This window comes from Pseudomonas sp. E45-MNA-CIBAN-0222 (genome assembly GCF_040310405.1).
Lineage (GTDB): Bacteria > Pseudomonadota > Gammaproteobacteria > Pseudomonadales > Pseudomonadaceae > Stutzerimonas > Stutzerimonas stutzeri_AC.
On the sequence record NZ_JBEOPU010000012.1, the window covers coordinates 56,527 to 153,805 of the forward strand.

Below are 97,279 nucleotides of genomic sequence, written 5' to 3' on the forward strand. Positions count from 1 at the left end.
ACAGAATGAGCGCAAACACGAAGTAGGGTTTAGCAACGGCCTGCGATTGGAATTTGAGATGCGGATTAAAACTGCTCATCTCGTGGCCCCTTCTATGGATTCGGAAACAAAGACGTCCATCACTCAACCCTCCTTGTTCGGCGGCCAGTCATTGGTGTCGATCTTCGAAGTCCACTTGAGGAACTCCGCCATATCGTCAACTTGCTGCTCGCTGAGATTGAATTGCGGCATCGCACGGCGACCGGGCGCTCCGAGTGGCTGCGCCTTCATCCAGGCATGCAGGAAGGGCTTGAAGGTCTCCTCGCCGCCACGGCGGACAAACACGTTGCCCAGTTCCGGTGCGAAGTAGGCACCCTCGCCGAGCAGGCTGTGGCAGCCAATGCAGTTGTTGTTTTCCCAAACTTCCTTGCCACGCACCACCGCTTCGGTCATTTCCGATTCGTTCGTTCGCTCGGGGAAAGTCTGCTCTGTGTGGTAAGTAAGGCCCAGAAACACCAGGAAGAAGAACACGCTTCCTCCGAAGTAAATATTCCTGGCCATACCTTTGGTGAAGGTCTCGGACATGGTCGCCTCCTCATGGCTTGGCGTGGCCAGTTTAAGAAGGGGGCTATCGAAACCTGCTTGATGGCAATCAAGAAAAACCCGAACGTTACAGTAGGGCATTCCGCGGAGCTGGATAGGTCGCTGCGAGGCCAGACGTGGCGAGGGCTACAGCTTTTTGGAGGCGTTTGAACAAGCTTATTCTGCCTATCCGACACGCGAACACGAGGGTCATATTGGCGCAGGGTTGCGCTCAGCCGATGCTGAACGCAGCCACGCCACGGCGCCGTACGGATGTCAGACGCGGCGTTGCCCAGCCAGACGCAGACCGGTCTTCTTCAGAATACGGCTGGACACCAACATGTCGTTTGCCCGGCAGGCATTGCCCAGCAGCGCGCGGATCTGATTGCGGTAGGCCTCGATGTCACTGGCATCACGCCCGTGCACCATGGCGAACAGGTTGTAGGGCCAGCCTTCCTGACGTGGTCGGCGATAGCAGTGGCTGACGAAGGGCTGGGCGCCGATCAGCGCGCCCAGTCTCGCGATCTCGGCATCGTCGACGTCCCACACCGTCATGCCGTTGTGTCGATAACCGAGACGGTAGTGGTTGGGTATCGCCGCGACCCGGCGGATAGCACCGTCGGCCTGCAGCCGTTGCAACAGGGCAAGCGTGTCGTCCACGTCGATCCCAAGCTCCTCGGCAAGCCATGCCCAGGGATCGGCCACCAGTGGCAACCCAGCCTCGGTAAGCTCGATCAGGCGGCGCGTCAGGCCCTCGTCAGACGGGGAAGTGCAAACCGACATGAAAGGTTTCCTCTTTCGGCAAATTGAGCACCGTGAGTCCGGTTTGCGCCTCGATGCGCGCAATGGTCTCGGTGATGCCCTGGGGCGTTTCGCAACCAAGCACGAACCACATGTTCCACTGGTGCTCACGGCGATAGTTGTGCGCCACCTCTGGCATCGCTTCCAGCTGCGCGGCGACGGCATCGAAGCGTGCCTCGGGCACCGACAACGCCGCCAGCGTGAAGGCACCGCCGAGACGATCGATATCGAACATCGGACCGAAGCGAGTCAGCGTGCCGTCGTCCAGCAAGGCCTGGACCCGCTGGCGCAGGATCTCGGCGCGACTCCCCAACTCCTCGGCCAGTGCTTCCCAGGGATGGCGTACCAGCGGCAGGCCGTGCTGCAGGCGATTGATCAGTTGCCGATCGAGCTCATCCATTGGCGACCTCTCGCAGCGGCGGCGCAAAGCGGCCACCGCACTGCTTGAAGGCGCGCGTACTGAACAGCAGCTGATGAGGCACCTCGCTCAAGCCGTTATCCGCCAGCAAGCGCTCGATCAGTTGGCAGACCTGCTCACGCTCGCGCCCGTGGACCATGCAGAACAGGTTGTATGGCCACTGCGGCAGACGCCGCGGACGCTGATAACAGAGGTTCACCCCTGCCGCCTGACCAAGGCGCCTGCCAATTTCGCCCACCTGCGCATCCGGGATATCCATTACCAGCATGGCGTTGGCGCGAAAACCGAGGGCGCGGTGCTTGAGCACCAGACCGACACGGCGAAACAGGCCCTCTTCCTGCCAGCGCTGGATCTGCTGGAGTACGTGCTCCTCGACGCTCCCTATCTGCTCGGCCAGTCGTTGATAAGGGCGCGCGGCCAGTGGCAGCCCGGTCTCGAGCAGACGGCGCAACTGCATCGCCTGCAGTTCGTTCAGGCAACTGTTCATGACGGATCTCCCAGCGGAAAGCCCAGGTCGATGCGGAATGCGTGAAGCATCGGCAGATCGAGCGGCACCAGCCCTGTGTCGGCTTCGATCTCGGCAAGCAGAGCGTCGATATGCGCTCGATCTGGTCCTGTCAGCACGAACCAGAGGTTGTAACGGTGCTCGCGCAAGTAGTTGTGGTTCACTTCGGGGAATGCATTGATGCGCGCCGCAACCTGCTCCAGGCGCGCCTCGGGAACGGCCAGCGCGACCAGCGTGCTGGCGCCGGCACGGCTGTGTTCGAATACCGGGCCGATGCGCGATAGGCCACCGCCCTCCTGCAGCTGTTCGAGGCAGGTCAACACCTCGCCCTCGCTGCAGCCGAGCTCGTCGGCCATGGCGCGATAGGGCTCGGCGCACAGCGGCATGCCATGCTGGTAGCGGTCGATCAGGCGGCGGCTGAGTGCGTCGATATGCATGTCACAACCCCGTCTCGTGGGCGCGGCTGCTGAAGAAGATGCCGCTCGGACTGTGCGCCGGCAGTCGCTTGAGCAGCTTCAGGGTATAAGGGTCCCAGACCTGGATCTCCTCGCCGTCACGCACCGACAGCCAGAGCTGATCGCCGCGGGCGGTGAATTCCATGTGCAGCACGGCTGGCCCGGGCTCCAGATCGGCGATGATTGCGTGAGTCTCGCTGTCGATGACCTGAACCCGGTGGTTGTCCGGATGGGCGAAGTTGACCCATATCTGCCGAGCGTCCGGCCGCGCCATGACGAAGATCGGCTGACCGGCTACATCGATGGCAGCGGTCTGCTGCCAATTCTGCGAGTCCATCACCAGCACGCGATGCTGGCCGACCGCCGGTACGAAGGTCTGGTTACCTGCAACGGTCCAGCCTTCCAGGTGGGGCATCTTGTAGACCGGCAGTTTCTGCTCGCCCCGACCGTAGCCGTCAAGAATGCGCTCGACGCCGCGCTCGGGATGCCAGAGATCGATCTTGGCCATGCCGTCCTCGCCGAACAGCCCGGCAATGTAGTAACGACCCTCCGGCGTCAGCAGTGCATCGTAGGGCTGCCGACCAATACCTTCGAAACGGGTGATCTGCGGCTCGTTGCCCTGGCTGAAATCCAGCAGCCAGGTTTCGTCGGTATCGAACAGGCTGTAGATGAAGCGCCGGCCGGGTACGTCGATCACGCCGACCACGCGAGCATTACGGCTGCCATCGGCCAGCGGCGTGGCGGGGATGTCGGCCACCAGCTCCAGCGTCTTGGCGTCGAACACCTTGACCCCGCCCGGCTCGTAATTGCCGACCGCTATCAGAGTGCCGTCCTGGCTGATCGCGCCGCCGATGCTGTTGCCGCCCTGAATCACCCGGCGGTCGATGCGATGGCGCAGCAGATCGACCTTGGTCAGCCCACCATCACGACCGAACACATAGGCGTAACGCTGATCACGGGAGAACACCACCGAAGCATGGGACAGATCCCCAAGGCCTTCGATACGGGCAATCTGGCTCTGGTTGCTGCTCTCGATGATCTGCAGGCTGCCGGTGGCACGCTCCACCACTACACCGAGGTCGCCGGTACCGCGCAAAGGCTGCTGCGCACAGGCAGTAAGCAAACCGACCGCAGCCAACAGCAGAAAAGGACGAATCATGGCTTGGGATATCCTTCGAGAAGACGGTCAACCAGATAGGCGATGTCCTGCTCGTCGAGCAGGGCATTCCAGCCGGGCATGGCGGTGCCAGGGCGGCCGTGGGTAACGGTGGCGATCAGACTGTCACGGGGTTTGCCGGCAAGCGCCTCGCGGGTCAGCGCGGGGCCAAGGCCGCCGGTCATGCGCAGACCATGGCAGGAGCCACAGTCCTGAAGAAGCAGGTGGTCAAGCGTTGCCTGGCGCTCGGCAGCGGGCGCTGCAGCCAGAGCAAGGGGAAACAGGAGAAAGGACGCCAGGGCCAGCCCCAGACGTGAAACGGCGTGTCGGGCAACTGTCATGGCGTCCTCCGGAGCAGCTTACTTGAGGCTAAGAACCCACTCGGCGAGGATCTTGGCTTCCTCCTCGGTGACTGGGTTTGGCGGCATCGGGATCGGGCCCCAAACGCCTTGGCTGCCATTCTTGATGTGCAGAGCCAGGGTGTCGGCAGCGCCTTCGACGCCGGCATTCTTGGCGGCGACTTCTTTCAGAGCCGGGCCAACCATCTTGGTGTCGACGCTGTGGCAGGCCGCGCAAGGCTTGCTCTTGAACAGCGCTTCACCGTCTTGCGCCAGCGCCGGCTGCATGGCCAGCGCGCCGCCGAGGGCGAGCATCGGGATTAGAATTTTTTTCATCAGATCTTCCTCAAGGCTAAAAGGGTGAACGTCACCGCCCACCCAAAGGGTGCTCAGTAAAACGCACTGAGCAAGTGCACGGTAAATTTACCGCTTGTGCTAGGCAACCTTTTGTCCTTGGTCATTGTTTGTGGGTTCCGGGACTTCGAACGGCTGCGTCGCGACCTGTGCGGGCAGGCTCAGAATGAATGAGCCGCTATGCCGGTTCCTTGATTGCAATCAAATCATCCCACTGGCACGGCCCCGGCGGTCGCAGGTCGGTAGGCGTATCATGAGCAGCACGAGGCCGGCATCACGCCGGCCCGTTGCTTGCCACTGTTTTATTGCTTGGCGGCGGTAATGTCGCCCTGAGCATCGATGCCCAGCGAGTAGCCAAGGGAGACGTGGTGGTAACGCCCGGTGGCACTGTCGTCGTGGATGGCGAAACCGAAGTTGTAGAGGTTGCCCGGCGCGAGGGTCACGTCACCTTCGCCTCCAGCGAATTTGCGCGTGAATACCACTGTCCAGGTATCACCGTCGAGCTTGCCCTGAGCGTCGACCAACGCCTGACCACCTTCCATCACTCGCTCGGTCGCCACGTAGCCGTCGAAGGCCTTGTTCTCACCGCTGCGCCACTGGTTCAGATCGTAGTAGACGCCGTTGGCCAGCGAGCCGTCCTTGACGTACTTGGTCTTGGTGTCTGCAGCGCCCGGCATGGTGCGCGCATCGCCGTGACAGCTGCCCCAGCAACCGCCCGCTTCGGCCAGTTCGACCTTGGAGCCACCTTCGAGCATGTAGGCGATCTTGACCGGGTTGTCAGCGTCCATCGGGGCCGCGCCGGAGGCCGCCGGCTGCTTCCAGGTGAAACGCAGGTAGAGGTTCTCACCGTCATTGGCAGCCTGCACCTTGGCGTTGATGAAAGGCGCCTTGCCGGCAATCGGGCTGGGCTCCAGCTTCTTGCCGCTGGCCATTTTTTCGCCCATGTCGGAGGCTTCCTCGGAGTGGCAGCCGGCGCAGGTTTCGCCTTTTTTCAGGGCGCGCGCACCACCGTGCTCGGTACCCTTGGTGATCCATTCCACCGGCGACACGCCTGGGTAGAACAGCGTGACGTCGGTCGCTGCCACCGAACTCCAATCGGCAGGCGCGGCGGCCATAGCACCGTGTGTTCCGAAGGCGATCACCGCCCCCACCGCACTGGCCATCAGGGTCTTTTTCATAGTCGGTTCCTCATCATCGATGGTTGGCTGGCCCGCCAGGACCGCTTGATCAATCTTCGTCTTCTTCGGTCATGCCTTCAGGCAAGTGGTGTGCAATGCCCTTGTGGCAAGCAATGCAGGTCAGGTTGTCTTCACGCGCCATCTCATGTTGCTTGCGAGCGCGCTGTTTCTGCATGTCGGAGCTCATGCTTTCCAGGCTGTGGCAGTTGCGGCACTCCCGCGAATCGGATGCGCGCATCCGTGCCCACTCCCGGCGAGCCAGCGTCAGCCGCTTGGCTTCGAACTTCTCGGCGGTGTCGATGGTGCCGACGATCTTGCCCCACAGCTCCTTGGAGGCTTCTACCTTGCGCACCATCTTGTGCGTCCAGTCCCTTGGCACATGGCAGTCCGGGCAGGTCGCGCGCACGCCGGTGCGGTTGGCGTAATGAATGGTTTCCTTGTATTCGGGGTAAACGTTGTCACCCATCTCGTGACAGGAGATGCAGAAGGTTTCGGTGTTGGTCGCTTCAAGCGCAGTGTTGAAGCCGCCCCAGAAGACGATGCCGGCAACAATGCCCACTATCAAAATGCCGCCGAGCGAATAGCGCGTGCTCGGCCGCCGCAGTAGCGCAAGGATGCCGCCCTTTTGTTGCTTGTTGCCGTCTTTATCGGTCATGGAATCTGTTCCCTTGCCAGACCCACCGCGCCAGGCGCGGTGGGTGTTAACAGGCAATCCTCGGGCGGATTAGTACACGTCGTACATGGTGTTGAAGACGTTGAACTTGCCGGTCGGCGTGACGATTGCCGGATCGGTAATCACCTTCTTCAGCTTCAGGGTCTTGTCGTCGTAGATCACGATCGCAGACTGGTCGGTCTTGCCACCCCACAGGGAGATCCACACCTCGTTACCCGCCTCGTTGTACTCGGGGTGGGTAGCGCGACGGATCGCCTTGCTTTCCGGCAGACCGGAGTCCTTGGCGACGTCGAGACGCTTGGGTTCCTTGCTCAGATCGGCCAGGTCGTAGACGTAGACGGACTCGGCGACTTCCCGCTCGGGGTTCATCGGCGCGTCGGCCCAGAGGTTCTTCGACTTCGGATGGGTCTTGACGAACAGGTTGCCCGCGCCCGGCATCTTCAGTTCCTGCACCACCTTCCAGTTGTGCTCCTTGTACTTGGCGTACTTCGGATCGTCGGAAGCGGTGGAGATCAGCGAGACCACGTCATCACCCAAGTGACCGGTGGTCCAGACCGGGCCGAATTGCGGATGGATGAAGTTGGCGCCGCGACCCGGGTGCGGGATCTTCGCGGTGTCGACCAGTGCAGCCAGCTTGCCGGTCTTGGTATCGACCGCAGCGACCTTGTTGGACGCGTTGGCAGCAACCATGAAGTAGCGCTTGGAGTAGTCCCAGCCGCCGTCATGAAGGAACTTGGCCGACTCGATGGTAGTGGTCTTGAGGTTCTTCAGATCGGTGTAATCGACCAGGATGATCTGCCCGGTTTCCTTCACGTTCACCACCCACTCCGGCTTGATGTGCGAAGCGACGATGGACGCTACGCGCGGCTCGGGGTGGTATTCGCCATCGACGGTCTGGCCGCGGGTGGAAACGACCTTGATCGGCTCCAGGGTTTCGCCGTCCATGATCGAGTACTGCGGCGGCCAGTAGGTGCCACCGATCAGGTACTTGTCCTCGTAACCCTTGAACTTGGAGGTGTCCACGGAACGGGCATCGGAGCCCAGGCGCACGGTGGCGACGGTGGTCGGCTCTTCGTACCACATGTCGATGATGGTGGTCAGGCCATCACGGCCAACGGTATAGACGTAGCGGCCGGAAGCCGACAGACGCGAGATGTGTACCGCGTAGCCGGTGTCGAGCACCTTCCAGATGGTGTGGGTGTCACCGTCGACCAGCGCCAGTTTGCCGGCATCACGCAGGGTGATGGCGAAGACGTTTTTCAGGTTGATCTTGTTCAGCTGCTTCTTCGGACGCTGGTCAACCGGAACGATGAGTTTCCAGCTGTCCTTCATGTCCTGCAGGGAGAACTCTGGCGGCACATCCGGAGTGTTCTGGATGTAGCGCGCCATCATGTTGATTTCTTCTTTGGTCAGGATGTCGTCGTAGTTGACCATCCCGCCTTCGGTGCCATAGGCAATGATGTTTTCCAGGCGCTTGGTGCCCAGATTGAGGGTACCGCCCTCGGTCTTCTTGCCATCCGCTTCGGTTTTGCTCCAATGCGGCTCTAGATTCTTGCCCGTGGCTCCTTTACGCAGAACGCCGTGGCAACCTGCACAACGCTCGAAATAGATCTGCTTGGACGCTTCCTTCTCTTCGGCGGTCATCTCTGGGGCTGCAGCCTGGGCGACTGCCAGACCAAGCAACGAAAGGCCGGCGATCAGGCCAGCCAGGATAGGTTTACCAACATTGCTCATCCTTCTCTCCTATGGGAGCGCTTCTGGCGACTCCTGCTAGTTACGGCGGTGTGGCAGTTCCCGGGGACTTCTTCTTTTTGCGACTTGGATGCTATGAGAGCGGCAATCCGAAAGCGCTTGACGGCAATCAAGAGAGCCCCCGGCCCCCCCCGAACGTGACGCCTTGTCGCGGGCGCAACACGCTGAAACGTCTGGAATCGGCTTCGATTGGCAGGCATCCGGCACGGGACTTGATCGCAATCAAGCTTTGCCGGCGGATGGCTTGAGGGGGCAAAGCGGGGCCGGTAGCTTGGCGATGGAAATAACCAACTGCTGCCGTGAGGTACTTGCCTGTGAATGCGATTGAAATCCCGACTGCCGCCGGCACGCCTGACGCGCCCTTCTACCAACCGTTGGGCAATGAAGAGCAGCTGTTCCAGCAGGCCTGGCAGCACGGCATGCCCGTGCTTATCAAGGGCCCGACCGGCTGCGGCAAGACCCGTTTCGTACAGCACATGGCGCATCGCCTGAATCTGCCGCTGTACACCGTGGCCTGCCATGACGACCTGTCGGCGGCCGACCTGGTCGGCCGACACCTGATCGGCGCACAGGGCACCTGGTGGCAGGACGGTCCGCTGACCCGCGCGGTCCGCGAAGGAGGCATCTGCTACCTGGACGAAGTGGTGGAAGCACGGCAGGACACCGCCGTGGTACTGCACCCGCTGGCCGATGATCGCCGCGAACTGTTCATCGAGCGCACCGGCGAGGCGCTCAAGGCGCCGCCGGGCTTCATGCTGGTGGTGTCCTACAACCCCGGTTACCAAAACCTGCTCAAGGGCATGAAGCCCAGCACCCGCCAGCGCTTCGTGGCGATGCGCTTCGATTACCCACCGGCCGCCGAGGAAGTGCGAATCGTCGCCAACGAGGCCCAGGTGGACGTCGAACTCGCCGCGCAGGTGGTCAAGCTCGGCCAGGCGCTACGCCGGTTGGAGCAGCATGATCTGGAAGAAGTCGCCTCGACCCGCCTGCTGATCTTCACCGCGCGGATGATCCGCTCCGGCATGACCGCGCGTCAGGCCTGCCTGGCCTGCCTCGCCGAACCGCTCTCGGATGACCCGCAGACGGTCGCCGCGCTGATGGATGTGGTCGATGTTCACTTCGTCTGAAGCCATCGGCCAATCGTCCCGGCGCCTGCCGGGCGATTTGGCGATGTGGTTTTTCATACTCGCCGAGCTGACCGTTTTCGCCATCCTGATCCTCGCGTTCGCGGTCGCGCAGATGCTCTATCCGGAGCAGTTCGGCGAGAGCCGCGCAGCACTCGATAGCTCCATCGGCCTGGCGCTGACCCTGAGCCTCCTGACGTCCGGGCTGCTCGCAGCCCTGGCCGTGGAGCAGGTACGCCAGGCGCGACAGGGGCGCGCGGCACTGCTGCTACTCGCTGCGCTGGCGTCGTCCTGCGTCTACGTGGCGCTCAAGCTCAACGAGTACAGCCACCTGGCCGGGCTCGGCCTGGGGATGGAACACAACACCTTCTTCACCCTGTACTGGATTCTCACGGGCTTTCACTTCCTGCATGTGCTGCTGGGCATGGTGATCCTCGCCTGGCTGGCCGAGCGCTGCCGTCGCGGCGCCTACCGGCCCGACGACCACAGCGGGCTGGAGTCCGGAGTGCTCTACTGGCACATGGTGGATCTGGTCTGGGTGCTGCTGTTCCCACTGGTTTACGTGCTCAACTGACGAGGTCGTCATGTCTGCTTCCAAGATCCTGGTGGGCTGCTGGCTCGGCCTAGCCGTGCTGTCAGTTTCCACCGTGCTGCTGGGCAATGCCGGCGCAACGCTGGCGTTGGCCGCAGGCGTTCTGCTTGCCGCTTTCGGCAAGGCCTGGCTGATCACCGACGGTTTTATGGAACTGCGCCACGCCCCGCCCGCGTGGCGCCTGCTGTTGCTCGGCTGGCCCTTGCTAATGGCGATTGGCGTGCTGCTGACGCTGCTCTGACCAGCGGCACGCCCCGCCACGCCCCTTGCCCCGGCGCCGGGCGCCCCCCGCAACTTTTATTGTTTACGGTCAAGGCCAGCCCTACCCCGCTCGGTGATCCTGCTGCTCAAGGAGCGGGCGCCCAACACGGCGCGCCCGGTGAGATACGCTGCCGAAGCGGAGCCGCCCCATGTTGAGAATCAGCCATTACCTGCGTGCCCTGGCCCGGCCTACCACACCGGTACTCGGTGCCCGCAGCGCCAGCGGCAAGCGCCCACCTGTGGTCATCTGGAATCTGCTACGGCGCTGCAACCTGACCTGCAAGCACTGTTATGCCACCTCCGCCGACAGCGAGTTTCGCGACGAGCTGGATACCGCCGAGGCGCTGAAGGTCATCGACGACCTGCACGAGGCCGGTGTGCGTGTGCTGATCCTCTCCGGCGGCGAACCGCTGCTGCGTGCCGATATCTTTCAGCTCGCCGATTACGCCCGTGACAAGGGCTTTTTCGTGGCGCTGTCGACCAATGGCACGCTGATCGACGAGAGCAACATCGAACGCATCGCCGCAGCACAGTTCGACTACGTGGGCATCAGCATCGACGGACTGGAAGCGGTGCACGATGAATGGCGCCAGCTCAAGGGCAGCTTTGCCTCGTCGATGCACGCCATCGACCTGTGCCGCCAGCGCGATATCCGCGTCGGCCTGCGCACCACCCTGACGCAAAACAACTATCCGCAGCTGCCGGCCCTGCTGGCGCTGATGCGCGAACACGATGTACAGAAGTTCTACCTTTCGCACCTCAACTACAGCGGCCGCGGCAAGCGCAGCAGCAAGGCCGACGCCCATCACCAGATGACCCGCGACGCCATGCATCAGCTCTTCGAGCAGGCCTGGGACGACGTCCAGCACGACCGCGAGACTGATTTCGTCAGCGGCAACAACGACGCCGACGCAGTCCTGCTGTTGCAGTGGGTAGAGGACCGCCTGCCGGAACATCGCGATCGCCTGGAAGGCATGCTGCGCGCCTGGGGCGGCAACGCCTCGGGCAGCGGCATCGCCAACATCGATAACATTGGCGACGTGCACCCCGACACCTACTGGTGGCAACACACCGTCGGCAATGTGCGCCGACAACGTTTCAGTGACATCTGGCTGAATGAGCCGGTCCCGCTGCTGGAGGAACTGCGCCAGCATCCGCGCGCGGTCCGCGGTCGCTGTGCCGACTGCCGCTGGCTGGCGATCTGCAACGGCAACACCCGCACCCGCGCCTGGGCGCAGGGCGATCTGTGGACCGAAGACCCGGGCTGCTACCTCTCCGACGAGGAAATCGGCCGCCCCACACCCCAGTGCATACCCAGCATCGCCATTTGATCAATCGAAGCGGCCATCAAGCGCCGCAGCAAAGCACTCCGTAAGTCCGATGAGAATTCAGGAGCACCGCATGGACCAGCCACTCACATTTCCCGCCGCGTTGAGCGCCGCGTTCGCCCCCGGCGAAGTCGCTCTGGTCGGTGCCGGCCCGGGCGACCCCGGCCTGCTGACCATGCGGGCCTGGAGCCTGCTGCAACAGGCCGACGCGGTGGTCTACGACCGCCTGGTCAGCGACGGGCTGATGGCGCTGCTACCAGCCAGCTGCAGCCGCCATTACGTCGGCAAGACCAGCGGCTACCACAGCCTGCCGCAGCCGGAAATCAATCAACTGTTGGTCGATCTGGCCCTGCAGAACAAGCGCGTAGTGCGGCTCAAGGGCGGTGATCCGTTCATCTTCGGCCGCGGTGCCGAAGAGCTGGAATTCCTGCTGCAACGCGGCATCGACTGCCAGGTGGTGCCAGGCATCACCGCTGCGGCTGGCTGCAGCGCCTATGCCGGCATTCCACTGACCCATCGCGATCTGGCCCATTCCTGCCAGTTCATCACCGGCCACCTGCAGACCAACGGCGAGCTGCACCTGCCATGGGACGCCCTGGCTCAAGGCGGACAAACACTGGTGTTTTACATGGGCCTGGCCAGCCTCGGCGAGATCTCGCGCAACCTGATCTCCGCCGGATTGCCAGTGGACACCCCTGCCGCGCTGATCGGCAACGGCACCCGTGAGAATCAGCAGGTGGTCCGCTGCACACTGCGTCAGCTGCCAAGCATGGCCGACGAGCAGCACCTTACCCCGCCCACCCTGACCGTCATCGGCCGGGTGGTCAGCCTGTTTGCGGATCGCCAGGTCGAACACCCGGCGCGCCTGCAAGGTGATCCAGATCCGAAAGCGGAGGCCTCATGCAACTGATACCCGCCCTGCTGCTGGCAGCCGCGCTGCCGGCGGCTACCTTCGTCGCTCTTGACCTGGCCATTCCGCGGGCCGCCGCGGCCACTCCACCAGTCGACAGCCAGGCGCTCTACGAGCAGCACTGCCAGAGCTGCCACGGCGCCAACCGTCTCGGCGGCGCCGGCCCCGCGCTGTTGCCGGAAAGCCTCAGCCGCATCAAGCCGGCCGAAGCGCATTCGGTGATTCGCGACGGCCGCCCAGCAAGTCAGATGGCGGCCTATTCCAGCGTGCTGAACGAAGCGCAGATCACCGACCTGGTCGCCTATCTGTATCAACCTTCCGCCGTGCCGCCGACCTGGAGCGACGCCGACATCCGTGCCAGCCACCGCATCCTCAAGGATGTCGCTTCGCTGCCCACCAGCCCGCAACACGGCGCCGACCCGCGCAATCTGTTCGTTGTGGTGGAAGCCGGTGACAACCACGTGACCATCCTCGATGGTGATCGCTTCGAGCCGCTGACCCGTTTCCAGTCGCACTTCGCCCTGCACGGCGGTCCGAAGTTCTCGCCGGATGGCCGCTTCGTTTACTTCGCCTCCCGCGACGGCTGGATCAGCGTCTACGACCTGCACAACCTGAGCATGATCGCCGAGGTCCGTGCGGGGCTGAACACCCGCAACCTGGCCGTCAGCAACGACGGTCGCTGGGTACTGGTGGGCAACTATCTGCCGGGCAACCTGGTGTTGCTCGATGCCCGCGACCTGTCGCTGATCAAGCACATCCCCGCGGTTGGCCAGGACGGCACGCCGTCGCGGGTCAGCGCCGTCTATACCGCACCGCCACGCGAGAGCTTCGTGGTCGCGCTGAAGGACGTGCAGGAAGCCTGGGAGCTGTCCTATGCCGGCGAGCCAACGTTCGAACCGCGGCGCATCAAGGCAGCCGACTTCCTCGACGATTTCTCCTTCACCCCTGATTACCGCCACTTGCTGGCCACTTCACGCAAGGCCCACGGCGGCCAGGTGATCGATCTGGACACCGGCAAGGCAGTCACAGACATTCCGCTGCCGGGCATGCCACATCTGGGTTCGGGGATCTACTGGAAACGCGACGGCAAGTGGGTATTCGCGACGCCCAACGTCAGCAAAGGCCTGATCTCGGTACTTGATATGGAGACCTGGAAGCTGATCAAAGAGATACCCACCGAAGGCCCGGGCTTCTTCATGCGCAGCCAGGCCAACTCGCCTTACGCCTGGACCGACGTGTTCTTCGGCCCGAACAACGACGCCGTGCACCTGATCGACAAGCAGACCCTGGAGGTCGCCCACACCCTGCGCCCGATGCCGGGCAAGAATGCCGCCCACGTCGAGTTCACCAATGACGGCCGCTACGCACTGCTCAGCGTCTGGGACACCGAAGGTGCGCTGATCATCTATGACGCCAAGACCCTGGAGGAGGTCAAACGCATCCCGATGAACAAGCCCTCCGGCAAGTACAACGTCGGCAACAAGATCGATTTTGCCGAAGGCACCTCACACTGACGCGGTATTCGGGTCGCCTATCGTGCAACGAAGGCGACCTTATCGCGCAACAACTGCTTACACTCGTCGCTCCTATCAAATTTCCTGCACTTGAAAGGCCGACCATGGATATCGATCTCGCCCGCACCTTCCTCGAGATCATTCGCAGCGGCAGCTTCATCGCAACCGCCGAACGCCTGCACATCACTCAGACGGCCGTTACCGCGCGCATCCATAACCTGGAAGGCCAACTGAGCTGCCGACTGTTCGTGCGCAACCGTGCAGGTGCTCGGCTGACGGCCGATGGCGAGCGCTTCGCCTCCTACGCACGACAGCTGGTACAGACCTGGGAAGCTGCAAGACGCGATCTGCCGCTGCCACGGGGCTATGGCGAGCTACTGACCCTTGGTGCCGAAGTGAGCCTGTGCAACCCGCTGATGCTGGCCTGGGTGCAACGGCTGCGCCAGGCTCTGCCCGGTCACGCCCTGCGCAGTGAGGTGGCCAGCGATAGCGAGCTGCAGCACAAGCTCGAATTGGGCGCGCTGGATGCGGCACTGGTTCATCAGCCGGAGTACCGCCCTGGCCTGCAGGTAGAGCAGTTACTGGAAGAAAAGCTGATTCAGGTGGCACACGTACGGGAACCGTCGCCCTACCTCTATATCGACTGGGGCCCGACGTTTCGCCGGCAACACGATCAGGCTCTGCCCGAGCATACCCGTGCGGCGCTCACCTTCAGTCTCGGGCCGTTGGCTCTGCAATATCTGCTGCAGTGTGGCGGACGCGGGTATTTCCGTACCCGGGTGGTGCAGCGCTATCTGGACGAAGGCTTGCTCAAACGGGTCGAGAACGCACCGGAATTCAGCTACCCCGTATATCTGGTGCATGCCCGTGCCAGCGAGTCACCGGCGCTGCTCAAGGCGGTGGAGCTCCTGCGCGACGTCGCCCGAGACGAGTACGACTGGTCGCGTTGGTATTACCCGCTCTGAGCCTTCGCTTCAGTCCGGCAAGTGCCGCAGCCAATTGCGGTACAGCGCCGCGATCAGATCGGTCTGGGTGATCATGCCGACCAGGCGCCGCTGCGCATCCACCACCGGCAAACAATGCAGGCCACGGTCGGAGAGCAGATAGACCAGCTCGACCATATGCGTGTCAGCCGTCACCGAGACCACCGGCGAGCTCATGATGGCGCGCAGTTTCGTGCCGCGCAGAAACTTCAGCTGGCCGAAATTCAACCGCCCGGGCCGCGGATGAAAATACTTGAGCAGATCGACCAGCGTGACAATGCCGACCAGCTCGCGGCTATCGCTCACCACCGGCAACGAGCGCAGGCGATTACGCTGCAGGGTGCTCCAGGCCTGTTCGATGAAGGTGTCCGGTGTGTGCGAGTAGACATCCCGGGACATGATGTCCGCCGCGGTGACTTCGCCCATGCTTCGCCGCAGCGCGTGCTTCTCGGTCTGTTTGATCAGCCGCTCGAGGTCATCGCGGGTGACGTCGACATACTCACCGAACTCGCGTAGCGCACGGTCCACGTCGTCGTGGCTGAAGCTCATGCGCTCACCTGGCTGCGGGTCGCTGGTGTGATGCAGGTTTTCGCGCGGCAGGCGTGGTTTGGGATACGGATGCCGCGTGAGATTGTTGTAGAGCAGCGCCACGGCCAACAGCAGCAACGAATTGAACGCCACTGGATAAAGCAGTGCGTAGCCCAGCTGATGTATTTCCGGACTACCAACTACCGCGACCAGCGCCAGCGCAGCCCCCGGCGGATGCAGGCAGCGCAGGCTGAACAGGCAGACCAGCACCAGGCACACGCACAGCGCCGCCGCGACCATCGACGGCAGGCTGGTCAGCCCCAGGCTGACACCGATTACAGTGGCCAGCAGATTGCCGCCGATCACCGACCAAGGCTGAGCGAACGGGCTCGACGACGCAGCGAACAGCAACACCGCCGAGGCACCCGCGGGCGCCACCAACTGCAGCGTCAGCGGCACGCCGAACAGCCAGAAACCGCTGAACACGGTCAGCAACATGACGATGGCGATGCCGCCGGCAGCGCGCAGCCACTCTTTCGGCGGAGCATTGAAGGGAGCGGGAACGAAGGAGCGGAACCAGTCGATGAGGTTGTCGTGCATGTGTCCTGCTTGAATCGGTACAACGAAGGTGCGCGTTGAAAGCGGCGCCACGGCAAAGCGCCCATACGCTCGATGCGCGCGACGCTGCCGCATAACGGGGGCGGTAACGATGGCGATGAACGTGAGCACTGCGACGCAATGCCACAGCGCGGGACGCGGTCGGCATTGTCGGCTCGCAGATGATCAATCTCTAACGAATACTTTTGAGCGAATGCATCAATAAAAATGCACTCAAATAATGCATAGACAGGCACGGATTTAAGTGACGTACCGTGAAAGACAGCAACAAGGCGCCGAGAAGCGCCCTTGCCAAGAGACTCGGGCGCCGTGAGGACGCCCGAGACAGCAGAACAGCAGAACAGCAGAACAGCAGAACAGCAGAACAGCAGAAAATTTCAGCTTACGGTGTAACCGTTATCCACCACCCAATCCTGGCCGAACACGCCGCGCGCGCCCTGAGAGAGCTGGAACAGGATGACGTTGGCGACTGCCGCGGACTCGAGGAAGTGCCCGGGCAACAAGCGTTTGGTTACGCTATCGGCAACCGCTTCCAACTGCTCGTCATTCAGCCCCAGGGAGCCCCAGATGGCAGTGGCAGTCGGGCCGGGTGAGACCATGTTGATGCGCACATTCAGCGGTGCGAACTCCACGGCCAGCGTGCGCGCCTGTGCGGCCAGCGCGGCCTTGCTGGCGATGTAGGCCGCCAGCCCCGGGAACGTCGAGCGGATCAAAAAGGTGCCGACGAATACCACCGAGGCGGGCTTGGCGAGCTCGTTACGCAGGGCCGCGAAGGTGTTCAACGCACCCGCACCGTTGACCGCCCACTGCCGGTCGAACGCGGCCATATCCAGACCATCCGCCAGTTCGGCGATTCCGGCATTAGGCACCAGATAATGCACCGGCCCTAGCTGCGCGGCACGACGGGCCAGCTGGGCCAAGTCATCGGCCGAGGTGACATCGCCACTTAACCATTGCAGCTGTTCGGCGTGGGTTTCCAGCAACGGCTCGAGGCCGCCGATGCTACGCGACATCGCCAACACCCGTGCGCCTCGCTGCAACAGGGCCGCGCACAATGCCAGGCCGATCCCGGAGCTGGCTCCGGTGACAACAGCCAGACGATCCTGAAACTCGCTTTTCATCATCATCTCCGAGCTCGACGCATGCCGAGTCACAGGCTGCCTCGGCAGAGGCAGCGGTTTTGAGGCTAGGTAATGGATTGGGCAGGTAAAGCACGACCCTGCCCCGGTTGCACGATCCGCACGATCAGCCCGGATGACCGTCCACACGGGCGGCTACCAGCATCGGCGCATAGCGCCAGACATACAGTGCGAAGGCCAGGGTCCAGCAGACCGCAGCCAACCACAGACCACCTACCGGCCAGGCGACGGAGAGGAACACCCGCGCTGCCGTGCCCAGATTGAACAGCACGAAGGCGCCGATGATGCCCGCTGGTAACTGCAGCGGCCGGCCGGTATGACCCAACGTCACGCGCGCAATCATCGCTAGGATCAGGCCACTCATCGAACCCACGCTAAGCGCATGCAATGAAGGACTGGATTGCGCCAGCAGGCCGAAATGCCAGAGCGCCAGGCCAAATGCGGCGACTACCAACCAGAGCATCGCCACATGCAGCGACCAGAGCAGCCCGACCTTCCAGATTCCCTTGTCATACCAACGCATCAGGCGCAGCAGGTGACCAACGCCGATCGCAACGAACAGCAGGCCCAGCAACGGTTGCGGTCGCATGGCTACACCGAAGGCGTGCAACAGGGCGATCACCCCGGTACCTACCAACAACGCGACGTCCAGCCAGACCCAGGGCTTGACCGCGTCAACCTTGCCCAACCCGCGCTGGGTAAAGAACGGGATCACCCGGCCGCCGATCAACGCCATCAACGCCGCGACCAGCCACAGCCCGGCAAGCACGCCCTGCCGTTGCAGCGCATCGTTGCCCTGCAACAGACCGGTCAGGATGAGCACGTCGGCACCGAGCATCAGGGAAAGCACCACGACAATCGGGTAGTTGCGCTTCTGCCGTACGGCCCAGAGCATCTGCGCCATCATCCAGACCAACGCCACCAGGAACAGCAGATCCAATGGCGCCAGCCATGCCGCTGGCAGGCCGAACAACCAGCCCAGGCGCGCCGCCAACCAGACCGCGGCCAGACCTACCAAGCGATTACCGGACGGGGCCGTCTGGCCGGTCCACGTCTGCACCGCGGTAAGCAGAAAGCCGGCGACGATCACCATGGCAAAGCCAAATAGCATCTCGTGGCGGTGCCATGCCAACCAGCCGCCGGTTGGTTGAAAGCCCGGCCATAGACCGGTCCATGCGGCGACCCATAGAGGAATGGCGAGCAGCGCATACAGGCTGCCGGCGAGAAAAAACGGGCGAAATGCGAGCCGCCAGATGGGCGCGATACTCAGGGCTTTTCGCCGATCGATAACTTGCACGGAAGGGCCTCCAAACTTTCTATATCCGGCGGCGCCAACGAGGCGCACCGGACGAATGATCGCTCCCATATGCAGGAGCCAGGATTACTTTCTACAGGGTAGGTGCCAACAACAGACTTGATTGCGATCAGATTTTCGCTGAGGCGGCGGGAAAGTGACGGTTGGCGTGCAGAAGCCGCTCAAAGACGCACCATTGCAGTGCGACACGGCAGGGGCCTGTCCCTGTTGAGCGGTTGGGTTGCCGGCAGTGCGCCCCCGCCGGATCTGGCCAGGGGCGCGCAGTCTTGTAGAGGCTGGGAAGCGGCCGCTTGGCGGTTACTTCAGCTCCTGCTTGACGGCCTCGGCCTGGGTTGTGGTTTCGCCGTCGCTGACCGACTTGCGGAAACCATTGATCGCGCTACCCAGGTCGGAGCCCAGGCCACGCAGGCGCTTGGTGCCGAACAGCATGACGACGATCAGAAGAATGATCAGGAGTTGCCAGACGCTGATACCCATCATTGTGCTTACCTCGATTTCTTGTGTGTGCTGTTCAGACCACTGCTGCTCAGTGGCCTGCGTGTGCGTTATGTGCACCGTTTGGCGCATGGTCGTGCATGCCGCCGTGCTGCATGCTTGCAGCCTCCTGCAGCAGCGCCTGATCGATTTCCTCGAAGCGCAGCACACGACCGCCGTGCATGCCGGCAAGCGCCTTGGCGTCCTGCTCCTCGGCAAAGCTTGCAAGCGACGCGCCCATGGCGCCTTTGAGTGACGTACCGACCACATAGTAGGCGCTGGTTGCGTCGATCAGATGACCGTCATCCGGCTTTTCCCAAACGCTGCGCCCCATGTCGTGGACGTAGAGCTTGGCATCGAGCAGACGGTTTTCCGGCTGCAGCCACCAACCAAGCATTTCGGCGGTGGAACAAAATTTCTTCACTCCCCGCTTTTCGACCGCCTGGCCCTTGGGGCCGGGGAAGTCAGTGATGATCATGCCGCACACGTGACACTCGTCAGAGTCGTGAAAAGCCACCGGCTCGAGCGACTGCTGAACCTCCTCCTTCTCCCCGCAGCCGGTCAGGCCAAAAGCGAGCAACACGGCCAGTAGCGTTCCGGCGCCGATGCGATGCAGTGCGTTCATAGAGGATTTCCTTTTCGATTCATGAAAGTCAGGTCAAGCGCCGGCGGAAGATCGCATACGCCAGCAGCAGCGACACCCCGATCCAGGCCAGCAGGCACAGCCAGAGCACTGCGGCGGGCACCGGCAGATCGGCACCCAGCGACAACACGCCCATGGCGCTACCACTGCCTTCGAAGCCGGACAGGTTGATCAGGCGGTAGATGTCGGTGGGATTGAGCAGCAGCAACCAGGGCAGCAGTTCAGGATTGAACTTGCCTTCACTGAGCACCAGCAGCGCCAGCAGTACCAGGTCAAAGACCAGCACGAAGAGAAACCACACGCCGAGCGCCAGACCCGCCGCGCTGGACTTCTCGTTGACCTTGCCGCTGAGCACGTAGGCGAAGGCGAGAAACACCCAGCCAAGCAGCGTCGAGGAGATCATGAAGCGACCGAATGCCCAGAACAGCATGCCGAGCTCGACACCCTCGACCAGCAGCGCGATGGCCAGCGCCGCACAACCGAAGCCGATCAGCACCGCCAGGGCAAGGATCAGCCCGTGACCGACGAACTTGCCCAGCAGGATCTGCCCCCGCCCCAGCGGATACGTCAGCAGCAGCATCAGCGTGCCGCCCTCGTCTTCGCCGACGATGGCGTCATAGGCCAGCAGCAACGCGATCAGCGGCATCAGGAAGGTGGCGAGGCTCGCCAGGCTGGCGATGGTTGCCGGAATCGAAGTGAAGCCCAATTGGCCGGACGCGGCAGCGCCGAGCCAGGCGATGCCCACCGCGAGCACCGCGAAGAGCAGGCTGATGGCGAGCAACCAGCGGTTACGCAGGCCGTCGCTGAGTTCCTTGCGGGCGATGTTCCAGACCTGGTTCATAGACGGCCCTCCTGAGCGCGCACGTCGCCGGCACGCTCCATGTAATAGCGGTAGAGGTCTTCCAGCGATGGCTGATGGATCTCGATGTCCTCCGGCTCTCCCTCACCCAGCAGCTGGCGCAGCAACACCAGCTTGTGGCCGTTGACGGCCACGACCTCGATGCTCGACTCGCTGAGCCCGCGTGCGCTGTGGCCTGCATCGGTCCAGCGCTGCAACCAGCTGTCCCGCTCGCTGATACCACTGGCGCGAATGCGCACCGGCAGCCCTGCCTCGGCACGCAATTGCGAGAGGCTGCCCACTGCCTGCAGGCAGCCCTTGGCGAGAATTGCAGCCCGGTTGATGTGCGCCTCGACGCCCGGTAGCACGTGGGAGCAAAGAATGATGCTGGTGCCGCGCTGACGCAGGCGATCAATCAGCAGATAGAGATCCTGGGTGGCGATCGGATCGAGCCCCACGGTCGGCTCATCGAGCAGCAGCAAGCGCGGTTCGCCGAGCAGTGCCTGGGCCAGACCGAGGCGCTGGCGCATGCCCTTGGAATAGGTCTTCACCCGGCGATCCGCGGCATGGGCGAGGCCGACCTGCTCGAGCAGCTCATCCACCTGGGTCAACGCCGCGCCCTTCAGGCGAGCGAAGTGGCGCAGGGTTTCGCGGCCGCTCAGTTGCGGATAGAAGGTCACGTTCTCCGGTAGATAGCCGAGCTGACGGCGCACTTGCGGATCGTTCGGCGCGCGGCCGAGTACCTTGACCTGGCCTTCGCTCGGTGAGAGCAGGCCGAGAATCAGCTTCATGCTGGTGGTCTTGCCCGCGCCGTTATGGCCGAACAACCCCAGCACCTCACCTTCACCGAGGTTCAGATTCAAATCGTGCAGCACGGTCATGCTGCCGTAACGCTGGCTTACGCCCTGGATCTCGACGGCGTTCATGACGTTGGTTCCTGCTTTTCGGTAAGGAGTTTTTCAGTGGGCAGCTTCATCAATGGATGGCTGTCCTGCACGCCTGGTGACTTGATCACCGGGAACGCCCGCTGCACCCAACGCAGCACCTCGATGCTCGGGCTGTTCATCAGCAAGCGCACCTGCGGGTAGAGCCAGAGCAGGCGATCGACGTTGTCGTTCGGTTCGTAGGCGATATCGCCGAGACCGTCGTTGTTGCGATCCCAGCCCAGGTAATCACTCCAGTAGTTGCCGCGGCCATCCACCGACCACTCCTGGGTGCGGCTGGCGACGTACTTGACCTGCTGTTGGTTGCCAACGAAGGCGTTACCGGAGATGCGGTTATCTTCGGAACCGGCGGTCAGGTGGATGCCCAGCGAGCTCTTTTCGAAGTGATTGTTTTCGATGGTGTTGAACAGCGAGTTGTAGATGAACAGCGCTTTGCCCTCACCACCGCTGATCATGCTGTCGCCACCCGTATCACCACGCTGCACGTCGCTGACGAAGTTGCCGGTAATGGTCGAATAGGTGATGTAGTTCATCAGGATGCCGTAGTTCTGATCCTGCTCGGAACGGTTGCCGGTCACCGTCAGCTTGCGGCTCTGCATCAACGCATAACCCGTGCGCGTACGACGGGTTACGTTGTCGATGAGGCTGTTTTCGTTGGCGAACATGTAATGCACGCCGTAACGAACATCCTCGATCACGTTGCCTTCGAGGTGGTTGCCGTTGGAGGTATCGATGTAGATGCCATCGCGCGCATTGCGTACGTGATTGTGCAGCACGCGTGCGCCACTGACTGCGAATAGATGAATACCGTTGCCGCGATCCTGCGAACGGACGCCGGCGTCGCCATCGACTTCATTGCCTATCACCTGCACGTCTCTGGTGCCATCGACGAACACACCGAACCCCGGGCCGCGCATACGGTTATTGCTGATCTGCGCACGTTCCGCAGCAGGCAGGATGAATACTGCCGAATCCATGGCGGTGAGGTCGGAGCCCCATTCGTACAGCGTGCAGCCTTCGACGAGGACGTCGGGCGCGCTGATGAGCAGGCTGCTGCCCTGCCCCTGCGACTGGATGACGGCTCCCGGTTCGCACCGCAGCTGCATGGGCTGCTCGATGGTGAACTGGCCTTGATACTCACCGGCAGGCAAGCGCCAGCGGTTCTCACCATCGGGCTGCAGCGGCAAGGTGGTAATCGATTGCGGTGCCGCCTGGGCAGCACCACTGAATAAAAGCAGCAGCGAAACTGCCGCTGAGTACCGCGAGAAAGTAGCCTGAGCTTTGAACACTGCGTTTTGACCTTCTTCAGCTTCCAGGCGGGTAAACACTGCGCGAACAACCTCGGCAGGACCGAGGCTCCTCGCGCAGTCGCTGAACTATCACCGGCTTATTGGCGATGGCTCGAACAGCTTAGGCCGGCTCGACCATCATGCGGCCGACCATTTCCATGTGCAGCGCATGGCAGAACCAGCTGCAGTAGTACCAGTGCAGGCCTGGCTTGTCAGCGACAAAGGTGATGGAAGAAGTCTGCTGCGGGCTGATCTCCATGCTCACGCCATGGTTGACCACCACGAAGCCGTGGGAGACGTCTTCGATCTGGTCGATGTTGGTGATGGTCACGGTGACTTCATCGCCCTGCTTGACGGTGAACTCCTGCACGCCGAACGCCGGCGCCATCGAGGTCATGTACACGCGCACCTTGTTGCCGTCGCGAATGACCTTGTTGTCGGTATCGAGGTTGATGCCGTCCTTCTTCGCCATTTCCACGGTCGGGGCGAAGAACGGATCGTTGCGGTCCCAGATCTTCTTGGTCTTGATCTGATCACGGCGAGCCATGATGCAGTCATGCGGTTCGGCAAAGGTCGGGCCGTCATGTACCAGCTTCATCTCGTCGCCGGAGATGTCGATCAGTTGGTCGTTCTCGGGATGCAGCGGGCCAACCGGCAGGAAGCGGTCCTTGGAGAACTTGGACAGTGCTACCAGCCACTTGCCATCGGCTTCATTGGTTTCACACAGCGACGCGTGCAGGTGACCCGGCTGGTAGTGCACATCAAGCTTCTGCTTGATGTAGTTGACCTTCTCGCCCTTGTAGGCACGAACAGCTTCTTCCATGTTCCACTTGACCACCTGGCTGTCGATGAACAGCGTGGTGTAGGCGTTACCGCGGCCGTCGAAGGTGGTGTGCAGCGGGCCGAGACCCAGCTCAGGCTCACCCACGATCACATCACGCGGATCGGCCAGCTTGCCGGCGAACAGGTCGGGCAGCTTGTCGATGGCGATCATCGAGCAGGTTGGCGAGAGCTTGCCGGCGGCGATGAAGTATTTGCCATCGGAGGAGGTGTTGCAGCCGTGCGGGTTTTTCGGCACTGGCACGTAACGGGTGAACTTGCTGTCCTTGCCATCCTTCTTGCGACCATCGAGCACAGGCGTCTTGGAGTCGCCCAGGGTGATGAAATCGCCAGCTTTGACCGCTGCTTCGACGGCGTGGATATCGAACACCACCACCCAGTCGCGCTCGTTACGCATCATGCCGCCCAGATCGAAGGCCTTCTCCGAGTTGTAGCAGGTAGCAGCAGCGAAACGGCCAGTGTAGTCGGCGTCGGTGTTGTCGAGGTTGCCGTCAACGATGACCTGGAAGGCCATTTCCATGGTTTCCGCATCGATGGCGTTGTACATGGTGTAGCTGTTCTCGTCCTGCAGATCGAAGACCTTGCCATCGTTCGGGTGCGGGATGATGAACTCGGCGTTGGCGAATACGTACTTGGTGTGCGGCACCTTCTGCAGACGCAGACCGTGGATCGCCTGCACGTTCGGCACGGTGATCATCTTGTCGCACTTCATGATGTCCAGACGGATACGCGCAACGCGGCTGTTGGCCTTGTCGTTGATGAACAGGTACTTGCCATCGTACTTGCCGTCGGTCATGGAGATGTGCGGGTGGTGGCAGTCACCGTTGAGGAACTTGGCGCTGTCGCCCATGATGTGGCGGCTTTCGTTGGTCAGCCCCCAGCCGGTGGCCGAGTCGACGTTGAACACCGGGATACGCATCAGCTCGCGCATCGACGGCACGCCCAGCACGCGGACTTCACCCTGGTGACCGCCGGACCAGAAGCCGTAGTAGTCATCCAGCTCGCCGGGGCCGACGTGGATCTTCTGCTTGGACTCCTTGACGGCCTGCGCCCAGGATTCGCGGGTCATCACCGCGCCGCCGAGAGCCGTGGCAGCAACGGCGGCACCGGTGACTGCGCTGGCGCCGAGGAAGCCGCGGCGGCTCAGGCCGAGTTTCTCGGGCACTTGCGGAGTGTTCTTGGAATCTTTGTCGCTCATGGGGTTTCGCTCCTTTGGGACGTCTTCAAACACAGGTCTAACAACCAGTTTCGAGCGGCTCGCAGTGGCGCGCTCAGGGTTCCACCACTTGCACGGGGATCAACTGCGGTGCAGCTGGGGCCTTCTTGTCACGCCGGGCGCGCTTGTTCTTCGCAATCAGCGGCGGACACTTGTTCTCGTTGTGATAGGTCATCTGGCAGTCCAGGCAGTAATGGCATTCGTTGTGGTTGATATGCCCGTCCGGATGAATCGCCTGCACTTCGCATTCGTTGGCACAGATCTGACAGGGGTTGCCGCATTCCTTGCGCCGCTTGAGCCAGTCGAACAGCCGGAAGCGACCGGTGATCGCCAGCCCCGCGCCCAGCGGGCAGACGTAGCGGCAATAGACCTTGCGAGTGAAGATGTTGATTACCAGCAGGAACACCGCGTAGGCGACGAACCACCACTGGCGGTCGAACTTCAGCGTGATGGCGGTCTTGAAGGGTTCGATCTCGGCGGCCTTCTCGGCCATCATCATGGATTCCAGCGAGATGCCGAACAGCACCAGCAGCACGATGTACTTGATGGCCCAGAGCCGCTCGTGAACGCTGAAGGGCAGGTCGTACTGAGGAATCTTCAGCTTGCGCGCGGCCTCGTTGATCAGCTCCTGCAGGGCGCCGAAGGGGCACAGCCAGCCGCAGAACACGCCACGCCCCCACAGCAGGATGCTGGCGGCGGTGAATACCCAGAGAATGAAGATCACCGGATCGGTCAGGAACAGCTCCCAGCGGAAGTCCTGCACCAGCGCATGGACGAAGGTCAGCACGTTGACCACCGACAGTTGCCCCAGGGCATACCAGCCGATGAACACCACGGTGAAGACCAGGTAGCCATGGCGCAGCCGCTTGAGGAAGTTGGGATGCTGGGTGAACTTGTCCTGCAGGAAGAGGATGACCGTCAGCAGCGCCAGCGCGACCAGGATCACCCCCACCTGGAAGCTCTTCTGGTACCAGATGTTGACCCACAGCGGCCGGTTGGCTTCCTCGATGGCGGCCAGCTCTTCGGCGGTCAGCGGCACCCGCTCGATGTACTCCTCGGGCATCACGTAGGGCATCTCGAAGCTGGTGAAGATGCTCTCCACCGGGCCGACCTGGCGACGCACCAGAAGCTCGAGGTTCCAGGGCGAGCCCGGATCGAAGCGATACTGCTCGCGGGCAGTGAAGATCGCCATCTCGAAGAATTCCGGCATGCCTTCGGCATACACGTCGGATAGACGGATGAAGTCCAGGTCGCGGAAGCTGATGGTGTCGCCGAACTGGCGCAGCTGCACCCGATCGAAGATGCCGCCACGCACGTAACCCGAGCCCTTGAATGAGTATTCGCCGTTGGCCAGCACCGCGAAGGCATGCTCGCCCGGCTTGAGGTTCGCCATCAGATCGGCGTACTGGCGCTCGCCCAGCAGGTTGCGGCCGATGGTCGGCGGGTTCAGGTGCGTGGCGTAGAGATCGATGAAGGTTTCGTCGCGCTGTTCCGCCGCGGCAACGTCGACACCCTCGGCCTCGGTGCCCTTGAAGGCATCGTCGACCTGGCCACGGGTCAGGTGCATGCGGCGGATGGCGCCATTGCCCACCAGCTCGGTCCAGCTGGTCGGCTGGAAGACGTCCTCGCGCACCAGCGCCGGCTTGGGTCGCGCGGTGGCCCCCGCCTCGACCAGCCCCAGATCCACCGCCACGGTGTGGGCCGCACGCATGACGATCTCGTTGATCACCATCACGGTCACGGTGGCGCCGGTAACGGCGTCGACCGTGACCGCGCTCTTGTCGCTGGAACGACCGACTACCACGCGCTGGTCGACGTGGATGCCGCTGTAGTTGGCGTTGAAGTCGTGAACCTTCTGCTCGGGAATACCGATGAGCACGATGGGTTCGTGATGCTCGAGCATGTAGGCGTCGACGATGACGCCCTCGGGGTCGAGAAGAATCTGCATGTTGATGGGCTTGCCGGAGTACGCCGGCATGTCCGTCACGCGGATGCTCTGGAAGGCGTAGCCGAGTACCTCGTCACCCTTGGTGATCGTGCGGACCTGATAGTCGCCCTCGGCTGCCGAGAGACTGGCACCGGGGAAGAACTTGTCGAGGCGCTGCTGCTCGGCTGCATATTCTTTGGCCTGCAGCGACGATGCGCAGACGCTCAGGATCAGCAGAATGAAAAAGCCCTTGACCCAAGTACTGAACGTACCGGCCAGCGACCAGATTTCACGGGAAGCCATCGAATACCTGCTTGTACGGTTGGCGTAAGCGGATGGTAGGTGAGCGTCTACATCCCTACCCTTGATTGCAATCAAGGACTCCCCCGGCGACTGTTTTCGTTGTCCCATGTCAAAGAACACCATGACCGTGAACAAAGACGATGTTATGACTAGCCTAGGCCAGTAGGAGAGAGAGAGACGCAAGCTAGCGCACCAGGACGGAGCATACACGAGAAGGGAGATAGGCCGCGCGCAGTGGCGTCGCGCGGCCAGCAGCAGTCACGATCAGTGACGACCAGGCGGGGTGAGATAAGCCGCCGTGGCACCGCGGCTGGCTTCACTGGCCTTGATTTCCATCTTCGCAATGCTGCGCAGATGCACCTGATCCGGGCCGTCGGCAAAGCGCAGGGCGCGGCCACCGGTCCACATGTCGGCCAGCGGCGTGTCCGGCGTCAGGCCCATCGCGCCGTAGACCTGGATCGCGCGGTCGACCACGTTGATGTGCATGCGCGGCACCAGCGCCTTGATCATCGAGATTTCCTTGCGCGCCGCCTTGGCGCCGACCTCGTCGATCATCCAGGCGGTCTTGAGCACCAGCAGTCGCGCCTGCTCGATCTCGATACGCGACTCGGCGATCCAGTCGGCGACATTGGAATACTGCTGCAGGTACTTGCCGAACGCCTTGCGCTCCTGGCAGCGCTCGACCATCAGTTCCAGCGCCAGCTCGGCCATGCCGATCGAGCGCATGCAGTGGTGAATGCGCCCTGGCCCCAGGCGCGCCTGCGCCATCATGAAGCCGTCGCCCTCCCTGCCCAACAGGTTGCTCGCCGGCACCCGCACATTGCGCAGCAGGAGTTCGCTGTGACCTTCCGGGGCGATGTGGTTCATCACCGGGATGTTACGCACCAGCTCGACACCGGGTGTGTCGAACGGCACCAGGATCATGCTCTGTTGCTGATGGGTCTCGGCGTTCGGGTCAGTCTTGCCCATCACGATCAGGAGCTTGCAGTTGGGATGCGAGGCATTGGTGATGAACCACTTGCGACCGTTGATCACGTAGTCGTCGCCGTCGCGACGGATCAGCGTCTGGATGTTGGTAGCGTCGGAAGACGGCACGTCCGGTTCGGTCATGGCGAAGGCCGAGCGGATCTCGCCTTCGAGCAACGGCGTGAGCCAGCGCTGACGCTGTTCGGGGGTAGCGAACATGTGCAGCAGCTCCATGTTGCCGGTGTCCGGTGCATTGCAATTGAACACTTCCGAAGCCCAGTGCACACGCCCCATGATTTCCGCCAGCGGCGCGTACTCGAGGTTGCTCAGGCCCATGCCTGGCTCGTCCTCGCGCAGCGAAGGCAGGAACAGGTTCCACAGCCCTTCCGAACGCGCCAGCGCTTTCAGGTCGTCCATGAACGACACCGGGTACTGTCCGGCTGCGACCTCCGCATGCCAGGCACCGACGCGCGGCACGATATGCTGGTCCATGAAGGCGCGCAGCTGCTGGCGCAGCGCCTCGACGCGTGGGCTGTAGGCGAAATCCATGAGTGACCTCTGCTGATCGGTAAACGATGCAGCCACCATAGACCCCGCCGATGCGAAAGCAACGACACTGCAACGACTGAATCAGGCCCGATAAGCACGGAACAAAGCGCCCGTCGAATTGACCGTAGTCATGACTGCAACCACCGAAACTGGTATGCGGCGGCGCCCTTACCAATGCACGTAGAACATACCCTTGGCCAGCAGCACGATGCCTATCATCTGCAGCAGAATCGCCCAATGAATGGCCCGGTAGCGGGCCGGCGTCATGCGCCCCTGGCGCAGCAGAATCGCTACCAGGCCAAAGGTGAAGAACACCCCGATAGCCAGCAGAACCTTCAGCGACAGAAGCGTGGCGAAGCTGCTGGAAAACGGATCGGCCAATGCCTGGCGGTGATACCAGCCAAGGCCAATACCGGCGCCGTAAACGAACAGCACCACCCAGTGCAGTACCACTCGTGAACGTGCACCGACCGCACGCTCCACCAGTGGCATAGTCTGCTCACCGATCTGCTGGCGAATGCGGCCAAGAATCATCACCTCGAAAAACAGCGTGCCGATAAAGAAGATCGCGGCCAGCAGATGCACCACGTGTAGAACGGAATAACTCATCAGCGCCTCCTTGGTGACAGTCAGTCGCGATCATCCCCCATCAACCTGCCGCGGTACTACCCGCGCAGCCTTATTTGGCCGACGCGGTAATCTGTGCGCCATTGCGTTCGATGTGCTGGCCCTGCAAGAAGCGATCATCGGAGGTCCGAATACGGGTGATGCTGCCATCGTCGCGCTTGACCACGTATAGCGTCTGGTCCATGCCGGCGGCCTGCTGTGCACTCTGCCCGGCCAGATAGCCAAGGCCGCCTCCTACCAATGCACCGACCGGCCCACCAGCGGCCGCGCCGAGCATGAAACCACTGAGCCCGCCGAAGCCACCACCGACCGCTCGATCCTCGTGCACTTCCAGAACCTCGCCCGCACTGGCCAGACCGCTTGCCAGAACCACTGCGGCTGCCATCAGAACCGTTGCGTTTTTCATGTCATTGCTCCTGTCGAATTAGGGTTGCCACCAGACATACCCTTCAGGAAGCGTGCCGCTTATCTTGCTCAATGAAATCAATGTGATATCAACAAAGGGGTTATTAAAACCAATATGGCCATGGTTTTTATAACCTCACCAAGAGTCATTTATACCCATACTCATCTCAATGCACAGCTATGCTTGCTTGATGTGACGCAATCGGAGGCCCAACGATGATTCAGTGCAAACGCGCCTATCTTCCTGCGGCGGCAAAAGACGGTCGACGGGTTCTGGTGGACCGGCTGTGGCCGCGAGGATGCAGCAAAGACGGCCTCGCGCTGGAGGCATGGCGGCCGGACCTCGCGCCCTCGCCAGAACTGCGCAAGTCATTCAAAAGCGGCGCACTGGCCTTCGAGGAGTTTGCTCGACGGTACCGGAGCGAGCTGGCGAGCCACCCAGAACACTGGTGGCCACTGCTCGAGATGGCCGAACAAGACGCTTTGACGCTGATCTACGCGGCGCGCGACGAGCAACGCAATAACGCGCGGGTGCTGGCCGAATGGCTGGAGGGACAGATGGAACGGTCTAATCGATCCAGCTCGTCGGCGTGCCTTGCCGACGAGTTGGAGAAAGGTGTCAACGACGACGGTTGACGGTCATCGCTGCGCGGATCAGATCGGCACCGATCTCCGCTTCGTAGGTCTTCCACACCGGCAACATCTGCTCGCGCCAAGCCTGGCGCTCTTCCGGCGTGAGGGTGATCAGCTGGCTGTTGCCACTGGCGAGGATACGCTCACGGTCGCGTTGATTGACCGCGGCGGCCTCGCGATTTACCGCCTGAGTGACTTCGACAATGATCCCTTCCAGCTCCGAGCGTACGGCGAACGGCATGCTCACCCAGAACTCGTTGTTGGTGATGAGCATGTAGTCGAGCACACCGTGATTGGTCTCGGTGATGTACGGCTGAACGCTGTGCATGTTCTGGCTGAGGATGTTCGACCAGGGGTTCTCGGCGCCCTGAACCACGCCGCCCTTGAGCGATTCGTAGACCTTGGCGAACGGCAGCACCACGGACTTGGCACCGACAGCGGCGAACTGCGCTTCAAGCACTGGCGAGGGCTGGATGCGGAACGCCAGGCCATTGGCATCGCTTGGCTTACGCAGCGGCGTCGTGGCGGAAAGCTGCTTCAGGCCGTTGTTCCAGTAGGCAAGGCCATACACGCCGTGATCCGCCATGGAACGCAGCAACTGGCGAGCCGCCTCGCGCTTCTGGAAACGCTGCAGCGCCTCGGCATCATCGAACAGGAACGGTAGATCGAAGACCTGCAGCTTCTTGGTGTAGGCCGCAAACTTCGACATCGATGGCGCCAGCAGTTGCACCTTGTTGTCGAGCAACGCTTGCATCTCTTCAGCATCGCCGACCAGCGTCGAGTTCGAGTAAACCTCGACCTTCAACTTGCCGGCCATACGCTCTTCGACGAGCTTTTTCAGCAGCAGCGCACCTTTGCCCTTGGGCGTATCGTCCGCCACGACGTGAGCGAACTTGATGACAATCGGCTCACCGTCGGAAGCCATCGCAGGGGCACTCAACCAATACAGGGCTGCAATCAGCGCAGCGACACAAGACTTGTACATCTGACCCCCAACGGGAAAAGCCCGAAGGCGCCTCGTGAGCACCGTTCGAGTGGTTAATCAATATTGATAAGGCCTGGCTACACAGCAGCGCAGCCGGTCTTTTCTGAGCTAGCCAGACCAGCGCGATCGCTGCGGTGACTGGCTGGCCTTTATAGGAATGTGGCTGGCGGCGAATACGGCGCTAGAGCCGTTCCCAGCCAAGCGAAAGTCTTCGTGATCAACGAGCGCGGCACAAGGGCGAAAAGTCCAACCAGCTCTCAAAATGAGACTTTGGCGGAAGATGCCAGACGGGCTGCGGAGCGAGGCAAGGCTTGGGCACAAGCCTGGGGAGGATGGCTCCGGCAGCGGGGCCGGAGCCTGGATCTCAGCGTCGGTTGACGGTCAGCGCAGCACGCAGCACGTCGCTACCGATCTGTGCTTCGAACGTCTTCCACACCGGCTGCATTTTCGCGCGCCAGGCCTGGCGCTGCTCGGGCGTCAGCGTAACCAGCGTGGTGCCGCCATTGGCGAGGATCTGCTCGCGTTCACGCTGATTCATCGAAGCAGCCTCGGCATTCACCGTCTGGGTGACTTCGAGCACGATATTGTCCAGCTCGGAGCGCACAGCAAACGGGATGCTGGTCCAGAACTCGGAGTTGGTCACCAGCATGTAGTTCAGCACGCCATGGTTGGTTTCGGTTACGTAGTTCTGCTTGATGCCGACGTTCTGGCCGCGAATGTTCGACCAGGGGCCTTCAGTACCCTGCACCGTGCCGCTCTGCATCGCTTTGGACACATCGGAGAACGGCAGACGCACCGCCTTGGCATCGACCGCGGCGAACTGCGCCTCGAGCACCGGCGAGGGCTGGATGCGGAATGCCAGACCCGCTGCATCTGCCGGATCGCGCAGCGGCTGATTGGCCGACAGCTGCTTGAGCCCGTTATTCCAGTAGGCCAGGCCGTAGATGCCACGCCCAGCCATCGAACGCAGCAACTCACGGCTGGTTTCACGCTTCTGGAAACGCGCGACGGCTGCCTCGTCATCGAACAGGAACGGCAGGTCGAACACTTCCAGTTTTGGCGAATACTCGGTGAACTTCGACAGCGACGGAGCCAGCATCTGCACCTTGTTGTCGAGCAGCGCCTGCATCTCGTCAGCGTCACCCACTAACGTCGAGTTCGGATAGACCTCGACCTCTACGGCGCCGGCCAGACGTTCGCGCACCAGCTTCTGGAACAGCAACGCGCCTTTGCCCTTCGGGGTGTCGTCGCCCACTACGTGAGCAAACTTGATGAGGATGGGTTCCGCGGCTTGTGCAGCCATTGGTGAGATCAGCAGAAACAGCGCCGCACAGGGCGCAACAACCAGAGACTTGAACACTTTCTACCCCCACGGGAAATAAGCTCGCCACGGCGCCTCGTGAGCACCGCTGGAGTGGTATTTGCAATTCGATTTGGTACAGCCGGCACGTGGTGTGGCATGGCCGCAGTTTGTAGCGAGGCGACCAGTGCACGTCGAACGAAGTCGCGGGCTGGTCTTTATTGGAATGGCAGTGACCGATCAGTACGGATTTGATCCGCCTAGTCACCGAGCCGCGCAGTGTTGGCCATCAATAGCTCTAGCGCAAGGGCTGAAGGACCAACCAGCTCTCAAAACGGAACATTGCATCCAGCAGCCGCGCCGAACTTTCTCGCTACCCGCACCTTCTATTGGCTACCACCGCCCGGGACCCTATTGATGACCACCGACCAAGCGACCCCGCCCCCCGCAGTGACCGATTGCCTGATCGTCGGTGGAGGGCCAGCCGGCCTTACCGCAGCACTGTACCTGGCGCGCTTCCGACGCAGCTGCCTGGTGGTGGACGCCGGCTCGAGCCGGGCATCGTGGATACCACGTTCGCGCAATTACCCCGGCTTCCCGCCCGGCATCAATGGCAATGACCTGCTGATCAGGTTGCGCGAGCAGGCCAGCGGTTATGGCGCTCGACTCGAACACGGCCGCGTGGAGCACATCGAACCCCATGCCGAGGGCTTCGCCGTGCGCTACGGCGAACACATCTGCGTAGCGCGGCGGATCATTCTCGCAACAGGTATAGAGGACACGTTGCCGGATATGCCTGACATAGACAAGGCCATTGCCGAGGGCAAGGTCAGGCTCTGTGCGATCTGCGACGGCTATGAAGTCGACGGCGACAACGTCGCGATCTATGGCGACGCAGAGACAGCCATCGGCCATGCGGTGTTCATGCGCACCTTTACCGACAGGGTTACCGTGATAGTGCATGGTGAGCAGGACGCCTGCGATCAGGCCATTGCATTGGCCGAGCATTACTCCGTTGAGCTGATTGGCGACCGCGTTGAATCTCTGCAACCTTGCGAGACCGGCATCGAGCTACTGACCTGCGGCGGCGAGCGGCACCGCTTCGACATCGTCTATCCCAGCCTGGGCGCACGCTTTCGATCCGAACTCGCCGTGCAGCTCGGCCTCGATTGCGACGAGTGCGGCGGCGTGAATGTGAACGAGCATCGCGAAACCTCACTGCACGGGCTGTACGCGATCGGCGACGTGACCATGGGGCTCAAGCAGATCAGCGTCGCCATCGGGCAAGCCGCCCAGGCAGCTACAGCGGTGCACAACAGTCTGGACGCCAACCCTTGGGGTGGTCTGAAAGCTGCGCCAAAGTAAGCAAAACGCGCCTCGGCTTGGCCGACCTTGTGGCTATCGGAATAAAACGCGATGACCTGGCGATTTTCACCAACATCGGCGACCAGCTGAAGGTCTAGGCTTATTACAAGTCTCGCCTCGGAGTACCTCATGTCACTCAGCGTCTTCGACCTGTTCAAAATCGGCATCGGTCCGTCCAGCTCTCATACCGTTGGGCCGATGCGCGCGGCGTTGCGCTTTGCCGAGGGTCTGCGCGATGAGGGACTGCTCGCCGCCACCGACCGCCTGAGGGTCGAACTGTACGGTTCGCTCGGTGCCACCGGCAAAGGCCACGGCAGCGACAAGGCCGTACTACTCGGGCTTGAGGGCGAACTACCGGAAAGCGTGGAGACCGCGAGCATTCCCCAGCGCATGGCGGCGATGCGTGAATCCCACGAGCTGCGTCTGCTGGGTGAGACAACCATTCGGTTCGATATCAGCAATGACCTGCAATTCATCCGCAAGCCGCTGGCCTTCCATCCCAACGGCATGATCTTCCGCGCCTTCGACGCCGCCGGCCTGCAGGTACGCAGTCGTGAATACTATTCGGTGGGTGGAGGCTTCGTTATCGACGAGCAGGCCGCCGGCGGCGATCGCATTGTCGAAGAGGCCACCACACTGCCCTACCCCTTCCACAGCGCCGCCGAGCTGCTGGAACATTGCACCACGCACGGGCTGCCCATCAGCCAGCTGATGCTGGCCAACGAAGCAGCCTGGCGTCCGGAAGCCGAAACTCGCGCTGGCCTGCTGCGTATCTGGCAAGTGATGCAGGAATGCGTCAAAGCGGGCTGTCGCACTGAAGGTGTGATGCCCGGAGGCTTGAAAGTCCAGCGCCGCGCCGCCGGGCTGTACCGTCAGCTCAGCGAACACCCGCAAGCCAATCTGCGCGATGCGCTGACGGTTCTCGACTGGGTCGACCTCTACGCACTGGCCGTTAATGAGGAAAACGCCAGCGGCGGCCGTGTGGTCACCGCGCCGACCAATGGCGCCGCCGGTATCGTCCCGGCCCTGCTGCACTACTACATGCGTTTCATCCGCGGTGCCAACGAAGACGGCGTCGTGCGCTTCCTGCTGACGGCGGCGGCCATCGGCATCCTCTACAAAGAGAACGCCTCGATCTCCGGCGCAGAGGTTGGCTGCCAGGGCGAAGTCGGCGTGGCGTGCTCCATGGCCGCCGGCGCACTGTGCGAAGTGCTCGGCGGCACGCCGCAACAAGTCGAAAACGCCGCGGAGATCGGCATGGAGCACAACCTCGGACTGACCTGCGACCCAGTCGGCGGGCTGGTCCAAGTACCCTGCATCGAACGCAACGCCATGGGCGCCGTGAAGGCACTTAATGCCGCGCGCATGGCGCTACGCGGTGATGGCAAGCACTTCATCTCGCTGGACAAGGTGATCCGCACAATGCGCCAGACCGGCGCCGACATGAAGAGCAAGTACAAGGAAACCGCTCGTGGCGGGCTGGCGGTCAATATCGTCGAGTGTTGAGCCACGGGCAGGCCTGTGGCTTGCATTCGCCGCGAGGGCGCGCCTCCCACTCGCTATGCATCGCAGTGCAGAGGGGATGTTCGTGGGACGGCCGACCTCGGCGCGAAGCTTTTAAGGAAGCAACAAACGTCTGTCGGCGAACGGCATGGTCATTGACCGCAACCGTCCTAGGCGCGTGCTGAACGCCTGCATCGATCACGCCTCCGACTTGCCCACCCCATGCTCGCGCAGTTTGTTGGCGATGGTGGTGTGCGACACGCCGAGTCGCTTGCCCAGCTGGCGGCTGCTCGGAAACTGCTTGTACAGCCCCTCCAGCACGGCCTTCTCGAAGCGCCCGACGATGCTGGCCAGGTCGCCCTCCAGCGAGAAATCACCCAATGGCTGCGCCGCACCGTAGCCCGGCAGACGGATGTGCTTGGGCTTGATGGTGCCGCCTTCGCAGAGCGAAACCGCCTGGAACAGGGTGTTCTCCAGCTGCCGCACATTGCCCGGCCAGTGGTAGCCGGCCAGGCGCTCCAGCGCCTGCGGCGAGAGCGTCGGCAGCGGGCAGCCGATCTGCCGGCTGGCCTGGTCGATGAAGTGCAGCGCCAGCGGCTGCAGGCCGTCGAGGCAATCGCGCAGCGGCGGAATGTGCAGCGACAGCACGTTGAGCCGGTGATAGAGATCCTGGCGAAACTGCCCGCTGGCGCAGAGTTCGGACAGATCGAGCTGAGTCGCGCAGATCACCCGCACATCCAGATAGACCTCTTCGTCGCTGCCGACCCGACGAAAGCCTCCGTCCTGCAGGAAGCGCAGCAGCTTGGCCTGCAGCCGCGGGCTCATCTCGCCGACGCCATCGAGAAACAGCGTGCCGCCGGCGGTCAGCTCCAGGAGGCCGAGCTTGCCTTCCGGCCGCGCGCCTTCGAAGGCACCGGGGCCATAGCCGAAGAGCTCGGTCTCGGCCATCGACTCGGGCAGGCCGGCGCAGTTGAGCGCCATGAACGGCGATTGCCCGCGCGGGCTGGACAAGTGACAGGCGCGCGCCAAGAGCTCCTTGCCGGTGCCGGTCTCGCCTTCGATCAGCAGCGGCGCATCCAGCGGTGCCATGCGCCGCGCCTCGCGCACCACCGCGGCCATCACTTTCGAGCTCTGGAAGATGCTGTCGAAGCCGCGCAGCTCCTGCTTGCGTACCTGGTAGATGCGTTCACCCACCCGGTCGGCGCGATGCAGGGTCAGCACCGCGCCGGCCAGCGCCTCGCTGTCGTCGTGTTCGGATTGCAGCGGGGCGATGTCGGCGAGGAACACGTCGCCCTTGATCTTCACCCGCAGGCCGTTGATCCGCGCCTTGTTGGCGCGCACCAGTTCGGGCAGGTCGAAGTCCTCGGCGTAGCGCGACAGGCTCATGCCCGGCACCTCGTCGACGCGCACGCCGAGCAGCTGCGCAGCGGCACGATTGGCGGCAACGATGGCACCGCTCATGTCGATGGACAGCACGGGAAACTCCAGCGCACCGAGCAGTGCATTGAGCTCCAGGGAATGCCGCTCGCTGGGCATCAGGCTGACCTTGCGCAGCTCGAATACGCCGGGCAGCGCCTCGATCTTCGGCCGCAGCGCCTGCAGCTGCAGGTTCATCAGGTTCGGGCAGTGCAAATAGATGGCGTTGCCCTGCTCGCCACCGACCTCGCCGCGGGCGACGTTGATGCCGTAGTCGACCAGCAGGTTGAGCATGTCGCGCAGGATGCCGACGCGGTTCTGGCAGAGAATCTTGATACGCATGGCGGAGCCCTGTTGTTTTGTTGTGGGGCTGACGACGCTTCGTTCGAGCGCCGCAAATTTCCGTCAAGATTATTTGCCAGATAAGCCGCTTGGCAATGCCGCCGATCCGGACATTGACGGAAACGTCAGGCTTTCCTTACAGGCAACATCCGGCAAGGTGCGACATTGCGCCACAGCGGGACTCGCCGAGAGTACGTCTTCGCGTTCGAATGAGGGCAACAACAAGATGCCCAAGCGGCCAGGAGTACCGATGAAGACGACCCACTACGTAGCCCGCGAACCGGACGCGCAGGGGCACATTCATTACCCCGACGCCGAACACGCGGTGTGGCAGACGCTGGTCGAGCGACAGCTGAAGCTGCTCGAAGGACGCGCCTGCCAGGAATACCTCGACGGCCTCGACCAGCTCGCCCTGCCCCGCGAGCGCATCCCGCAGCTGGGCGAGATCAATCGCGTGCTGGAGGCAACCACCGGCTGGCAGGTCGAGCGCGTACCGGCGCTGATCCCCTTCCAACGCTTTTTCGAACTGCTGGCGAGCAAGCGCTTTCCCGTCGCCACCTTTATCCGCACCCCGGAAGAGCTGGACTACCTGCAGGAGCCGGACATCTTCCACGAGATATTTGGTCACTGCCCGCTGCTGACCAACCCCTGGTTCGCAGAATTCACCCACACCTACGGCCAGCTCGGATTGAAAGCCAGCAAGGAGGAACGTGTCTATCTCGCCCGGCTGTACTGGATGACCGTCGAGTTCGGCCTGGTGGAAACCCAGGCCGGGCTGCGCATCTATGGCGGCGGCATCCTCTCCTCGCCGAAGGAGACGCTCTACAGCCTGTCCGCCGAGCCTGAGCGGCAGCCGTTCGATGCCATGGAAGCCATGCGTACGCCCTATCGCATCGACATCCTGCAGCCGCTGTACTTTGTCCTGCCGGACCTCAAGCAGCTGTTCGACCTGGCCCAGCAGGACATCATGGCCATGGTCCGCGAGGCGATGCGCCTGGGCCTGCACCAGCCGAAGTTTCCGCCGAAGGCGGCGTGATTCGGCCCTGAGTGATGCTCGTGGTGGGCTAAAGCCCACCCTACGGGCGCCATCTGTTCTGTAGGGTGGGCTTCAGCCCACCACTTGCCTAAGCTTCAACCTTCGAACGACTTCAATCATCAAGAAAGGGACCTACACCATGACCGCCCTCGCCCAAGCCCAGTGCGAAGCCTGCCGCGCCGATGCACCCAAAGTGTCCGATGAAGAACTGGCCGAGCTGATCCGCGAAATCCCCGACTGGAACATCGAGACGCGCGGCGACCACATGGAGCTGGAGCGTGTCTTCCTGTTCCGCAACTTCCGCCACGCCCTGGCCTTTACCAACGCAGTCGGCGCCATCGCCGAGGAGGTCGGCCACCATCCCGCCCTGCTCACCGAGTGGGGCAAGGTCACCGTCACCTGGTGGAGCCACGAGATGCGCGGCCTGCACCGCAACGACTTCATCATGGCCGCCCGCACCGACCAGCTCGCCGCCAGCGCGGAGGGCCGCAAGTAATGCATTTCGGCCAGATTCCCCGCGTGCCCGGCGACCCGATCCTCGGCCTGATGGACCTGTATCGCGCCGACACCAACCCGGCCAAGCTCGACCTGGGCGTCGGCGTCTACAAGGACGCCCAGGGCCTGACGCCGATCCCGCGCGCGGTGAAGCTGGCCGAGCAGCGCCTGGTGGACAGTGAGCAGACCAAGAGCTACATCGGCGGCCACGGCGACGCCCAGTTCGGCACCCTCTTGCTGCGTCAGGTGCTCGGCAGCCGCGCCATTGCCCTCGGCGAGCAGCGCGCCGGCTGCACACAGGCGCCGGGCGGCACCGGTGCACTGCGTCTGGCCGGCGAGTTCATCGCCAAGTGCCTGCCCGGGCGCAGCATCTGGCTGAGCGATCCCACCTGGCCGATCCACGAAACCCTGTTCGCCGCCGCCGGCCTGCGCGTGCAGCACTATCCCTACGTCGGTGCCGACAACCGCCTCGATGTCGACGGCATGCTCGCCGCACTGCAGCAGGTGCCGACCGGCGACGTGGTGCTGCTGCACGCCTGCTGCCACAACCCCACCGGCTTCGACCTGAATCACGACGACTGGCTGCGGGTGCTGGAGGTGGTGCGTGCGCGCGAGCTGCTGCCACTGTTCGACTTCGCCTACCAGGGCTTCGGCGACGGACTCGAAGAGGACGCCTGGGCAGTTCGACTGTTCGCCGAAACGCTGCCGGAAATGCTCATCACCAGCTCCTGCTCGAAGAACTTCGGCCTTTATCGCGAACGTACCGGCGCGCTGATCGCCGTCACCAGCGATGCCGAGCGCCTGCTCGACGTGCGCAGCCAGCTCGCGTCGCTGGCCCGCAACCTCTGGTCGACGCCACCGGCCCACGGCGCTGCGGTGGTGGCGACGATCCTGGCCGATGAGCCCCTGCGGCAGATCTGGCAGGACGAGGTGGAACGCATGCGCCGGCGCATCGCCAGCCTGCGTCAGGGGCTGGTCGAGGCGCTGACGCCGTATGGGCTGGCCGAGCGCTTCGCGCACATCGCCCAGCAGCGTGGGATGTTCTCCTACACCGGCCTGACCGCCGAGCAGGTACGCCGGCTGCGTGCCGAGGATTCGGTGTATCTGGTGGAAAGCGGTCGGGCCAACGTCGCCGGACTGGATGCCGAGCGCCTGGATGCGCTGGCCAAGGCCATCGCACGGGTGGTTTCGAACTAAGCGAGGTGCGCGCCGGTGACGCCGCTTCTGGCGACGCCGCCGGGTACGCCGGAGCGAGGAGACAGTCGCGCGGCTCGTGACCACGCAGCTGGCTGCCGAAGCAGCGCCGGCACAGTAGCGCAGCAAGCTTTCAGCCGGCTTTCAACGCGTGCCCACGCTGCCTATGCTGAGCGAAAGTCATCCGCCAGCGCCGCCATGCCTGAATCCAGCGACCTCCAGCAACAGCTCGCCGCCATGCACCAACATGGCTTCGTGCTGCTGCCCGCGGTGATCGATCCGCCAACGATCACGGAACTGCGCGAAGCCATCGACCGGCTCGAACCCATCCACTGGGACTACCAGGGCCTGGTCGACGACCACTACAAGTGCGTGTTCAATCGCTCGCCGTTCTGGCTGCGTTTTCTCGATCTGCCCGGGGTGATCGAACTGGCCGAGGCGGCACTCGGGACGGACTGCCATATCATCGGCCAGACCTCCTGGCGCAGCCGCCCGGGCTTTATCGGCGGCGAGCTGCATGCCGACTACCTGGCCATGGAGCTGCCGGAAAGCCTGCTGGCCGATCCCGCCTTCGAACTGCCGATGCAGATCTGCACCGCGCACCTGTATCTGGACGACATCGACGCCGACCTCTGCCCGACGCTGGTGATCCCCGGCAGCCACCGCGCCGGGCGCAAACCGCGGCCGGGCGAAACCCAGTGGCACGGCCGCGCGGCCGAGCTAGTGCTGTGCAAGGCCGGCGACGTGCTGCTGTTTCGCAGCGACCTCTGGCACGCGGGCAGCCGCAACCGCAGCGCCGAGCGCAGCCGCTACCTCCTGCAGATCCACTACGGCCGACGCATGGTGGCGCAGAAGTTCTCGCCCTACCTGCACTTCCGTTTCAATCCCGAGGTGCTGGCTGCCACCACGCCGCGCCAGCGCCGCCTGCTCGGCGAGCACGAATCAGCCGAATACGACTGAATCCCCTGGCACCGAACCTGCATCGACCGAAGCCCGCCGCGCCCGCGCGGCCATTGACTCGCATTCGCCAGATGAGGATTCGCCATGATCAGCAGTCGTGAACAGGTCACCCAGATGATCGTCGCCGCCAAGGTGCGCAAGGGCCTGAAGTGGGCACATGTCGCCGAAAGCATCGGCATGTCCAAGGAATGGACCACCGCCGGTTGCCTCGGCCAGATGGCCTTCGACAAGGCCCAGGCCGAGACCCTGGGGCAGCTCTTCGAGCTCTCCGACGAGGCCGTCGCCTGGCTGCAGATCGCCCCCTACAAGGGCTCCCTGCCCACCGCGGTGCCGACCGATCCGCTGATCTACCGCTGGTACGAGCTGGTCAACGTCTACGGCACCACCATCAAGGAGCTGATCCACGAGGAATTCGGTGACGGCATCATGAGTGCCATCGACTTCTCCATGGATATCCAGCGCCAGAGCGACCCCAAGGGCGATCGCGTCAACGTGGTGCTGTCCGGCAAGTTCCTGCCCTACAAGAGCTACTGAGGAATCAGCGGGTGCGGATCTCCCCGCGCGCCAGGCTTTCCACGTTATTGCCCAGCGGGTCGGTGGTGCTCAGGTCCGCACCACGTTCGCGCAGCGCTTCGAGCAACGCCTCACGCTGGAACAGCGCTGCGTACATGGCCGCAGTCTGACCGGCGGCATTGCGCTGATTGGGATCGCACTCGGTGGCCAGCAGTCGCTTGGCGATACGCAGCTCACCTTTGAAGATGGCGCCAAGCAGTGCCGTGTTACCGCGCTCGTCCTTGGCGCAGGCATCGGCCCCGGCAGCGAGCAGGCGCTCTACCGTTTCGCCATGGCCGTTGTAGGCCGCCAGTATCAGGGCGGTATAGCCCTTGTCATCGGCGCTGTTCAGGTCGTAGCCGGCCTGGATGAATTCGTCGAGGATTTCGTTATCACCGAAACGCCCGGCGTTGAGGAAGTAGTCGCGCAACTGCGTCTGCACAGCCTCGGGCGTGTCAGCCGCGTTCGCCAGTGGCCCATCATCGGCCAGCGCGGCCCCGCTGCCCAACAGCAGCGCTGCCATCAGCAAAAGACCTTTCATGTTGCCTCCAGGATAAAAAAAGACCCGGGCCATCGCCCGACCCGGGTCGAATACAACCGGTTGTTTAGTCCTCGAGCTCGGCAGCCAGCGCCTTGACTCGCTTGAGGTCGGCCTTGGCGACCTTGCTCAGGCCCTCGCCGTAGTTGACGTCAGCCTTGTAGAAGAACGACAGCAGGATGTGCTTGGCCTCGTCGTCAGCCTTGGCCAGCTCGCCGCCCAGGGTATTGATCAGGTCTTGCTGCTCCTTCTTGCTGAACGAGCGATACAGATCGCCAGCCTGCTTGAAGTTCTGCTGACGCTGGATCGGCGCCTGCTGGGTGGTGCCGCTGAGCTCCAGCTTGCTGTAGACGGCGCGCGGGGTTTCCTCACGGTTCTCGCGGCGGCTCGGCTGGTAGTTGACGCTGGTGGTGGTGTGGCCGGCGTTCAGCTGGCCGTCCTGATTGCCATTGCTGACGTCCACTTTCGGCCGATTGATCGGCAGGCTCATGCCGTTGGCACCGACGCGGTACATCTGGGTGTCGGCATAGGAGAACAGACGGCCCTGCAGCAGGCGGTCCTCGGACGGCTCGATACCCGGCACCAGGTTGGCCGGCGCCATGGCGACCTGCTCGGTCTCCTGGAAGATGTTGTCCGGGTTCTTGTTCAGCACCATCTGGCCGACCTTGCGCTCGGGCACGTCAGGCCAGATCTTAGTGGCATCCAGCGGATCGAAGTCGAACTTGGCCAGGTCCTCTGGCTTGAGCACTTGGATCATCAGGTCCCATTTGGGGTAGTCGCCGTTGTCGATGGCGGTGATCAGATCGCGGCTCAGGTGGCTGTAGTCCTTGCCCTGCATCGCCTCGTTCTCTTTCGGGTCGAGATTCTTCAGGCCCTGCAGGCTCTTCCAGCGGAACTTCACGTAGTGCGTTTCGCCTTCGTCGTTGACGAACTTATAGGCGTGCACACCATTGCCATCCATCATCCGGTAACTGGCCGGGGTGCCTTGGTTGGAGTACAGCAGGGTCAGGGTGCGGGTCGATTCGGGATGGTGCGAGAGGAAGTCGAAGCGCCGCGTATCGTCATCCAGATTGGTGCGCGGGTCCGGCTTGAACGAGTGGACCATGTCCGGGAACTTGATGGCGTCGCGGATGAAGAAGGTCGGGAAGTTGTTGCCGACCAGGTCCCAGTTGCCATCGGCGGTGTAGAACTTGGTGGCGAAGCCGCGCGGGTCGCGCAGGGTTTCCGGCGAGTGCAGGCCATGCACCACGGTGGAAAAGCGCACGAACACCGGGGTGCTGCTGCCTTTCTCGAAGACCTTCGCCACGGTCAGGTCGGAGATGTCTTCAGTGGCGGTGAACTCGCCGTGGGCACCGGTGCCACGGGCATGCACGACGCGCTCGGGAACGCGCTCACGGCCGAAGCGCTGCAGTTTCTGCAGCAGCTGTACATCCTGCAGCAGCACCGGACCACTGGGGCCGGCGGTCTGTGAATTCTGGTTGTTGCCGACCGGGGCGCCATTGTCGCGGGTCAACGGGGCAGCATTGGCGGACAAGGCAAACAGGCTCGCGGAAAGAACGCCGAGCGCAAAACGCGCGGGCGCGGAGCGCAATTGATTCGGGGACATGATGCTTCCTCTTCTGATTTCTAATCGCGTACAGGACGCGGAATAGAAGCCTAAGAGCCGGCGCACGGATGCCCCAATTGAATAAGCCGAACAGACCGATAGAGAAAAAGTCGCTCCGCTTGCTGGAACTTTGAGTATTGGGCTTCATCGCGGTGCATTCGATTGCGCCCCGCACCAGCAAGCAACACGTGGGCGCCAGGCTCACGGGCGCATACCGCGAGCTGGCCGATCGGTCAGCTATGGCATGGCATCTGCACCTCTGCTGCATCCACCTTGCGGAGCGTCCAACATGAAACAGCCCGTCGACACCGACTACCCCCTGAGCGAAGTGCCCGCCGGCGCGCGCAAGGGGCTGTGGTCCACCTCCATCCTGCTGTTCGGCTTCACCTTCTTCACCGCCACCATGTTCGCCGGCGGCAAGATCGGCCTGGCCTTCGACTTCAAGACCATGCTCTGGGCAGCAGTGATCGGCAACCTGCTGCTCGGGGCCTATGCCGCCGCGCTCGGGCTGATCGCCTGCCGCAGCGGACTGAACTCGGTGCTGATGGGGCGCTTCTGCTTCGGCGAAGTCGGCAGCCGGCTGTCCGACTTCCTGCTCGGCTTCACCCAGATCGGCTGGTATGCCTGGGGCACGGCGACCATCGCCATCGTTCTGGTGCGCCTGCTGGAGTTGCCAGAAAGCTGGACGCTGCCGTTGATGGTGCTGTTCGGCTTCGGCTTCTGCCTGACGGCCTTCGTCGGCTACAAGGGCCTCGACCTGCTCTCGCGCATCGCGGTACCGGCGATGCTGATCCTGTTGATCGCTTCGCTATGGACCGCCACCCGTGACATTGGCGGAATGGACGGGCTGCTCGCCGTGCAGCCGGGCGACAGCCTGACCCTCGGCATGGCCATCACCCTGATCTTCGGCACCTTCGTCAGCGGCGCGACCCAGGCCACCAACTGGACGCGCTTCGCCCGCAGCAGCAAGGTCGCGGTATGGGCCAGTTTGATCGGTTTCTTCATCGGCAACGGCCTGATGATCGTCGCCGGCGCCTACGGGGCCATCGTCTACCAGCAGCCAGATATCGTCGAAGTGCTGGTGCTGCAGGGCCTGTCGATGGCCGCGGTGGTGATGCTCTTCCTCAACCTCTGGACCACCCAGGACAACACCATCTACAACTTCGCCGCTGCCGGCTGCAACCTGCTGCGCACCGAACGCCGCCGGCTGGTGACGCTCGGCGGTGCCTTCGTCGGCACGCTGCTGGCGCTGGGCGGCATGTACGAACTGCTGATCCCCTTCCTGATCCTGCTCGGCTCGATCATCCCGCCCATCGGCGGCGTAATCATGGCCGACTACTTTTACCGCCATCGCGGGCAGTACCCGAAACTGGCCGAGGCGCGCCTTCCCAAATACAACAGCCTGGGCCTGGCGGCCTATGTGCTGGGCGCCGCCTGCGCCTATTTCTCGCCCTGGGTGGCGCCCATCGTCGGCATACTGGTGGCCGCCGCAGCCTATATTGTGCTGTACGAGGGCCAGCGCCTGGCCCTGTCGCGCACGGTGCTGACGCAAACTGACGCCCGCTGATCAAGGAGCCACCATGAACATCCTCAACGCCCGCCTGCGCGGCCGCAGCGGCCTGTACCGCATCGAACTGGACGGCGCGCGCATCGCCGCCATCAGCGCGCAGCAGGCGCCGGCCGAAGCCAACGAGGGCGATATCGACGCCGCCAGCAACCTGGTGGTGCCGCCCTTCATCGAACCGCACATCCACCTGGACGCCACCCTTACCGCTGGCCAGCCGGCCTGGAACATGAGCGGCACGCTGTTCGAAGGCATCGAACGCTGGGGCGAGCGCAAGGCGCTGGTGACCCACGAAGACACCAAGGCGCGAGCGAAGAAAACCATCGACATGCTGGTCGACCACGGCATCCAGCATGTGCGCACCCATGTCGACGTCACCGACCCGACGCTGTCGGCGCTGAAATCGATGATCGAGGTGCGCGAGGAAACCCGCCACCTGATCGACCTGCAGATCGTCGCCTTCCCGCAGGAGGGCATCGAGTCGTTCAAGGGCGGTCGCGAGCTGATGACCGAGGCGATCGCCATGGGCGCCGATGTGGTCGGCGGCATTCCGCACTTCGAGAACACCCGCGACCAGGGCGTCAGCTCGATCAAGTTCCTCATGGACCTGGCCGAACGCACGGGCTGTCTGGTGGACGTGCACTGCGACGAAACCGACGACCCGCAGTCGCGCTTTCTCGAAGTGCTCGCCGAAGAGGCGCGGGTGCGCGAGATGGGCGAGCGCGTCACCGCCAGCCACACCACGGCGATGGGCTCCTACGACAACGCCTACTGCTCCAAGCTGTTCCGCCTGCTCAAGCTGTCGAAGATCAACTTCGTCTCCTGCCCGACCGAGAGCATCCACCTGCAGGGCCGCTTCGACACCTACCCCAAGCGCCGCGGCCTGACCCGCGTGGCCGAGATCGACCGCGCCGGGATGAACGTCTGCTTCGGCCAGGATTCCATCGTCGACCCCTGGTATCCGCTGGGCAACGGCAACATCCTGCGCATCCTCGAAGCCGGGCTGCACATCTGCCACATGCTCGGCTACGAGGACCTGCAGCGCGGCCTGGACCTGATCACCGACAATAGCGCGCGCACGCTAAATCTGGGCGAGCGCTACGGGCTTGAGGTGGGGCGCCCGGCCAACCTGCTGGTGCTTTCGGCGCCGGACGACTACGAGATGCTGCGCACCCAGGGCCATGCCCTGCTCTCGGTGCGCAACGGCGAGGTGCTGATGCGCCGCACGCCAGCGCATATCCAGCGTTATTGAGCGGCGGCTGTGGTCTTGCGCAAACGGTTGATGTTGGCCATCTCTTCGGCCGGCGTCAGCTTCAACTGCGAGAGATAGGCCGCCAGCGCCTCGACATCTGCGGCTGACAGGTGGCTCGCGACGCCGATCATCACCGAACCGGCACGGCTAGGGTCGTTCTCGCGGAAGCGCGTCAGCGCCTTGCGGATGTACTCGTCCGGCTGCCCGGCCAGGCGCGGCATGGTTTCCATGCCTTCGGCATGGGCACCGTGGCAACCGGTACAGGTAGTCTGGAAAATCTTTTCCCCGGTGTTACGTAGCGCGGCATCCACCGTGCCTTCAGGCGGGTTGACCTTCTGCTGACTGAAGTAAACGGCGATGTCCACCCGCTCCTCCATGCTGAGGTTCTGCGCCAGCTTGGACATGACGAAGTCGGTGCGCTCGCCGCTGGCGAACTTCTCGAAGGCATGGAACAGGTACAGCGGATTCTGTCCGGCAAGATTGGGAATGTGCTTGCGCTTGCTGTTACCGGTTTCGCCGTGGCAGTAGGAACAGAACACGGCGCGTTCCTGGCCGGCCAGCAGCGCCTGCTCGCGACGCTGGTCGTCGGCCATTACATGGTTGAAACGCTCGATCGCCTCGTTGCTGGCGTGGACGAGCGGAACGAAGCTGGCGAGCAGAGCAAGGACGAGCATGCGCATGGGAGGCATCCGTTTACTGAAGTAGCCGGTGGAGTGCTTTCTTTTTGGATGCCCGACTATAGAAAGCCGGCGCTACTCGGACCCCGGCATAAGTCAACAAAAGTGCTACCTAATAGGTAGTCCACCACTAACCGTGAGCGAAATCACAGATCCTCGAGCGCCCGAGCTCACTAAGTGACAATGGCGCCGAATAACCCGACAGGTACGCCAAATAGCCGAAGTGCGCGCCTTTGCCGCATTGACGATAGAAAATTTCGATGAAGCGATTTGTAAGTTTGGCCAGACAGCGAGGAGTCATTCGACTAAAGTAGCAACCCTTGACCACCGAGGAGCTGTAACCCCCATGCTAGATGGACATGCAGAGCTGACCATGACCGTGCTGATGACGCCGGACAAAGCCAATTTCTCCGGCAACGTACATGGCGGCACGCTGCTCAAGTATCTCGACGAAGTCGCCTATGCGTGCGCCAGCCGTTACGCCGGGCAATACGTCGTCACTCTTTCGGTGGACCAGGTGGTATTCCGCCAGCCGGTGCATGTGGGTGAACTGGTCACTTTTCTTGCCTCGGTCAATTACACCGGCACTACCTCGATGGAGATCGGCATCAAAGTCATCACCGAGGACATTCGCGAGAAGACCGTACGTCACACCAACAGCTGCTTCTTCACCATGGTGGCCCTCGGCGAGGACGGCAAGCCGGTAGCGGTACCACCGCTTAACCCGAAGACTGCCGAGCAACAGCGGCGCTTCGCCCAAGCCTACCAGCGCCGTGAAATTCGCCGCGAACTGGAGCACCGCTACAGCGAACTGCGTGCCGGCAACGAGCGCCTCACTGCGGTGAAATAAGCCTTCGAGCTGCGAACTGCATGGACTCCTACCAGCATGGAGTCCATGCAAGCCCCCGATTTGTAACAAAACCTTATACAATGCACGGCTTTCGCATCTCCCCCTAGAGGACCCGCCGTGAGCACGCTGCCGCCCTGCCCCAAATGCAACTCCGAATACACCTACGAAGATGGCCAGATGCTGGTGTGCCCGGAGTGCGCCCATGAATGGTCCGCTACCGAAAGCGCAGCTGCCACAGGCGACGCTGACAAGGTGATCAGGGATGCCGTGGGGAACACCCTGCAGGACGGCGACACCGTCAGCGTGATCAAGGACCTCAAAGTCAAAGGATCGTCGCTGGTGGTCAAGGTCGGTACCAAGGTGAAGAACATCCGCCTGTGCGACGGCGACCACGATATCGACTGCAAGATCGACGGTATCGGCGCCATGAAGCTGAAGTCCGAGTTCGTCAAGAAAGTCTGATCTGCTGCGCGCGCCGGGTTAACTTCGATAACTCGGCTGACGCTGGAACCGCCTACCAAAAAGCTTCGCCCCGGGGGCGGGCCTCCCACAAAAACAGGCCAGTGCACGCCGCCCCATTTAGTTGGCGGGCCTCGAGGGCCGGCGCCTTACAACAGCCGCAACAACCAATCCAATCGCTCGCGGGTGAAGCCGCTGCCGATAAATAGCAGGTCAATCCAGAACGCCTGATGCAACACCACGATCAGCCAGAACGTTAGCTGATAGCTCAGTTTGCGGGTCTTGTGGCGAAACAGTTGCTGCGCCAGCAGCGCGCCCGGCCAACCGCCTGCCAGTTCGAACAAATGCAGCGTGGTTTCCGGTGTTCTCCAGCGATCCTTCAGCGCGCTGTGCTTGTCGCGCCAGTAAAGGAAGAAGGTCAGCACGCTGGCCACGGCGTAGATTACCAACGGCAATACAGCGCCCAAGCGGTAGAGGCTGCCCACTAGCGGCAGCAAGCACAGCACGACGAACACGCCCAACTTGAAGGGCAAGTACCGGATGCTGTTGGCGAACAATCGCCGCGACGGTTTTCCGACGTCTCGGCCAGCACCGCGCGAGCCGGTCTGCTGCGGCTTGGCTTGACGCTGACTCCCTGGGCGCTGGCGAATCGCAGGTTGATCCAGCGTCATCGGCGCATCAAGCCGCAAGTGTTCGGCGCGCAGGCGCCCCTGGGGATCACGCCCGGCCACATACAGCACCCGATCACCCACCAGCGGCCGGCGCTCGCCATGCACTGCAGAGATATGCGCGAATACGTCCTCGCCACCCTGCTCCGGGCGAATGAAGCCAAAGCCTTTCTGGTCATTCCAGCTTTTCAGCGTGCCTCGCTGTTCCATGCACCGAAATCCATATGTTCAAAGCCGCGCATCCTAACCGAGCTCGGCATGCATTGGCTGCATACTGCTATGGCCATGGCACGCCTGTCGGCGTTAAGGTCGGGCGATCTCCAGTCCAGGGAAGAAACATGGCCAGCAAGCCCAACAGCTCGAACAAGCAGAAGCACCTCGCGGTGCTGATCGACGCCGACAACGCGCCCGCCGCCATCGTCGAGGGGCTGTTCGAGGAGATCGCCAAATACGGCGTCGCCAGCGTCAAGCGCATCTACGGCGACTGGACCAAGCCCAACCTCGGCAGCTGGAAAAAGGTGCTGCTCGATTATTCCATCCAACCGATCCAGCAGTTCGCCTATACCTCTGGTAAGAACGCTACCGACAGCTCGCTGATAATCGACGCCATGGACCTCCTCTACACCCGGCGTTTCGACGGCTTCTGCCTGGTTTCCAGCGACAGCGACTTCACCCGCCTGGCCGCACGCATACGCGAGGAAGGCCTGACGGTGTACGGCTTCGGTGAGCAGAAGACGCCTTCGCCCTTCGTCTCCGCCTGCGACAAGTTCATCTACACCGAGATCCTGCGCGCCGATGCACCGAAGGCCGCGGCCGAGCCGCCGTCATCGGAAAAACTCGCAGCCGCCGCGGCGCAAGTGGCCGATAGCAACAGTAAGCCCGCAAAGCTGAGCGACAAGCACGAAGCGATCAAAAGCCAGCAGGTGCCGGTGGATTTCATCGCCAAGGTGCTCGATGACCTGTCCGAAGAAGATGACTGGATTCAGCTGGGCACGCTCGGGCAGAACATCAGCAAGCTGCGTCCGGCCTTCGATCCGCGCCTGTATGGCTGCAAGAAGCTCAGTGACCTGATAGCCGCCCAGCCCAAGCGTTTCGACCTGGAGTCACGCGGTGGCAGTGCCAACGGCGGCAAGGACCTTTACGTCCGTTTGCGCAAGCCGGGCAAGCACTAAACCCAAAGACTCAGATCTGCTCGTCCGACGCCATAAAGCAAACCCGATCGCGCCCTTCGTGCTTGGCGCGGTACAGGGCCGCGTCGGCGCGACGCAGCAGACTGTCCACCGTATCCGTCGCATTCAACTCGGCCACGCCGGCGCTCAGGGTCTGCACTCGGTCCGTGCTGAAAGCTAAGGCCCGCGATTGTTCGCACAGCCGCTCGGCGAACGTCACCGCCTGCTGGCCGCCAGTTTCCGGACACAGCACCAGAAACTCCTCGCCACCCCAGCGCCCCACCGCATCACTGCCGCGCAGGCAACCTTTCAACAGGTCGGCAAACTCCTTGAGCACACGGTCGCCCATCTGGTGGCCGAGCTCGTCATTGATGCGCTTGAAGTGGTCGATATCCAGCATGACGATCGACAGCGGGCGCTGATAACGCCGTGCCTGCTCCAGCGCCTTGGCGAAACGGCGATCCAGCGCCGCACGATTGGCCAACCCGGTCAGCGCATCGGTCTGGGATTTGATCTGCAACTTCTCGTTCAACCGACGCAGTCGGCCGATCCAGAACAGGCTGGTGACCAGCATCACCGAGAAAATCACCACGATCTGCACGATCAACCGATAGTCAGTACCTGCTTCGAGGCGTACCGGCGCGTGGCTGTTGGCGATCTGGTTCAGCTCTCCCGGCGTGATGGTGCCGATCGCCTTGTTCAGTATGTCGCGCAGCACAGGTTCGCTTTTAAGTACGCCAATTCGAAACTGGTTATCGAAACTGCTGACTTGTCCGGCAATCTTCAGATTGAACCAGCCTTCCCGGCGAATGGTGTAGGCAGCCACTGTCAGAGAGCGAACCGTCAGATCCGCCTTGCGCTCATTGACCAGCTCCAACGCCTGGGCATCCGTATCAGTACGGATAATGCGCAGCTGAGGATAATCTCGCCGCACGCTCTCTTCCACGGAGGTACCGGACGGCAACGCGACAGTCGCGCCTGAAAGCGCAGACAGGTCTGCCACATAGGGATGATCTTCCCGCGCGATGACGACGTTGGCATCGGTGAACAGCGGCTTGGTAAAGATCAGCCAAGCATCGCGCGCTGGCGTCTGATTGAGAAAGCTCAGCAGCTGGCAGCGACCCGCTTGGGAGAATGTGACCGACTCATCCCAATCCTTGGTTGCCAGGATCTGCAGCTGCAACCCTGCCCGCTGCGCAACGAGCCGCAGAAGATCCGCCGCGATTCCCTCATGCTCACCCCGGGCGTTGAGCATCTCGAACGGAAGCCAGTCGGGATCGACGCATATGCTCACCGACCCGTTCTCAGCCAACCATTCACGCTCGACAGCACTGAGCTCGAGTGCCACATCGACGGACGCCGCCGCACTGCCCGCCAGAGTCAGCAACACGATGAGCAAATACCTAGTCACTTCAGCCACCCTTTGGAAGGACTGCGCGTAACGTTGGCGACGGTTACATTCAACACGACGTAAACGGTACGGCAAGACAGATCATGGCTATGAGCTATCACATATCGTGCCAAACGGTTTTTTGACGCTTCTAATTATTTGCAACCATTGATTGACCCGCCAATCGAACCGACCGGCAGTGGGCTCTTCTAAAGGGGACCGAATTTACGGAGGTTCACATGACTAGACAGCAAATCCTCGCCTGCGGGCTGGCGCTCTGCGCCCCGCTGGCACTGGCGCAGACGCCCCAGCCGGAAATCATTACCCACCTCAACGGTCTGGATATCGAAGTCAGCCCCATGGGTGTGCCGGCCAAATCAGAAGGCATCGAGGGCGAGCTGCTTGGCGTGCGAGCAGTGAAGGTGATGAACCGCACCGGCAGCCAGGTTTCCTGTGAATTCCGCGTGCCTGATGAAGCGCGTTCGGATACCTCGGCGTCGCCGGTATTCACCGTCGCGCCAAATACCCAGCGCACCGAGCGCGTTCCGGGCGACTACTCGCCGGACGAACCCTACGCGGAAATCACCTGCCGCTCGAGCGACCAAAGCCCGTCGCAATAAGCGTCGCGGGCGTCAGCGGCGCTCTTCACGGATGAAGGGAATGCCCAGTGCGCCCGGCTGGTTGCCGGAGACGTTCTTGCCGCTTGCGACCCAGATCATCACCGCCAGGGTCACGGCGTAGGGCGTCATCAGTACGAAGTATTGCGGCAGGCGCACGCCTGCGGCGGCCAGTTGTGGAATCAACGCCTCGATGCAGCCGAATAGCAGCGCACCGGCCAGGGCCTTCCACGGCGACCAGCGCGCGAAGATCACCAGCGCTACGGCGATCCAGCCACGGCCGCCGGTCATGTCGGCGATCCACAGCTTGGTGCTGAGCACCGAGATGTAACCGCCCGCCAGTCCGATCAGCGCGGAGCCAGCGAGAATCGCTGCCAGCCGATAGCCGAGCACGGAAATCCCTGCCGCATCCGCAGCCTGCGGGTTCTCCCCGACCGCGCGCATCCTCAGGCCGGTAGTGGTGCGGGCGAAAAACCAGACCACGGCAAGAAAGATCAGCGGCGTCATGAACACCAGCGGGTTCTGCACGAAGACCTTGCCCAGCAGCGGCAGCTCCGACAGCGGCCACAGCTCGACCGCGCCCAGCCCCTTGACCGGCTTGTTGGTCCAGTCCAGCAGGGTGCCGAGCAAGCCGGTCAGGCCCTGGCAGAAAAACACCAGCGCCAGGCCGGCTATCACCTGATTGATGCGCAGCACCAGCACCATCAGCGCGAACAGCAGCGACACCACCGCCGCCGCGCCCATCGCCATCAGCAGCGAAGTGCCGTGGCTGCCGAGCGCCAGTTGTGCGCCAATCCCGGCCAACGCGCCGACCAGCATCAGCCCTTCGGCGCCCAGCGCCAGGACGCCAGCGCGCTCGGTGAGGATCAGCCCCAGCGCCGCGAGAGCGAAAGGTACGGCGAAGTCCGGCGTGTTGCCGAGCCAGTTGGCGATCATGTCCATCAGCTTTCGCCTCCCTGAACGCGGCGGATACGGTGGCGGATAAAGAAATCCGAGGAGGCGACGCAGATGACCAGGATCGCCTGGATCAACTGCACCATGGAAAACGGAATTTGATAGAACACCTGCAGGCTGCGCCCGGCGACGAAGAGCATCGCCATCAACAGCGCCACCACCAGCGCCGCTACCGGGTTGTTGCGCGCAAGGAAGGCGATGAGGATGCCGGAGAAGCCGTAGCCCTGATAGAACGACTGGGTCAGCCGCCCCTCCTGCCCCGCCGTGACGAGAAACCCGGCAATCCCGGCCATGGCGCCGGAAATCAAAACCGTGCCGATGATCATCTTCTGCACCGGCACGCCTACTGCGCCGGCCACCCGCGGGTTGGCATCGACGAAGCGCAGGTATAGCCCGGCGCGGGAAATGCCGAGAAACCAAAGCGCCAGCAACGCGACGACCACCGCTAGCGGCACTGCCGCGCTGATGCCGTCGAACAGCTCCGGTAGGCGCTCGAACGGCTGGAACTGCGGTGAATAGGGGAACGAACTCTTCGGATCTTTCCAGCTGCCATAGAGCAGATGCAGCAAAAAGTTGATCGCCAGATAGTTGAGCATCAGCGTCGAGATGATCTCGTTGACCTTCAACCGCAGCTTGAGCAACACCGGCGCCAGGGCCCAGAGCAGACCGCAGATGATCGCTGCCGCCAGCATCAGCTGCAGGCGCAGCGCCTGCGGGCCGACCTCGAACAGGGAGATCGCCGTGGCACCGATAGCGCCCCAGATCATCTGACCCTCAAGCCCGAGATTCCAGAACTTGGCGCGAAACGCCATGCAGCCGGCCAGGCCGACGAGGATCATCGGCGATGCTTGAAACAAGACCGCTTTCAGGCTCTGTGCATCGAATACCGTGAGGATGACGAACTCATTGAGCAGCTCACCGGCCGGTACGCCAGCGGCGATGAGGATGGCGGCGGAAATACCCAGCCCCAGCAGCAACGCGAGGCCGATGATCGCAGCCTGCCAATGCCAAGCCAGTTGCTGGCGGATCTCCAGGGCGTAGCGTCGCGACAGCAGGGGCTGTTTCGGGCGCTCGGCCGCTTGCGCAGCCTGCTCCAGCATCACGGGGCGTACCTGTTCATTCATGGTTTACCCCTTCTAGACTCAACTCGCCATGGCTCAGCTCCCCATGGCTGACCATCGCCCTACCAATGGCCTGGCGATCCGCGGGCCGGTCGAACTCGGCGACGATGCGCCCTGTGTTCATCACGCCGATGCGATCGGCCAGGGCCAGCACTTCGTCGAGGTCCTCACTGATCACCAGCACCGCTGCGCCAGCATCCCGCGCTGCCCGCAGGCGAGCATGCACGGCGGCGGTGGCGCGCACGTCGAGGCCGCGGCTGGGGCTGTGCACCAGCACCAGTTGTGGGTCACGGGAGAACTCCCGGGCGATCACCAGCTTCTGTGCGTTGCCACCGGAGAGCAACGCGGCCTTCTGCTTCAGCGAGCGCACGCCCTGCACATCGAACCCGGCCACCGCCTCGGCCGCGTCGGCCTCCAGACGCTTGCGCCGCAGGTTGAAGAACGAGCCATAGCGCCCGCTGTGGATCTGCCCGACGCCGAAGTTCTCGGCCACCGACAGATCGCCGGCCAGCGCCGTGCCGTAGCGGTCAGCCGGGATCGCAGCAATGCGCAACTCCCGGCGCTGCTCAGGGCTGGCCCGGCGCAGATCGCCAAAACCGGTCAATTCCAACGTGCCTTCGCAGGGCTCAGGCAAGCCCATCAGCAAATTCGCCAACTCGCTCTGGCCGTTGCCGCCCACACCAGCGATGCCGTAAATCTCGCCCGCGCGCAGGCTCAGCGTCACGCCATTAAGCGCGCCATGCCCACTCCCACCCGTCGACCTTAGATCCCGCACCTGCAGCCGCACCTCGCCCGGCGTCGCCGGCTGGTATTCGCTAGCCGGTGCGGACTCGCCCACGGTCAGACGCACCAGCTCGGGCACCGAGACCGTTTGCGGATCGAGTGTTTGTATCGTCCGACCGCCCCGCATCACGGTGACGCGATCGGCGAAGCGCTTCACATCGCTCATCTTGTGAGTGACCAGGATTACCGCCGCGCCCTGCCGTGCGAAGGCGCGCACCGTTTCCAGCAGGCGCTCGGCCTCCCCGTCGGTGAGTACCGCCGTCGGCTCGTCGAGGATCAGGATCCGCGCACCGGCCAGCAGCACCTTGAGAATTTCCACCCGCTGCTGCTCGGCCACCGACAGAGACTCGGTAATCTTGCGCGGGTCGATGGTGAAACCCAGCTCTGCCGCCTTGTCGCTGATCCGCTGTTCCAAAGCCGTCAGCCGCTGCCGGTGGCTGCCCGCGAAAGCATGATTGCCGGGCCCCACGGGCAGCCCCAGCTGGATGTTCTCGGCCACGGTGAAGGGCTTCACCAGCTTGAAGTGCTGATGAACCATGCCGATGTGGTAGCGGCTGGCATCCCGCGGGCCGCTGAACCGCACCGCATTGTCGTTGATCAACAGCGATCCGCTTTCCGGTGCGTAGAGGCCGGCGGCGATGTTCATCAGCGACGACTTGCCCGCGCCGTTCTCGCCGAGCAGCGCATGCACCTCACCCCACTTGGCGGTGAAGTCTGCCTGGGACAGAGCCATGAAGCCGTCGAAAGACTTGCTGACCCCGGAAAGCTGGATCGCGTTGAGGTTGCTCATTGCTGTGTGGTCACTCCCTTGACGAACCAGTCCATCTGCCACAGTGCCGGGTCGGCCATCACCTCACCAGCGGCGATGCGCTCGGTTCCGTCACGATCCAGCATCGGCCCGGCGTAGATCTGCTTCTCGCCTTTTAGCAGCTGCTCGCGGGTGGCCATGATCTTGGCCTTGTCCGGTTCGGAAACCGCCGGACCGCAGCAGGCCGCGTCGGTGCCGCCCTCGGCCATGGACAGCAGCGCGCCGTTCTCCGGTGGAATCCAGTTGCCGGCGCTGATCTTCTTCAGTTCCGGCGCGAGGAACTTGTCCCAGACCCAAACCGAGGAACAGACGGTGGCGTCCGGGGCAAACTCGCGCATGTCGCGATGGTGCCCGGTGCCGTGTACGCCACGCTCCTGAGCCACGATCTGCGGCGTCGGGCTGTCAACGTGCTGGCCGAGAACGTCGGCGCCGGCATCGATCAGCGCCATGGCGGCTGCGCGCTCCTTGACCGGGTCGTTCCAGGCGCCGGTGTAGACCACTGTGACGGTGGCGTCCGGGTTGATCTGCTGGGCGCCGAGGGCGAAGGCGTTGACCGTCCAGTTCACCTGGCCGAAGGGGTTGGCCGCGACAAAGCCGAGCTTGCCGGTCTTCGACGCCGCGCCGGCGGCCATGCCGCACAGGTACTGGCTTTCGTAGGTGCGCCCGTAGAAGGATTCGAGGTTGGCGCTGTTGGTGGTGCCCGAGCCGTTGAGGAAGGCCACGTCCGGGTACTTGTCGGCCAGTTCCTTGAAGGTGTCCGAGTAGCCGAAGGCGGTGCCGATGATGACGTTGGCGCCGCGCTGGATCAGCCGGTCCACCGCCGGGCGGATCGAGGAAGCGTTCTCCGGCACGCTCTCGACGTACTGGATCTTGGTATCCAGCTCGGTTTCGAGCTTCTGCCGCGCCTCGTCGAAGGCCTGGGTCCAGCCGCCGTCGTTGCGTGGGCTGATGTAGAGCATGGCGATTTTCGCCGGCTTATCGAGGGTCAGCCCTTGCCCTTCCTGCGCCGCGGCGGCGCCAACAGTCGTCGTCAGGCCGAGAGCCATCGCCGCACACAAGGTCCGTTTCATCTGATTGAGCATTTTTGGTCTTCCTGAGGTTGGCACGTCAAAGCATGTGGTTGATGCGAAACACGTTGTCTTCCGGGTCCAGCAGCACCGCCTGATACCAGTGGTAATAGGTTTCGTAGGGCGCCTTGATCAGCCGCGCGCCCATGGCGACAGCGATGGGCACCAGACGCTCGACCTCTTCTTTCGTATCGACGTCGATGTTCAGCAGGAACTTGCAGCCGCGGGTGTCGGCGAATTCGTCCAGATGCAGCAACTCATAGGCTTCCGGCGCGTTGAAGCCGATGCAGCTCTTGCCGGTATCCAACCCGCGAAAGATCGGCGAGGCGATTTCGGGGATGTTCCTGAAGCCGAACAGCTCGCGGTAGAAACCGCTCAGGACTTCGATGTCGCGGGCGAACACGTTGACGTAGGACAGCGTGCTCATGCGACCTCCAGGCCTTTGCCGAAGGTGGTCTGCTTGACGAACTTGGAGAGCAGGTTGTCGCCGGAGGTGACCGGCGCGTGGCGCGGCGCTTCGCCGTCGGCCAGGCATCCCGGCAGGCACTCGATCAGCGCGTCATAGTTGGGCTGGTGGAAGAACACCAGTGACTGCCGTCCGTTGTCGGCAGGGCTGTCTGCCGGCGGGTTGACCACCCGGTGCAGCGTGGAAATCCACTGATCGTTGGTCCACTGCATCATCAGGTCGCCGATGTTTACGGCGAAGCCGTTCTCCACATAGGGCACATCCACCCATTCGCCCTGACGGTTGCGGGCCTGCAAGCCGCCCAACGCGTTGTCCGGCTTGACGATGGTCAGGCTGCCGTAATCAGTGTGGGCACCGGCGCGCATCTGGCCGGGCTCCACCGTGCCCTTCACGTCCGGGTAGCTGAGGCTGCGGAACATGCTGATGTGTTTGTCGATCTTGTCGTCGAAGAAGGTTTCCGGCAGTTTCAGCGCTAGCGCGAAGATGCGCATCAGCGACTGCGACAGCTCGCTCATGGCGGCGAAGTATTCGCGATAGGCCTGCTCAAAGCCTTCGATGCCGCTCGGCCAGACGTTCGGCGCGAAATGCGGGCCGGCTTCGGCGCAACGGTAGTAGTCCTCATCCGGCACATCGCTGGGCCCGATGGAGAAGGATTCCTTGAGATCTCCGGGTGCGGCCTCCTCCATCGAATAGGACAGACTCTCTTCGGCGATGGCGCTGTAGCCGCGCACCATTTCCGGGCTGGGCCGGTCGACCTTGCGCTTTTCCGGCAACGGCAAGGCGAAGAACTGTCGCGTCAGCCGCGACACGCGCTCGATCAGTTCAGCGGGAATCTGGTGATTGGTGATGACCAGAAAACCGATGTCTCGACAGGCCTGGTCCACGGCACGGGCGACCTGCTGCTTGCCTTCCGGCGTACCGGCGAAATATGGCGCCAGGTCGATGATGGGAACGTATTGCAGAGTCATGGATGACGCACTCCTCTGACGCAAGGCGGAAACCTGAGCGCGTCGCCAATGGCGCAGGCGCTTCTCTGTATGCGTGACGCCGCCGCCCGTTGCACACAGGCGGCTGTCGAGGAGAGAGCAGAAAGCGTGCCACTAGATCAATTTGCTTATGGATCAGTGACTTGGCGTTTTGGCGAGGGCGAAACGGATCAGATGGTCCGGTTCGGAGCACTTGGTTTGTGCGTAAGGCACGAAAAGCGGGCGCAAAGAGGATGCGGCGGCGACACGCTGCGGTATCGCTGCCTCATGCATATGGATTGGGTATGCCGGCTCAGTCGCCGAATCGCTGCAGGATGCAACTGCGAATGGAGGAAGCCGGCAACACTGCCTTGGCCAAGCCGTACTGGCAGCCTAAGCCGCTAGGGTTGCGGACACCTAGCAGCTGGGCAAAAGTAATCAGCTGTCGCGGGCGCTCTTGATCCGGTGGTCCCAGCGACGCTTGGCAAAACGACGCATGTTCGGGATGTCATCCGTCTCGTCCATGATCGGTTTACCGATAATGGTCTCCATGATGTCTTCCATCGTAACCAAACCACGCCAGCTGCCGAACTCGTCATACACGAGACACATGTGCTGGCGCTCATGCATAAGCTGCGTCATCAGGTTTTCCACACTCGCCGTCTCAGGGGTCACCTTCAGCGGCTTCATGATGGACGAAACCGGCGCGTCGTTTTCTTCGGCCGCCAACGCGTCGTAGCGGAATATGACCCCCATAGGGGTTTCATCTTCACCGATCACGGGGTAGCGCGAGTACTGGCTGTCTGCAACCTTCTCCTTGAATGTCCCGATGGTGGCATCTGGCGCGGTGTAATCACATACCGTGCGTGGCGTCATGATGTCGCGAACCTTGATTTCGTGCAGATCGAGAATGTTGCTGATAACGCGCTGCTCATCTTCGTCGAGGCATTTCGTTTCGCGGCCGAGGATGGTCAGCGCCTTTATTTCCTGGCGAATGTCATGTTCCGGCTCCTTGCCGCCGAACATCCGCATCATCAAGTCAGACAGCATGATGAAAGGCTTGAGCAACATGATCATGGCGCCCAGAAGAGGCGGCAGGTAAGGCGCAATCGACCGCCAGTAGCGAGCACCGATGGTCTTAGGAAGAATCTCGGAGAGCACCAGAATCAAGATAGTCATGACCGCGGAGGCAATCCCGACATAGCCGTTCCCGAACACCACAGTCACCTGCGCGCCCACTCCGGTAGCACCTACCGTGTGCGCAACGGTGTTGAGCGTCAGAATGGCGGCGAGCGGCTGATCGACCTTGTCTTTCAGGCCTTTGAGCCGTTCGTAGAGTTTCGGTTTGGAGGTTTTCTGATGGGCGATGAAGCTGGGTGTTAGCGAGAGCAACGCGGCTTCCAGGATCGAGCATATGAAGGAAACCAGAATGGATAAGACAGCAAACGCTATCAGGAGGGTCATGAGTAAAGAGTATCGTTACTGAGGGCCTGTCAATTTACAGCAACGCCGCAAAACGTCGACGAAGGGCACGGGTGGGCCTGCAACATTTCATTTCCTCATTCGCTGATTCAGACAAGCGATTTGCGTCAAAATCGATGAAAAACACCGCAGTTCTAATTTACCTACCGAAGCTAATCCGCTGACCTGCGCCGCACTTGCGGTCTTCGATGTCCTCCGCCATCTCGCTCAGACGTGCCCCTGCACACTTCGAACCTCGCCGTCATGCATCGCAAACAGCCCGAGTGGTAAACGCCAAAGTGAACTAACAGGCGTAAGTCACGATCCCCTTTTAAGCACAGTCAGTCAGACCGAGCCGGATCGCCCAGCGCAACCGCGCCGAGCAGGAGGTCATGGGTCGTAAGCGATGAGGACTCCTTCGTGACCGTTATCACCCGCAGCACGCAAACCACCACCCATAGCATCTCCCGCCACGTCCCGAACCCACTGCATGCGACATTGCTGGCCGGCACCGTCCCGCTGTTCCTCGGCGCCATGCTCAGCGACATCGCCTACTTCAAGACTTACGAGATTCAATGGAGCAATTTTGCCGCCTGGCTGATTGCCGGTGGGCTGGTCTTCTGCGGCCTGGCGCTGCTATTCGCAGTAGTAAACTTGCTGCGCGCCCATCACAAGAAGGGGCGGCCACTGATGTACTTTCTGCTGCTTTTGGCGACCTGGGTGCTGGGCTTTATCAACGCGCTGGAGCACGCCAAGGATGCCTGGGCGACGATGCCGCTGGGTTTGGTGCTGTCGGTAATCGTCACGCTACTGGCCTGCGCCGCGACGTGGATTGGCCTGAGCAACCTGCGCGACGGAGGTGAGGCATGAAGCATTCAAGCTCAAGCGCACTGACCGCCCTGGCCATGGCCGTACTGCTGAGCGCATGCGGTGGCGAGCAGGACTCCGCCCAGCACTACGGGACGAACCCCAAGCTGCCCGAGCCGGAACGCGGCCTGCTGCCCAGCATGAAGATCGCCGAGCCAACTCCCTGGGGCGATCAGGTGCCCACCGTGCCGGACGGTTTCAGCGTGACGGCAATTGCCACCGATCTGAAGATCCCCCGCCAGACCCTGGTGCTGCCCAACGGCGACATCCTCGTGGCGGAGGGCCGCGGCGGTAATGCGGCTAAGCTCAAGCCGAAGGACGTCATCGCCGGTTATCTCAAGGCCAAGGGCAACACCTCGGTAGAAAGCGGCAACCGCCTGACCCTGCTGCGCGATGCGGACGGTGACGGCACCTACGAGCTGCAGACCGTATTCGCCGAAGACCTCAACGCGCCGTATGGGCTGGCCTTCCACGACGGCAATCTATATGTCGCCAACCAGGACGAACTCGTTCGCTTCGACTATCAGGACGGCCAGACCGAGGCCAGCGGCCCGCCAACCAAAGTGGCGGACCTGCCGTCGGAGATCAACCACCACTGGACCAAGGCCCTGACCATCAGCCCGGACGGCCGGTACCTTTATGTCGGCATCGGCTCAAACAGCAACATCACCGAGCGTGGTATGGAAGCCGAGGTCGACCGGGCCATGGTTTGGCAGGTCAACGCCGAAACCGGCGCCTACAAGCCCTACGCCACCGGCCTGCGCAACCCCACCGCAATGGCGATACAGCCGGAAACCGGCCAGTTGTGGACGGTAGTCAACGAACGCGACGAACTTGGCGAAGACCTGGTGCCGGACTACCTGACGTCGGTTAAGGAAGGCGGCTTCTACGGCTGGCCCTACGCTTACTGGGGCCAGAACGTCGATGACCGCGTGCGCCCACTGGACAAGGACAAGGTCGCTGCCAGCATCACGCCGGACTACGCCCTGGGCTCGCACGTCGCCGCGCTTGGCCTGGACTTTTCGTCGGACGTGATGGGCGAACAGTTCGCCGAAGGCGTGTTCATCGGTGAGCACGGCAGCTGGAACCGCAAGGAACCGGTCGGCTACAAGGTGATCTTCGTGCCCTTCCGCGACGGTCGCCCCGCCGGTGAGCCGATCGACTTCGCCACGGGCTTTCGCACCGACGACGGCAAGACACGCGGTCGCCCGGTCGGCGTAACCGTGGACCCAAGTGGCGCGCTGATCGTCGCCGATGACTTGGCCAATATCGTCTGGCGAGTGACGCGGGAGCAGTGATGCACGGCCGGCCGGTGGCCAGGGTCACCGGCCGGTCTCACGCACCCTGAGCTCAGCCTGTCGCTGTGCTAAGCAGGCTCTTGAGCCGCTGCAGGTCGGCTTCGACCGCGAGCGCATCCGCCTCGAATTGCTCGTCGGTCATCCCCGGCTGGCGGAACAGACTGAAGACGAACTCACTGCCTTCGCCATACGGCATGACCCGCATGGGGTTGTGTACGGTCAGGCCCGACGCCAGCTCCACCTCGTGATCCAGCACGCCCAGCGCATTGCGAGCAGCGAAGCGGATCGTCACCTGGCCGAACGGCGCATCCGCGATCCAGGCACCGCCCTGCTGCCTGACCTCGGAACGCGCCAGCCCCGCCGCCCACAAGGGAAGATTGCGCGCATCGGCGGCGAACGCATACACATCGTCCGAGGCTCGGGCGATAAACACGCTGAATGGCGAACATGCTCCATGGCTCCTCCCGGCAGCTGCGCCCGAATGAACACAGCATGATAGAACCGCCTGTAGTATCAGGCGCAACAAAGCCGATGATCGCCTTCATCGGCCTCACCCGGCGGCGCGCGAACCAGAACATCGCCCTGTCCTATCGGTCTGTACCGAACAACAACCGCCGCTGGAAAGCTCCATGCTCCGCTCCATCCACCATGCCGCAATCATCTGCTCCGACTATGCCGTATCGAAACGCTTCTACAGCGAGACCCTCGGCCTCAGCGTGATCGTCGAGCATTACCGGGAATCACGGCAGTCCTACAAGCTCGATATGGCGCTGCCGGACGGCGGGCAGATCGAACTGTTCTCCTTTCCCGATGCGCCGCCGCGTCCTTCGCGGCCGGAAGCGCAGGGGTTGCGGCATCTGGCGTTCGCGGTGGACGACGTCGCCGCCTGCAAGGCTGCACTGGAGGCGAAGGGCGTGGCCGTGGAGCCGATCCGGGTCGACGAGTACACGGGCCTCCGCTTTACCTTCTTTGCCGATCCGGACGGCCTGCCGCTGGAGCTGTACGAAAAGGCATCGCGCTAGTTCGGCAGCCGGCCCATCCTGGCGGAGCTGGAAGCGAGATCACCACCTTGTTTCCTCGGGCCGTCCTCGGCTAGGGTGCCGCCTCGAAGAATTCGCGGTCATCAGGAGCATGCGGATTGAGCAGAACAGGGATGTTGGCGCTGGGGTTGTCCCTGGCGCTATCGGCACAGGCGACCGAGCGACAGGTCTATCTGGTGGCCACGGTGCAGCTGGACGGCTCCAGCCTGGCGCAGAGCATTTTCCTTCACGAGCCGCAGATCACCGAGCTGCAGGGCTGCCTCGACGCCGTGCGCGACGGGCAGAGCAAGCGTGACTGGCTCCTGTACCGGCACATCTTCCGCCGCGACCGCTTCAAGGGATTCTCCGGCCATATCCGCTACCAATGCGGCTACAGCGAGCAGCGCTTCAGCAGCTGGCACGACGGCCCGCGCTACAACAAGCCGTACCTGATTGGCGTGAACGACGCCTCCGAGCTCAGCGTGGTGCGCACGCCCAGCCAAGCGCAGTGCACGACCCAGCTCCGCGCGCTACCGGCGGCGCGGCAGGCTCAGAGCATCTGTGCCATGGGCAACCAGGAACTGCAGCCTTGAACCGGAGCCGCCCGGCCAGCAGACCAGGCGGCACGCCATGCATCAGTCCGGCTGGTAACTGCCCGGCACCGGCGCGAAGGAGACGCCGAAGCGGTTCCAGGCGTTGATGGTGGCGATGGCCAGCGTCAGGTTGGCGAGCTGAGCTTCGGAAAACTGCTCGCGTACCTCCTCGAACAGCTGCTGCGACACGCCCTGGGGCAACAGGGTGTTGGCCTCGGCCCAGGCCAGCGCGGCGCGTTCGCGGTCGGTGAAGAACGGGGTTTCGCGCCAGGCACTCAGGGCATAGATGCGCTGCTCGGTTTCGCCCAGGGCACGGGCGTCCTTGGTGTGCATGTCGAGACAATAGGCGCACCCGTTGATCTGCGAGACGCGGATCTTGACCAGCTCCATCAGCGGCTTGTCGACGCCATCCTCGCGGCGGCTCTGCCGCGCCAGGTAGGTTTCCAGCCCGATCATTGCCGTCATCACGTCGGGGGCGGCGGCCTGGTAATTCATGCGCATGGTGGTCACTCCTCGGTTTGAATGTGCAACCCAGGCTACGCAGCCGCCACGCTGCGCTATTGTAGATTTTCGACATCTTCGAACGCCGCCTTCCATGTCCGCCCTGCACGAACGACTGCCACACATCGATGGCTTCCTGACTCGACCGCCTGCGCCTGCCCTGGCTGCCTACGTACAACGCTTCTGGTGGCTGGAGGGTGACGCCGCCACGGCGTATGACGAGCAGATGCTGCATCCGGACGGCGCCTGCGGCGTCATCTTCAATTTCGCCGACCCACTGGCCTTCGATGGCCATCTGCACAACCCGCGTGCACTGATCGCCGGGCCGCAGCTTGTCAGTTCGCGGTTGCAACTGGCGGGGCCGGTAAGGTTGATGGGCGTGCGCTTTCGCCCTGGGATGGGCGCGGCGTTCTTTGGCGTCAGCCTGGATGAGCTCGCCGGCTTCCACGGTGCCGACTGGCAGCGGCTGGGCTTCGCCGCGATGGTCGACCAATTGGCCGAGTTGAGCCGCGAGGCGCAGCAGCTGCTGGTGGAGCAGGAGTTGATGAGGCGTTTGCAGGCGACGCAGGAGCGACGCTCACCGGTGCAACAGCTACTGTCGCAGATCACTGCGACCCAGGGCCGGCAGCGCTTGACCGAACTACTGCAGACGGTGCCCCTCGGGCAACGCCAACTGGAACGTCTGTTCCGCTATCAGGTAGGCCTGACACCCAAGCAATTCAGCCGCATCCAGCGCGTTGCGCTGGTTCGTCAGCACCTGCAACAGGGTGCGCCGTTGCTGGATACGGCACTGACCTGCGGCTACAGCGACCAGGCGCACTTTATCCACGACTTCAAGACAGTGGTCGGCATGACGCCGGGGCAATATCAGGCGAGCAAGGTAAGGCGATAACGGCCGTAAGCCCTGGGCCAGCGTGTCACCACCTGCGCGAAGGGATCGGCCGGGGTGGCCCTGAACGCGAAACGCTCAAGGTTCTGCTAGCCCGCTCAGATGGCTTTGCTGAGCGCTTCGAGCAACTGGGCTACCTTCTCTTCGTTTCGCTTGTAGTAAGTCCAGGGACCGATACGCTGCGAGGTCACCAGCTGCGCGCGCTGGAGCGCCGCCAGGTAGTTCGAGACGGTGGACTGCGACAACCCCACGCGTTCCTGAATGATGCTGACGCAGACACCCAGCTGCTCGGGATCGGCTTCCTGCTCGGGGAAGTTAGTCTTCGGGTCCTTGAGCAGGGTAAGAATGGCCAGCCGCGTGGGGTTATCCAGGGCCTTCAACGCTTCACTGACGTCTATGTTCATATCCGCGGCAGGTAGTGGGTTTTCGCGATCTTACGATACTTTGCCGATGCTGGCTGCGTGCGCTCCACTGGAGCGCACGCACGCCGACTCAGTGCAAGTACGCCGGGTAGTCGATGTAACCCTGTTCGGTGCCGCCATACATGCTGCTGGCATCCAGCAAGTTCATCGGCCAACCGTTGGCAATACGCGCCGGCAGGTCGGGGTTGGCAATGAAAGGACGGCCGAAGGCGATCAAATCCGCCCAGCCGGCCTCGACTGCCGCAGCGGCACGCTCGGGGGTGTATTTGCCCGCATAGATGATCGTACCGCTGAACGCCGCACGCACTGCCTCGCGGAAGCTGCCGGGCAACTCGGGCGCGGTGTCCCAATCGGCCTCCGCCAGTGATACATAAGCCACGCCGATGGCTTGCAGAATCTTCACCGCTTCGATGTAGGTCGCGTGGGGGTCTTGTTCCACGAGGCCAAGGTAGACGCGCTCCTCATCAGTACTGGCGAACAGCGGCGCAAAGCGAACGCCCATGCGCTCGGCACCTATGGCATCGGCTATCGCCTGGACCACTTCGCGCAGGAAGCGCAGCCGGTTCTGCAGCGAGCCACCGTATTCGTCGGTCCTGCTGTTGGTGTGAGCGGAGATGAACTGGTTGACCAGATAGCCATTGGCGCAGTGAATTTCGATGCCATCGAAGCCTGCTTCCATCGCGTTGCGCGCGGCCTCGGCATAGAGCTGTACCAGCTCTTTGACTTCGGCACTGGACAGCGCCCGCGGCATCGAGGGCTCCACAAGCGCGCCCTCGCCCGGTCCCGTTTCGATAAAGACTTTGACGTTGGTCGCCGGAATGGCGGACGGCGCAACAGGTTGCGCACCACCGGGTTGCAGCGAGGTGTGCGAGACACGGCCGACATGCCACAGCTGGGCGAAAATCACACCGCCCTCGTCATGCACCGCCTGGGTAACGGCCTTCCAGCCCTCAACCTGCTCAGGGCTGTGAATTCCGGGCGTCCAGGCATACCCCTGCCCACGCGGCTCGATCTGAATGCCTTCCGTCACCATGAAACCCGCACTGGCTCGTTGCCGGTAGTAGGTCGCCATTAGCGCGTTTGGAATATTGCCTGGCTGAGAACTGCGCGAGCGTGTCAACGGAGGCAACACGATGCGGTTACGTAGCGTGAAAGAGCCAAGCGAGCTGGGAGTGAAGAGTGCTGTATGATTCATAACGTAATATTTAGATATCGTGAATTATAGATATTAAAGCGCCTAGGCGGCGCCACCGTGATGTGATTGCCGCCCCGGTAAGTGCTGCGCAGCCCGGTACTTCCGCGACTGTCACCAGGCCGCGATCCTCGCCTTCATATCGATAAATGTCAATATCTAGATTTTATTTATGCCAGGAACAGGGGCTCCGAACCGCGTTCTCTAGACGGTAATCGGTGGCGGCTGCACCACCGTTAGCCGAGTTTACTGCCGCGACGGTGGCAAGATCCGTGGGAACCTTGTCATTGTGACAGCGCACCAGCCGCCGCACACTGCGCCCATCTTCCCTTAGAGGTGCACCATGGACGCCATTCGCACCATCGCTTGCCTGGTTTATCCCGATGTCATGAGCCTGGACGTAACCGGCCCAATGCAGGTGTTCGCCTCGGCCAATGTCGAGCGGCAGCGGCAGGGTTGGCCGGCTGCTTACGAGCTCCTTCTGCTTGGTGAGGCGCCAGGCGCCGTTGCCACTTCGGCGGGGTTCAAGTTGGTCGCCGATGCAGCCTGGCCCGAAATCGATCCTGGATCGTTGGATACCCTGCTGGTTCCGGGTGGCCTTGGCGTCACCGCGCAGATGCACAACGGGCCCCTGCTGGATTGGCTTAGAGCCGCCGAGCAACGGGTGCGGCGGCTGGGATCGGTGTGTTCCGGCGCGTTGATCCTCGCCGAAGCCGGGCTGTTCGACGGGCGCAGGGCGACCACCCACTGGGCAGACCTCGAAGCCCTTGGCGAGTACGCGGCCGTGGAGGTGCACGGCGACAGTCTGCATACCTTTGATCCGGCTGATTCTGCTGCGGCGCACCTGTTCAGCTCGGCTGGCGTCACGGCGGGCATCGACCTAGCGCTGGCCCTGGTGGAGGCGGATCTAGGCCGTGCGCTGGCCCTCTCGGTTGCCCAGCGGCTGGTGATGTTTCTGCGCAGGCCCGGCGGGCAGACGCAGTTCAGCCCGATGCTCGCAGCGCCCAGCAGCGCGGTAGGCCGCCTGACCGCGCTGCTCGAGTGGCTGCCAGCTCATCTGAGTGACGATCTCTCCATCGAAGCCCTGGCCGAGCAGGCGCACATGACGCCACGCACCTTGTGCCGGCTGTTCAATCAGGAAGTCGGCATGGGGCCGGGTCGCTATATCGAGCGGCTGCGCCTGGAAGCAGCGCGCAGCTTGCTGTTGAGCGCCGAAGCCTCGATCACAACGGTGGCGCGGCTGACCGGCTTCGGACATCCGGAGAACCTGCGGCGCAGCTTTCAGAAGCACCTGTCGGTAAGCCCACGGGACTTCTCACAGCGCTTCGGCTGAGCCCGACGCGCCACACCTTTCGCTCACAGCAGGCCCTTGGCACATAGCCGGGCACGGCTGTGCCCGTTTTCCAGCGTCGCGAGGCGATCTTCATGCATCTACTTTTCCGCAACCCCCAGGTGTTTCGCCTGTTCATGGCTCAGGCGCTATTCTGGTCCTGTTCGATGACCGGCATCATCCTCACTTCGATCGTCGGCCTGCGCTTGGCACCCTTCGCGAGCCTGGCGTCTTTGCCGCTTGCGGTGCTGATGCTTGGCGGCCTGCTCGCTCTGCAGCCGATCGCCTGGCTCATGCAGCGCCATGGACGCAAAGTTGGCTTTCTGTTCGGCGCGCTGGCCGGTGTGCTTGGTGGGCTGCTAAGCGCGCTATCGCTGTGGCTCGACAGCTTCACCCTGCTCTGCCTCGGTTCCTTGCTGATCGGCGGTTATCAGGCATCGGCCATGTACTACCGTTTTGCGGCGATGGAGGCAGTGAGCGAAGCCTTCAAGGGGCGCGCCACGGCCTGTGTGATCGGCGGTGGCGTGATCGCTGCTCTGGTCGCCCCTTCACTCGGCAATGCCGCTCGCGGACTGATCGATACACCCTTCGCGGGCGCCTATCTGCTGATCGCTGCGCTGGCAGCAGTGGGTGTAGCGGTACTTTCCGGCCTCAGCACGACTGGCACGGCAAGCGCATCACCGAGCGCACCGTCGCGGGTGTCGTGGCGCGAACTGCTTTCTCGGCCGACCATCAGGGCCGCGGTGTTGACCACCGCCGCCGGTCACGGATTGATGATTCTGGTGATGAACGCAACGCCTCTGGCAATGCACGGCGAAGGAATGGATCTGCAGGCCAGCGGCCAGGTGATCCAGTGGCACATGCTCGGGATGTTCCTTCCGGCCTTCGTCGCCGGGCCACTGGTAGATCGGCTGGGCAGTCGCATGGTGGCCTGCGTGGGCGGTGGTTTGCTGATCGTAAGCGCAGTCGTCGCTCTGCTTGGCGTCAGCCACTGGCACTTCATGGTCAGCAGCTGTCTGCTCGGTATCGGGTGGAATCTCATGCTCGTCGCCGGCTCGACGCAGCTGGGGCAGGGCCATGCACCAGACGAACGCGCCCGGGCGCAGGGCCTGATGGAGCTGAGCAATGGCAGCGTGGCGGCAGTGATGTCCTTCGCCTCGGGCGCGCTGATCGCGCAGGCGGGCTGGGCGGCGGTGAACATCGGGCTGCTGCCGATCATGACGCTGGTGGTACTGGTGCAGGTTGCTCAGGGGTATCGGCAAAGGCAGGAGGCTTGAAGTGGCATGCTGGAAAGCAATCCGATCCCAACTAGGTCGCTCGATGTACAAAGTTTCGCCGCTTCAGTTTATTTGCCTAGCGAATTTTCACATCTTCGGGGGCTGCCCAGTAACAGCATCGGGACTGGAGGTCGAGAAAGCTATAGGGCAGCATGGCTACCCATATCCTGCCCACATCCGACATGCACTCAAACTTGATCCGTTATCCAACACTCCGCACCGGCCGCCTGATTTTGGTGCCCTTGCAGCTGAACGACGCTGAAGCTATCCAGTTATTGTTTCCGCACTGGGAAGTTGTCCGCTATCTGGCAAGCGCCGTGCCCTGGCCCTACCCGTCCGACGGCGCGTTGCAATTCGTGCGCGACCACGAGCTTCCCGCTATCGGGCGGGGCACCCAATGGTCATGGACGATCCGGCTTCGAATCTCACCTGAGCAACTCATTGGTTCGATCTCCCTCTACGACGAACCGGACAACAACCGCGGCTTTTGGCTCGCGCCAAAGTGGCATGGCCACGGCTACATGGGAGAAGCCTGTGAGCCGGTCAACCGCTACTGGTTTGAAACCCTGAATCGCCCGGTTATGCGAGTGCCGAAGGCCGTTGCTAACCAGCCCTCTCGACGCATTTCGGAGCGTGAAGGAATGCAGCTTGTAGACACGCGAGACGGCCATTTCGTATGTGGGGCAATGCAACAAGAAATCTGGGAGCTCAATAGGAAACGGTGGCTTGAATTACAAGGCACGCGTATCGACTGATACAGACAATCGCCCGCGGGTCATTGGATCGCCATCAAACTCCACCACCTGAAGCCCGACGCGTTGTCAGCGCGGCCGAACCCCATCCAGGATCAGCGCCTGCAGACTCTTGAGCGTTTCCTCGAAGAACGCCGGATCATCCAGCGTCTTGCCTGCCACCGCCTCAACCTGCACACGGAAGTCGGCGTAGTGCTGGGTGGTCGCCCAGAGCGAGAAGATCAGGTGATGCGGCGCGATAGGCGCGAGCTTGCCGGCGTCGATCCAGGCCTGGATCACCGCGACCTTGTTCTCGACCAGATCGTGCAGCGGCTGCTGCAGCTCGCCCAGCAGCAGCGGCGCGCCCTGCATGATCTCCATGCAGAACAGCCGCGATTCGGCGGGATGGTCGCGGGAGAGTTCGAGCTTGACCCGCAGGTAATCGCGGATCGCCTCGACCGCGTCCTGCTCGACGCTGAATGCCTGCAGCGGCTGCAACCAGACCTCCAGCAGCTGGCGCAGGACGTTGGTGTACAGCTCTTCCTTGCTGCCGAAGTAGTACAGCAGGTTGGTCTTGGAAACGTCGGCCTGGGTCGCCACCTGATCGAGGCTTGTACCGTGCAGGCCGAAACGGGAGAACAGCTCCAGCGCGGCCTGGAGGATGCTGGCGCGTTTGCTTTCGATCATGCGCAGGCGCCGGTCCTGGGCGCTGGCACTCGGTACGCGGGTCGCGCCCTTGAGCCGAGGGGTCTTGCTGGCAGTGAGGCGCTTGCGGGGCGGAACGGGAGGCTGATCTGTCACGGGATTACCGGCTGGGTTCGAACGAGCCGCTACTGTAGCGCGGCGAGTGTGTGGCGCACGAGCGACGAAGGCGGCTGCGACTGCTGCACGATCTTCGTGCGCCGCGCACAAACCAGGTGCTCCGATTCAGACCAAATGGTCCACATTACACCACCTAAATAACTCATCTCCTTGATTCAAAAGCAAAATCAGATTCTGGCCTGCATCCTGCTAATGCACCTTCGACCCTGCCCGTCACGTTCGGGCAGCGCTTTCTAGCCATTGCGTACAGAGGTGCTACCCATGGATGTTGGTGTTTTCATTCCGATCGGCAACAACGGCTGGCTCATTTCCGAAAATGCGCCGCAGTACATGCCGACCTTCGAACTGAACAAGGCCATCGTGCAGAAGGCCGAGGGCTACGGCTTCGATTTCGCGCTGTCGATGATCAAGCTGCGTGGCTTCGGCGGTAAGACCGAGTTCTGGGAGCACAACCTGGAATCCTTCACGCTGATGGCGGGCCTGGCCGCGGTCACCAGCAAGATTCAGTTGTTCGCCACCGCCGCCACCCTGACCCTGCCGCCGGCCATCGTCGCGCGCATGGCTTCGACTATCGATTCGATCTCCGGCGGCCGCTTCGGTGTGAACCTCGTCACCGGCTGGCAGAAACCGGAATACACGCAGATGGGCATGTGGCCGGGGGATGAATTCTTCGGCACTCGTTATCAGTATCTCGGCGAGTACGCCCAGGTGCTGCGCGACCTCTGGGCCACCGGCCGCAGCGACTTCAAGGGCGAGCACTTCCAGATGGAGGACTGCCGCGTCAGCCCGAGACCCCAGGCGGACATGAAGATCATCTGCGCCGGCTCATCCGATGCCGGCATGGCCTTCTCGGCGCAGTACGCCGATTACAACTTCTGCTTCGGCAAGGGCGTGAACACCCCCACCGCCTTCGCCCCGGCCACCGAGCGGCTGCTCAAGGCCACTGAGAAGACCGGCCGCCACGTCACCTCCTGTGTGCTGTTCATGGTGATCGCCGACGAAACCGACGAAGCCGCTCGGGCCAAGTGGGAGCACTACAAGGCCGGCGCCGATGAGGAAGCCATCGCCTGGCTTGGCGAGCAGGGTGCCGCCGACAAGGGCGCCGACAGCAACATCCGGCAGATGGCCGACCCGACTTCGGCAGTGAACATCAACATGGGAACGCTGGTGGGTTCCTACGCCAACGTGGCAAGGATGCTCGATGAGATCGCCACCGTACCCGGCATGCAGGGCGTGATGCTGACCTTCGACGATTTCCTTGAGGGCGTCGAAGCCTTCGGCCAGAAGATCCAGCCGCTGATGCAGAGCCGCCGGCACGTCACCGCGCTCAAGGAATCGGCCTGATGAACGCCGTCGAACAGATCTCCGGCTACGGCCTGAGCGCAACGGACGAACCTGTGCAACTGCCGGCACGACCCGAGCCGCTGGCGATGAAGGCGAGCGAAACCGCGCTAATCGTGGTGGATATGCAGAACGCCTATGCCAGCCGCGGCGGCTATCTCGACCTGGCAGGTTTCGATGTTTCGGCGACCCAGCCGGTGATCGCGAAGATCCGCCAGGCGCTGAACGCGGCCCGCGCCGCGGGCATGCAGGTGATCTTTTTGCAGAACGGCTGGGACAACGGGTACGTCGAGGCGGGCGGGCCGGGTTCACCCAACTGGCACAAGTCCAACGCGCTGAAGACCATGCGCAAGCGCCCGGAACTGGCCGGCACACTGTTGGCCAAGGGCGGTTGGGATTACGCGCTGGTGGACGAACTGGCACCGCAGCCCGGCGACATCCTGGTGCCCAAGCCGCGCTACAGCGGTTTCTTCAATTCACAGCTGGACAGCACCCTGCGCGCCCGTGGCATCCGCAACCTGGTGTTCACCGGCATCGCCACCAACGTGTGCGTGGAATCGACCCTGCGCGACGGGTTCCACCTGGAGTACTTCGGTGTGGTGCTGGCCGATGCCACCCACCAGGCCGGGCCGGAATTCGCCCAGCAGGCGGCGCTGTACAACATCGAAACGTTCTTCGGCTGGGTCTCCAGCGTCGACGCCTTCTGCCGGAGCTTCGCGACCACGCCAGAGGTGGCGGTAGCCAGCTGATTACCCCAAGTGCCCGACCGCGACGCCCGCAGAGGCGTCCGCCGGGTTCGCCTGAATGCCTTGCAAGGAATCAACCACATGCCCAAGCAATCGATCATCCCCGCCAGAACCGGCAAACCGCTCGCCCCGTACGTGCCCGGCTCCATGGCCGATGGCGTGGTCTACGTTTCCGGCACACTGCCGTTCGACAAGGACAACAACGTGGTTCACGTCGGCGACGCCGCCGCGCAGACCCGCCATGTGCTGGAAACCATCAAGGGCGTGGTCGAAGCCGCCGGCGGCAGCATGGACGACGTCACCTTCAACATGATCATGCTCACCGACTGGGCCAACTACGCCAAGGTAAACGAGGTGTACGCCGAGTACTTCCCCGGCGAAAAGCCCGCGCGCTACTGCATTCAATGCGGGCTGGTGAAGCCCGATGCGCTGATCGAGATCGCCAGCATCGCCCACGTCGGCCAATAGCGCCTGCCAGAGCGGGTCAGCCGGCACGCCAGCGGCCCGCTGATCGACCTCGCGGAGGGAGTGACATGCACTACGAACTTCATGGTCGCATGGAGCCGGATGCACCGACCCTGGTGCTCAGTTCCGGCCTCGGCGGCGCCGCTGCCTTCTGGTTGCCGCAGCTGCCGGCACTGACGCAGGACTACCGGGTGCTGGTCTACGATCAGCTGGGGACCAACAAGAGCCCGGCGAACCTGCCGGCGGGCTACTCCATCGAATCCATGGCAGTGGAATTACTGGAGCTGCTGGACACCCTGGGCATCCGCCGCTGCCATTTCATCGGCCATGCACTCGGCGGGCTGGTCGGCTTGCAGATCGCCCTGCTGCGGCCGCAGCTGTTGCAGAGCCTGGTGCCGATCAATGCCTGGAGCAGCCCCAACCCGCACAGTGCGCGCTGTTTCGCAGTACGCCTGAAGCTGTTGCACGACAGCGGCCCGGCAGCCTATGTGCAGGCGCAGTCGCTGTTCCTCTACCCGGCCGACTGGATCGCGGCCAACAGCGAGCGACTGGCACGCGACGATGCCCATGCACTGGCGCATTTCCCACCGACGATGAATCTGGTGCGGCGCATCGAGGCACTGCTGGCCTTCGATATTGAGGCCGAGCTGCCGCGCATCACCACCCCGATCCTGCTGATCGCCAACCGCGACGACATGCTGGTGCCCTGGCAGCGTTCGCAGCACCTGGCCGCCGTCCTGCCCAATGCCCAGCTGGCGCTGCTGAACTACGGTGGCCACGCGTCCAGCGTCAGCGACAGCGAACCCTTCAACCAGATCCTGCTGGACCATCTTGCCGAGCAATGCGGCCAGGTCGCAGCAGCCTGAGGACCCGAACATGCACGCCCCCATCGACTCGAATGCCCTCGCGACGCTGTTCAGCGAGGCCCGCACCCACAGCGCCTGGCTGGACAAAGCGCTACCGGATGCCCTGCTCGAGCAGCTCTACGACCACGTCCGCCTCGGTCCGACCGCGGTCAATAGCTGCCCGGCGCGCTTCGTCTTCGTACGCAGCGCCGAGGGCAAGCAGAAGCTCGCGCCCTGCCTGTCCAAGGGCAACCTGGACAAGACCCTGGCCGCGCCGGTTACGGTGATCGTCGCCTATGATGAGGACTTTCCGGAAACCCTGCCGGAGCTGTTTCCCCACGCCGATGCGCGCAGCTGGTACGCCGGGCAGCCGGCGCTGATCACCGAGAACGCGCTGCGCAACAGCTCGCTGCAGGCCGGTTATCTGATCCTCGCTGCCCGCGCTTTGGGGCTCGATTGCGGACCAATGTCCGGCTTCGACGGCAAGGCGCTGGATGCCGCCTTCTTCGCCGGCACGAGCTGGAAATCCAACCTGCTGATCAACCTCGGCTACGGCGACACCAGCAAGCTGCGCGACCGCCTGCCACGCCTGCCCTTCGACCGGGCCTGCGTTCTTGCCTGATGGAGAAACGACCATGCAACTGGCTCAATGCGAAACCACCAGTCAATTCAGCGCTTCAGTGATTCGTCAGGATTATCGCGACGCCATGGCGCGCCTGGCCGCGGCGGTCAATATCATCACCACCGACGGCCCCAGTGGCCGTGCCGGCTTCACCGCCACCGCGGTGTGCAGCGTCACCGACGAACCGCCGACGCTGCTGGTGTGCCTGAACCGCAGCGCATCGGCGCATCCGATCGTCACCGCCAACGGGCAGTTGTGCGTGAACACCCTGGCCGGTGCGCAGCGGGACTTGTCCAACCTGTTCGGCGGCAAGACGCCCATGGCCGAGCGCTTCGCCGCAGCGCAATGGAGCACCGGCGTGACCGGTTCGCCGCTGCTCGACGGCGCCACGGTGTCGTTCGACTGCCGCATCAGCCACAGCGCCAGCGTCGGCACCCACGACATCCTCTACTGCGAAGTGCTCGCCGTGCACCGCCGTGACAGCAGCGACGCGCTGGTGTACTTCGGCCGCAACTACCACGGCCTTTCAAGCAGCTGAGCAAACGAATGCTCTCCCATCGGGCGGGCTTGGGCGCATCCGCGGTGCAGAATGCGGTGGGCTGAAGTCCACCCTACAAAACCTCGAAGCCTTCTGTGCCTGCGCTCCACGTCGCATCCCTCGTAGGGTGGGCTTCAGCCCACCAGAGCGCGCCAACTCGCCCCAAGCCGGCGACAAGACCGCTATCGCAAACATCCTCGTAACCCAATCCAAGCCTACCCATCTGTTGCGCAATGCCTGGCACTACCCGATACGCACTCGTATCAGCCATAAATGTTATGTTATAACTAATCAATCAATCTTGCCGGGCACCCGCTCATGACCGAAGCCGAACTTCTCGCCCAACCCGCCGAGGCGTACATGAACGCCGAACAACAGGCCTTCTTCCGCGACCTGCTGCTGCACCAGCGACAGGAATTGCAGAGCCGCATCGCCGAGGAATTCGACGCCTTGCGCGAAGTTGAACCCAGCAGCGATCCAGCCGACATCGGCAGTGCCGAAGAGCAGCGCCAGTGGCAGCTGCGCGTGCTCGAGCGGGAAAAGAAGCTGCTGGACAAGATCGACGATGCGCTGGATGCCATCGCCCGCGGCGAATACGGCTGGTGCGCCGAGACTGGCGAACCCATCGGCCTGCAGCGCCTGCTGTTGCGCCCCACCACGACGCTGTCCATCGAGGCGAAGCAACGCCAGGAACAGCGCGAAAAACACCAACGATCCGCCTGAGAGACCGCCATGAACCGCCTCCCCGTAACCGTCCTGTCCGGCTTCCTCGGTGCCGGCAAGAGCACCCTGCTCAACCACATCCTGAAGAATCGCGAAGGCCGCCGCGTCGCGGTGATCGTCAACGACATGAGCGAGATCAACATCGACGGCAACGAGGTGCAGCGCGGCGTCAGCCTCAATCGTGCCGAAGAAAAGCTGGTGGAGATGAGCAACGGCTGCATCTGCTGCACCCTGCGCGAAGACCTGCTTGAGGAAGTCGGCAAGCTCGCCCGCGAAGGCCGTTTCGACTACCTGTTGATCGAGTCCACCGGCATTTCCGAACCGCTGCCGGTGGCCGAAACCTTCACTTTCCGCGACGAGCAGGGCCAGAGCCTGGCCGATCTGGCTCGCCTGGATACCATGGTCACGGTGGTCGACGGGGTTAATTTCCTGCGTGACTTCCAAGAGGCAGAAAGCCTCGCCAACCGCGGCGAAACCCTTGGCGAGGACGACGAGCGCTCGGTCACCGAGCTGCTGATCGAACAGGTGGAGTTTGCCGACGTCATCCTGATCAGCAAGATCGACCTGATTTCCGCCGTCGAGCGCGAAGAGCTGACCGCCATCCTCGGTCGGCTCAACACCCATGCCGAGATTCTGCCGATGAGCATGGGTCAGGTGCCGCTCGACCGAATCCTCGACACCGGCCGTTTCGATTTCGAACGCGCCGCCCAGGCGCCGGGCTGGCTCAAGGAAATGCGCGGTGAGCATGTGCCGGAAACCGAGGAATATGGCATCGCCTCCACCGCCTACCTGGCGCGCCGGCCGTTCCATCCGCAGCGTTTCTACAACTTCCTCAACCGCGAGTGGAGCAACGGCCGCCTGCTGCGCTCCAAGGGTTTCTTCTGGCTCGCTACCCGCCCCGAGGAAGCCGGCAGCTGGTCGCAGGCCGGTGGGCTGATGCGCTACGACTACGCCGGGCGCTGGTGGCACTTCACGCCGGAGTCGGCCTGGCCGAGCGACCGCGAAAGCCGCACGGCGATCCTTGGCAAATCCCGCGGCGAGTTCGGCGATTGCCGCCAGGAACTGGTCTTCATCGGGCAGAACATCGACTTCGACCAGCTGCGCCGCGAGCTGGACGCCTGCCTGCTGAACGACAGCGAGTGGGCCTTGGGCATCGACGGCTGGCTGCGCCTGCCGGACCCGTTCGGCCCCTGGCACGAGCAGGTCGCCTGATGCTGGCGCAGCGGATCATCCGTCCACAGCCACGCCAGCTGCTGGGCGATTCTCCGGCAATACTCGGCGAAACGCTGAACGACGGCGTCAACCTCAGCGTATGGCAGCGCCAGCTGCCGCTGCATATTGTCGAGTTCGCCGAGACCCTGCTGGCGCTGGGCGAGCCATTGGCGGAGTCGCTGACCCTCGAGCCGAGCGGCGACGGCGAGCTGCAGCTGTCAACCCTGGCGGCAGCCCATCGGGACGTTGCCGGCCACGCCGGTTTCGTTGCTGACGTGGTCTGGCTGGTGCGGGCGTTCGCCTGCCTGGTCGATGCGCGGCGCATCGGCCTGCGCCTGCGGCTGCTGGACAAGCCCATGTGCCCGCGCTTCCACGTCGATCATGTACCGCTGCGGCTGATCACCACCTATGCCGGCGCGGGTAGCGAATGGCTTCGCGAGGACGGCATGCCACGTCGGCGTCTCGGTGATCCGGCAGCCGAACCGACAGACCCGGCCGCCATCGAGCAGCTTGGAGCTGGCGACGTGGCGTTGTTCAAGGGGGAGAAATGGCTGGGTAACGAAGGCGCCGGGATCATTCACCGCTCGCCGCAGGCGACCAGCACCGAGCGCCGCCTGATCCTGACGCTGGACTGGCTGGCCTGAAGCAGAAGGGCCGACAGCCGCAGCTGCGGCCCTTCGGATCGACAAGATCCGATCACGCGGCCATCTTTTCGCACTCGTCAGCACACTTGCGGCAGGCTTCGGCGCAGGCCTGGCAATGATCGTGCTTATGCTGGCCGCACTCCGCGGCGCAATCACGGCAGACCTGCGCGCAGAGCTTGCAGAAGGCCCTGGCATAGGGGCTGTCGCGGGTCATCAGCACTGCAGCGATCGCACACATGTCGGCGCAGTCACGATCGAGTTCGATGCAGCGCGCCATCATCTTCACGTCGTCCTCGCGCAGGCAGGAGGCCGCGCAGGTCTCGCAGACCAGGGCGCAATTGGAACAGGCCTGGATGCATGACTGGTAACTGGAATTGAGCATGGGATGTCCTCCATTTGGTGTGCCAGCGGAATGCGGTACGGCGGGGCCCTCTCCGGGCCACGCGAACCGCCCCTTACTAGGTAGGAGTTGGACGGTCCGGCGAAGTTCAATCCGTTCGCCGGATGGCCTCTTGCAGCATGGCGCAGCGCAGCCACGGCAGCGCCGCTACAATGGCTGCCCCGCAAACCTTCACCGACGCCGTAACTGCCATGCCCTTTACCCTGTCCGCGCCCTGCGAGTTGCTGGAAGTCATCAGCAAAAGCCGCTTCCTGGTCAAGGCCGCACCGGTGCAAAGTCCGGAAGAAGCGCAGGCATTCATCCAGGCGGTCAGCGATCCGACCGCTACGCATAACTGCTGGGCGTGGAAGATCGGCAATCAATACCGCTTCAGCGATGACGGCGAGCCCGGCGGCACGGCGGGCCGGCCGATGCTCACCGCCATCGAAGGGCAGGATTTCGACCGGGTCGCGGTGGTGGTGATCCGCTGGTTCGGTGGCATCAAGCTAGGCACCGGCGGCCTCGCCCGTGCCTACGGCGGCACCACCGCCAAATGTCTGCAGGCCGGTGAGCGCAGCGAGCTGGTTTCGCGCTCGCGCTGCCGCTGTCATTGCCGCTTCGCCGAACTGGCGCTGCTCAAGGCGCGCCTGGGCGATTTCGAAGCGCTGCTGGAAGCCGAGCATTTCGATGCCGAAGGCGCGACGCTGGAGATTGCCCTTCCCGCCGCTCAGCTGCAGCCGCTGGGCAGATTGCTTGCTGATATCACCCGCGGTCGTAGCCAGTTGGAAACGTCAGACTAGAGCCTGCGTTGCCCACAAATACTGTGGAAGCAATTGTGGATAACATTTGTATGGCGTGCTGCGAAGCGCCTGCCACGGGGGCTGCAGAAATCTGTACATTTTTTAATCAGAGCGCCTTGCAGGCCCACCACTATCACGTTAAACGCTTGAATTGCAGTGTTTTTTGACTGAGCGGTCGCGCGATTACGCAATGGCATCAATCGCGTTCTGCCAGCTGCCAGTTATGCCCGATTCGCGTGGAGAAGTGTGTGGATAACATTGGGAACAACCTTGCCAGGCCGCGCCGTGCTTGGCTCGCAGACCGCTGGTCAAATATTCGCCAAATGAAACGAAGGCTCCATCGCACTGTCATCGACGCCTGCTAGGCGCGGCAAACAGCCAATGGCCATATCCGGATGCGACAACCCGTCGCTAGAATGCCCTCATACCCGCAAGACGAGAATTTCGCGATGCAAGACTGGCTCAACAACCTGCCCAAGGCCGAACTCCACCTGCACCTGGAGGGCTCGCTGGAGCCGGAACTGATGTTCCGCCTGGCCGAGCGCAACAAGATCGCCCTGCCCTGGAATGACGTCGAAGCACTGCGCAGCGCCTACAACTTCGGCAACCTGCAGGAGTTCCTCGATCTCTACTACGCTGGCGCCGACGTGCTGCGTACCGAGCAGGACTTCTATGACCTGACCTGGGCCTACCTGCAGAAGTGCGAAGAGCAGAACGTGGTGCACACCGAGCCCTTCTTCGACCCGCAAACCCACACCGACCGCGGCGTACCGTTCGAGGCCGCGCTCAACGGCATCAGCGCCGCGCTGGCCGATGGCCGTGAGCTGCTGGGCATCAGCAGCGGGCTGATCCTCAGTTTCCTGCGCCACCTGCCGGAAGAGGAAGCCTTCAAGACCCTGGAACAGGCATTGCCCTATCGCAACGCCTTCTTCGCCGTCGGCCTGGACAGCTCCGAGGTCGGCCACCCGCCGAGCAAGCTCCAGCGCGTGTTCGACAAGGCGCGTGGCGAAGGCTTGCTGACCGTTGCCCATGCCGGCGAGGAGGGCCCGCCGGAATACATCTGGCAGGCGCTCGATCTGCTCAAGGTCAGCCGCATCGACCATGGCGTGCGCGCCGCGGAAGATCCGAAGCTGATCGCCCGGCTGATCGAGGAGCAGATCCCGCTCACGGTCTGCCCGCTGTCCAACACCAAGCTCAAGGTGTTCGCCGACATGCGCCAGCACAACATCCTCGATCTGCTGGAGCAGGGTGTGAAGGTCACGGTGAATTCCGACGATCCGGCCTATTTTGGCGGCTATGTCACGGAGAATTTCGTCGCGCTGCACGAAAGCCTGGGCATGACCGAAGCCCAGGCCCGCCGCCTGGCGCAGAACAGCCTGGACGCCCGCCTGGCGTACTGAGCCATTCGTCGGCGCAAGGCCGACCTGCGACACCATGGCTCGCCGCACGGGCCATGGCTGCGCCTAGACTGTGCGGCGTTCGACACGTGAGGAGATCGCCATGCACATTCTCGTCCGCCCCATGACGCCCCACCCCGACAGCGCCTGGCAGGTCTGCCTGGATCGCCAGCGCATCACCTTTCGCAGCGAAGCCGAGGCCAGGGCCTTCGCCGAGACCCTGCAGCGGCGCCTGCAGGCGCCCCATCGGCTGCCGCTGAGCGCCTGACCTCACTCCGTGCTGGCGCGGGCGGTGCCATAGGCGACCAATGTCGCCAGCAGCCCGCACAGACTCATGATCGCCGCCAGCGGCACCGCGGTGCCGTTGTGCAGCGCCCCCACCGCGGAAGCGGCAATGGCCGCGATGGTGAACTGCAGGCTGCCGAGCAGAGCCGAGGCGCTGCCGGCATTGGCGCGCTGATCGGCCATGGCGCAGGCGGTGGCATTGGGCAGCAGGCAGCCCAGGCAGGACACACAACAGAACAGCGGGATCAGCAAGGGCCAGAGCGATTCGGGCTGCGCCGCCGCCACTGCCAGCAACGCCAGCGCACTGGCGAAGAAGAACCACACCCAGCGCCGCACCCAGAATTCCGGCCCGCGCCAGCGCACCAGCCGCACGTTCACCTGCGCCATCAGGATGAAGCCCGCCGCATTGATACCGAACAGCCAGCCGAAATGCTCCGGCTTGACGCCGTACAGCTCGATGAAGACGAACGGCGAACCGGTGATGTAGGCGAACATGCCGGCCATGCACAGCGCGCCGGTCAGTACGTGGCCGATAAAGAAGCGATCGCGGAACAGGCGCAGGTACTGCCCTAGCGCGCCGGACATCGGCTGGCGCGGCAGCCCGGCCGGATAGGTTTCCGGTAGCCAGAGCGTGACCGCCACCAGGCACAGCGCGCTGAACAACGTCAGCAGGATGAAGATCGACGGCCAACCGAACGTCGCCAGCAACGCACCGCCGGCCACCGGTGCGAGGATCGGCGCCAGGCCCATCACCAGCATCAGCTGCGAGAACACCTTGGCGCTGGTCATCGGATCGCAGAGGTCGCGCACCACGGCCCGCGCCACCACCATGCCGGCGCAGCCACCCAGCGCCTGCGCGAAGCGCACGCCGATCAGCCAGTCCATCGACGGTGCGAAGGCGCTGGCCAGCGATGCCAGGGTGAACAGGGTCACGCCCACCAGCAGCGGCCCGCGCCGCCCGTAGCGATCGGCCAGCGGACCGTAGACCAGCTGACCGATGGCCAGACCGACGAAATACGCCGCCAACGACAGCTGGACGTGATCGACACTGGTACCGAAGGCCTGCGCGATCAGCGGAAATGCAGGCAGGTACATGTCGATGGCCAGGGGACCGAACGCGCTGAGCGCGCCCAGGATGAGCAGAATCCGCAAAGACATCAGAGGCTCGCAAAGCAGGAAAAGGGACGTGCCGAGGCCAATGCTTGGACCGCGGCCTCGGTGGGACAATTGCACCGGCGTGCAAGATGCTGTTACATACACCGCCGATTGTAAACATGCATCGCGACGAGATGCCTCGTTACACTGGTCGCCTCCACCGCTGCTGGATGCCTGAAGCAGCCGCTACCGCCGAACCTGCCCATGCGCCGAACCAAAGAAGAAGCCGAGAAGACCCGCATCGCCATCCTCGCCTCCGCCGAGCGGCTGTTTCTGGACAAGGGAGTGGCCCACACCAGTCTCGATCAGATCGCGCGCGACGCTGGCGTGACGCGCGGCGCCGTGTACTGGCACTTCCAGAACAAAGCGCACCTGTTCCACGAGATGCTCAATCAGATCCGCCTGCCGCCTGAGCAGATGACCGAGCGGCTGTGCAGCTGCAATCAGCAGCAGCCGCTGCAGGCTCTGATCGCCCTGCGCAACCTGACGGTCGAGGCCATCAGCACCCTGGCCAGTAACGAGCAGAAGCGCCGGATCTTCACCATCCTGCTGCACAAGTGCGAATTCACCGACGAGCTGCGCGAGGCCGAAGAGCGACATCACGCCTTCATCAACCAGTTCATCGATCTGTGCGAGAACCTGCTGCGCAACGCCTCGGCCTGCCTGCGGCCCGGCGTCTCGCCGCGCCTGGCGGCATTGTCGCTGCATGCGCTGGTGGTCGGGCTGTTCACCGACTGGACCCGCGATACCGGGCTGTTCGCGCCGCTGGTCGACACCAAGGCGCTGATCGACCCGCTGTTCCGCGGCCTGGTCCGCGACTGGCCGGACGACCCCGACCAGCTCGGTGCCTGAGTGCCGGCATGATCACGCCACCTGATAGCCCTCCTCGCTGATCGCCTGGCGAATCGCCTGCTCGCTGGCGCTGCTCTGCACCTCGACCGTCCCGCTCGCCAGATCCACCTTCACCTGGGCCTGCGCGTCCAGCGCCTTGATGGCCTGGGTGACCGCGCGCTCGCAGCTGCAGGTCATTCCGCTCACGTTGAATACAGGCATCGTCGTTCTCCTCGATCGTTGGATGGATCGATTTTCGAGCTTGCCACCCTGGCAAGGTCAAGGCCCTGGCTGTCGCGGATCATGGTGTTGACCTTGCCATAGGGTTAAGGTCGATCCTGAGCGCATCGCCATCCAAGGAGACACAGCCATGTCCAGCGCCACCCATACGCTGCCGGTCAGCGGTATGACCTGCGCCAGCTGCGCCGGCCGCGTCGAACGCGCCCTGCTCAAGGTACCGGGTGTGGCCAGCGCCAGCGTCAACCTGGCCAACGAGCAGGTGCGCGTCGAAAGCAGCGAGGCGGACGTCGCGGCCCTGATCGAAGCCGTGCAGAAGGCCGGCTATGGCGTGCCGGTGCAGAGTCTGGAGCTGGCCATCGACGGCATGACCTGCGCCAGCTGCGTTGGCCGCGTCGAGCGTGCCCTGCTCAAGGTGCCCGGGGTGCGCAGCGCGGCGGTGAATCTGGCCAGCGAGCGCGCCCACGTCGAAGTACTCGGCACGCCGGACCCGGCCGCGCTGATCCAGGCCGTCGGGGCAGCCGGTTATCACGCCACGGCGAGCAGCGAGCGCCGCCCGGCGGCCGATGCCGAACGACGCCTGCAGCGCGAACGCTGGGCGGTGATCGCCGGCCTGCTGCTGGCCGCACCGCTGGTGCTGCCGATGTTCGGCGAGCTGTTCGGGCAGCACTGGATGCTGCCCGCATGGATCCAGTTCCTGCTCGCCACGCCGGTGCAGTTCGTCCTCGGTGCGCGCTTCTACGTCGCCGGCTGGAAGGCGGTGCGCGCCGGTGCCGGCAACATGGACCTGCTGGTCGCCATCGGCACCAGCGCCGGTTATGGCCTGAGCCTCTATCAATGGTGGGCGACGCCGGCCGGGCAGATGCCGCACCTGTATTTCGAGGCCTCGGCGGTGGTCATCGCCCTGGTACTGCTGGGCAAGTACCTGGAGAGCCGCGCCAAGCGCCAGACCAGCGCGGCGATCCGGGCGCTGGAAGCCTTGCGTCCGGACCGCGCGACACGGGTAGTCGAAGGCCGCGAGGAAGATGTTGCCATCGCCGCGCTGCGCCTCGGCGATCTGGTACTGGTCCGCCCAGGTGAGCGTTTCCCGGTGGACGGCGACGTGGTCGAGGGCGAAAGCCAGGCCGACGAAGCGCTGATCAGCGGCGAGAGCCTACCGGTGAACAAGGCGCCGGGCGACCGCATCACCGGCGGCGCGATCAATGGCGAGGGCCGCCTGCTGGTGCGCACCACCGCGCTCGGTGGCGAGACTGTGCTGGCGCGGATCATTCGCCTGGTGGAAGACGCCCAGGCGGCCAAGGCGCCGATCCAGAAGCTGGTGGACAAGGTCAGCCAGGTGTTCGTCCCGGCGGTGCTGGTGATCGCCGTGTTCACCCTGATCGGCTGGTTGCTCACTGGCGCGCCGGCCGAGGTCGCGCTGATCAATGCGGTGGCGGTGCTGGTGATCGCCTGCCCCTGCGCGCTCGGCCTGGCGACACCAGCGGCGATCATGGCCGGCACCGGCGTGGCGGCACGCCACGGCATCCTGATCAAGGACGCCGAGGCCCTGGAAGTCGCCCATGCGGTGAATGCGGTGGCCTTCGACAAGACCGGCACGCTTACCTCCGGCAAGCCGCAGATCATCCACCTGCATGCGCTGGAAGGTGACGAGGCGAGCCTGTTGCGCCTGGCCGGCGCTCTGCAACGTGGCAGTGAACACCCGCTGGCACGTGCCGTGCTGGAGCGCTGCGAAGCCGATGGCGTCGCGGTGCCGGATGTGCAGAAGAGCCAGGCCCTGAGCGGCCGCGGCATCGCCGGGACGCTGGACGGTCGGCAGCTGGCGCTGGGCAATCGGCGCATGCTGGACGAATTCGGCCTGCAACCGGGCGAGCTGCTGGATACCGCCCAGCGTTGGGAAGCCGAAGGCCGCACGCTCTCCTGGCTGGTGGAGAGCGCACCGCAACCGCGCGTGCTCGGCCTGTTCGCCTTCGGTGACAGCCTCAAGGAAGGAGCCGCGGCGGCGATCGCCGCACTCGATGCCCGGCATATCCGCAGCCACCTGATCACCGGCGACAATCGCGGCAGCGCGCGGGTGGTGGCCGAAGCACTGCACATCGACGACGTGCATGCCGAGGTGCTGCCGGCAGACAAGGCCTCCACCGTGGCGGAGCTGAGGAAGGGCGGCGCCGTGGTGGCGATGGTCGGCGACGGCATCAACGATGCCCCGGCCCTCGCCGCGGCGGACGTCGGCATCGCCATGGGCGGCGGCACCGACGTGGCCATGCACGCCGCCGGCATCACGCTGATGCGCGGTGATCCGCGCCTGGTGCCGGCAGCGCTGGAGATCGCCCGGCGCACCTACCGCAAGATCCAGCAGAACCTGTTCTGGGCCTTTATCTACAACCTGGTGGGCATTCCGCTCGCCGCCTTCGGCTTTCTCAGCCCGGTGGTGGCTGGCGCGGCGATGGCCTTGTCGAGCGTCAGCGTGGTGAGCAACGCCCTGCTGCTTAAGCGCTGGAAACCAGAAGATTGATGGCCTAGCCCTCGATTCGAGCGCCTGCAAAACCCGGGGCGCTCAGCCAGCCATCACCGACATGCCTGGAGTGCGTATGAACATTGGCCAAGCAGCAACGAAAAGCGGTCTTTCGGCGAAGATGATTCGCTACTACGAGTCCATCGACCTGATCGCCCCTGCCGGGCGCAGTGCCAACGGCTATCGCCTCTATGGCGAAGAAGACCTGCACCGCCTGGCCTTTATCAAACGGTCGCGAGACATGGGCTTCTCGTTGGACGAAGTGAGCAAACTGCTCGCTCTCTGGCAGGACCGCCAGCGTGCAAGCGCCGACGTCAAAGCTCTGGCCGGCGCTCATATCGACGCGCTTAACCAAAAGATCGAGGAGTTAGTAGGCCTGCGCGACTCTTTGCAAGAGCTGGTCGATACCTGCCAGGGTAACGACCGGCCGGACTGCCCGATCCTCAGGGACCTGGAATCCGGCTGCTGCCCAAAAGGCAGCGACAAATAGTCGGAACATCGCGGCGCCAAGCACGGGGCAGACGATGATCGCCATGCTTCGCCCCCTAATAGAGTCCGCGCCCCTCGCAAGCAGGCGGCGTGGCATAACCGCAACCAGTTCGTACGCCGCTTAAATCCAGCATCATCGCCGCCTTGCCTCCCGGCCATTGGTCTACCCCGTATGCGCTGTCTCCACGGGTCCAAATCGCCTGCCCCGGTGGCAGCCGTTCCGTCGCCGCTTATCACCTGGCAGGCAAGCCTCGATGGAAAAACTGAACGTGAGAGTTCGCGTCGGGTTTCTCGTGACTTGCGCTATGCCTGCAAGCGTCGCAGATGCCTCGACAACCATTTGTCGAATTTATGGCGCCATATTTAGGGCAACCTCAAGTCTTAACCTCTCGTGCCGAAAACACGGCATACCTCAGCTGTCGACGGTCTGTCGCAGCCCATCTGATCGTCTCTCGCAAGTGGTATCTGAATGAACAACTGGTTTGCAAACATAGGAGTCAGCAGGAAACTCGCACTCGGCTTCGGCGCCGTGCTGGTCCTGACCATCATCCTCGCGTGGAACGGCTGGGGCAGCCTTGGCAGCGTCATCCAGCGCAGCGGGTGGATGACCGAAATCTCCCTGTTGAACAAGACCCTGACCGACCTGCGTATCGCCCGCCTGCAGTTCATGTTGGCCAATGGCGACAACGAGTCCACCGAACGTCTGGACAAGAACCTGGGCATCTACCTGGCGCAGCAGACCAAGCTGCTCAATACGTTCAAGAACCCGATCAACGTCGCCCAGCTCAAGGAGCAGGCCGGCTACAACGCGCAGTACCAGAACTCGCTGAACGATATGCGCAAGGCCTACAACCAGGCCAACGGTTCACGGCAAGTCATCGACGGCGCCGCTACCCGTCTGAGCGAGCTGACTGCCAGCGTCTCCAATCATGTGATTCAGCTGCCGGAATACGATGAAGATCGCTTCGCGCAGCTCCTGGCGATCAGCCTGATCAAGGAAGACGTGCAGCGTGCGCAGTACCTGCTGCGCGTCTATATGGCAGCACCCGGCAACGATGCCGCCAAAGCGATCTACACCCAGCTTGACGCCGCGCAGGCCACTCTGGGCCGACACGCTGGCGCCCTCGACGATGACAGCGGCGCCGCGGTGCAGCAGATCCGCTCGGTGCTCGGCGAGTACCGCGGCGCCATCGAGTCGCTGGAGACAGCCACCCAGGTGATCGCCAAGGCGCGCCAGGAAATGACCGACCAGCAGAAGGAGATCGTCCGTATCAGCGACTCGCTCTATCAGTTCCAGCTCGATCAGCTCGATGTGGAGAGCGCCGCCGCCCGCACGCGCCTGATCGTCAGCACCCTGCTGGCACTGGTACTCGGAGCGCTGGCCGCCTGGCTGATCACCCGCCAGATCGTGCTACCGCTTCGTGCCACCATGGCCGATGTTGAGCGCATTGCTTCCGGTGATCTCAGCGCCACCGCGCAGGTTCATCGTCGCGACGAACTGGGCGTGCTGCAGCGCGGCATTCAGCAAATGGGCTCGACCTTGCGTGAGTTGATTGGTGGCATTCGCGATGGCGTCAGCCAGATCAGCGCAGCTGCCGAAGAGCTGTCCGCCGTCACCAAACAAACCAGCGCCGGCGTGAATAGTCAGAAGGAAGAGACCGACCAGGTCGCCACCGCCATGCACGAAATGTCGGCGACCGTTCAGGAAGTGGCACGCAACGCCGAACAGGCTGCTCTGGCCGCCACCGAGGCGGACAGCGAAGCCCGTGAAGGTGATCGCGTTGTGACCGAGGTGGTGACGCAGATCGAGCGCATGGCCACCGCCGTGGTGCGTTCCACCGAGGCGATGACCGCGCTGCAAGGCGAAAGTGACAAGATCGGCAGCGTGATGAACGTGATTCGCGCCGTTGCCGAGCAGACCAACTTGCTGGCACTCAACGCTGCCATCGAGGCTGCTCGCGCTGGCGAAGCCGGCCGCGGCTTTGCCGTAGTCGCAGACGAAGTGCGCGGCCTGGCGCAACGCACGCAGAAGTCCACCGAGGAAATCGAAGGGCTGGTCGCCGCGCTGCAGAACGGCACGCAGCAGGTCGCCTCGATCATGCACACCAGCCGCGACCTGACCGACAGTGGTGTCGAGCTGGCGCGCCGCGCCGGTGCGTCGCTCGGCAACATCACCCGTACCGTTTCGAACATTCAGGCGATGAACCAGCAGATCGCCGCGGCGGCCGAAGAGCAAAGCGCGGTGGCCGAGGAAATCAGCCGCAGTGTGGTGAATGTGCGTGATGTGTCGGAACAGACCGCTGCCGCCAGCGAGGAAACCGCTGCATCGAGCACCGAGCTCGCCCGCCTCGGCGGCCAGCTGCAGATGATGGTAAGCCGCTTCAGGCTCTGATTAGGGCCTCTTAGGGCCTAGCAACACACCACGGGCAGCGTCCTGCCCGTGGTGCAAAACCGCTTCAGCTGGCCTGGGATTGCAGGTAGTTCTGCAGGCCGATGCGGTCGATCAGGCCAAGCTGCTGCTCGAGCCAGTAGGCGTGATCTTCTTCGGTGTCCTGCAATTGCAGGGCGAGGATGTCGCGAGTCGGGTAGTCGCCATGCTGTTCGGCCAGGGCGATACCCTGAGCCAGCGCGGCACGCACCTTGTACTCCAGCGCCAGATCGCTACGCAGCATGTCCGGCACAGTATGGCCGGGATGGATCGGCTCCGGTGTCATGTCCGGGGTGCCTTCGAGAAAGAGGATGCGCTGCAACAGTGCATCAGCATGCTGGGTCTCCTCCTCCATTTCGTGATTGATGCGTTCGTAGAGCTTGGTAAAGCCCCAATCGGCGTACATCCGCGAGTGCAGGAAATACTGATCGCGCGCCGCCAACTCCCCGCGCAACAGCTCCTTCAGATAGTCGATTACCGGTGCCTGGCCTTGCATTGCGTATTCCCCATGACTGATGCGCCTTGAACAGCGGGCAAGCATCCCCGCTGCGTCCACGGCGGTCAAGCGCTCCAGAGCCGCAGCCGTGCAACCTCAAGTGTGGCAGAGCTCTGGCAGAAATCGACTGTTCAGTCACGCCGTTCGCAACACATTGCTGTCGAACTCCTGCGCTGGCACTGGACTCTATTGTCAGTCCTAGCGCGTGCCACACCGCTATAACCGCCAATCAGACAGGAGCCCCGATGACGTCAACGCCAGCTTTCCCAGTGTCCAAGGCCTGGTTGACGATCATCGTCTGTGCGCTGCCGCTGCTCGGCGGTTGTTCCTCGGAGGCCGAGCCGGCGCCCGAGCCACCACGCGTGGCCTTGGTCGAGCCCTTGCAGCCGGCCGAGCCGAAGGCCGAGGCGCTGCGCTTTTCCGGCGTAGTGCGCAGTGTGACCACCACCCAGTTGTCCTTCGAGGTGGCTGGCCGCATCGAGCGCATCCTGATCGACGAAGGCACTCGTGTTCGTCGCGGGCAAGCCCTCGCACAGCTGGACCGCACCGACTATCGCCTGCAAATGCGGGAGGCCGAAGCGCGCCTGCGCCAGCTCGAAGCAGACCTGGCGCGCAAGCGCACCCTGCTCGCCGAAGGCATCCTCGCCCCCGCCGCCATCGAGGCGCTGGAGGCCAACACGGTGGCCGCCCGCGTGGCCCGCGACAGCGCCCAGCGCAATATCGATCACAGCACCCTGACGGCGCCATTCGATGGCGTCGTGGCTCGACGGCTCGCCGAACCGGACATGGTGGTAGCGGTCGGCACTCCGGTATTCGAGATGCAGGACAACCGGCATATCGAGGTCAGCGTCGATCTGCCGGAAAGCGCGGCGCTGAGCGTTCCGCTCGGGCCCGAGCTCAAGGCCGAGGCCGAGCTGGTGATTGCCGACCTGCGCCTGCCGCTGCGCTACAAGGAACACAGCACCCAGCCGCGCGAAGGCGCGCGCACCTATCGCCTGGTGCTGCAGGGCGAACCGCCGGAGGATTTCAACCTGCTGCCCGGTATGGCCATGCGCGTCAGCCTGGAGCGCCCCGCCCGGCCACAGACGGACGATGACGGCTTCCGCCTGCCGCTGTCGGCACTGCAGACCGACAGCAACGGCAAACACTTCGTCTGGCAGGCCGACGACGGCCGCGCCCGGCGCCATCCGGTTCAGCTGCACCAAGTCGATGGCGATCAGGCGCTGATTCGCGGCGACGCACTGCAGGCGCAGATGCCAATCGTGGTAGCAGGTGGCAGCAAGTTGCACGAAGACCAGCCGATCGAAGCGCGGGAGCGGAACTGAGCCGATGGATTTTGCCCGTTACGCCATCACCCGACCGGTCAACATCTGGATTCTGGTACTGATCTGCCTGCTCGGCGGCATCCTCGCCTTCTTCGAGATCGGCCGCCTGGAAGACCCGGAATTCACCATCAAGCAGGCCATCGTCAATGTGCAATACCCCGGCGCCACGGCGTTGGAGGTCGAGCAGCAGGTAACCGAGCCGCTGGAAAGCGCCATCCAGCAGATGTCGCAGATCAAGGAGATCCGCTCGCGCTCAATGCCGGGCATCGCCGAGATTCGCGTGGAAATGCAGGACCGCTACGACGGCGATGCGCTGCCGCAGATCTGGGACGAGCTGCGCAACAAGATCGACGATGCCCTCGGCGACCTGCCGCCGGGCATCGAGCCGCCGATGGTGAATGACGATTTCGGTGACGTATACGGCATTTTCTACGCGCTGACCGGCGACGGGCTGACCCTCAAGGAGCTGCACGAAACGGCCAAGGACCTGCGCCGCGCCCTCCTCACTGCAGATGGCGTCGGCAAAGTGGAGATCGCCGGGGTACAGGAAGAGCGCATTCTGGTGGAGGTCGATCAGGCGCAGCTGGCCGCACTGGGCGTCGCCCCGGACGAGATCGCCGCGGCCCTGGCGGATACCGACGCCGCGGTGGATGCCGGTGGCGTCAATGCCGGCGACTTCTTCGTGCGGCTGCGCCCGAGCGGTGCCTTCGATTCTCTCGACGAGTTGCGTGCACTGCCGGTCGGCCAAGGGCCACAACGGGTCGAACTGGGCGCCATCGCCAAGCTATCGCGAGAATACGCCGAGCGGCCACAACAGATCATTCGTCACAACGGCCAGCAGGCGCTGACGCTCGGCATCAGCGGGGTATCCGGGGCGAATATCGTCGAGGTCGGGCATAGCGTCGAAGCTGTCCTGCAGGCCAACGAGCACCGTATGCCGCTGGGCGCCGATCTGTATCCGCTGTATGAACAGCACCAGATCGTCGACGAGTCGGTGAACAGTTTCGCGCTCAACGTGTTCCTCTCGGTGGCCATCGTGGTCGGCGTGCTGTGCATCGCCATGGGCATGCGCGCCGGCTTCATCATCGGGGCGGTGCTGTTCCTCACCGTGCTTGGCACACTGCTGGTGATGTGGCTGGTGGGCATCGAGCTGGAACGGATTTCCCTCGGCGCGCTGATCATCGCCATGGGCATGCTGGTGGATAACGCGGTGGTGGTCTGCGATGGCATGCTGGTGCGCCAGCGCCAGGGCAAGAGCATTCTCGAAGCCTCGCAGCAAACGCTGCAGCAAACGCAATGGCCGCTGCTTGGTGCGACCATCATCGGCATTCTCGCCTTCGCCGGGATCGGCCTGTCCCAGGACACCACCGGCGAATTCCTTTTCTCGCTGTTCTTTGTCATTGCCGTGTCGCTGCTGCTCAGCTGGTTGCTGGCCCTGCTGCTGGTACCGCTGTTCGGCCATTACCTGCTGCGCAATGCCGGCACCGACGAGGACCCCGATGCGGCCTACAACGGCCCCTGGTACAACCGTTATCGGCGCCTGGCCGGTGGCGTGCTGCATCGGCCCTGGCTGACCATCGGCGTGCTGCTGGTGCTGACGGTGGTCAGTGCCGTGATCTTCACCCGCCTGCCGCAGAGCTTCTTTCCGCCGTCAAGTACGCCGCTGTTCTACGTCAACCTGTTCCTGCCCCAGGGCACGCATATCCGCGATACCGTGCGCACCGCGACTGACGTCGAGGAGTACCTGGCGGAGATGGAGGGTGTCAGCGGCGTGTCCAGCTTCATCGGCGCCGGGGCCTCGCGCTTCATGCTCACTTACATGCCGGAGCAGCCGAATTCATCGCTGATGCACTTTCTCGTGCGCACCGAGGATGCGGATTTGATTGACGATCTGGTGCGGCAGATCAACCAGGAGTTGCCGCAGCGCTACCCATCGGCTGACGTCACGGCCGCTCAGTTCATGTTCGGTCCCAATGCCGAGGCCAAGCTGGAGGCGCGCATCAGCGGCCCGGATATCGACGTGCTACGGAGAATATCTGCCGAGGGTCGCAAGCGGTTGCAGGATGAGGGCAAGGTATTCAACGTGCGCGACGACTGGCGCCAGCCGGTGCTGGTGCTGCGCCCGCAGCTGGCACTGGATCGTCTTGCAGACGCCGGTCTGACCCGCCAGGCGGTGGCGCGCGCGTTGGCCGCCGGCAGCGAGGGCCAGCGGGTCAGTCTGCTGCGCGAGCGCGACGAACTGATTCCGGTATTGCTGCGCGCCGCGCCCGACGACCGCATCGGCAGTGACGACCTGCTGCAGCGGCTGATCTGGAGCCCTGCGGGCAACGGCTACGTGCCGCTGGCGCAGGTCGCCGACGGCATCGAGCCGACCAGCGAGGACAGCATCATCGTGCGCTACGACCGCGAGCGCACCATCTCCATTCGCGCCGAGCCGCGGGATGGCGAGAACACCAACGAGGCGCACGAGCGCATTCGTCCGCTGATCGAGGGCATCGAACTGCCGGTCAACTACAGCCTGAAATGGGGCGGCGACTACGAACAGTCATCCGATGCCCAGCAGGCGTTGGCCAGTACACTGGCGGTGCCCTACCTGGCGATGGTGCTGGTCACCGTGCTGCTGTTCGCCAAGGTGCGCCAGCCGCTGATGATCTGGCTGGTGGTACCCATGGCGATCTGCGGCGTCAGTTTCGGCCTGTTGCTCACCGGCCAGGCCTTCGGCTTCATGGCGCTGCTCGGCCTGCTCAGCCTGACCGGCATGCTGATCAAGAACGCCGTGGTGCTGGTGGACGAGATCGACAGGCAGATCGATGACGAAGTGCCACGCCTGACCGCCATCATCGAGGCCTCGGCGTCACGCCTGCGCCCGGTGATGATGGCTGCTGGCACCACGGTGCTGGGCATGGTGCCGCTGCTGTTCGACCCGTTCTTCGCCAACATGGCGGTGACCATCATGGGCGGCCTGGGCTTCGCCACGCTGCTGACCCTACTTGCGGTGCCATGTCTGTACCTGCTGTTCATGAAAGTGCGACCGGAGGAAACCGCATGACTGCCAAGGCCCTGGCCGCTCCGCTGCTGCTCGCCCTGGCCCTGAGCGCCTGCTCCAGCGCACCGCAGTATGCCGATCCGCAAATGCCGGAAGGCTGGTTCAGTGCCGCCGGCGCGCAAGCGGCGGATGCCGAAACGCTGGCCGCCTGGTGGCGCCAGTTCGATGACCCACAGCTCACCGCACTGGTCAGCCGCGCCATGCAGCAGAACCACGATGTGCGCCTGGCCATGGCGCGCGTAACGGCAGCACGAGCCCAGCTGCGCCAGTCGCGTGCCGGCCTGCTGCCGAGCTTCGACCTGCCCGGTTCGGCCAGCCGCCAGTGGGTCGAGAACGATCAAGACGCCGAACCTGGAAGCCCGCTGGCCGACTTCATCCCTGACGATGATGTGATCAGCGTCGACACCTGGGAGCTGGCCTTGCAGGCCACCTGGGAGCTGGACCTGTTTGGCGCCACCCGCGCGCGGCGTGACAGCGCGGCCCGGCAACTGCGTTCGGCGGAGGCGCAGACGGTAGCGGCGCGGCTCGCCGTTGCCTCGAACACCGCGCAGGGCTATCTGCAAATGCGCGCGCTGCAGGGCCAGCGAGCCCTGCTGGTCGAAGGCATTGAAGTGGCGCGCGAGCTGGAGCGCATCGCCGGACTGCTCTTCCATGCCGGCGAAGTGACCCGACTGGATGTGGAAGCCACATCCGCCGAGCGCGCGTCGCGGGAAGCCGATCTGGATGAGCTGGATATCCACTTGGCCGAAGCGCAGCTGGCGCTGGACACCCTGCTCGCCGAGCCGCCGGGCAGCACCGCCGCGCGTTTCGCCGCCAACGCGCCGGTGCCACTGGCCGAACAGCGCATCGCCCCCGGCCAGCCCATCGACCTGCTGCGCCGCCGTCCGGACCTGATTGCCGAAGCGGCACGGCTGGACGCCGCCGAGCTGCAATCGCTGGCCGCTCGCCGCGACCTGTTTCCCAAGCTGGCGGTGCAGGCCGCAGTGGGCCGCTCCGGCTTCGCGCTGGGCGATGCAGTGTCCAGCGCGTCGAACTTCGCCCGAGTCGGTGCCACATTCGGCCTGCCGCTGCTGGACTATCCACGCCGCGGTGCAGCCATCGACCTTGCCGATGCCGAGGGCGAGACAGCCTATGTCGCATTCGAACAGGCGTTGGCCCGTGCGCTGGAGGAAGTCGAGCGTGGCCTGACGAGGATGGCTGGTCAGCAACGCCGACACGCATCCCTCAGCCGCACCCGCGAGCACCGCGAACGTGCGCATCGACTGGCGCAGCGCAGCTATGAGTTGGGTGAGGCCAACCTGAGTGAAGTGCTGGACGCCCAGCGTGGTGCACTACAGGCCAAGCGACAAGCGCTCGAGGGCAGGACGGAGCTAGCGACGGCCCAGGTGGCGTTGTATGTGGCGTTGGGAGGTGGGTGGCAGGCTGAGTCCGCAGATGCCGCGGCTAGGCCTGCAGAGAAATCGGCACAGTGAAGCCGTTGAAAAGCCAAAGCCTTTGGTCGCTCTAGCCAAACCGATTGCCAAGTCACTTGATAGCCTGGTTCGCCTCCTGGGAAACCAGGCGATCAAGCGGCTCAACGAAGCAGAGCCAGCAGTCTCCAGCTCTTGCTAGAGACTGCCAATTACCCTCTCATCCATGGCGGCTCCGGCGGCTCATCCTTCGGCGCATCGTCGGCCCCGCGCAAGGCCTCGCGGCGCTCCTGCTCGGCCAGCGTAGCCTTGATCTCGCGCATTACCGCATCGATATCTGCGGCATCTTCCGGCTCGGCAAACTCGCCGGTCAGCTCGGTCTCGGTAGTCAGCTTGCCCTGCTCGTACAGCGCCCACATCTCCTTGGCGTACCGCGTGAACTTGAGCTCCGGGGCGAACTGGCCGAAATAGGCCGACATGTTACCGACATCGCGTTCGAGCATTTCGAACGCATGGTTGTTGCCGGCCGCATCCACCGCCTGCGGCAGGTCGATGATCACCGGGCCGTGCTCATCGAGCAGCACGTTGAATTCGGACAAGTCACCGTGCACCAGCCCCGCGCAGAGCATCTTGACCACTTCGTGAATCATGAACGCATGGAACTCGCGGGCATCGTCCGGATGTAGGTCGACGTCGTTCAGTCGCGGTGCGGCATCGCCATCCTCGCCGGCGATCATCTCCATCAGCAGCACGCCGTCGAGGAAATCGTAGGGCTTGGGCACTCGCACGCCGGCGTCGGCCAGGCGGAACAGGGCAGCAACCTCGGCGTTCTGCCAGTTGTCTTCCTTCTCCTTGCGCCCGTGCTTGGAGCCTTTGGCCATGGCGCGCGCATCGCGGCTGCTGCGCACCTTGCGGCCTTCCTGGTATTTCACGGCCTGACGGAAGCTGCGCTTGTTGGCCTCCTTGTAGACCTTGGCGCAGCGCAGCTCATCGCCACAGCGCACCACGTATACCGCTGCTTCCTTGCCGCTCATCAGCGGTCGCAGCACCTCGTCGATCAGGCCATCCTCGATCAGCGGTTCGAGTCGTTTAGGCGTTTTCATCAGCGGCTTGCAGGTCCTTCTCGGTCATGGCGATGCTGCAGGTTACGGCAATCGCCGACCGGCTTCCATGCTCCCCATCGACTTTGAAAGCACGCATCGGGTTGGCGCAGACACGACGCAGGGCTGACAATCCCATCATCAACCAGGGAGTCGCGCCATGTTCGACCAGGACCGCTGCTGGCAAGCCGTTTGCGAACGCGATGCAGCCTTCGACGACCGCTTCGTGTTTGCCGTGCGTTCGACCGGCATTTTCTGCCGTCCCAGCTGCCCGGCACGCCGGCCGGCGCGCGAACGCGTGGTGTTCTACACCGACGCCGAGAAGGCCAAAGCCGACGGATTTCGCCCATGCCGACGCTGCTCGCCCAGCGGACCAAGCCCGAGCGAGCAGCTCGATGCTCTGGTGGTCGCCGCCTGCCGCCTGCTCGATGAAACCGAGGCGCAACTGCCACTGCAGCAGCTGGCTGCGCGTATTGGGCTGTCGCCGGCCTACCTGTCGCGGGCGTTCAAGGCGCGCACCGGCATGACCCCTCGAGGCTGGTCAGCGGCCCGCCGCCGCGAACGCCTGGAAACGCAGCTAGCCGATGCGGATTCGGTACTCGACGCCGCCCTCGCCGCCGGCTACTCCGGCACGCGGGCACCCTATGCGGACGCGCAGGCGCTGACGCCGGCCCAGCGCCGACGCAAAGGTGCGGGCGAAACCCTGCGCTATGCTCTGGCGCCCTGCCCGCTCGGCCTGTTGCTGGTCGCCAGCAGCGACAAAGGTATCTGCGCCCTGCTGTTCGGCGACGATCCAACAGCGCTGGAAGACGAGCTGTGCTCTCGCTTTGCCGCGGCACAGCTGCAGCGCGATCAGGACGGTCTGGGTGAGTGGCTGCAGGCAATCGTCAGCCAACTGCAAGAACCACAGCACGCCGCCCGGCTGCCGCTCGATCTGCGCGGCACAGCCTTCCAGCAACGTGTCTGGCAAGCGCTGCAGCAGATTCCTGCCGGGGAAACGCGACGTTACGCTGAGCTTGCGGCCGACCTCGGCAGCCACGCCCGCGCAGTGGCGCGAGCGTGCGCCAGCAACCCCATCGGGCTACTCGTGCCCTGCCACCGTGTGGTTGGCAGTCAGCGGGCGCTGACCGGTTATCGCTGGGGGATTGAGCGCAAGGCGGCGCTGCTTGAACGAGAAGCGCAGAGCGAGCCGGGAGCCTGAGCGCAATCCGGCGGTCAGATATAGCACTGTCGCCAACTGCCGGAAGCCGCCATGACCGAACTGAAGCGTTACCGCATTCACTACTGCATCAATGGCGAGCCCGCATCGCTACTCCTCAGCTCATTCGAGCTACCCGGCCTGGAGCAAGCCGAGCTGGAAATACTGCTGCATCACGTCCGTGAGCCGCGCGCCGCCGTCGATGCGCCGTGGGAGAACCCGATTCGCCCCAGCGAAGCAGGTCGCGTCGCGGAGCTGGGTGTCAGCGATATTCAGATCGAAGAGGAAGGCCACTGACGGCCATGTAGCATTACCCCCCCTGTGCGACACGTGTGTACGTGTCGTGCTTGGTTTGGTTTACTGCACCATGGCTCCAAACCCTTTGCTATCAGGGG

The 97,279-nt window shown here is 63.3% G+C and carries 100 protein-coding genes and 1 pseudogene (1 of these 101 cut by a window edge); 51 read left to right on the forward strand and 50 right to left on the reverse strand.

Going from position 1 to position 97,279, the window contains the following annotated elements; translation table 11 throughout:
• The 12 genes from AAEZ08_RS17510 to AAEZ08_RS17565 form a co-directional block, all read right to left on the reverse strand.
• On the reverse strand, nucleotides 1-79 hold the 5' end (the start) of the coding sequence (locus AAEZ08_RS17510) for a cbb3-type cytochrome c oxidase subunit I (protein ID WP_003279682.1). The gene continues 1,346 nt to the left of window position 1, outside the view; only the first 79 of its 1,425 coding nucleotides appear in the window; the start codon lies at nucleotides 77-79; its stop codon lies off the left edge, out of view.
• A gap of 44 nt (nucleotides 80-123) precedes the next feature.
• Nucleotides 124-564 (reverse strand): c-type cytochrome, encoded by a 441-nt coding sequence (locus AAEZ08_RS17515; RefSeq protein ID WP_058065565.1) that lies wholly within the window; start codon nucleotides 562-564, stop codon nucleotides 124-126.
• A gap of 273 nt (nucleotides 565-837) precedes the next feature.
• Nucleotides 838-1,344, reverse strand: coding sequence for a siroheme decarboxylase subunit beta (gene ahbB, locus AAEZ08_RS17520; protein ID WP_003279929.1), 507 nt, complete (start codon nucleotides 1,342-1,344; stop codon nucleotides 838-840).
• Nucleotides 1,319-1,762 (reverse strand): Lrp/AsnC family transcriptional regulator, encoded by a 444-nt coding sequence (locus tag AAEZ08_RS17525; protein ID WP_058065566.1) that lies wholly within the window; start codon nucleotides 1,760-1,762, stop codon nucleotides 1,319-1,321. The genes ahbB (AAEZ08_RS17520) and AAEZ08_RS17525 overlap by 26 nt, the downstream gene beginning before the upstream one ends.
• The gene (ahbB, locus tag AAEZ08_RS17530) at nucleotides 1,755-2,267 is read right to left on the reverse strand and encodes a siroheme decarboxylase subunit beta (protein WP_500124786.1); all 513 of its coding nucleotides are present in this window, start codon (nucleotides 2,265-2,267) and stop codon (nucleotides 1,755-1,757) included. Before ahbB (AAEZ08_RS17530) ends, AAEZ08_RS17525 begins: the two co-directional genes overlap by 8 nt.
• Nucleotides 2,264-2,722, reverse strand: a complete 459-nt coding sequence (locus AAEZ08_RS17535) for an Lrp/AsnC family transcriptional regulator (protein WP_058065568.1) — start codon at nucleotides 2,720-2,722, stop codon at nucleotides 2,264-2,266. Before AAEZ08_RS17535 ends, ahbB (AAEZ08_RS17530) begins: the two co-directional genes overlap by 4 nt.
• A 1-nt stretch (nucleotide 2,723) precedes the next feature.
• Nucleotides 2,724-3,899, reverse strand: a complete 1,176-nt coding sequence (locus AAEZ08_RS17540; RefSeq protein ID WP_500124787.1) for a cytochrome D1 domain-containing protein — start codon at nucleotides 3,897-3,899, stop codon at nucleotides 2,724-2,726.
• The gene (locus AAEZ08_RS17545) at nucleotides 3,896-4,237 is read right to left on the reverse strand and encodes a c-type cytochrome (RefSeq protein ID WP_003279938.1); all 342 of its coding nucleotides are present in this window, start codon (nucleotides 4,235-4,237) and stop codon (nucleotides 3,896-3,898) included. Before AAEZ08_RS17545 ends, AAEZ08_RS17540 begins: the two co-directional genes overlap by 4 nt.
• 18 nt (nucleotides 4,238-4,255) lie before the next feature.
• Nucleotides 4,256-4,570, reverse strand: coding sequence for a c-type cytochrome (locus AAEZ08_RS17550; protein WP_003279940.1), 315 nt, complete (start codon nucleotides 4,568-4,570; stop codon nucleotides 4,256-4,258).
• A gap of 320 nt (nucleotides 4,571-4,890) precedes the next feature.
• Entirely contained in the window at nucleotides 4,891-5,766 is an 876-nt protein-coding gene (locus tag AAEZ08_RS17555; RefSeq protein ID WP_003279941.1) for an ethylbenzene dehydrogenase-related protein, read from the reverse strand.
• Between the two features lie 49 nt (nucleotides 5,767-5,815).
• A complete protein-coding gene (locus AAEZ08_RS17560) occupies nucleotides 5,816-6,421 on the reverse strand; it encodes a cytochrome c3 family protein (protein ID WP_003279943.1) in 606 nt (201 codons plus the stop codon).
• A 69-nt stretch (nucleotides 6,422-6,490) separates the two neighbouring features.
• Nucleotides 6,491-8,173 carry a nitrite reductase gene (locus tag AAEZ08_RS17565; RefSeq protein ID WP_058065571.1) on the reverse strand — a complete coding sequence of 561 codons (1,683 nt, stop codon included), beginning with the start codon at nucleotides 8,171-8,173 and terminating at the stop codon, nucleotides 6,491-6,493.
• A 332-nt stretch (nucleotides 8,174-8,505) separates the two neighbouring features.
• On the opposite strand from AAEZ08_RS17565, the gene AAEZ08_RS17570 reads away from it, so the two are divergent.
• From AAEZ08_RS17570 to AAEZ08_RS17600, 7 genes are all read left to right on the forward strand, one after another.
• A complete protein-coding gene (locus AAEZ08_RS17570; protein ID WP_058065572.1) occupies nucleotides 8,506-9,318 on the forward strand; it encodes a CbbQ/NirQ/NorQ/GpvN family protein in 813 nt (270 codons plus the stop codon).
• Nucleotides 9,302-9,889: a cytochrome c oxidase subunit 3 gene (locus AAEZ08_RS17575; RefSeq protein WP_058065573.1), complete on the forward strand. Its 588-nt coding sequence runs from the start codon at nucleotides 9,302-9,304 to the stop codon at nucleotides 9,887-9,889. Before AAEZ08_RS17570 ends, AAEZ08_RS17575 begins: the two co-directional genes overlap by 17 nt.
• Nucleotides 9,890-9,899: 10 nt before the next feature.
• Nucleotides 9,900-10,148 carry a cytochrome C oxidase subunit IV family protein gene (locus AAEZ08_RS17580; RefSeq protein ID WP_003279949.1) on the forward strand — a complete coding sequence of 83 codons (249 nt, stop codon included), beginning with the start codon at nucleotides 9,900-9,902 and terminating at the stop codon, nucleotides 10,146-10,148.
• A gap of 169 nt (nucleotides 10,149-10,317) precedes the next feature.
• Nucleotides 10,318-11,499, forward strand: coding sequence for a heme d1 biosynthesis radical SAM protein NirJ (gene nirJ / locus AAEZ08_RS17585; RefSeq protein WP_500124788.1), 1,182 nt, complete (start codon nucleotides 10,318-10,320; stop codon nucleotides 11,497-11,499).
• Nucleotides 11,500-11,569: 70 nt separating this feature from the next.
• Entirely contained in the window at nucleotides 11,570-12,406 is an 837-nt protein-coding gene (gene cobA, locus AAEZ08_RS17590) for a uroporphyrinogen-III C-methyltransferase (protein WP_102820909.1), read from the forward strand.
• Nucleotides 12,397-13,920: a nitrite reductase gene (locus tag AAEZ08_RS17595; protein ID WP_181067346.1), complete on the forward strand. Its 1,524-nt coding sequence runs from the start codon at nucleotides 12,397-12,399 to the stop codon at nucleotides 13,918-13,920. Before cobA ends, AAEZ08_RS17595 begins: the two co-directional genes overlap by 10 nt.
• Nucleotides 13,921-14,024: 104 nt before the next feature.
• Entirely contained in the window at nucleotides 14,025-14,885 is an 861-nt protein-coding gene (locus tag AAEZ08_RS17600) for a LysR family transcriptional regulator (protein WP_102820911.1), read from the forward strand.
• 9 nt (nucleotides 14,886-14,894) lie between these two features.
• Here AAEZ08_RS17600 and AAEZ08_RS17605 read toward each other — a convergent pair whose 3' ends face one another.
• From AAEZ08_RS17605 to AAEZ08_RS17665, 13 genes are all read right to left on the reverse strand, one after another.
• Nucleotides 14,895-16,031 carry an HPP family protein gene (locus AAEZ08_RS17605; RefSeq protein ID WP_500124789.1) on the reverse strand — a complete coding sequence of 379 codons (1,137 nt, stop codon included), beginning with the start codon at nucleotides 16,029-16,031 and terminating at the stop codon, nucleotides 14,895-14,897.
• Between the two features lie 395 nt (nucleotides 16,032-16,426).
• A complete protein-coding gene (locus tag AAEZ08_RS17610; protein WP_036990769.1) occupies nucleotides 16,427-17,170 on the reverse strand; it encodes an SDR family NAD(P)-dependent oxidoreductase in 744 nt (247 codons plus the stop codon).
• 124 nt (nucleotides 17,171-17,294) lie between these two features.
• Entirely contained in the window at nucleotides 17,295-18,485 is a 1,191-nt protein-coding gene (locus AAEZ08_RS17615; protein ID WP_500124790.1) for an NnrS family protein, read from the reverse strand.
• Between the two features lie 315 nt (nucleotides 18,486-18,800).
• Nucleotides 18,801-18,983, reverse strand: a complete 183-nt coding sequence (tatA, locus tag AAEZ08_RS17620) for a twin-arginine translocase TatA/TatE family subunit (protein ID WP_003279961.1) — start codon at nucleotides 18,981-18,983, stop codon at nucleotides 18,801-18,803.
• Between the two features lie 46 nt (nucleotides 18,984-19,029).
• Nucleotides 19,030-19,602, reverse strand: coding sequence for a nitrous oxide reductase accessory protein NosL (locus tag AAEZ08_RS17625; RefSeq protein WP_003279963.1), 573 nt, complete (start codon nucleotides 19,600-19,602; stop codon nucleotides 19,030-19,032).
• 28 nt (nucleotides 19,603-19,630) lie between these two features.
• On the reverse strand, nucleotides 19,631-20,461 hold the full coding sequence (locus AAEZ08_RS17630) for an ABC transporter permease (protein WP_003279964.1): 831 nt from the start codon (nucleotides 20,459-20,461) through the stop codon (nucleotides 19,631-19,633).
• A complete protein-coding gene (locus AAEZ08_RS17635; protein WP_003279967.1) occupies nucleotides 20,458-21,384 on the reverse strand; it encodes an ABC transporter ATP-binding protein in 927 nt (308 codons plus the stop codon). The genes AAEZ08_RS17630 and AAEZ08_RS17635 overlap by 4 nt, the downstream gene beginning before the upstream one ends.
• Nucleotides 21,381-22,691 (reverse strand): nitrous oxide reductase family maturation protein NosD, encoded by a 1,311-nt coding sequence (locus AAEZ08_RS17640; RefSeq protein ID WP_500124791.1) that lies wholly within the window; start codon nucleotides 22,689-22,691, stop codon nucleotides 21,381-21,383. Before AAEZ08_RS17640 ends, AAEZ08_RS17635 begins: the two co-directional genes overlap by 4 nt.
• A gap of 121 nt (nucleotides 22,692-22,812) precedes the next feature.
• The gene (nosZ, locus tag AAEZ08_RS17645) at nucleotides 22,813-24,729 is read right to left on the reverse strand and encodes a TAT-dependent nitrous-oxide reductase (RefSeq protein ID WP_003279971.1); all 1,917 of its coding nucleotides are present in this window, start codon (nucleotides 24,727-24,729) and stop codon (nucleotides 22,813-22,815) included.
• Between the two features lie 73 nt (nucleotides 24,730-24,802).
• Entirely contained in the window at nucleotides 24,803-26,977 is a 2,175-nt protein-coding gene (gene nosR, locus AAEZ08_RS17650) for a transcriptional regulator NosR (RefSeq protein WP_003279974.1), read from the reverse strand.
• A gap of 264 nt (nucleotides 26,978-27,241) precedes the next feature.
• Complete coding sequence (locus tag AAEZ08_RS17655; RefSeq protein ID WP_102820914.1) at nucleotides 27,242-28,492, reverse strand: acyl-CoA dehydrogenase family protein; 1,251 nt, start codon at nucleotides 28,490-28,492, stop codon at nucleotides 27,242-27,244.
• A 168-nt stretch (nucleotides 28,493-28,660) separates the two neighbouring features.
• Nucleotides 28,661-29,101: a CopD family copper resistance protein gene (locus AAEZ08_RS17660; RefSeq protein WP_102820915.1), complete on the reverse strand. Its 441-nt coding sequence runs from the start codon at nucleotides 29,099-29,101 to the stop codon at nucleotides 28,661-28,663.
• Nucleotides 29,102-29,171: 70 nt separating this feature from the next.
• A complete protein-coding gene (locus AAEZ08_RS17665) occupies nucleotides 29,172-29,525 on the reverse strand; it encodes a hypothetical protein (protein ID WP_003279979.1) in 354 nt (117 codons plus the stop codon).
• A gap of 215 nt (nucleotides 29,526-29,740) precedes the next feature.
• On the opposite strand from AAEZ08_RS17665, the gene AAEZ08_RS17670 reads away from it, so the two are divergent.
• Nucleotides 29,741-30,160 (forward strand): DUF488 domain-containing protein, encoded by a 420-nt coding sequence (locus tag AAEZ08_RS17670; RefSeq protein WP_181067343.1) that lies wholly within the window; start codon nucleotides 29,741-29,743, stop codon nucleotides 30,158-30,160.
• Here the strand turns inward: AAEZ08_RS17670 and AAEZ08_RS17675 are convergent.
• Together AAEZ08_RS17675 and AAEZ08_RS17680 are read right to left on the reverse strand one after the other, a co-directional pair.
• Entirely contained in the window at nucleotides 30,144-31,142 is a 999-nt protein-coding gene (locus AAEZ08_RS17675; protein WP_181067342.1) for a TRAP transporter substrate-binding protein, read from the reverse strand. The two genes, AAEZ08_RS17670 and AAEZ08_RS17675, sit on opposite strands and share 17 nt — an antisense overlap.
• 364 nt (nucleotides 31,143-31,506) lie before the next feature.
• Complete coding sequence (locus AAEZ08_RS17680) at nucleotides 31,507-32,445, reverse strand: TRAP transporter substrate-binding protein (RefSeq protein ID WP_180983326.1); 939 nt, start codon at nucleotides 32,443-32,445, stop codon at nucleotides 31,507-31,509.
• A gap of 414 nt (nucleotides 32,446-32,859) precedes the next feature.
• On the opposite strand from AAEZ08_RS17680, the gene AAEZ08_RS17685 reads away from it, so the two are divergent.
• Nucleotides 32,860-33,807: an NAD(P)/FAD-dependent oxidoreductase gene (locus AAEZ08_RS17685; protein ID WP_102820918.1), complete on the forward strand. Its 948-nt coding sequence runs from the start codon at nucleotides 32,860-32,862 to the stop codon at nucleotides 33,805-33,807.
• 129 nt (nucleotides 33,808-33,936) lie between these two features.
• Nucleotides 33,937-35,313 (forward strand): L-serine ammonia-lyase, encoded by a 1,377-nt coding sequence (locus AAEZ08_RS17690; protein WP_500124792.1) that lies wholly within the window; start codon nucleotides 33,937-33,939, stop codon nucleotides 35,311-35,313.
• A 195-nt stretch (nucleotides 35,314-35,508) separates the two neighbouring features.
• Here AAEZ08_RS17690 and AAEZ08_RS17695 read toward each other — a convergent pair whose 3' ends face one another.
• Nucleotides 35,509-37,068, reverse strand: a complete 1,560-nt coding sequence (locus AAEZ08_RS17695; RefSeq protein ID WP_500124793.1) for a sigma-54-dependent transcriptional regulator — start codon at nucleotides 37,066-37,068, stop codon at nucleotides 35,509-35,511.
• 250 nt (nucleotides 37,069-37,318) lie between these two features.
• On the opposite strand from AAEZ08_RS17695, the gene phhA reads away from it, so the two are divergent.
• From phhA to cynS, 5 genes are all read left to right on the forward strand, one after another.
• A complete protein-coding gene (gene phhA, locus AAEZ08_RS17700) occupies nucleotides 37,319-38,104 on the forward strand; it encodes a phenylalanine 4-monooxygenase (RefSeq protein WP_500124794.1) in 786 nt (261 codons plus the stop codon).
• A gap of 139 nt (nucleotides 38,105-38,243) precedes the next feature.
• Complete coding sequence (locus AAEZ08_RS17705) at nucleotides 38,244-38,600, forward strand: 4a-hydroxytetrahydrobiopterin dehydratase (RefSeq protein WP_003279993.1); 357 nt, start codon at nucleotides 38,244-38,246, stop codon at nucleotides 38,598-38,600.
• On the forward strand, nucleotides 38,600-39,796 hold the full coding sequence (locus AAEZ08_RS17710; protein WP_500124795.1) for an amino acid aminotransferase: 1,197 nt from the start codon (nucleotides 38,600-38,602) through the stop codon (nucleotides 39,794-39,796). Before AAEZ08_RS17705 ends, AAEZ08_RS17710 begins: the two co-directional genes overlap by 1 nt.
• A 195-nt stretch (nucleotides 39,797-39,991) precedes the next feature.
• Nucleotides 39,992-40,753, forward strand: a complete 762-nt coding sequence (locus AAEZ08_RS17715; protein WP_500124796.1) for a phytanoyl-CoA dioxygenase family protein — start codon at nucleotides 39,992-39,994, stop codon at nucleotides 40,751-40,753.
• An 84-nt stretch (nucleotides 40,754-40,837) separates the two neighbouring features.
• A complete protein-coding gene (gene cynS / locus AAEZ08_RS17720) occupies nucleotides 40,838-41,287 on the forward strand; it encodes a cyanase (protein WP_003279998.1) in 450 nt (149 codons plus the stop codon).
• 4 nt (nucleotides 41,288-41,291) lie between these two features.
• On the opposite strand, the gene AAEZ08_RS17725 is transcribed toward cynS, so the two are convergent.
• Complete coding sequence (locus AAEZ08_RS17725; RefSeq protein ID WP_500124797.1) at nucleotides 41,292-41,846, reverse strand: ankyrin repeat domain-containing protein; 555 nt, start codon at nucleotides 41,844-41,846, stop codon at nucleotides 41,292-41,294.
• Between the two features lie 64 nt (nucleotides 41,847-41,910).
• Complete coding sequence (locus tag AAEZ08_RS17730; protein WP_500124798.1) at nucleotides 41,911-43,449, reverse strand: catalase; 1,539 nt, start codon at nucleotides 43,447-43,449, stop codon at nucleotides 41,911-41,913.
• A gap of 289 nt (nucleotides 43,450-43,738) precedes the next feature.
• Between AAEZ08_RS17730 and codB the strand changes: the two genes are divergently transcribed.
• Nucleotides 43,739-45,016, forward strand: coding sequence for a cytosine permease (codB, locus tag AAEZ08_RS17735; RefSeq protein WP_279644874.1), 1,278 nt, complete (start codon nucleotides 43,739-43,741; stop codon nucleotides 45,014-45,016).
• Between the two features lie 13 nt (nucleotides 45,017-45,029).
• Nucleotides 45,030-46,265, forward strand: a complete 1,236-nt coding sequence (codA, locus tag AAEZ08_RS17740; protein ID WP_500124799.1) for a cytosine deaminase — start codon at nucleotides 45,030-45,032, stop codon at nucleotides 46,263-46,265.
• Here codA and AAEZ08_RS17745 read toward each other — a convergent pair.
• Nucleotides 46,259-46,945, reverse strand: a complete 687-nt coding sequence (locus tag AAEZ08_RS17745) for a c-type cytochrome (RefSeq protein ID WP_427703404.1) — start codon at nucleotides 46,943-46,945, stop codon at nucleotides 46,259-46,261. The two genes, codA and AAEZ08_RS17745, sit on opposite strands and share 7 nt — an antisense overlap.
• 343 nt (nucleotides 46,946-47,288) lie before the next feature.
• On the opposite strand from AAEZ08_RS17745, the gene AAEZ08_RS17750 reads away from it, so the two are divergent.
• Nucleotides 47,289-47,792: an acyl-CoA thioesterase gene (locus AAEZ08_RS17750; protein WP_003280008.1), complete on the forward strand. Its 504-nt coding sequence runs from the start codon at nucleotides 47,289-47,291 to the stop codon at nucleotides 47,790-47,792.
• Nucleotides 47,793-47,909: 117 nt separating this feature from the next.
• A complete protein-coding gene (locus tag AAEZ08_RS17755) occupies nucleotides 47,910-48,254 on the forward strand; it encodes a zinc ribbon domain-containing protein YjdM (RefSeq protein WP_003280010.1) in 345 nt (114 codons plus the stop codon).
• 146 nt (nucleotides 48,255-48,400) lie between these two features.
• Here AAEZ08_RS17755 and AAEZ08_RS17760 read toward each other — a convergent pair whose 3' ends face one another.
• Nucleotides 48,401-49,129, reverse strand: a complete 729-nt coding sequence (locus AAEZ08_RS17760) for a DUF1294 domain-containing protein (protein ID WP_003280012.1) — start codon at nucleotides 49,127-49,129, stop codon at nucleotides 48,401-48,403.
• A gap of 128 nt (nucleotides 49,130-49,257) precedes the next feature.
• Here AAEZ08_RS17760 and AAEZ08_RS17765 point away from each other — a divergent pair, with 128 nt between their 5' ends.
• Complete coding sequence (locus AAEZ08_RS17765; RefSeq protein WP_483031639.1) at nucleotides 49,258-50,091, forward strand: NYN domain-containing protein; 834 nt, start codon at nucleotides 49,258-49,260, stop codon at nucleotides 50,089-50,091.
• A gap of 10 nt (nucleotides 50,092-50,101) precedes the next feature.
• Here the strand turns inward: AAEZ08_RS17765 and AAEZ08_RS17770 are convergent, their stop codons facing one another.
• Nucleotides 50,102-51,487, reverse strand: a complete 1,386-nt coding sequence (locus AAEZ08_RS17770) for a diguanylate cyclase (protein ID WP_500124827.1) — start codon at nucleotides 51,485-51,487, stop codon at nucleotides 50,102-50,104.
• Between the two features lie 230 nt (nucleotides 51,488-51,717).
• On the opposite strand from AAEZ08_RS17770, the gene AAEZ08_RS17775 reads away from it, so the two are divergent.
• Entirely contained in the window at nucleotides 51,718-52,098 is a 381-nt protein-coding gene (locus tag AAEZ08_RS17775; RefSeq protein WP_003280016.1) for a hypothetical protein, read from the forward strand.
• 12 nt (nucleotides 52,099-52,110) lie between these two features.
• Here AAEZ08_RS17775 and AAEZ08_RS17780 read toward each other — a convergent pair whose 3' ends face one another.
• The 7 genes from AAEZ08_RS17780 to AAEZ08_RS17810 all read right to left on the reverse strand — a co-directional run bounded on the left by AAEZ08_RS17780 (nucleotide 52,111) and on the right by AAEZ08_RS17810 (nucleotide 59,723).
• Nucleotides 52,111-53,037 (reverse strand): ABC transporter permease, encoded by a 927-nt coding sequence (locus tag AAEZ08_RS17780; RefSeq protein WP_058065601.1) that lies wholly within the window; start codon nucleotides 53,035-53,037, stop codon nucleotides 52,111-52,113.
• Nucleotides 53,037-54,173 (reverse strand): ABC transporter permease, encoded by a 1,137-nt coding sequence (locus tag AAEZ08_RS17785; protein ID WP_500124800.1) that lies wholly within the window; start codon nucleotides 54,171-54,173, stop codon nucleotides 53,037-53,039. Before AAEZ08_RS17785 ends, AAEZ08_RS17780 begins: the two co-directional genes overlap by 1 nt.
• On the reverse strand, nucleotides 54,166-55,743 hold the full coding sequence (locus AAEZ08_RS17790) for an ABC transporter ATP-binding protein (protein ID WP_500124801.1): 1,578 nt from the start codon (nucleotides 55,741-55,743) through the stop codon (nucleotides 54,166-54,168). Before AAEZ08_RS17790 ends, AAEZ08_RS17785 begins: the two co-directional genes overlap by 8 nt.
• Nucleotides 55,740-56,843, reverse strand: coding sequence for a BMP family ABC transporter substrate-binding protein (locus AAEZ08_RS17795; protein WP_500124802.1), 1,104 nt, complete (start codon nucleotides 56,841-56,843; stop codon nucleotides 55,740-55,742). The genes AAEZ08_RS17790 and AAEZ08_RS17795 overlap by 4 nt, the downstream gene beginning before the upstream one ends.
• Nucleotides 56,844-56,868: 25 nt before the next feature.
• On the reverse strand, nucleotides 56,869-57,255 hold the full coding sequence (locus tag AAEZ08_RS17800; protein ID WP_500124803.1) for a VOC family protein: 387 nt from the start codon (nucleotides 57,253-57,255) through the stop codon (nucleotides 56,869-56,871).
• Nucleotides 57,252-58,262, reverse strand: a complete 1,011-nt coding sequence (locus tag AAEZ08_RS17805; RefSeq protein ID WP_500124804.1) for an isopenicillin N synthase family dioxygenase — start codon at nucleotides 58,260-58,262, stop codon at nucleotides 57,252-57,254. The genes AAEZ08_RS17800 and AAEZ08_RS17805 overlap by 4 nt, the downstream gene beginning before the upstream one ends.
• 435 nt (nucleotides 58,263-58,697) lie before the next feature.
• Nucleotides 58,698-59,723, reverse strand: a complete 1,026-nt coding sequence (locus AAEZ08_RS17810; RefSeq protein WP_500124805.1) for a CNNM domain-containing protein — start codon at nucleotides 59,721-59,723, stop codon at nucleotides 58,698-58,700.
• A gap of 417 nt (nucleotides 59,724-60,140) precedes the next feature.
• Between AAEZ08_RS17810 and AAEZ08_RS17815 the strand changes: the two genes are divergently transcribed.
• Nucleotides 60,141-60,590 carry a DUF2231 domain-containing protein gene (locus tag AAEZ08_RS17815; protein ID WP_419185031.1) on the forward strand — a complete coding sequence of 150 codons (450 nt, stop codon included), beginning with the start codon at nucleotides 60,141-60,143 and terminating at the stop codon, nucleotides 60,588-60,590.
• The gene (locus AAEZ08_RS17820; RefSeq protein WP_500124806.1) at nucleotides 60,587-61,885 is read left to right on the forward strand and encodes a PQQ-dependent sugar dehydrogenase; all 1,299 of its coding nucleotides are present in this window, start codon (nucleotides 60,587-60,589) and stop codon (nucleotides 61,883-61,885) included. Before AAEZ08_RS17815 ends, AAEZ08_RS17820 begins: the two co-directional genes overlap by 4 nt.
• Nucleotides 61,886-61,937: 52 nt before the next feature.
• On the opposite strand, the gene AAEZ08_RS17825 is transcribed toward AAEZ08_RS17820, so the two are convergent.
• Nucleotides 61,938-62,291 carry an SRPBCC family protein gene (locus tag AAEZ08_RS17825; protein WP_500124807.1) on the reverse strand — a complete coding sequence of 118 codons (354 nt, stop codon included), beginning with the start codon at nucleotides 62,289-62,291 and terminating at the stop codon, nucleotides 61,938-61,940.
• A 223-nt stretch (nucleotides 62,292-62,514) separates the two neighbouring features.
• Between AAEZ08_RS17825 and gloA2 the strand changes: the two genes are divergently transcribed.
• Both gloA2 and AAEZ08_RS17835 read left to right on the forward strand, forming a co-directional pair.
• Entirely contained in the window at nucleotides 62,515-62,907 is a 393-nt protein-coding gene (gloA2, locus tag AAEZ08_RS17830; protein ID WP_500124808.1) for an SMU1112c/YaeR family gloxylase I-like metalloprotein, read from the forward strand.
• A 131-nt stretch (nucleotides 62,908-63,038) separates the two neighbouring features.
• Nucleotides 63,039-63,497, forward strand: coding sequence for a hypothetical protein (locus AAEZ08_RS17835; RefSeq protein ID WP_500124828.1), 459 nt, complete (start codon nucleotides 63,039-63,041; stop codon nucleotides 63,495-63,497).
• A gap of 42 nt (nucleotides 63,498-63,539) precedes the next feature.
• On the opposite strand, the gene AAEZ08_RS17840 is transcribed toward AAEZ08_RS17835, so the two are convergent.
• Nucleotides 63,540-63,998, reverse strand: a complete 459-nt coding sequence (locus AAEZ08_RS17840; protein WP_500124809.1) for a carboxymuconolactone decarboxylase family protein — start codon at nucleotides 63,996-63,998, stop codon at nucleotides 63,540-63,542.
• Nucleotides 63,999-64,092: 94 nt separating this feature from the next.
• Here AAEZ08_RS17840 and AAEZ08_RS17845 point away from each other — a divergent pair, with 94 nt between their 5' ends.
• Nucleotides 64,093-64,890, forward strand: a complete 798-nt coding sequence (locus AAEZ08_RS17845) for a helix-turn-helix transcriptional regulator (protein WP_102821310.1) — start codon at nucleotides 64,093-64,095, stop codon at nucleotides 64,888-64,890.
• 95 nt (nucleotides 64,891-64,985) lie between these two features.
• Here the strand turns inward: AAEZ08_RS17845 and AAEZ08_RS17850 are convergent, their stop codons facing one another.
• Both AAEZ08_RS17850 and AAEZ08_RS17855 read right to left on the reverse strand, forming a co-directional pair.
• On the reverse strand, nucleotides 64,986-65,291 hold the full coding sequence (locus AAEZ08_RS17850; RefSeq protein WP_003283189.1) for an ArsR/SmtB family transcription factor: 306 nt from the start codon (nucleotides 65,289-65,291) through the stop codon (nucleotides 64,986-64,988).
• An 88-nt stretch (nucleotides 65,292-65,379) separates the two neighbouring features.
• The gene (locus AAEZ08_RS17855) at nucleotides 65,380-66,504 is read right to left on the reverse strand and encodes an alkene reductase (protein ID WP_500124810.1); all 1,125 of its coding nucleotides are present in this window, start codon (nucleotides 66,502-66,504) and stop codon (nucleotides 65,380-65,382) included.
• A gap of 340 nt (nucleotides 66,505-66,844) precedes the next feature.
• Here AAEZ08_RS17855 and AAEZ08_RS17860 point away from each other — a divergent pair, with 340 nt between their 5' ends.
• The 3 genes from AAEZ08_RS17860 to AAEZ08_RS17870 all read left to right on the forward strand — a co-directional run bounded on the left by AAEZ08_RS17860 (nucleotide 66,845) and on the right by AAEZ08_RS17870 (nucleotide 69,863).
• Nucleotides 66,845-67,834 (forward strand): GlxA family transcriptional regulator, encoded by a 990-nt coding sequence (locus tag AAEZ08_RS17860; RefSeq protein WP_003283185.1) that lies wholly within the window; start codon nucleotides 66,845-66,847, stop codon nucleotides 67,832-67,834.
• Nucleotides 67,835-67,926: 92 nt separating this feature from the next.
• Nucleotides 67,927-69,108 (forward strand): MFS transporter, encoded by a 1,182-nt coding sequence (locus AAEZ08_RS17865; RefSeq protein WP_058065146.1) that lies wholly within the window; start codon nucleotides 67,927-67,929, stop codon nucleotides 69,106-69,108.
• Nucleotides 69,109-69,260: 152 nt separating this feature from the next.
• Nucleotides 69,261-69,863 carry a GNAT family N-acetyltransferase gene (locus AAEZ08_RS17870; RefSeq protein WP_500124811.1) on the forward strand — a complete coding sequence of 201 codons (603 nt, stop codon included), beginning with the start codon at nucleotides 69,261-69,263 and terminating at the stop codon, nucleotides 69,861-69,863.
• Between the two features lie 66 nt (nucleotides 69,864-69,929).
• On the opposite strand, the gene rutR is transcribed toward AAEZ08_RS17870, so the two are convergent.
• The gene (gene rutR / locus AAEZ08_RS17875; protein ID WP_500124812.1) at nucleotides 69,930-70,640 is read right to left on the reverse strand and encodes an HTH-type transcriptional regulator RutR; all 711 of its coding nucleotides are present in this window, start codon (nucleotides 70,638-70,640) and stop codon (nucleotides 69,930-69,932) included.
• Nucleotides 70,641-70,922: 282 nt separating this feature from the next.
• Here rutR and rutA point away from each other — a divergent pair, with 282 nt between their 5' ends.
• The 9 genes from rutA to AAEZ08_RS17920 all read left to right on the forward strand — a co-directional run bounded on the left by rutA (nucleotide 70,923) and on the right by AAEZ08_RS17920 (nucleotide 77,797).
• Nucleotides 70,923-72,005, forward strand: a complete 1,083-nt coding sequence (gene rutA / locus AAEZ08_RS17880) for a pyrimidine utilization protein A (RefSeq protein ID WP_500124813.1) — start codon at nucleotides 70,923-70,925, stop codon at nucleotides 72,003-72,005.
• Nucleotides 72,005-72,751: a pyrimidine utilization protein B gene (gene rutB, locus AAEZ08_RS17885; protein WP_500124814.1), complete on the forward strand. Its 747-nt coding sequence runs from the start codon at nucleotides 72,005-72,007 to the stop codon at nucleotides 72,749-72,751. Before rutA ends, rutB begins: the two co-directional genes overlap by 1 nt.
• Nucleotides 72,752-72,829: 78 nt before the next feature.
• A complete protein-coding gene (gene rutC / locus AAEZ08_RS17890) occupies nucleotides 72,830-73,216 on the forward strand; it encodes a pyrimidine utilization protein C (protein ID WP_500124815.1) in 387 nt (128 codons plus the stop codon).
• A gap of 65 nt (nucleotides 73,217-73,281) precedes the next feature.
• Complete coding sequence (rutD, locus tag AAEZ08_RS17895; RefSeq protein WP_500124816.1) at nucleotides 73,282-74,079, forward strand: pyrimidine utilization protein D; 798 nt, start codon at nucleotides 73,282-73,284, stop codon at nucleotides 74,077-74,079.
• A gap of 10 nt (nucleotides 74,080-74,089) precedes the next feature.
• The gene (locus tag AAEZ08_RS17900) at nucleotides 74,090-74,680 is read left to right on the forward strand and encodes a malonic semialdehyde reductase (RefSeq protein WP_427702047.1); all 591 of its coding nucleotides are present in this window, start codon (nucleotides 74,090-74,092) and stop codon (nucleotides 74,678-74,680) included.
• 13 nt (nucleotides 74,681-74,693) lie between these two features.
• Nucleotides 74,694-75,218 (forward strand): NADH-dependent FMN reductase RutF, encoded by a 525-nt coding sequence (gene rutF / locus AAEZ08_RS17905; RefSeq protein WP_500124817.1) that lies wholly within the window; start codon nucleotides 74,694-74,696, stop codon nucleotides 75,216-75,218.
• 318 nt (nucleotides 75,219-75,536) lie between these two features.
• Nucleotides 75,537-75,941, forward strand: a complete 405-nt coding sequence (gene dksA / locus AAEZ08_RS17910; RefSeq protein WP_122098019.1) for an RNA polymerase-binding protein DksA — start codon at nucleotides 75,537-75,539, stop codon at nucleotides 75,939-75,941.
• A 9-nt stretch (nucleotides 75,942-75,950) separates the two neighbouring features.
• Nucleotides 75,951-77,153: a zinc metallochaperone GTPase ZigA gene (gene zigA / locus AAEZ08_RS17915; RefSeq protein ID WP_500124818.1), complete on the forward strand. Its 1,203-nt coding sequence runs from the start codon at nucleotides 75,951-75,953 to the stop codon at nucleotides 77,151-77,153.
• Nucleotides 77,153-77,797, forward strand: coding sequence for a DUF1826 domain-containing protein (locus tag AAEZ08_RS17920; RefSeq protein ID WP_011914627.1), 645 nt, complete (start codon nucleotides 77,153-77,155; stop codon nucleotides 77,795-77,797). Before zigA ends, AAEZ08_RS17920 begins: the two co-directional genes overlap by 1 nt.
• 52 nt (nucleotides 77,798-77,849) lie before the next feature.
• On the opposite strand, the gene AAEZ08_RS17925 is transcribed toward AAEZ08_RS17920, so the two are convergent.
• The gene (locus tag AAEZ08_RS17925) at nucleotides 77,850-78,179 is read right to left on the reverse strand and encodes a four-helix bundle copper-binding protein (protein ID WP_255847889.1); all 330 of its coding nucleotides are present in this window, start codon (nucleotides 78,177-78,179) and stop codon (nucleotides 77,850-77,852) included.
• 209 nt (nucleotides 78,180-78,388) lie between these two features.
• Between AAEZ08_RS17925 and AAEZ08_RS17930 the strand changes: the two genes are divergently transcribed.
• From AAEZ08_RS17930 to AAEZ08_RS17940, 3 genes are all read left to right on the forward strand, one after another.
• On the forward strand, nucleotides 78,389-78,976 hold the full coding sequence (locus AAEZ08_RS17930) for an IMPACT family protein (RefSeq protein ID WP_043942357.1): 588 nt from the start codon (nucleotides 78,389-78,391) through the stop codon (nucleotides 78,974-78,976).
• Between the two features lie 449 nt (nucleotides 78,977-79,425).
• On the forward strand, nucleotides 79,426-80,376 hold the full coding sequence (locus AAEZ08_RS17935; RefSeq protein WP_500124819.1) for an adenosine deaminase: 951 nt from the start codon (nucleotides 79,426-79,428) through the stop codon (nucleotides 80,374-80,376).
• Between the two features lie 100 nt (nucleotides 80,377-80,476).
• On the forward strand, nucleotides 80,477-80,641 hold the full coding sequence (locus AAEZ08_RS17940; protein WP_011914631.1) for a hypothetical protein: 165 nt from the start codon (nucleotides 80,477-80,479) through the stop codon (nucleotides 80,639-80,641).
• 2 nt (nucleotides 80,642-80,643) lie between these two features.
• On the opposite strand, the gene AAEZ08_RS17945 is transcribed toward AAEZ08_RS17940, so the two are convergent.
• Nucleotides 80,644-81,816 (reverse strand): Bcr/CflA family multidrug efflux MFS transporter, encoded by a 1,173-nt coding sequence (locus AAEZ08_RS17945; protein WP_500124820.1) that lies wholly within the window; start codon nucleotides 81,814-81,816, stop codon nucleotides 80,644-80,646.
• Between the two features lie 201 nt (nucleotides 81,817-82,017).
• Here AAEZ08_RS17945 and AAEZ08_RS17950 point away from each other — a divergent pair, with 201 nt between their 5' ends.
• Nucleotides 82,018-82,665, forward strand: coding sequence for a TetR family transcriptional regulator (locus tag AAEZ08_RS17950; RefSeq protein WP_011914633.1), 648 nt, complete (start codon nucleotides 82,018-82,020; stop codon nucleotides 82,663-82,665).
• Nucleotides 82,666-82,677: 12 nt separating this feature from the next.
• Here AAEZ08_RS17950 and AAEZ08_RS17955 read toward each other — a convergent pair whose 3' ends face one another.
• The gene (locus tag AAEZ08_RS17955) at nucleotides 82,678-82,866 is read right to left on the reverse strand and encodes a heavy-metal-associated domain-containing protein (RefSeq protein WP_019405330.1); all 189 of its coding nucleotides are present in this window, start codon (nucleotides 82,864-82,866) and stop codon (nucleotides 82,678-82,680) included.
• Nucleotides 82,867-83,014: 148 nt separating this feature from the next.
• Here AAEZ08_RS17955 and AAEZ08_RS17960 point away from each other — a divergent pair, with 148 nt between their 5' ends.
• The 4 genes and pseudogenes from AAEZ08_RS17960 (at nucleotide 83,015) to AAEZ08_RS17975 (ending at nucleotide 88,274) form a co-directional block, all read left to right on the forward strand.
• A complete protein-coding gene (locus tag AAEZ08_RS17960) occupies nucleotides 83,015-85,393 on the forward strand; it encodes a heavy metal translocating P-type ATPase (protein WP_500124821.1) in 2,379 nt (792 codons plus the stop codon).
• A 76-nt stretch (nucleotides 85,394-85,469) separates the two neighbouring features.
• On the forward strand, nucleotides 85,470-85,883 hold the full coding sequence (gene cueR / locus AAEZ08_RS17965) for a Cu(I)-responsive transcriptional regulator (protein WP_003283158.1): 414 nt from the start codon (nucleotides 85,470-85,472) through the stop codon (nucleotides 85,881-85,883).
• 603 nt (nucleotides 85,884-86,486) lie between these two features.
• Nucleotides 86,487-87,371 (forward strand): annotated as a pseudogene (locus AAEZ08_RS17970) (methyl-accepting chemotaxis protein); the annotation flags it as partial.
• A gap of 198 nt (nucleotides 87,372-87,569) precedes the next feature.
• The gene (locus tag AAEZ08_RS17975; RefSeq protein WP_500124829.1) at nucleotides 87,570-88,274 is read left to right on the forward strand and encodes a methyl-accepting chemotaxis protein; all 705 of its coding nucleotides are present in this window, start codon (nucleotides 87,570-87,572) and stop codon (nucleotides 88,272-88,274) included.
• 64 nt (nucleotides 88,275-88,338) lie between these two features.
• Here the strand turns inward: AAEZ08_RS17975 and bfr are convergent, their stop codons facing one another.
• Nucleotides 88,339-88,806, reverse strand: coding sequence for a bacterioferritin (gene bfr, locus AAEZ08_RS17980; RefSeq protein ID WP_003283157.1), 468 nt, complete (start codon nucleotides 88,804-88,806; stop codon nucleotides 88,339-88,341).
• A gap of 245 nt (nucleotides 88,807-89,051) precedes the next feature.
• On the opposite strand from bfr, the gene AAEZ08_RS17985 reads away from it, so the two are divergent.
• From AAEZ08_RS17985 to AAEZ08_RS17995, 3 genes are read left to right on the forward strand one after another with little or no spacing between them, the layout of a single operon-like run.
• Entirely contained in the window at nucleotides 89,052-90,131 is a 1,080-nt protein-coding gene (locus tag AAEZ08_RS17985; RefSeq protein ID WP_058065105.1) for an efflux RND transporter periplasmic adaptor subunit, read from the forward strand.
• Between the two features lie 4 nt (nucleotides 90,132-90,135).
• Entirely contained in the window at nucleotides 90,136-93,180 is a 3,045-nt protein-coding gene (locus tag AAEZ08_RS17990; RefSeq protein ID WP_500124822.1) for an efflux RND transporter permease subunit, read from the forward strand.
• Nucleotides 93,177-94,649: an efflux transporter outer membrane subunit gene (locus AAEZ08_RS17995; protein ID WP_003283154.1), complete on the forward strand. Its 1,473-nt coding sequence runs from the start codon at nucleotides 93,177-93,179 to the stop codon at nucleotides 94,647-94,649. The genes AAEZ08_RS17990 and AAEZ08_RS17995 overlap by 4 nt, the downstream gene beginning before the upstream one ends.
• A gap of 149 nt (nucleotides 94,650-94,798) precedes the next feature.
• Here AAEZ08_RS17995 and AAEZ08_RS18000 read toward each other — a convergent pair whose 3' ends face one another.
• Nucleotides 94,799-95,689: a PA4780 family RIO1-like protein kinase gene (locus tag AAEZ08_RS18000; RefSeq protein ID WP_003283153.1), complete on the reverse strand. Its 891-nt coding sequence runs from the start codon at nucleotides 95,687-95,689 to the stop codon at nucleotides 94,799-94,801.
• Nucleotides 95,690-95,846: 157 nt separating this feature from the next.
• Here AAEZ08_RS18000 and ada point away from each other — a divergent pair, with 157 nt between their 5' ends.
• Together ada and AAEZ08_RS18010 are read left to right on the forward strand one after the other, a co-directional pair.
• Nucleotides 95,847-96,887 carry a bifunctional DNA-binding transcriptional regulator/O6-methylguanine-DNA methyltransferase Ada gene (gene ada / locus AAEZ08_RS18005; protein ID WP_500124823.1) on the forward strand — a complete coding sequence of 347 codons (1,041 nt, stop codon included), beginning with the start codon at nucleotides 95,847-95,849 and terminating at the stop codon, nucleotides 96,885-96,887.
• Nucleotides 96,888-96,938: 51 nt separating this feature from the next.
• Nucleotides 96,939-97,181, forward strand: coding sequence for a hypothetical protein (locus AAEZ08_RS18010; RefSeq protein ID WP_102821328.1), 243 nt, complete (start codon nucleotides 96,939-96,941; stop codon nucleotides 97,179-97,181).
• Nucleotides 97,182-97,279: the final 98 nt, after the last annotated feature.

Bases quoted from the DNA above. Each gene is read 5' to 3' on its own strand.
- AAEZ08_RS17515 (WP_058065565.1), bottom strand. From the start codon at position 564: ATGTCCGAGACCTTCACCAAAGGTATGGCCAGGAATATTTACTTCGGA.
- ahbB (WP_003279929.1), bottom strand. From the start codon at position 1,344: ATGTCGGTTTGCACTTCCCCGTCTGACGAGGGCCTGACGCGCCGCCTG.
- AAEZ08_RS17525 (WP_058065566.1), bottom strand. From the start codon at position 1,762: ATGGATGAGCTCGATCGGCAACTGATCAATCGCCTGCAGCACGGCCTG.
- ahbB (WP_500124786.1), bottom strand. From the start codon at position 2,267: ATGAACAGTTGCCTGAACGAACTGCAGGCGATGCAGTTGCGCCGTCTG.
- AAEZ08_RS17535 (WP_058065568.1), bottom strand. From the start codon at position 2,722: ATGCATATCGACGCACTCAGCCGCCGCCTGATCGACCGCTACCAGCAT.
- AAEZ08_RS17540 (WP_500124787.1), bottom strand. From the start codon at position 3,899: ATGATTCGTCCTTTTCTGCTGTTGGCTGCGGTCGGTTTGCTTACTGCC.
- AAEZ08_RS17545 (WP_003279938.1), bottom strand. From the start codon at position 4,237: ATGACAGTTGCCCGACACGCCGTTTCACGTCTGGGGCTGGCCCTGGCG.
- AAEZ08_RS17550 (WP_003279940.1), bottom strand. From the start codon at position 4,570: ATGAAAAAAATTCTAATCCCGATGCTCGCCCTCGGCGGCGCGCTGGCC.
- AAEZ08_RS17555 (WP_003279941.1), bottom strand. From the start codon at position 5,766: ATGAAAAAGACCCTGATGGCCAGTGCGGTGGGGGCGGTGATCGCCTTC.
- AAEZ08_RS17560 (WP_003279943.1), bottom strand. From the start codon at position 6,421: ATGACCGATAAAGACGGCAACAAGCAACAAAAGGGCGGCATCCTTGCG.
- AAEZ08_RS17565 (WP_058065571.1), bottom strand. From the start codon at position 8,173: ATGAGCAATGTTGGTAAACCTATCCTGGCTGGCCTGATCGCCGGCCTT.
- AAEZ08_RS17575 (WP_058065573.1), top strand. From the start codon at position 9,302: ATGTTCACTTCGTCTGAAGCCATCGGCCAATCGTCCCGGCGCCTGCCG.
- AAEZ08_RS17580 (WP_003279949.1), top strand. From the start codon at position 9,900: ATGTCTGCTTCCAAGATCCTGGTGGGCTGCTGGCTCGGCCTAGCCGTG.
- nirJ (WP_500124788.1), top strand. From the start codon at position 10,318: ATGTTGAGAATCAGCCATTACCTGCGTGCCCTGGCCCGGCCTACCACA.
- cobA (WP_102820909.1), top strand. From the start codon at position 11,570: ATGGACCAGCCACTCACATTTCCCGCCGCGTTGAGCGCCGCGTTCGCC.
- AAEZ08_RS17595 (WP_181067346.1), top strand. From the start codon at position 12,397: ATGCAACTGATACCCGCCCTGCTGCTGGCAGCCGCGCTGCCGGCGGCT.
- AAEZ08_RS17600 (WP_102820911.1), top strand. From the start codon at position 14,025: ATGGATATCGATCTCGCCCGCACCTTCCTCGAGATCATTCGCAGCGGC.
- AAEZ08_RS17605 (WP_500124789.1), bottom strand. From the start codon at position 16,031: ATGCACGACAACCTCATCGACTGGTTCCGCTCCTTCGTTCCCGCTCCC.
- AAEZ08_RS17610 (WP_036990769.1), bottom strand. From the start codon at position 17,170: ATGAAAAGCGAGTTTCAGGATCGTCTGGCTGTTGTCACCGGAGCCAGC.
- tatA (WP_003279961.1), bottom strand. From the start codon at position 18,983: ATGATGGGTATCAGCGTCTGGCAACTCCTGATCATTCTTCTGATCGTC.
- AAEZ08_RS17625 (WP_003279963.1), bottom strand. From the start codon at position 19,602: ATGAACGCACTGCATCGCATCGGCGCCGGAACGCTACTGGCCGTGTTG.
- AAEZ08_RS17630 (WP_003279964.1), bottom strand. From the start codon at position 20,461: ATGAACCAGGTCTGGAACATCGCCCGCAAGGAACTCAGCGACGGCCTG.
- AAEZ08_RS17635 (WP_003279967.1), bottom strand. From the start codon at position 21,384: ATGAACGCCGTCGAGATCCAGGGCGTAAGCCAGCGTTACGGCAGCATG.
- nosZ (WP_003279971.1), bottom strand. From the start codon at position 24,729: ATGAGCGACAAAGATTCCAAGAACACTCCGCAAGTGCCCGAGAAACTC.
- nosR (WP_003279974.1), bottom strand. From the start codon at position 26,977: ATGGCTTCCCGTGAAATCTGGTCGCTGGCCGGTACGTTCAGTACTTGG.
- AAEZ08_RS17655 (WP_102820914.1), bottom strand. From the start codon at position 28,492: ATGGATTTCGCCTACAGCCCACGCGTCGAGGCGCTGCGCCAGCAGCTG.
- AAEZ08_RS17660 (WP_102820915.1), bottom strand. From the start codon at position 29,101: ATGAGTTATTCCGTTCTACACGTGGTGCATCTGCTGGCCGCGATCTTC.
- AAEZ08_RS17665 (WP_003279979.1), bottom strand. From the start codon at position 29,525: ATGAAAAACGCAACGGTTCTGATGGCAGCCGCAGTGGTTCTGGCAAGC.
- AAEZ08_RS17670 (WP_181067343.1), top strand. From the start codon at position 29,741: ATGATTCAGTGCAAACGCGCCTATCTTCCTGCGGCGGCAAAAGACGGT.
- AAEZ08_RS17675 (WP_181067342.1), bottom strand. From the start codon at position 31,142: ATGTACAAGTCTTGTGTCGCTGCGCTGATTGCAGCCCTGTATTGGTTG.
- AAEZ08_RS17680 (WP_180983326.1), bottom strand. From the start codon at position 32,445: ATGGCTGCACAAGCCGCGGAACCCATCCTCATCAAGTTTGCTCACGTA.
- AAEZ08_RS17685 (WP_102820918.1), top strand. From the start codon at position 32,860: ATGACCACCGACCAAGCGACCCCGCCCCCCGCAGTGACCGATTGCCTG.
- AAEZ08_RS17690 (WP_500124792.1), top strand. From the start codon at position 33,937: ATGTCACTCAGCGTCTTCGACCTGTTCAAAATCGGCATCGGTCCGTCC.
- AAEZ08_RS17695 (WP_500124793.1), bottom strand. From the start codon at position 37,068: ATGCGTATCAAGATTCTCTGCCAGAACCGCGTCGGCATCCTGCGCGAC.
- phhA (WP_500124794.1), top strand. From the start codon at position 37,319: ATGAAGACGACCCACTACGTAGCCCGCGAACCGGACGCGCAGGGGCAC.
- AAEZ08_RS17705 (WP_003279993.1), top strand. From the start codon at position 38,244: ATGACCGCCCTCGCCCAAGCCCAGTGCGAAGCCTGCCGCGCCGATGCA.
- AAEZ08_RS17710 (WP_500124795.1), top strand. From the start codon at position 38,600: ATGCATTTCGGCCAGATTCCCCGCGTGCCCGGCGACCCGATCCTCGGC.
- AAEZ08_RS17715 (WP_500124796.1), top strand. From the start codon at position 39,992: ATGCCTGAATCCAGCGACCTCCAGCAACAGCTCGCCGCCATGCACCAA.
- cynS (WP_003279998.1), top strand. From the start codon at position 40,838: ATGATCAGCAGTCGTGAACAGGTCACCCAGATGATCGTCGCCGCCAAG.
- AAEZ08_RS17725 (WP_500124797.1), bottom strand. From the start codon at position 41,846: ATGAAAGGTCTTTTGCTGATGGCAGCGCTGCTGTTGGGCAGCGGGGCC.
- AAEZ08_RS17730 (WP_500124798.1), bottom strand. From the start codon at position 43,449: ATGTCCCCGAATCAATTGCGCTCCGCGCCCGCGCGTTTTGCGCTCGGC.
- codB (WP_279644874.1), top strand. From the start codon at position 43,739: ATGAAACAGCCCGTCGACACCGACTACCCCCTGAGCGAAGTGCCCGCC.
- codA (WP_500124799.1), top strand. From the start codon at position 45,030: ATGAACATCCTCAACGCCCGCCTGCGCGGCCGCAGCGGCCTGTACCGC.
- AAEZ08_RS17745 (WP_427703404.1), bottom strand. From the start codon at position 46,945: ATGCGCATGCTCGTCCTTGCTCTGCTCGCCAGCTTCGTTCCGCTCGTC.
- AAEZ08_RS17750 (WP_003280008.1), top strand. From the start codon at position 47,289: ATGCTAGATGGACATGCAGAGCTGACCATGACCGTGCTGATGACGCCG.
- AAEZ08_RS17760 (WP_003280012.1), bottom strand. From the start codon at position 49,129: ATGGAACAGCGAGGCACGCTGAAAAGCTGGAATGACCAGAAAGGCTTT.
- AAEZ08_RS17765 (WP_483031639.1), top strand. From the start codon at position 49,258: ATGGCCAGCAAGCCCAACAGCTCGAACAAGCAGAAGCACCTCGCGGTG.
- AAEZ08_RS17775 (WP_003280016.1), top strand. From the start codon at position 51,718: ATGACTAGACAGCAAATCCTCGCCTGCGGGCTGGCGCTCTGCGCCCCG.
- AAEZ08_RS17780 (WP_058065601.1), bottom strand. From the start codon at position 53,037: ATGGACATGATCGCCAACTGGCTCGGCAACACGCCGGACTTCGCCGTA.
- AAEZ08_RS17785 (WP_500124800.1), bottom strand. From the start codon at position 54,173: ATGAATGAACAGGTACGCCCCGTGATGCTGGAGCAGGCTGCGCAAGCG.
- AAEZ08_RS17790 (WP_500124801.1), bottom strand. From the start codon at position 55,743: ATGAGCAACCTCAACGCGATCCAGCTTTCCGGGGTCAGCAAGTCTTTC.
- AAEZ08_RS17795 (WP_500124802.1), bottom strand. From the start codon at position 56,843: ATGCTCAATCAGATGAAACGGACCTTGTGTGCGGCGATGGCTCTCGGC.
- AAEZ08_RS17800 (WP_500124803.1), bottom strand. From the start codon at position 57,255: ATGAGCACGCTGTCCTACGTCAACGTGTTCGCCCGCGACATCGAAGTC.
- AAEZ08_RS17805 (WP_500124804.1), bottom strand. From the start codon at position 58,262: ATGACTCTGCAATACGTTCCCATCATCGACCTGGCGCCATATTTCGCC.
- AAEZ08_RS17810 (WP_500124805.1), bottom strand. From the start codon at position 59,723: ATGACCCTCCTGATAGCGTTTGCTGTCTTATCCATTCTGGTTTCCTTC.
- AAEZ08_RS17820 (WP_500124806.1), top strand. From the start codon at position 60,587: ATGAAGCATTCAAGCTCAAGCGCACTGACCGCCCTGGCCATGGCCGTA.
- gloA2 (WP_500124808.1), top strand. From the start codon at position 62,515: ATGCTCCGCTCCATCCACCATGCCGCAATCATCTGCTCCGACTATGCC.
- AAEZ08_RS17835 (WP_500124828.1), top strand. From the start codon at position 63,039: ATGTTGGCGCTGGGGTTGTCCCTGGCGCTATCGGCACAGGCGACCGAG.
- AAEZ08_RS17840 (WP_500124809.1), bottom strand. From the start codon at position 63,998: ATGCGCATGAATTACCAGGCCGCCGCCCCCGACGTGATGACGGCAATG.
- AAEZ08_RS17845 (WP_102821310.1), top strand. From the start codon at position 64,093: ATGTCCGCCCTGCACGAACGACTGCCACACATCGATGGCTTCCTGACT.
- AAEZ08_RS17850 (WP_003283189.1), bottom strand. From the start codon at position 65,291: ATGAACATAGACGTCAGTGAAGCGTTGAAGGCCCTGGATAACCCCACG.
- AAEZ08_RS17855 (WP_500124810.1), bottom strand. From the start codon at position 66,504: ATGAATCATACAGCACTCTTCACTCCCAGCTCGCTTGGCTCTTTCACG.
- AAEZ08_RS17860 (WP_003283185.1), top strand. From the start codon at position 66,845: ATGGACGCCATTCGCACCATCGCTTGCCTGGTTTATCCCGATGTCATG.
- AAEZ08_RS17865 (WP_058065146.1), top strand. From the start codon at position 67,927: ATGCATCTACTTTTCCGCAACCCCCAGGTGTTTCGCCTGTTCATGGCT.
- AAEZ08_RS17870 (WP_500124811.1), top strand. From the start codon at position 69,261: ATGGCTACCCATATCCTGCCCACATCCGACATGCACTCAAACTTGATC.
- rutA (WP_500124813.1), top strand. From the start codon at position 70,923: ATGGATGTTGGTGTTTTCATTCCGATCGGCAACAACGGCTGGCTCATT.
- rutB (WP_500124814.1), top strand. From the start codon at position 72,005: ATGAACGCCGTCGAACAGATCTCCGGCTACGGCCTGAGCGCAACGGAC.
- rutC (WP_500124815.1), top strand. From the start codon at position 72,830: ATGCCCAAGCAATCGATCATCCCCGCCAGAACCGGCAAACCGCTCGCC.
- rutD (WP_500124816.1), top strand. From the start codon at position 73,282: ATGCACTACGAACTTCATGGTCGCATGGAGCCGGATGCACCGACCCTG.
- AAEZ08_RS17900 (WP_427702047.1), top strand. From the start codon at position 74,090: ATGCACGCCCCCATCGACTCGAATGCCCTCGCGACGCTGTTCAGCGAG.
- rutF (WP_500124817.1), top strand. From the start codon at position 74,694: ATGCAACTGGCTCAATGCGAAACCACCAGTCAATTCAGCGCTTCAGTG.
- dksA (WP_122098019.1), top strand. From the start codon at position 75,537: ATGACCGAAGCCGAACTTCTCGCCCAACCCGCCGAGGCGTACATGAAC.
- zigA (WP_500124818.1), top strand. From the start codon at position 75,951: ATGAACCGCCTCCCCGTAACCGTCCTGTCCGGCTTCCTCGGTGCCGGC.
- AAEZ08_RS17920 (WP_011914627.1), top strand. From the start codon at position 77,153: ATGCTGGCGCAGCGGATCATCCGTCCACAGCCACGCCAGCTGCTGGGC.
- AAEZ08_RS17925 (WP_255847889.1), bottom strand. From the start codon at position 78,179: ATGCTCAATTCCAGTTACCAGTCATGCATCCAGGCCTGTTCCAATTGC.
- AAEZ08_RS17930 (WP_043942357.1), top strand. From the start codon at position 78,389: ATGCCCTTTACCCTGTCCGCGCCCTGCGAGTTGCTGGAAGTCATCAGC.
- AAEZ08_RS17935 (WP_500124819.1), top strand. From the start codon at position 79,426: ATGCAAGACTGGCTCAACAACCTGCCCAAGGCCGAACTCCACCTGCAC.
- AAEZ08_RS17940 (WP_011914631.1), top strand. From the start codon at position 80,477: ATGCACATTCTCGTCCGCCCCATGACGCCCCACCCCGACAGCGCCTGG.
- AAEZ08_RS17945 (WP_500124820.1), bottom strand. From the start codon at position 81,816: ATGTCTTTGCGGATTCTGCTCATCCTGGGCGCGCTCAGCGCGTTCGGT.
- AAEZ08_RS17950 (WP_011914633.1), top strand. From the start codon at position 82,018: ATGCGCCGAACCAAAGAAGAAGCCGAGAAGACCCGCATCGCCATCCTC.
- AAEZ08_RS17955 (WP_019405330.1), bottom strand. From the start codon at position 82,866: ATGCCTGTATTCAACGTGAGCGGAATGACCTGCAGCTGCGAGCGCGCG.
- AAEZ08_RS17960 (WP_500124821.1), top strand. From the start codon at position 83,015: ATGTCCAGCGCCACCCATACGCTGCCGGTCAGCGGTATGACCTGCGCC.
- cueR (WP_003283158.1), top strand. From the start codon at position 85,470: ATGAACATTGGCCAAGCAGCAACGAAAAGCGGTCTTTCGGCGAAGATG.
- AAEZ08_RS17975 (WP_500124829.1), top strand. From the start codon at position 87,570: ATGTCGGCGACCGTTCAGGAAGTGGCACGCAACGCCGAACAGGCTGCT.
- bfr (WP_003283157.1), bottom strand. From the start codon at position 88,806: ATGCAAGGCCAGGCACCGGTAATCGACTATCTGAAGGAGCTGTTGCGC.
- AAEZ08_RS17985 (WP_058065105.1), top strand. From the start codon at position 89,052: ATGACGTCAACGCCAGCTTTCCCAGTGTCCAAGGCCTGGTTGACGATC.
- AAEZ08_RS17990 (WP_500124822.1), top strand. From the start codon at position 90,136: ATGGATTTTGCCCGTTACGCCATCACCCGACCGGTCAACATCTGGATT.
- AAEZ08_RS17995 (WP_003283154.1), top strand. From the start codon at position 93,177: ATGACTGCCAAGGCCCTGGCCGCTCCGCTGCTGCTCGCCCTGGCCCTG.
- AAEZ08_RS18000 (WP_003283153.1), bottom strand. From the start codon at position 95,689: ATGAAAACGCCTAAACGACTCGAACCGCTGATCGAGGATGGCCTGATC.
- ada (WP_500124823.1), top strand. From the start codon at position 95,847: ATGTTCGACCAGGACCGCTGCTGGCAAGCCGTTTGCGAACGCGATGCA.
- AAEZ08_RS18010 (WP_102821328.1), top strand. From the start codon at position 96,939: ATGACCGAACTGAAGCGTTACCGCATTCACTACTGCATCAATGGCGAG.